The organism is Pseudoalteromonas sp. TAP-3C, from assembly GCF_059888565.1.
The window spans coordinates 2,650,326-2,765,668 of sequence record NZ_CM187618.1 but is presented as its reverse complement, the minus strand read 5'-3'; the positions used below and the strand labels follow the sequence as shown (position 1 = coordinate 2,765,668).

Below are 115,343 nucleotides of genomic sequence, written 5' to 3'. Positions count from 1 at the left end.
ACTTGGCAGTACCTCAAGCTACCGTGATTTAACTGCTTTGGGGTTTAAATTATATAAAACAGATATGTTAGCGACTATGCGCTTTAGTGAGATGGCTGCTTTAACGCATGCGTTTAATAGTAATAATGCTGATTTAATGCAGCAACATTTTACCGAAGCGGCACTTGCGCCAAAGTGGTGCAAAACACTAGAGTCATTGTTTTAAGTATTAACGAGTTGTGTTTTTTAAGTAAGGTAGGCCAAGGTTACTAATGCAAACCCTAAAAAGTAAAACAACAACAGGTTTAAAGTGGAGTGCAATAGAGCGATTAGCCACGCAAGCTATACAGCTAATTGTAATGCTACTATTAGCTAAGTTTTTGGGCCCTGAAGCCTTTGGCTTAATTGGTATGTTGGCTGTGTTTATTGCAATAAGCCAAGTATTTGTTGACAGCGGTATGAGCTCTGCACTTATTAGAAAACAAACGCCTACGGAGTGTGATTTTACGACGGCGTTTATGTTTAATGTGGCTATTGCGTGTACATGTTACTGTGCTTTGTTTTTTAGTGCCCCTTTAATTGCTGATTTTTATGAGCAAAGCGAGTTAACTAATTTACTTAGGGTGCTGGGCTTTGCGGTGATTATTAACTCATTTACGCTTGTACAGCGCGCAAAGTTGTCAATTGAGATGGACTTCAAAACGTTGGCTATTGCTTCTTTAGTTGCCGTTTTTTTTAGTACTTGCCTGGCCTTGTATTTAGCCTATTTAAATATGGGAGTATGGGCGTTGGTGGGGCAAACATTAAGTTTTTCACTGCTAAGCGGTGTTTTACTGAGTATTTTAAAACCATGGAAGCCTAAACGGGGCTTTTCGTTTAGCTCTTTTAGAGAACTATTTGGCTTTGGCTCAAAATTATTACTCGCGGGGCTAATTGACACTGTATATAGAAATATTTATCAGTTAATTATTGGTAAGCAATTTACGGCATCTGACGTGGGTCATTTTACGCAAGCTGATCAGTTAACTAAAATGCCAGTGACCACTTTAACTATGGTAATACAGCGTGTTACTTACCCTATGCTAAGTAGTATTCAAAATGATATTAAGCGCTTAGACGATACATATATATTAACCTTGCGGTTTGCTGCTTTAGTTATTTTTCCTTTAATGTTTGGGCTTGCCGTAATTGCTGATGTGCTTATACCCGCTTTATTAGGCAGTGCCTGGGGCCCCTCTGCGGTTTATGTGTCGATTTTAGCGTTGGGGTTGGTGTTGTACCCTGTGCATGCAATTAATTTAAATTATTTACAGGTTAAAGGGCGAACTGACTTATTTTTAAAGCTTGAGATAATAAAAAAAATGATTACCACGGTCATACTTTTTATTAGCGTACCTTATGGTATTAAAGGGATTTGTATAGGTATTGTTGTTCAATCGTATATTGCTTTGTTTATTAATACTTACTATAACGGGCAGCTAAGTGAGTTGTCGTTATTAAGGCAGCTTAAAGCGTTAGTTCCGTTATTTTTGCTAAGTTTAATAAGCTGTGTAAGCGCTGCGTTTTTTGCTTATATTGTTAATCTATCGGCTTGGTTTAATATAGTATTTACCATTGTGGTTGCAATGCTTTTATATATTACAGGTGTTAGGTTATTTCAAAACGATTTATATCAATATGTTTTGGGTATTGTTAAAGCAAGAGTACCCTAACTATTTAATGTAAGTATTAGTAAGCGCAGGCTAGAAAGTACGCTTGAATTTTGCGATAATCTTGCGCTAATTTGCCCTTAAGTGGCTATAAACAGGTTAAAGGCTTTTTAATGAAAACTATTGTTGTTACCGGTGGGGCGGGCTTTATTGGCAGTGCTGTTATACGTTTTTTAATAAACGAGACGCCCCATAGTGTTATTAACTTAGATAAACTCACTTATGCGGGTAACTTAGCGTCGTTGACAACCATAGATAAAAACCAGCGCTATACCTTTGAACAAGTTGATATTTGTGACCGCGCTGAGCTTAAACGGGTATTTAATACCTACACCCCCGACATTGTAATGCACCTAGCGGCGGAGTCCCATGTTGACCGTTCGATTACCGGGCCCAGTGATTTTATACACACCAATATTGTAGGCACGTATACGCTATTAGAAGCCGCCCGTGAGTATTGGAGTGAGTTAGACCAAGCCACTAAACAGGCCTTTAGATTTCATCATATCTCTACTGATGAAGTGTATGGTGACTTGCCACACCCTTCTGATAATGATGAATGTTTAATTTTGAATGATGAATTGAATGATGAATTGAGTGGTGATGAATTAAACATTAAAAATTCAACATTAAACATTAAAAATTTACCCCTCTTTACTGAACAAACAGCTTATGCGCCAAGTAGCCCTTATTCTGCCAGTAAAGCGGCGAGCGATCATTTAGTACGTGCTTGGCATCGTACTTATGGTTTACCTGTGGTTATTACTAATTGCTCTAATAATTATGGGCCTTACCATTTTCCTGAAAAGTTAATACCGCTGGTTATTTTAAATGCGCTTGCAGGTAAGCCGTTACCTATTTATGGCAAAGGGGATCAAATTCGCGATTGGCTTTATGTAGAAGACCACGCCCGTGCACTTTATAAAGTGGCTACTGAGGGTAAAGTGGGCGAAACCTACAATATAGGCGGCCATAACGAAAAAACCAACCTTGAAGTGGTACACACTATTTGTGAAATACTTGATGAGTTAGTACCGAGTGAAGCGAGAGGTGTAAAGTGTAAAGATGGAGCGCCCCTAACAACCTACTCTTCTCTCATTACGTATGTAGCTGATCGTCCTGGACACGATAGACGCTATGCTATCGATGCATCAAAGATGGCAAATGAACTTAATTGGCAGCCACAAGAAACGTTTGAATCAGGTATTAATAAAACCATTAACTGGTATTTAGATAATTTAGATTGGTGTGAGAAGGTGAAGGGTTAATTGTGAATGTTGAATGTTGAATGTTTAATTCAAAATTCAAAATTAAAAATTAAAAATTAAAAAAAGTGGGTGTTTTTATGGCTAAGCAAAATGTGGTGTTAGATAAAAGTTTTTTATTTTCCGTGCGTATTGTTAAGCTGTACAAATATTTAGTGAAAGAGCACAAGGAGTATGTGTTATCTAAGCAGTTACTTCGCAGTGGTACGTCTATTGGTGCTAATGTAAACGAGGCGCAGGCTGCGCAAAGTAAAGCAGATTTTATTGCTAAAATGAGTATTGCTAGTAAAGAGGCGCGTGAAACCCAGTACTGGATTAATTTGTTAATTGAAACAGATTATTTAAACAGTGAAGAGGTATATGTGCAAAGCTTGTTAGAGCAGAGCAATGAATTAGCTAAACTGGTAACAAGCATAGTAAAAACGACACAAGGCTTTTGAAATTATGAATTATGAATTATGAATTATGAATTCAAAATTAAACATTTAGCATTAAAAATTAACTAGTCGCATTTAAAATTCAACATTTAAAATTAAAAATTAAAAAACAAAACCTATGGCTCATTCAAAATTAAGCACTAAAAATTCATCATTACGCAGTACCAAGGGTATTATCCTCGCCGGTGGCAGTGGTTCTAGGTTGCACCCAATTACTGTTGGTGTGTCTAAGCAAATACTACCAATTTATGATAAACCTATGATTTATTACCCGCTATCTGTGCTTATGCTTGCGGGTATTAAAGATATTTTAATAATTACCACACCGCATGATCAGTCGCAATTTCAAACCTTACTAGGTGATGGGAGTAATTTTGGGGTTAATTTAAGTTATGCAATTCAAGAAAAACCAGAAGGGTTAGCGCAGGCTTTTATTATTGGTGAAGACTTTATTGGCCAAGATTCGGTGTGTTTAATTTTAGGCGATAACATTTTTTACGGTGCTAATTTTTCACCTAAATTAAAGGCAATGGCAAAAATAGAGCATGGTGCGTGTGTGTTTGCTTATCAAGTTAACGATCCTGAGCGTTTTGGTGTGGTGGAAGTTGATGAGCATTTTAACGGTATTTCAATAGAAGAAAAACCGGTGAAACCTAAGTCTAATTATGCGGTAACAGGGCTGTATTTTTATGATAACTCAGTCATTGAAAAAGCCAAAAAAGTTAAACCTTCAGCGCGTGGCGAATTAGAAATAACTGCGATTAACCAAGCTTATCTAGATGAGGCAACGTTAAAAGTTGAGGTGCTAGGGCGTGGGTTTGCGTGGCTCGATACAGGAACGCATGACAGCTTAATGGAAGCTGCATTATTTGTACAAACCGTAGAAAAGCGCCAAGGCTTTAAAATTGCGTGTTTACAAGAAATTGCTTATTCGCAAGGATGGCTTACAAAAGAATCATTGATAGAGCAAGGTGAAGCACTTAAAAAAACAGGTTATGGTCAATATCTTTTGAAGCTTGCTATGGGCTCGTAAACATTATTAACTGTTTATTTTAGTTATAAACTATCTAGCTGATTATACGTCTCCAACAGCTTTTAAATTCTATTACACTTAGGTTTTTCATGAATAAATTAGTTACCGTTATTATACCGACTTATAAGCGCGCACATGCTTTACCTAAGGCGATAGAAAGTGTAAAAAATCAGTCATACGAAGAATGGGAGATTATTATTGTCGATGATAATCCTCCGCTCAGTGATGACCGAGAATTTACAGCTAACGTTATGTCAAAATATAATGATAATGCCCAAATTAAGTATATTTGTCATAGTGAAAACAAAGGTGCGTGCCAAGCTAGAAATACAGGCTTAGAAGCGGCTAAAGGGGATTATATAGCCTTTTTAGATGATGATGACCTGTGGATTGAAACAAAGCTTGATAAGCAGGTGTCTGCCTTAAACTCTAGTGGCGCAGATATTTGTTATTCTGATATGTATCAAGAATATAAAGGGTTAAGACGTTATTTTACCTGTGTAGATGACAAGAATTTATATACATCGTTGCTTAAACAAGGTTTTGGTATTTGTACGTCTGCGTTACTTATTTCAACCCAGGCAATACGTGCTATTAATGGCTTTGATGTCAGCTTACCTAGTATGCAAGATTACGATTTACTTTTACGATTATCTAAAAAATATAGTGCTATTCGTATTGCTGAGCCCCTAATTACTTATCAATTAGCTGATGATGGTATTTCGTGTAACCCTGTTAATAAAGCAAACGGGCATCGTGCGATTATTAATAAGCACCAAGAAGAGTATAAACGTTTAGCGCTGTATAGAGGTTTGGCGCGTCAATTCGAAAGTTTAGCCGATTTTGAGCTAAGAAGTGGAAACCGACTCAATGCAATAAAACATTACTTTAAAGCGCTGAGGTTTTGTTTTACCTCACCACGTGTATTTGCAAAACTTGTTGCAGGCACGATACTGGGCAAAACGCCCCTTGAATATTATTTAATTAAACGCTTAGAGCATCAATCAACACGTATTGAGCGTGATGTGTAATAACATTGCTTGCTTATAAAAATAACTTAACGTGGATTGGTAATGCAAAAATTAATGAAAGTGTTGTTTTTATCCAATATGGGGCCCAGTAGCAATAAACCTAATTCTGGGCGCTTTATTTTTAATCAGTATTTAAGTTTAAAACAACAGGCTGAATGCGATATTGATTTTTATTACTTAGATCAAGAAGACAAAAAAGGCCTTGCCAAGGTGTTGCGTTACCCTTTGTTTTTTGTTCGCTTTATTTTTATGTATGTTTTTGCGCGTGATAAGTGCGACATTGTTCATGTTCACTTTTACTTCCCAAATATATTACTAGCCATTGCCTATAAGCTTTTACGTAATTGGCAAGTTAAAATTGTGGTTACTTTTCATGGTAGTGATATTTATTTATATACGCCACCAAGCTTTTTATATAAAGCCTGTACAGGTTTTGTAGATAAATATATTTTTGTTAGCGAAAAACTTAAACAACGGTTTTTTAAACCTGTTAAGAGTGTGGTTTTAAGTGCTGGGGTAAGTGATGTTTTTTATCAGCAACAAGCTAAGAGTAAACATAATAAGTTTGATTTAATATTCGTTGGCCATTTAGATAAAAATAAAGGGATAAAAAGGCTAGAAGACGTTTTAATTAACTTTCCCTCTAAATTGCGTATTGCTATTGTTGGTAAGGGCGAACAGGGGTTTATAGCGCGAGCACAAGCTAATAAGAATGTAAGCGTTACCCACTTTCCAAGCTTAACACCTGAGCAGTTGGTAACAATTTATAACGAAAGTAAACTGCTAATTAACTTATCATATAATGAATCGTTTGGCTTGGTAATGAGCGAGGCAATGGCGTGTGGCACGCCTGTGCTTGCAACAGAAACCGACGGTGCAAGCGTTCAAATAAAAAGTGGTATTAATGGTTTTTTAATTGCTAATGATGACACGAGCGTTAGTACTGACGTTATAAAAACCATACAGCATGTGATGAGCATGCCCCAAAATGATTATGACTATTTGAGTGAGTATGCGGTTAAATCGGCGCAGCAGTATCGTTTATCGTTAATTACTCAAGAAATTTCTAAAATTTATAAAACGCTACGGCTGGGCGCAATTAATGACTAATAAAGTAAATATAGGCGGTGTTAATATAGTTGCGTGCCCATCAATTAACGAATTAATTGGCACCTCTATTTTAAATTCAGGTGGTGTTATTGCTGGTATGGCTATTGCCGTTAACCCCGAAAAAATAATAGCGGCAAAGAATGACCCTAATCTGATGGCTATTTTGCAAAATGCAACACTGTGTTACCCCGATGGATTTGGGGTCTCTTATGTTATGTCTAAACGTTTAGGTAGCAAAGTGGCCAGAATACCAGGGTGTGAACTTTGGGAGCACTTAATGGCGCGCTCTGTAGAGAAAAAAATACCAGTATATTTATTAGGTGCTACACAAGATACTGTAGTGCAAACACATGAGAAGCTAAGTGCGTTAGGCGTTAATGTAGTTGGCTTTAAAAATGGTTACTTTACTAAAGAGCAACAACAATTAGTGATTGATGAGATTGTTGGCTCGGGTGCAAAAATAGTGAGCGTAGCTTTAGGCTCTCCTCGTCAGGAGTTGTTTATTTTTGAATGTATGAAACAAGCCCCTCACACCTTCTTTATGGGAGTGGGGGGAACCTATGATGTTTTTACGGGAAATGTTAAACGCGCGCCAAAAGCATTTAGAGCAGTAAATTTAGAGTGGTTGTATCGATTGTTATCTCAGCCATCTCGTTTATTTCGCCAAAGTAACTTATTAAAATATATATATTTTTACTTAACGAAAAAATTATAGGTTTTCGTTTTTACTCAGTATGTTCGCAATATAAACATAAACTTACTATAATGCCATGCGCTAAATACTACTGAAATTTTATTTAATGTTTTTGTGGGCTCTTTAATTATTGATTGGCTGAGCAAACTATATACGGATGTAATATTAATGACTAATGAATCTTCTTCCTACACTGCTGATGAGATCAAACTTTCTCATTTGTTTGAGATACTGTGGAACTATAAAATTTTTATTGTTTTATTTGTTTTTGTCTTTTCGGCTGTTACCGTGTTTTATACATTAAATATGCCTGATGAATATACCGCAGAGGGCATGTATATGCCTAAAAGCGACGATGCCTCGGGAGGGTTATCAAAATTGGCTGGGCAATTTGGTGGTTTGGCAAGCTTAGCAGGTGTAGACGTACCAGGCTCTGAAAGTAAAACGGAAGTTGCACTTGAACTATTGCATTCTCGTGCATTTTTACAAGACTTTATTGCTCGTCATGATTTGGTTGCACCGTTGTTTGCTGCTTCAGGTTGGAATGAAGACAAAAATGAGCTTGTTTATAATACTGATATTTACGACCCTGCAAGCGGGAATTGGACACGGGATGTACCTGCTAATAAAAGTATTGAACCTACTCCTTGGGAAGTTTATGAGCGCCTTAAAGAACGCATTCATATTGTGCACGATCCTAAGAAAAATATGGTAAAGATATCATTGACCTATTATTCACCCCACATGGCAACTGAGTGGTTAACACTTTTAGTAAAAGACACTAATAATTTTTGGAAACAAAAAAAATTAGCTGAAAGTAAGCGCTATATTGAGTTGTTATCAGATAAAGTGGGTGAGATATATTTATCTGAAATAAAGGATGTTTTTTATGGCATTATTGCAGAGCAAACAAAAACAAATTTATTGACACAAGCAACCGAAGAATCAATGTTTGAAACAGTTGCAGAAGTAGTTTTACCTGAAAGTAAATCGGCACCGAGTAGGGCTTTATTATGCATAGTTGGTTTTGTTTTTAGTACTTTTTTTGCGTGTGTTATTTCATTGTTTTTAGGAATAAATAAAAAGCGAGAGCAGCTTTACGGTCATTTATAACAATGAAATACAGCTTTGTATTAGGTAGCTATCGTTACTTTTGGTCTCAGTTAGCCATATTAATGATGGCTTTGTATTTATTAACGGATATGTTATCTGGCTTTTCGATTATTTATTTAGGATTAGATATAAAGGCATCTTTCATTTATAAAATACCTTTATTTGTTTTAATTCTATTTTTAATTGCTAGCTTTAATGCCGTTTTATTTTGTCGGTTGCTACTGTTAGTAATAATAATATTTATTGGTCCATTTTTTAAGTTTTATGAGCATGGGAAATTAGAATATTTTATTTTCGATTTTTCTTCAGCTATTAAAATACTAACCCCTATTTGTATATTTTTTCTTTATAGAGAGTGGTCAAAACATACTCCGGAATTAGCCCTTACTAGTGCGCATACTATTTTAAAGTATGGTTTTTTTATCCTAAGTATTAATTTTATTTTTGGTGCATTAGGTTTTGGTAAAAGTACTTATGTAACAGGTGATGATGCAGGTATAGGCTCAACCGGTTTTATTATGGCTGGTAATGAAGTCGGTGGGGTTTTTGTGGTTGCATATGCCTACATGCTGCATATTTTTTGGAATAAAAGAACAAAAAAAGAATATATTTTACTTTCGTTGTTTACACTCTTTTGTGCCGTAACTATTACAACTAAAACAGCTATTCTTGCTGCTGTATTGGTGATTTTTTTGATTCCAATTGTCAATGAAAGAGGGCGCCTTTACAAAGTAACCTTGTTAAAACTTCAAATGTTTACTCCTTTGCTAATTATTTTTGTAGCGGGTGTTATTTTAGTGGCTGAGATTTTGCACACGCTTGGCTTGTATGAACGCATGATGCACGCATATAACCAAACGGATGTTCTCACTACGCTTTTGTCTGGCAGAAATATTTATGTAAAAGATTCACTTAGTTTAGTGTTTGCTAATAGTGGGCTTATTGAACAAGTGTTTGGCCATGGTATAGCGCTTTCTTATCACACTGACAAAGCAGGCATAACAGAGGTGGATAGTGTTGATATATTTATTTCTTTTGGTTTATTTAGTTTGTTAATAGTATTTAGCTTTTATATTTATGTGCTTATTAAGGCGCATAAGCAAACTATACAAAACCGTAATTTTTTTGCTCCATTTGTTTTTTTATCAAGTTTTATATTGTTATTGCTATCGCAGCTTAGTGGTCATATTTGGTCATCAGGCACCATAGGCATTTTAATGGGGGTTATGTTTGGCAGCCTTCATGTGCGAAATTTCCGTTAACTTATTATATTTACAAGGTAAGTTACAAACATAATTTTTAAATTGAGGTTTTAATGTTTAAAAAAGTATCAGTAATTGGTTTAGGTTATATTGGTTTACCTACAGCCGCTGTGATTGCGTCTCGTGGCATGAGTGTAATAGGCGTTGATGTAAATCAGCATGCTGTTGATACCATTAATGCTGGTAATGTACACATAGTTGAGCCCGACCTTGATATGGTTGTACGCAGTGCGGTACAAGCAGGTAATTTGCGAGCAACCACAAAAGCTGAAAAAGCCGATGCGTTTATGGTGGCGGTGCCAACGCCTTTTAAAGAAAATTATGAAGCAGATTTGAGCTATATTGAATCGGCTGCCAAAGCAATTGCCCCTGTACTTGAAAAGGGTAACTTGGTTATTTTAGAATCAACCTCTCCTGTGGGGGCTACCGAAGAGCTTGCAAATTGGTTAGCAGAAGCACGGCCCGATTTAACCTTTCCACAAACCCATGGTATTGATGCCGATATAAATATAGCGCACTGTCCTGAGCGTGTATTACCGGGCCATGTGCTGCGAGAGCTGGTTGAAAACGACCGTGTTATTGGTGGTATGTCGCAGGCGTGTTCTAAAAAAGCAGTGGCTTTATATAAAACCTTTGTTAAAGGTGAATGCTTACTTACCAATGCGCGTACGGCTGAAATGGCTAAATTAACTGAAAACTCATTTAGAGATGTAAATATTGCGTTTGCTAATGAGCTTTCGATGATCTGCGATAAGCTCAATATTAATGTGTGGGAGTTAATTAAATTAGCGAACCGCCACCCTAGGGTAAATATTTTAAACCCGGGCCCAGGCGTTGGTGGCCATTGTATTGCGGTAGACCCTTGGTTTATTGTGAGTTCTGCGCCTGATACAGCTAAATTAATTCGCCAAGCACGGGAGGTGAACGACAGTAAACCACATTATGTATTACAACAAATACTCGACGCTGCAGAGCAATTTAAAAAGCCAGTAATTGCCTGTATGGGAATTGCATTTAAAGCTGATATAGACGATTTAAGGGAAAGCCCTGCACTTGATATAACTAAAATGTTAGCACAAAAAAGTGAGGCTGAAGTATTGGTTGTAGAGCCTAATATTAACACTTTGCCAAAAGCATTAAGCGACTTAGGCGTAGAGTTGGTAACTATACAAGAGGCTTTAGCGCGTTGTAATACGCTTGCTGTATTAGTTGACCATAAAGAATTTAAAAGTATTGCTCCTGAGCAGATTGCTAAAAAAGTAATTGTTGATAGCCGTGGTATTTTTTAAAATTATATAAAAGAAAAAGCCCACCAATTTTATTTGTTGGGCTTTTATTAGTTAGGAATGATATGAAAGTTTTAACCGTATTTGGTACTCGCCCAGAAGCGATTAAAATGGCGCCATTAGTGTTAGCATTAGCGCAAGAACCGGCCATTGAATCACGGGTTTGCGTAACGGCGCAACACAGAGAAATGTTAGATCAAGTACTCGAACTTTTTAAAATTGTGCCTGAATATGACTTAAATATAATGAAGCCAGGGCAAGATTTATACGATATTACCAGTAAAATATTACTAGGTTTACGTGATGTGTTAGATGAGTTTAAGCCAGACTGGGTATTGGTACATGGCGACACCACAACTACGTTTGCCGCATCAATGGCCGCATTTTATAAGCAAATAAAAGTAGGGCATGTTGAAGCCGGTTTAAGAACAGGGGATTTATATAGCCCTTGGCCAGAAGAAGCAAACCGTACTTTAACTAGCGTGATTACTGCTAAACATTTTTCACCTACTCAAGCCTCTGCCAATAATTTATTACGCGAACATGTAACAAGCTCAAACATTGTTATTACAGGTAATACCGTTATAGATGCCCTGCTGCAGGTTAAAAACACTGTACTTCCAATGCAAAGCACACAAAAAATAATGACAGAAAAATTTGCTGGTATTATTGATAAGCCATACGTTCTAATAACTGGGCATCGACGCGAGAGCTTTGGCGGTGGGTTTGAGCGAATTTGTGAGTCTATTTCGCAATTGGCAGTTAAATATCCAGATTTTAATTTTGTTTACCCAGTGCATTTAAACCCAAATGTACAGGAGCCAGTAAACAGGTTACTTGCCGATAAACCAAATGTAATGCTTATTGAGCCTCAAGATTATTTACCGTTTGTGTTTTTAATGGATTGTTCATACCTAATTTTAACCGATTCGGGGGGAGTGCAAGAAGAGGCGCCGAGTTTAGGCAAACCCGTTTTAGTGATGCGTGATACGACCGAAAGGCCAGAGGCTGTTGAGGCAGGAACGGTCAAATTAGTTGGCACAGATGTAGCCAAAATAGTTGAGTCAGTGAGTGAACTAATTGAAAATGAATCGCTTTATAAAAAAATGAGCCGAGCACACAACCCCTACGGTGACGGCTTGTCAAGCCAACGAATAATTGCCAGCCTTTTAGATACACTAAAGGATTCAAAATGAAAATTGCGATAGTCGGCACAGGCTATGTGGGTCTCTCTAATGCAATGCTGCTTGCGCAACATAATGAGGTTGTGGCGCTTGATATTGACGAGCATAAAATAGCGCTTTTGAATAATAAGCAGTCACCTATTGTGGATGTTGAAATTAGTGATTTTTTACAAAATAAAGCGTTAAATTTTACAGCCACTACTGATAAAAAACGGGCTTTGTTGGGGGCTGATTTTGTAATTATTGCCACCCCTACCGATTACGACCCTGACACTAATTATTTTAATACTAATAGTGTTGAGTCGGTTATTGGTGATGTAATGAGTATAAACCCCAATGCTACAATGGTGATTAAATCAACGGTACCGGTTGGGTTTACTCAGTCGATTAAGCAAACGTTTAATACTGAAAATTTACTATTTTCACCTGAGTTTTTACGTGAAGGTAAAGCACTTTACGATAACTTATACCCTTCGCGTATTGTGGTGGGAGAACAAAGCGAGCGTGCTGCTGTATTTGCAAATTTACTTAAGCAAGGTGCCGTTAAGCAAGATGTTGAAGTGTTATTTACCGATTCAACTGAAGCAGAGGCGATAAAGCTTTTCTCAAATACTTACCTTGCAATGCGAGTAGCCTATTTTAATGAGCTTGATAGTTACGCTGAGGCGCATGGGTTAAGTAGTAAGCAAATTATTCAAGGTGTTGGTTTAGACCCACGGATAGGCAGCCATTATAACAACCCGTCGTTTGGTTATGGCGGTTACTGCTTACCTAAAGATACCAAACAGCTATTAGCTAATTACAAAGATGTGCCTAATAACATTATAGGTGCCATTGTTGATGCGAACCGCACTCGTAAAGACTTTATTGCAGAATCAATCATTAAACGAAACCCTAACGTTGTAGGTGTTTACCGTTTAGTTATGAAAACCGGCTCTGACAATTTTAGAGCATCGAGCATTCAAGGTATAATGAAGCGCATTAAAGCAAAGGGCATTGAAGTGGTTGTGTATGAGCCCGTGCTTGAAGAAAGTGAGTTTTACCATTCACGGGTGATTAAAGATTTAAATGAATTTAAGCAGCTTTCGGATGTTGTTTTGTCTAACCGTATGGTTGACGAGCTAAGTGATATTGCTGATAAAGTTTATACGCGTGATTTATTTGGTAGTGATTAAATACAAAGGTTAAAGGTTAAAGAGCGACGGGCATTGAGCAGCGAGTTACGAGCCTAGAGCTTAGCACCTCGAACCTAAATTCTAATATCGACGCGGGGTAAACCCGCTGCTACACGTATAAAAAAACACTGTACTTGCATTAAACGCGGTGTTTTTATGTTTTTCTGATGCCTTGAACCTTGAACCTTGAACCTTGAACCTTGAACCTAGAAGAGTGATGGTGGAATCAACAGATTTTGCTGTATCACAAACTCAAGCTGGGCATATAGCCGCTGCTATAAAAACGTTATTGTATAAGCGTTCTAAGCGTGACCAAGTTAGTTGTCGCTTAATATATAAATCAAAATTTCTCTCCATATGATTCATAAAGCATAGACTTTTAAATCACAATTCGATATAAAGTGATTTATAACGAACAAAGGTTTAAATCACATGTATCATTGGCAACAAAAAAATTGGCCTCAATTTGAATATGATGTGACACGCTTTGAGGCAAGTGTCAGCGAGTATTCGAAAAAAGCTTACAGCATTGAAGGGGCATTATCGCAAATACCGTTAAATGACCATAATGATGCATTTGTTCACTTACTAGTGGAAGAAGCATTAAGCACCAGTGCCATTGAAGGTGAAAAACTTAACCGTGAAGAGGTGCGCTCATCGGTTGCTCGTTTTCTAGGGTTAAAAGAACCAGAGCGTGGCGGTTACTTCCCTAAAGAAAAAGGCATTGCGGCGATGCTTGTTGATGTGCGCAAAAGCATTAAAAGTGCTATGTCTAAAACCTTACTTTGTCATTGGCACACGCTGCTATTACACGGTAGTGAAGATTATTATGTAAACCCTATTACAAAAGGCGATTATCGAGACTCGCCCATTGATGTAATAAGAGAAGACTTATACGGCGACAGTGAAATCATCTACAAAGCACCCGGTAATAATCGCACTGAGGTTGAACATGAAATGGGTGCTTTCATACAATGGTATAACAGCGCCAATTGTTCAGGCCCTATAAAAGCAGCCGTTGCTCATTTATGGTTTGTCGCTATTCATCCATTTCAAGATGGTAATGGCCGTGTTGGTAGAGCCATAGCCGAGCATGCATTATTTCAAGACTTTTCGAGACCGCCGCTTTTTAGTATGTCGAGCATGATTAATACTAATCGAATGGATTATTATCAGCATCTTAGAAATACCAATACCAGCTTACAAATTAATGAGTGGATAGCATGGTTTGTTGAGCTAGTCAGAACTTCGCAAGATAAGTCACTTGAGTCCGTTGAATTTGTATTGCAAAAATCAAAGTTTTGGGCTGAATATGGGGAGGTCAAACTCAACCAACGACAAGAGAAGGTGATGAAAAAAATCTTCACTGTAGGCGCTGACGGCTTTGTACGTGATGGTTTAACTAATGAAAAATATCGAGCTATTACTGGTGCGCCACCGGCAACCGCTACAAGAGATTTAAAATCATTGATTGATAATGGCTTACTATATCCGTCAGGCGAAGGTAAACGTGGATTACGCTACTTTGTGAACTTCCCGCAAGAGAAAAACCTATTTGCTGACAAAGGAGATGTTTCATTGGTGGATGATATTAGCTTAAGCAAAATCTTAAAGAAAATAGAGCGTAATATTGAATATTTTCGTGGTGAAAAAAACTCAGGCTTAACAAAGCTTATTGATGAATATAAGTCTCTATCATTAGATGATAAAGTAGCGGAGCGAAAGTTAGAAAAGCTTTTAGGACGAAACAGGTAAATTAGTTACACCCTCGCATTGGTGATGGTGGTATCGATGTTGCAATTTCCGCTTCACTGAATGGGCAACCTAAAACCTAAAACCGACGCGGGGTGAACCCGCTGCTACAGGTATAAAAAAACCTTGCGATGTTAACCGACCGTAAGATTTTTAAATTCCTCGAACCTCGAACCTCGAACCTCGAACCTCGAACCTTGAACCTAGCAGCCTTTTAAGCCCTCCCACGCAGGGCGGAAATGCAACTTGCCAGTATGACAAACCCTAATGACATTTTAAACGCCAATGAAATGGTGTTCATTAATGCGTGGCTATTTTGCGCCGAGAAGGTGCTGTCGCCAAGGTAATAATGCACAATTAAGTTGATTAAGCTCATGCCAAATAAATTACCAATAGTGCGTGATAAGTTTAATGAAGAAGACGCGACGCCTAGCTCGCTTTTATCTACCGCGCCCATAATGGCATTGTTGTTAGGGGTTGAAAATAAGCCAAACCCAATCCCTACCAATAGCAGTGAGCCGCTAATGTAAGCGGTGCTTGAACTAACCGACAGCTGCGATAACAGAAAAAAGCCAACCAGAACAATTATACAGCCTAGTGTGGCAAGTAAGCGCGGTTGTATTTTATCAGCAAATTTACCTGCTAAGGGCGCCATAATGGCCATTGAAACCGCTTGCAGTAATACTATTTGCCCTGCATGTGCGGGGCTTAATCCTTTTATATATTGCAGGTATAAACTTAACAAAAAAGCCAGTGAAAAGTTACTCGCATACATTAAAAATGATGTAGACAAAGACAGGCTAAATACTCGACTTTCTAAAAACATTTGCACTCTAATTAAAGGGCGCCTGCTGCGACTTTGGTGAACAATAAATAGTATTAAACAAATGATTGAAAGTGCAGTTAACAGCCAGCCTGCTATATTGGGTAAATTACTTAGCCCTAATACTAAGCACAGTGCAAAAAGCGAGAAAATACCCGTGCCCCACCAGTCAAATGGCAGTTTTTTATCGTTTTTCCACTCCCCATGTAAAAACAGTTTAATGGCAATGAGGAGCATAAGCACCAAGGGGATTTGTGAGTAAAACACCGCACGCCATCCCCATAGTTCAGTGAGCCAGCCACCCACCGCAGGCGCTGCACTGAGCCCTATGTACACACACGCCGCAGAAGTGCCCAGTGCCATTGCGCGCTTATTATCAGGTGTAACAGAGGTAATAATGGCCACGCCTATGCCAAAAATCATGGCGCCTGCCGCCCCTTGAATAAAGCGCCAAAAAAGCACCCATTCAATAGAGGTAGCTAACGCACACATTAGCGAGGCCAATGCATTTAAACCTAAACCAAACACATACACGCGTTTACGGCCATAGTTGTCAGCTATTTTACCGCACGGCAGCATAAAAATAACGCTGCTGAGTAAATACAAGGTAGGCATCCACGCGATCATTTTTGCGCTTGCGTGTAAATCTTCTGCAAGGTTTGGAATGGCAATGTTAACGCCTGCCATGCCAAGCGGCCCAATAATACAGCCGCTACAAACAATGATAAGTGCAATAGTAGTGGGAGGAAGATTAAACAAGAGGTATCCTTTTATTTACTGGCTTTAAAATGATACGTGAATATACCTACTTGTACAGGATTTAAAGGGCTGCGGGTTGCGGGCTGCGAGCGACGAGCGGTGGGCAACGGGCATCGGGGGGCGAGCTACGAGCGGTGGGCTTCGGGTTACGAGCCTAGGGCTAAACACTTAACCTCGTACCTAGAACCTAAAATCTTCATGAAGCCGTTGCCAATGAGTTTTAAGTTGTTGTTTATGCGCTTCACTCATTGGCAAATTCTTAATCGCATCTGGCCATTGTTTACGCGCTTTATTAATTACATCATCTAAATGAGGTTTTATAGCTCGCCAAGGAATGTCAGCTTTTTTAGACCAGTATTCAAAATGTTTATAAGAAATATCGTACCATGCTTTTGTTTTTGCGAGGTTGAGTGCAAAATGTTGCTCATTCGTAATGTAAACGCTGGTTGTAACTATATCATAGGCAGGTGAGAGCCTTGGCGTTGTTTGGTCTGAATATAATAAACTCCAATTTTTTAGGTGAGCGTCTCCATTAGCTAGCAGAATATTAGCAAGTAAACGTCGCGCGAGCTGTTGCACATCAGCGAGTCCATCGCCTGAAAACTGATATAAGATTCTTGCTATTTGCTCATAGTTTCCAGAATTGTATTTATCGTGTGGGTACTTAACGAGTACTTGTGCAAAATCTTCCATGTGAATTCGTTGATTGCTTTGCCTATCGAATCGCTTTATCGCAAGCGCTAGTTTTTCATCAGGTAAATTAATTTGAGGTAAATTATCTAATTGTTCAATATTAACTAGTTTTATATCCGGAATATCCACACCTATCATTGACGCTAAAGTCATTGATGTAAACTCATTAGTTGGCACGTTTTTATGTTTAGTTGAGGGGGTTTTTATAATCCAATCACCTAACACATTATCACGTGATAAATTATATCGGCCGTCTTTTTCTTTCATAGAAAATTTCATTTGGACACCAGCCAAAGAAAATTTATTTTCTTGATTTAATTTTTCAAAATTCACCGCAGTTACTTGGCCATGACTATTGAATAGGCTAATTGGAACGTCTTCAGGCTTCATTGGTTCAGCAACTAAAGCACCCGGTAAGTCCATCCCGAGGTACGAAAGGATGTGAAACTCATTATCTACATGCGTTTTAAGCCCTTGAGCTATAAGCTCGCGTAATGAACCTTCCGGTAGTAGGTTTGACAGTATAGGGTGAACGCGTTGGTTTGTTACCCAAGGTTCTGACATCATTTTTTCAGCTCGAGGGAAGTTTGGATGTGTAGTTAAGCTAAATGTTGGCCTCGTTTTATTTAAACGAAAGCCTTCATCGAAGTGGAATATGTTTAAGCCATTTTTACCCCCAGCAAGAAAGCCTACTACATGGCCATGCAGTGTTAACTTTAAAACATTAATTTCCATGTTCATCTTCATCCTCTAGTAATCCTTTCCATGGATCTTCAGATACAGTTATTTTTTGTAGGCTTTGATTAGGCTTTTGGTGTTCTGTTGGTTTGTTGCCATCACTGTTTTTGAGGGCTGCTAATACCACACTCATTTTTTCTTTTGGTATTAACATTATTTCACTATTAAGCCCTTGAGCTACTAATGTTAGCGTATTTAACCTAGGATTGCCTTTTGCTTCAAGTCGCTGATATTGTTGCCTAGAAATGCCAATGCGCATGGGCATTTCATTTTGTTTTATTTTTAGAGCAAGACGACGGTTTTTTATTTGCTGTAGAAGGTTCATTTAAGGAGACTAATAAGTTGCTTTTAAAGTTTATAGAAACATATTAGTTGCTATTATTATTTTTAGCAACTTAAGTGTTGCTATTTTATACTGTACTTTATGCTGCGCATTTTATTTTTGGGCGACGGCGACGGTTAATGGGCACCGAGCGGCGGGTTACGGGCCTAGAGCCTAAAACCTAATACCTAAAACCGACGCGGGGTAAACCCGCTGCTACAGATATAAAAAAATCTTGCAATGTTAACCGCAAGATTTTTAAATTCCCCGAACCCCGAACCCCGAACCCCGAACCCCGAACCCCGAACCCCGAACCCCGAACCCCGAACCCCGAACCCCGAACCCCGAACCCCGAACCCCGAACCCCGAACCTATCCCTTTCCAATTTCTACCGTCACCTCATCCCCCAATATTGCCCTGTATTTTGCTGCGAGTGCATTTTTAGCATCATCATCGCCGTGAACTATTTTTATATGGCTGGGCTTTTTGCGCATGCCGGTTACAAATTTAATTAAACCTGCTTGATCGGCGTGGGCGCTGTAGCCGCTTATGGTGTGTATTTGGGCGTTTATATTTATACGTGTATTGTTTATAAATACATAGCCGTTGCGCGGGCCATATTTTTGTATGTCACGGCCTAGGGTGCCGCGACCTTGGTAGCCTACAAAGAGGATGTCGGTGGTTTTGTCATTTAAAAAGCGCTCTAAGTAATTAACGATACGCCCGCCGGTGCACATGCCGCTTGCGGCTAAAATAATGGCGGGAGTTTGCCGTGTGGCTAAGTAATTTATAAGCGCTAAGTGCTCACTGTGAGTGTTTACCGTGGTAAGGTTTTCAAAGTTGAGCGGGTGGCGTCCTTTGGCTACTTTTTGTTTTGCTTCTTTATCCCATAAATATTTAAACTTTTTATACTGCTCAGTAAAGTTAGCGGCCATGGGGGAGTCGAGTATGACTTGTATTGTGCGCCAAGGCGAATTTTTAGCAGAGGCATGAATAAGCTGCTCAAGTTCGTATAACAGCTCTTGGGTGCGGCCAATACTAAATGCAGGCACAAGTACGATGCCGTTGTCGGCTACCGCGCGTTCTATCACACTTTTTAGTGTTTGCGTGCGTTGTTTGCGACCTTGATGGTTTTTATCACCATAGGTTGACTCAATTACTAAGGTATCGGCTTTGTAAGGCGCTTTAGGGGCGGGTAGTAAAGGTGTGTAGGGCGCGCCTAAATCACCAGAAAATACCACTCTATGACTATTTTTAATGCTACGGGACGGTGTGTTTATGTCTATTTCAACATAGGCTGAACCTAAAATATGCCCCGCACGCTGTAACCGTGCTTTAGCGGTATGCTCGCCTTTGCAGGGCAGCTCAAGCCAGGCTTTAAAATCAACAGCAACAACTTGCTGTTTGAGTAGCCTTAAGCAGGTAGCTATTATTTTTTGATCGCGCGTTACGCCTACTTTTAACGCATCTTCAATTACTAGTGGCAGTAAGCTGGCGGATGCAATAGAGGTAAATATGGGCCCTTTAAAGCCAGCCATTAATAAGTAGGGGATTCGGCCAACATGATCAATATGGCAATGGGTGACGATCAACGCGCGAACAGTGTTTATATTAAATTCAATAGTAAGATCATCAACAGAATCTTCTCCCTGAAACAGCCCGCAATCAATAAGGTATGAGGTGTGGTTGTTTACTACCAGCTGGTGGCATGAACCTGTTACGCCATTGACTGCTCCGTGGTGAAGTATTTGCATGTTATGTCCTTATGTTTTGGCTGCGGGTTACGGGCCACAGGTTACGGCTAGAAGCTCGAAGCCCGAGCCTAGTACTTAGAGCCTAACGCCTTTATTTTATAGGTAAATATAGCAGGTAATTAATAGTTTGGAATTTTAGCGGGTTACCATAGCGAAATTGCGCGAGGTAAACTCCCGCCTTGTAGGTTAACATGGGGGGGGTTGGTAGGCGGGGATTTATGCCGCGCATTTTATGTTTTGGCGACGGGCTGTGAGAAACGGGTTAGGCTTGAAAAACTCCGGAATTGTGTAGCAGCGGGTTTACCCCGCGTCTGGGTAAAGGTTAAAGGTTAAAGGTTAAAGAGCAGGAATTAGGTTTTAGGCAGGGATTAAGTCAATCATAGTGTTTAGGTTGAACGTAGGCGAGGCTTTATGCCGCGTAAGTTTGGTTTAAAGTTCACGGCGGCGGGCAACGGGTCGCGGGCTTAAACCCAAACACCTAACAATACAACTTTGCACCTCGGGCTTAGCACTTAAAACTCCGTTAGTTTAAGAAACAACTCTAGTTATCACTTTTAATGTTAAAACAAACCCACACGGCTCTAGCACTTTTTTTAAAATCGATAAGCGAGGGTCTGTGTTGTTTTTTTCAATATCACGTAATGTTCTATCTGATACTTTTACATAATTAGCAAATCGTGTTTGCGACATTTTATAAAGCTTAGTACGAACCAATCGCACTGCATCACCTATTTCTATCTCATTATTTAAAATGTCGTGCTCTATTTGTGCTAAAAACGCCAACCTTTCTAACCCATCGTATTTACTCATCCATCACTCCCATTTGTACAAACTTACTCTCTAAAAACTCAAACCCGATAGCAGGAAAATAAACAATGCGTTCCGGGCAACCTGCATCTAAAAGTAATGTTGGTAGATTTTTGAGCCTTTTGGCTATTTTTTGTAGATAGGTGATTAATTCATTTGGGTCACACATAGATGAGAGTTGATCGGCTACTTGCAAAAAGTTTACCTTGCCTCCACTTTCAAAACCGTCACCCCACTTAAACAATCGTGTTACCATTTCAGGATCTGCTTTCAATGGTGCATTGACAGAACATGCTCTGTTATCAATACAGTTATTATCTGCTACAGAAAATAGATAGTCCGTAAAATAAGTGAGCCTTGCTTTAGCGCTCATTTCATCACCTGTAAATGTTAATTGCGCAGCATCATGCCACTGACCACTGTGAAACAATTGGAATATTACACTCATAGCTACCTCGGGAAGTATGTTTCCGAAAATTACAGTTTTTATGATTAAAAGGGAAGTGTAGTTCTGTTTTTATGTTTGTTCAACAAAATAAAAAGAAGTAAGCTTCTGTTTTTTGTTTTAATCTATATTATTACAAATGAGATATACGTGATGTAAGAAACATATTGGCTATATCACTATGCTAGATATCGTGATATTTGGGATCTTATGCGGTTGTAATACCAAGGGCTAGAATTAGTGAACGGCTGGTCTGAGATTAGATACAACGATTTTAAAATTGTGGCTGGATTTTAGAAACCACTACGGATTAAAGGTTAAAGAGCAGGTTTTAGGTATTAGGTAGGGATTCAGCCAAGCACAGTGTTTAGGTTAAACGTAGGCGAGCTTTATGCCGCGCAGATTTGGTTGAATTTCGCGCCGACGGGCGACGGGCGACGGGCAATGGGCAACGAGCGGCGGGCAATGGGCAACGAGCGACGGGCAACGAGCGGCGGGCAATGGGCCTAGAGCCTAAACCCTAATACTGACGCGGGGTAAACCCGCTGCTACCGGTATAAAAAAACCTTGCAATGTAACCGCAAGGTTTTTAAATTCCTCGAACCTCGAACCTCGAACCTCGAACCTAGATCTTAAAAGCGTCTTGCAGTGGCGGTACTACTTGCTTTTTACGGCTTAATACGCCGTCTAGCCATACTTTACCGTTTTCTGGTTTTACACCGTATGCTTGTTCAACGAGGCTGGCATCGTCTGAGGCAATGAGCATTTGCGAGCCTTCTTGCATAATGTCGGTCAGGAGTAAAAATACTGAGTGGCGATTACCTTCTTGCTTAAGTTTAGCAATGTCGGCTTCAAGGTCGGCTTTTATATCGTCAAATACAGCAAGGTCAATCACTTCTAATTGGCCAATACCGACGAGGTTGCCGTTCATGTTAAAGTCTTTAAAGTCACGCATGACTAAGTCACGCACGGGGGTGTCTTCAACGGCTGATTTAACGCGGAACATGTCCATGCCAAGTTCTTTAAAGTCTTCAATGTCGGCAATTTCTGCAAGGGCTTCAACACATTTAATGTCGGCTGTGGTGCAAGTTGGCGATTTAAAAATAACCGTGTCACTTAAAATAGCGCATAGCATAATGCCGGCAATATCTTTAGGGATTTCTACGTTGTAGAAGTCATACATCATTTTAATAATGGTGTTAGAACACCCAACAGGGCGGATCCAACACTCAAGCGGTGTCGATGAGGTTAAATCCCCTAGTTTATGATGATCAACCACGCCCACTACGCGCGCTTGGTCTATATCATCGGGGGCTTGCGTTTTTTCAGTGTGATCGACAATATAAACGTCTTCACCTGCGTAGCTTAGTTTTAGCTCAGGTGCTTGGAAACCAAACTTATCTAAAATAAACTGTGTTTCTGGTGACACTTCACCAAGGCGGGTGGGAATGGCTGGCTCACCAATTTCATTTTTTAAATAAGCCAGTGCAATTGCACCACATATTGAATCTGAATCTGGGATTTTATGGCCCACTACATACATTGACATTGACTAAACTCCTTAAAATTTGCTGATATTCTAACAAAGTCTCTGGGTTTTAACATATAGACAGTGCAATTAAGTTTTAGCTAAACTTGAAAACCTTATACACAGTAGGAACTGCATATGCGATTAAGCCGTAAAGGTTGGAACAACGTGATTATTTTTTCTATGTTGATCATGATCTTCTTTTTAAATGGGCTGCATAAAAAAATAGGTAACGACGAAACGCAGGCACAATTACAGCCGTTACTGCCGGTGCAAAGTTTTGTGTTAACGCTAACATTTAGCGATCAAAAAATTGAGCGTATTGGCACCAGTTGGCGTACGGTTGCTTTGCAAACAGAGCAGCCGCTTTATTGGCAGGGCACTGAGCAACAACTTAGCGAATTGGTTTATTTATGGCAAAATACCGCGTTAATGACCACACCCGACGCTATTGATTTAAATAAGCCGTTGTCGGCCGCTGCGTTTGAACTCGCCGGTGAGCCTCTGCCGTGGGTATACTTATTATACAAAGCAAATGGCCAATATTATTTACTTGATAAAACCAGCCAACGCTTACTGATGCTTGATTTAGTGACCGCTAAGCAGTTATTTCCTAGTTTTAATTTTTATAAGTGAGCGTTTTAAAATGCCTGAATTACCAGAGGTAGAAGTTAGCCGCATGGGTATTACCCCTCATGTGTTAAATCAAGTGGTTACTAAGGTAAATATTCATAATGGCAGTATGCGCTGGCCGGTGCCCGATGAGGTTTATCAACTTGAGGGGCTGGTGGTCAAGAGTATCCAGCGCCGTGCAAAATATTTACTGTTAGAGTGCGAACTAGGGTCGGCTATATTGCATTTAGGAATGTCGGGGAATTTGCGGGTGGTAAATAAAGCCGAGCCACTTAAAAAGCACGACCATGTTGAGTTTATTTTGGCCAATAATAAAGCGCTGCGTTTAAATGATCCACGTCGTTTTGGTTGTTGTTTATGGCAAGCGCCGGGGGATGAACATAAGTTACTTGCTAAATTAGGCCCAGAACCACTCACTGATGATTTTTTTGCCAAACGCGTTTATGAGCAGTCGCGTAATAAAAAAGTACCCGTTAAGCAGTTTATTATGAATAACGCGGTGGTGGTAGGAGTAGGTAATATTTACGCTAACGAGTCGTTATTTAAAGCAGGCATTGACCCTCGTAAAGAAGCCGGAAAGGTAAGCCTTAAACGCTACCAAGCGCTAATCCCCATTATTAAAGACACGCTAGCGGCAGCGATTACTCAAGGTGGCACAACCTTAAAAGACTTTGCTCAAAGTGACGGTAAACCCGGTTACTTTGCGCAGCAGCTATTAGTGTATGGTCGAAAAGGCCAACCGTGTGTAAATTGTGATGCACCACTGACAGAAATACGCCTAGGGCAACGTAGCACCGTATTTTGTGGGGTGTGTCAGAAGTAATAAAGGTGCTAGGTAAAGGGTAAAGTTCACGGGCGACGGGTAACGGGTAATGGGCGACGGGTAACGGGTAACGGGCGACGGGCCTCGAAGCTCGAAGCCTCGACCCCAAACTTTTCTTGTGGAAAAAACAACCGTCCGGTAGCAATGTGATTTAAGTGCTGGTATACTCCCGCGTCTGCCACGTTGCGTTCTATGTCCTCATATAGTTTAGCCACTTGTGAGCGGCGCAAAAGTCTAAAACTCGAAGGGGTTGTAGCAAACTTAGAGCGGTAGTTAAACATAACTACCTGTGGTTTTAATTGAAAAACATTGGATTTTTATAAATGAAAACGTTTGTTGCTAAACCAGAAACAGTAAAACGTGACTGGTACGTAGTTGACGCTGAAGGTAAAACTTTAGGTCGCATCGCTACTGAAATCGCTCATCGCCTACGCGGTAAGCACAAAGCTGAGTACACACCGCATGTAGATACTGGTGATTACATCATCGTGATCAACGCTGAGAAAGTTACTGTTACTGGTAATAAATTCAAAGACAAAGTGTACTATGCTCACTCTGGTTTCCCAGGTGGCCTTAAGTCTACTACTTTTGATAAACTTCAAGCTGCAAAGCCTGAAATGATCATCGAGAAAGCTGTTAAAGGCATGTTGCCACGTGGTCCTTTAGGCCGCGCCATGTACCGTAAACTTAAAGTTTATGCGGGTACAGAGCACAACCATGCTGCACAACAGCCTCAGGTTCTAGACATTTAAGGAGCACTACCATGGCAAATCAATACTACGGTACAGGTCGTCGTAAAAGTTCAAGTGCTCGCGTATTCTTACGCCCAGGCACTGGTAACATCGTAATCAACAAGCGCTCTTTGGAAGAGTACTTTAGTCGCGAAACAGCACGTATGGTTGTTAACCAAGCTCTTGAGCTTGTAGATATGACTGAAAAATTTGACTTACACATCACCGTTTCTGGTGGTGGTACTACTGGTCAAGCTGGTGCTATTCGTCACGGTATCACTCGTGCACTTATGGAGTTTGACGAGTCATTACGTCCACAACTTCGTAAAGCAGGTTTTGTTACCCGTGATGCACGTAAAGTTGAACGTAAGAAAGTGGGTCTTAAGAAAGCACGTAAGCGTCCACAGTTCTCAAAACGTTAATTTTTACGTTATCAAGAATTCAAAAACCCAGCTTATGCTGGGTTTTTTGTTTTTTAGCTGCGGACGACGGGAACTGAGCTACGGGCAACGAGCTGCGAAAGAGATTAAGTTCTGTGCGTTAAATTATATATCTACTATAGTTTATAGTGTTCAGCGTATTAAGACTAAGGAATAGTTGTGAGGTATGAAAGTTTAGATGTATGGAAAAAATCTTTTTCATTAAGTTTGTTTGTGTATCAGACATTTGCTGCTTTAAGGGATTTTGCTTTAAAAGATCAAATGTGTCGAAGCGCCGTTTCTGTGCCTAGCAATATTGCAGAGGGGTATGAACGTTGCTCTGATAAAGAAAGAGCTTATTTTCTTTCTGTAGCTAAAGGGTCTATTGGTGAATTAAAAACTCAACTAATGATTGCATTTGAGTTAGGTTATATTAATTATGAACAAACAGAATATGCTTTAAATGAATGTGAAAGTATTGGGAAAATGCTTGGCAAATTAATATCTATAATGAAAAATACATGATAACCCCGAACCCCGAACCCCGAACCCCGAACCCCGAACCCCGAACCCCGAACTCTGAACCCTGAACCCCGAACTCTGAACCCCGAACTCTGAACCCCGAACCCCGTTACCACTAATATCGACATTAGCTTGATCAAAATAGCTTTGTGGCGCGTATTTATTAGGCAAATTTTAAAAAACAGCCTATTAACTTAAAAAAAGTTAAACAATTATCGCAATTAGTTTAAATCCATCAGTTAATTGGTGAATTTTTTTGCTACAATTGGCGGGCAAATAAAGTGAATGAGTTTAATGTTGCCAAATTCAGTTGTTACTGAATTTAGTTGGCGAGTTTATACTTGTTCAAAATTGTTTTTATGGAAGCGATATTATAGTCATATGGTTTCATATTCGAGCTAACTTAATCAACTCGTTGAGTAAGTCAGGATTATTCGAGTAATAGGCTGTTAATAACCTTGTTTTAGGCAAGGGTTTTAATTATGATCGTTTCTCTTTTAAAATTCAAAAATTAACCTGCTGTAACTGATGTTCTCAATATAGCAAGTGTTGAGAATCATAGTGGAGATAAGTGGATGAGCAATGCGCCTGTAGACAATGGCCGACGTCGCTTTTTAACCATAGCTACCTCTGTTGTAGGTGGTGTTGGTGCGGCTGGGGCTGCTGTTCCTTTTATTGCGTCTTGGAATCCAAGTGAGCGAGCTAAATCTGCGGGTGCGCCTGTGGAAGTAGATATAAGCAAACTTGAGCCAGGACAATTAATACGTGTCGAGTGGCGTGGTAAACCTGTATGGGTTGTATCACGGACCCCAAAAATGCTTGAGCAGATGAAAGAACATGAAGGTCAACTTCGTGATCCGCACTCGCTAGAGCCACAACAATTAGAATCATCAACAAATGATTATCGTTCATTACGCCCTGAGATATTTCTCGCTGTAGGTATTTGTACGCATTTAGGGTGTTCACCTAGCTTTTTACAAGGTGGCTTTGGTGAAAAAGTGGAAGGGACTGATGACGGCTTTTATTGTCCGTGTCATGGTTCTAAATTTGATATGGCTGGCCGCGTTTTTAAATCGGTACCTGCACCATTAAATTTAGAAATTCCACCGTATACTTTTCTTGATGAGACCACTATTTTAGTGGGCGAAGAACAAGGGGTGGCCTAATGTTTGGTAAAATTGTTAGTTGGATAGACGACCGTATCCCAATGACACGTGTTTGGAACATGCACATTGCACAGTATCCAGCACCAAAAAACTTTAACTTTTGGTACTTCTTCGGCTCTCTAGCTATGTTAGTGCTAGTAAACCAAATCCTTACGGGTATTTGGTTAACAATGAACTATGTACCTTCTGCTGAGGGGGCGTTTGCATCAGTAGAATACATTATGCGTGATGTAGAATATGGTTGGTTATTACGTTATTTACATTCTACGGGTGCCTCTGCATTTTTCATCGTTGTTTACATGCATATGTTCCGTGGCATGATCTACGGTTCTTATCAAAAACCACGTGAATTACTGTGGTTATTCGGTATGTTTATTTTCCTAGCCTTAATGGCTGAAGCATTCATGGGTTACTTATTACCATGGGGCCAAATGTCGTTTTGGGGTGCACAGGTAATCATTTCATTATTCGGCGCTATTCCGGTTATTGGTGATGATTTAACTCTGTGGATCCGTGGTGACTACGTTATTTCGGGTGCAACGCTTAACCGCTTCTTTGCACTGCATGTAATTGCACTACCACTGGTTATTGTTATTTTAGTATTTTTACACATTGTTGCATTGCACGAAGTGGGTTCTAACAACCCAGAAGGTATTGATAACAAACGTAAAAAAGGAACCGTGGCTGAAGAAGACAAGCCTAAGTTTAAGTTCCATGAATACTACACAGATAAAAAAGACATTCTTGATGCGATACCGTTCCACCCTTATTACACAGTAAAAGATATTGTGGGTGTGGTTGGCTTCTTAATCTTGTTCTGTTGGGTGGTCTTCTTTATGCCTGCAATGGGGGGGTTCTTCCTAGAAGCGCCAAACTTTGAACCGGCAAATCCACTTAAAACACCAGCACATATTTTCCCTGTTTGGTACTTTACGCCGTTTTATGCAATTTTGCGTGCGATTCCAGATAAGCTAATGGGTGTTGCAGCAATGGGTGCATCTATTGTAGTACTTGCATTATTGCCTTGGATTGACCGTGGTTCGGTTCGTTCAGTTCGTTACCGTTGTGGCTTCCACAAGTGGAACATTGCAGGCTTTGTAGTTACTTTCGTTCTTTTAGGTTGGGTGGGTGCTACACCTCAAACTGACTTTAAAACGCTGGTTTCGCAAATCTGTACTGTGACTTACTTTATGTTCTTCGTACTGTTATTTGTTTACAGTAAGAATGAAAAAACTAAGCCATTGCCAGAGAGGTTACTGAAATGATGAAAAAGCTATTAATCGGTTTATTTGCTTTATCAGTAAACGTGTTACCGGCAATGGCGGCGGGTCCGTCGGTTCCTTTAATGGAAGCGGGTAACGATATATCTGATCAGCCATCTTTACAACGCGGTGCAAAGTTGTTTATGAACTACTGCCTTGGTTGTCACCAAATGCAGTATCAGCGTTATGAACGTACTTTTCGTGATATTGGTATTCCAACAGCGATTGGCCAAGAGCAACTTATTTTTGATGGTTCAAAAGTAGGCGGTCATATCCTCAATGCGATGGACAAAGACGATGCTGCAAAGTGGTTTGGCGCAGCTGTGCCAGACTTAACTAATGTTGCACGCGTGCGTGGCAGTGATTGGATTTACACTTACTTAAAGTCATTTTATAAAGATGAATCTCGTCCGTTTGGCGTAAATAATAGATTATTTCCAATGGTGGGGATGCCTCATGTGCTGCAAGAGTTACAAGGTGTGCCAACTGCAATAACTGAAGAAGTAACAGTAGATGGTAAAACAACCACCCATATTACTGGTACGCAAACAGATGGGTCGGGCGAATTAAGTGTTGATGAATATGACCAAGCAGTTCGTGATTTAACGAATTTCCTCGAGTATGTAGGCGAGCCTACACGTCTTGAATCGGAAGCGCTGGGTCTTAAGGTAATCGGATTTTTAATTATCCTGTTTATCTTGGCATTTTTGCTTAAGAAAGAATACTGGAGAGATGTTCATTAAGTTTGAACATATTTAAAGGTAATTTTGCAATAGGGGCTTAAGCCCCTATTGCTGTTTTTGTTATTTTATGGAGGTATAGGCATGGCCGTAGCTGCCAATAAGCGCCCTGTAATGACCCTTTTTTCTGGTGCTAACTGTATGTATAGCCACCAAGTACGTATGGTACTTGCAGAAAAGGGTGTAAGTGTAGATATTCATATGGCTGAAAAGGATAATCTGCCAGAAGCACTTCACGAAATTAACCCTTACGGTACAGTGCCAACACTGATTGACCGTGAGCTTGGTTTATATCAGGCAAACATCATCATAGAATACCTTGATGAACGTTTTCCTCACCCTCCACTAATGCCTGTATATCCGGTCATGCGTGGTCGTAGTCGTTTAATGATGCATCGTATTGATACTGATTGGTACAGTCTAGCTGCAAAAATTATTAACAACACCTCTGAAGCAGCGCAAGCGCGCAAAGAGCTTACAGAAGCATTGCTGGCTGTTGCACCTATATTTAGTGAAGCCCCTTACTTTATGAGTGAGGAGTTTAGCTTAGTTGATTGTTACTTAGCTCCACTATTATGGCGTTTACCTGAATTTGGTATTGAGTTAAATGGCGCAGGGTCTAAAGAGCTTAAAGAATATATGTTGCGTTTATTTGAGCGTGAATCATTCCAAGCCTCTTTAACTGAAGCAGAGCGTGAGATCCGTTTATAATGACTTCAAATCGTCCTTATTTACTTCGCGCTTTTTTTGATTGGATTGTTGATAACGACTGTACACCACACTTAGTGGTTAATGCTGACTTTCCTGCAGTGCAAATACCAACACAGTTTGTCCAAGACGGCCAAATTGTGCTGAACATTAGCCCTTCAGCGGTGACTCAGTTTTCGTTAGATAATACTCAGCTTAGTTTTAACGCGCGCTTTGGTGGTCAGCCAATGCAAGTATACGTGCCTTTAGGCGCCGTACTTGCAATATATGCACGCGAAAATGGCGAAGGCACAGTCTTTACTGCAGATGAGTTTTTAGAGGATGAAGACGCGTTTGATTCAGAGTTTGACAGTGCTGATACATCGTTTGAAATAGCCGATGAAACACCAGCTCCTAAGCCTGAAAAGAAAAAAGGCTCACATTTACGTGTTATAAAATAACTCGTTAGTGTTGATATAAAACCGCTTAATAAGCGGTTTTTTTATGCTTGTCATGTAGGTTAAAGTCCGCGGGCGACGGGCGACGGGCGACGGGTTGCGGGCAACGGGCGACGGGTAACGGGCAATGGGTGACGGGTTGCGGGTTAAGGTTGATTGGTGTAGCAGCGGGTTTACCCCGCGTCTGGTTAAAGGTTAAAGGTTAAAGGTTAAAGAGTAGGGGTTAGGTTTTAGGCAGAAAACAAGCCAAACGTAGTGTTTAGGTTGAGTGTAGGCGGGGCTTTACGCCGCGCAGGTTTGGTTTAAAATCCGTGGGCTACGGGCTACGGGCTACGGGCTACGGGTTGCGAGAAGCGGGTTAAGGTTGATTAGTGTAGCAGCGGGTTTACCCCGCGTCTGGTTATGGGTTAAAGATTAAAGAGTAGGGATTAGGTTTTAGGCAGAGACTAAACCAAGTACAGTGTTTGGGTTAAAGTTCACGGGCAACGAGTCGCGGGCTGCGGGCCTAAAACCTAATACCGACGCGGGGTAAACCCGCTGCTACAGGTATAAAAAACCTTGCAATGTTAAACGCAAGGTTTTTAAATTCCTCGAACCTCGAACCTCGAACCTCGAACCTGATATCTTTACAAATACTCAAATACTTTTATAACACGCTCTACGCCAGAGATATTACGGGCAATATTAACAGCTTGATTGGCTTCGGCGTCAGAGACTAGCCCCATTAAGTAAACTTCAGCGTTTTCTGTCACTACTTTTATATTATTACTGCTGATGTTTTCGGCCGCTAAAAGTTGTGCTTTTACTTTTGAAGTTAACCACGAGTCATGTGTTTGCGTGGTGATACCAATATTAGTGCCAATGCGTAATTGGTTATGAATTTTACGAATGCCTGAAATGCTTTCTATGGTTTTCAGTGCTTGGTTTTTCATTTCTTGGTTTGGGACTTGGCCAACCATTAATACCACGCCATTAACGCTGATAATGCTGATGTGAGCAAATTTATTTAAACGCTCAACGTCGCTAATTGCAATACTGGCTTTAATTTCAATATTATTATCATCTATTTGTGAGCCAATAGTGCGTCGATCGTTTGCGGCAGTAACTGCACCGGCTGTACCGGCGACTACAGCTGCTGCACAGCCTTGCAGTAATAAAACGGTACCTAAAACAAGTAGAGGGCGCTTAAACATAATTTTCATCCTGCGGGAAAAGGGTTAAATCCACCAACTCACTTAAACAGTGAAGGTTAACTAAATGCGATTCAATAATGCGGCTAGGGCGTTTAGATGGTGTGCGTATTTCTACATCGTTAGGGCCAAGTAAACCTACTAACTCACCGCCATCGTCACCCACCATTACTATGACCTTCATATCTTTGGTTAGTGCCGCTTCTACTGCAGAAATTATATGTTTTTCATTGCCATTAATTGCTAATGCAAGCAATAAGTCACCTTGCTGAGCAAAGGCACGTACTTGACGCGCAAAGGTATCATAGTCATCAACTTGATGACCTTGTCCTAAGTTAACGTTTTCTTGCGAGAGGGCAATTGCGGGCAAGCAAGGACGCTCTGTTTCGTAAAAGTTTACTAACACGCCTGCTATGTGTTGGGCTAACATATGGCAATTTGCTGCACCACAGCAGATCAATTTATTACCATTAATGAGGCTTTGCGCTATGGTAAATGCCGCTGATTCTAACGCACTGGGTAATACTTCGCCGGCCGCTATTTGAACTTGAATGCTTTCTTTAAAAATTTCTTTAATTGTATCTTGCATGAGTTACCAACAATTTATACCTAATTCTGTGTATATTTAGTATTAAAATACGTTTTTTAGCCAATTTATATGTAATGATGGCTCGCCTGTTATGGCAACATAATCAATACGCAGAGGCTGATTTTTTAAGTTTTTAGCCGCGAGATAATGATAAATAGTGCGTTTTAACTTTGCTTGCTTTTGCGGGCTTAGCGCATAATTAGCGCCGCCTTTACTCTTATTTTTACGAAATTTAACTTCTACAAACACTAAGGTATTGCCGTCTTTCATAATCACATCAAGCTCACCATAAGGGCAATAGTAATTACGCTCAATCGCTTTTAAGCCGTGCGCTTCTAAGTGTTTTTGCGCTTGACGCTCATAATATTGGCCTTTTTCACGACTATTTTGCCACAGCTGTTTAAACCACGACATACTCGCCCCTTAGTCAAACGTTGCAATATTCTCGTTTGCAGATTGCATAAACAGTGGCACTGGTTGTTGCGTTTTTAGCTGCACCGCTTTTATACGGCGATCGCTATATTGTGCCCATTGCAGTGTGCGCTCAATATTACCGGCACTGTTTATTGATAAGTTGCCACTTAACCCTGAAAAATATTTATCGGGTGTGATGGTTAATTGCCTAATATCGTCAAGCATGGCTACAGCATCATAACCCATTGCAAATAAACGCTGGCTTATGTCTGCTTGTTCAGGCCACAACGTATTGTATTGCTGGCGAAGATTATGTTGCGTAATTTGTGAGTTTAACATCCAAGGGAGTTCAGTAAAGTACAACCCCTCTAAATCGCCTTTGTCGGTTGTATCGATTTGCTTACTATGACTTTTTGAGCTGGCGTAAATAGGAATTCTTTCGGCGAATGTACTTACGTTAACATCAAGGTAAGGCTTAATTAAGCGGGTTTCAATGGCATCGCCAAGTATATAAATTGCATCGATATCGCTACGCGAGCGTGTTTCACTTTCGACTTCTTTATTAAAAAGTGCTTTAACCGCTTTGATGCGTTCTTTAGATTTATCAACTTCTAGCAAACTAGTAATTGTATTTGGCATGTCTTTATTGTCATTATAAAAGCCCACTTGTGTGTTGGTTTCACTGTATCGCTGCCATTGTAAATTAAAATAGTCAATTAAGCGTTGGCCACTGGTATTATTTGGCGCTAACAGCATAGGCTTTTGATAGCCTTGTGCTAAAAAATGTTCAAGTGTTTGCTGTACTTCATGCTCAGGGTTAAGCGCAAAAAAGTAGTGTTGCAACGATGTTCTTTCACCATCAAAGGTGTTCAAATGTAACGTGGGTATATCGAACAAGGTGTTGGCATTGGCAAGCTTATCGATATTAGCTTTTAACAGTGGGCCAATGACAAAATCAGGCTGAAGCTCATTAATTTTGGCGCTCAATGTCTGTATTTCGGTGTTTTCATCAATAAACAGCGTTTCGTTAATCTGTTTTTTATCAAGCGCTGCCAATATACCGGCTTTTAATGCATCTCCTAAACGCTGATTAGCACCTGATTGAGGTAGTAATACAACCAAGCGTTCAATATTAAGCGGTGCTAAATCATCAATATAACTTTCTTTTTTAGGAAGTACATTATTCCCTGGGTGACCTAAATAACGGCGGCGCCAATTATTTATTGCTTGATCTAAATCAACCGAGTTATTGGCATAAACTTGATGGTATAACGCTAAATTTATCCAGCCCTGTTGAATAACTGAGCCACGATTTAACCGTTCTAATGCATAGGAAGAAAGCTGCTTTAAATTATTCCATAATGCTTTATCAAGTTGAGGAATTGAAATATCGTTTTTAGCTGAAGATTCAGACGCTGCAAAAAAGTACGGCGCTGCACGTTTTGGTAAGTTTTGAGAGGCGAAAATGCTCGCAGTTAAAAATTGGTGCCAAGCAAAGTGCTCAGGTTGCTTAAGCTCGCCATCAAGCGAGTTTAATACCTCAAGTGCTTGCTGGTTTTTGTTTTGCTCTTTTTGTGCAAAAGCAATATATAAGCGATTTTGAATTTGATCAACACTGGCCGTGAGTGTAAGTTCAGTCCCTATTTTTTCAAGTAATGGCCAATTCTCTTCAGTTATTGCGCTATCACGCGCACTGTAAAGTAACTGAATTTTATCTGCACCAAAGCGGCTTTGCGCTAATTGGTAAATAGATTGCGCATTGAGTGCTTCATTTTTCAGCGTATTGGCACTGTTACTAAAGTTATCGCTGGTTTTAGTTGGTTTTTCGGTTGTGCTACACGCCGATAACCCTGACAATATAATTAATAGACTAACTAGTTTAAGTCGCACAATGATTTCCCATACGTTAACGCGATTTGCTTATATTACTGACTGACGCAGGAGACCTCAATGTTAAATGAGGAGAATTCACATAAAATTGGCACTCTTTACGTTGTTGCCACCCCAATCGGCAATTACGACGATTTAAGTCAGCGTGCAATCGCGACATTATCGCAGGTTGACTTAATTGCAGCTGAAGACACCCGCCATACAGGTAAGTTGCTCAGCCACTTTGGCATTAAGGCTAAAACCTTTGCGCTACATGATCATAACGAAAAGCAAAAAGCACAACAGATTATCGATCAACTTAATCAAGGATTAAATATTGCGTTGGTGTCTGATGCCGGCACACCACTCATAAGTGATCCCGGGTATGCGGTTGTTAATTTATGCCGTGAACAGGGCGCAAGTGTAACACCTGTCCCCGGTGCATGCGCTGCAATTACTGCGGTATGTTGTTCAGGGCTGCCAACTGATCGCTTTCAATTTATAGGTTTTACGCCCGCAAAAAGTAAAGCACGCCAAGACTTTTTTATTGATGCGGTTAATTCTGGTATCACCAGTATTATGTATGAAAGTACTCACCGTATTATGGCAAGCCTTGACGATTTAGAAGCGGCCTTAGGTAGCGAGCAACAGGTGGTATTTGCCAAAGAGCTCACCAAAACCTTTGAAACATTTTTTAACGGCACAGTGAGTGAGTTAAAGCAGTTTTTAACGAACGATCCAACCAAGCAACGCGGTGAAATAGTGCTCATGCTGCCGGGTAAACCTAAGGTGGTTGATGATATTCCGCCAGAGGCACGCAAAATGTTGGCACTGCTTGAAAGTGAAATGCCAATGAAAAAAGCCTGTGGTGTAGTGGCTGAGTATTTTGGCATGAAAAAAAACGCCCTTTATAAAACAATTATTGACGAAAAAGGCTAAATCTTTACTGCATATACTATCTCGCTCATGTATACTGCGCGCCGAGTTAGCCAAGATAATCGCTGCCTGCAACGAAAATGCGTAGGGGGAGGAAAGTCCGGGCTCCATAGGGCAGAGTGCCAGTTAACGGCTGGGGGGCGCGAGCCCACGACAAGTGCAGCAGAGAGGAGACCGCCAATCTTCGGATTGGTAAGGGTGAAAGGGTGCGGTAAGAGCGCACCGGGCCACTGGTAACAGTTGGTTGCAAGGTAAACTCCACTCGGAGCAAGACCAAATAGGGTTCTATCATTTTAAATAATGAACGCGTGGCCCACGTGAGAACCGGGTAGGTTGCTTGAGCCATAGAGCGATTTATGGCCTAGACGAATGATTATCACTTTCTTCGGAAAGCACAGAACCCGGCTTACCGGCTGACTCAAACTCAAGCGTAAGCATCTGATTTATTAGATGCTTACGCTTGAACCACTAATCTCATGGCACAAAATTTCTGAAGTGTGCCAAATAGTGTGCCAAATAAACTCAATACGTTACTTACACATAGGTAACTTAATGAGACATATCAAACTCCCTGAACACCTCATACTACGAAAAGAACGTTACTATTTTCGTTATGTTTTCCCTCGTAAATTTATCGGCTCCGATATACGCATTTCACTTAAAACCAAACACCTTCATCATGCTTTAAACTTTCTTGAATTAATCAAACCCGAATTAGATAAACTAAAAATACTTGCGAGTGATCGGCACAATATAGATACTGAAACTTTAATCACTCAAGCAAAACGTATTTTAATTCATATGAAGCAAAAACTTACCCATGAGCTAAGCAAAAAAATAATAGCAAAAGAAGAACAACGTTATGCTTCAACTGCACATTCTATAAATGGCATTAAAGCTAAGCCGTTAAACAATCACTCACCTACACATTTGAGAACCGCAGCAAACATTATGCTTTCTATTGCAGATGGTGAAACGGGTGAGTTATTACTTGAAGCTATAAAAAACAATGATTATGACGTTCTTAATATTTATGTTTTGGTCAGCAAGTACATGGCACTTAAAAATAGTGGTTTAAGTAATGCCGATATTGTAGCTAATAAAAAAATCGAAAAAAGTGTTCGTCAACTTGCACGCCAATTAGATACGTTTTTACTCGCTGGTATGTTTAATAGTTCTGAAGTTGAAACAGATGAAGACTTATTTGATGACTCAGATGAAAACGACAACTTTTATGCCGATAACATCGATGCAATAGAAACCCTAAACAAACACGATGTAGAGTTCGAACATGGGTCATTAGAGTATTCAGCATTTAAAAGTATGCTAGAAACCTCAAGAAATTTACAGGCTAAATACTTGGCTTCTTGCTTAACTAAAGATTCAGAGCAAAAACATTTATTAGATTCAATGTTTAATAAAAGCTCACACACCATAATTGAAAGTCAGCCAAGTGAAGAAAAGCCAAAAGCTCAAGGCCCATTGTTTTCAGAAGTGTATGCTGAGTTTTTAGATTTCAAAGTAAATTCAGGTCTAAACGATAGGATTTTAAAAGAATATGCTCGGCACTACGAAGCATGGTGTTTACTGAGTGAAGATAAAGCAATTGAAAGTTACAAAGCGAGTGATATAGGTCGCTTTATTGACCGTTGTTATCAACTACCTAAAAAGAATCGCGCACCATACAGCAAAATGAGCCTGCAAGAGTGCCTAGACTTCGATGTGCCAGAAGTTGACTTAGTTACACCTAAAACAGTTCAAGGCTATTACAAGTGGTTACAGGGGATATTCTCCTATGCTAAAAGAGATACTGTTGAATATATTCAGCATTCACCATGTACTATAAAACGAGACTTTAAGCAGCGTATACGTGGTGTTTTTAATAGCGAAGAACTTAATAAGTTTGAAGTATTCGCAATGCAAACAAAACATGCGTGGCAAAAGTGGTCACTATTATTAGCCATGTATACAGGCGCAAGGCGTACAGAGATATACCAGTTAAGAAAGCCCGATATCCGTGTTGAAGATGGTATTAACTACATATTAGTAACTGATGAACACGAATCACAACGCCTTAAAACTAATAATGCAAAACGTAAAATCCCTATCCATAAACGCCTAATCGAGCTTGGCTTTTTAGAGTATGTAGAGCAAGCGCAAGAACGTATTCTATACGAAATAACTTCAGCTGAGAGTATCACTAGTTGGTTTGGTCGTTTAGTTGTGGAGCTTGAAATACCTAGCCTTAATGAGCTAGATGAACTTCGCAGTTATCATAGCTTTAGGCATACGTTTATAAGTAACATACGTAATAATCATTCGTTTGATCTTTCATTGATACAACAAGTTGTTGGTCATGAACTTTCTAAAGGTGGGATAACTGATAAGTACACACATGGTGGTGCTAGTTTGAAAAGGTTAGCAAAAGTAGTGGATTCATTTAACTTTTCTGACTAATAATGTTCTTATTTATACTGAGTATATACATTACTGCTGAAAAGTTATTGTTATTCCTAACCAGTTAGATTATGGGGCAAAAAAAATCAGCAAGTTACTTATTGCTAGTTATCCCGCTTCTTTCTATCTAATGCAGACATTGGTATCATAATCGAATTTTTAACTGATAAATCTACTTAGAGTCAGTTTGTAGGATGCTCGGTAAAGTGGGGCAAAAGAGTGTTTAGTATATTGGATATGTACCACACTAAAAAGGCTATGCTTTAGAAGTATCGCTTTAATAAAATAAAATGAAAAAGAACTTAAGCGGTGGAATATCAATATTATGGAAAAAACGATAGATAGGGAAGCTGGAGACTCAGGGAAAGGCTTTAGGTTGCAACTTATAAGGGCCATAAAGCTAATGCTTAAAACTATCCAGCGGAGTACAAACACAGTATTTTTTACTGCGGTTGAAAATCTTGAAGATGTTTCTCATCAAATAATTGTCGATGGTGAAGTTTTTAACTACTTTGAGGAAGATAAAAACTATGATCTTAAAGGCAACTTCACAATTTTTAGTCCCCCAGTTACTAATACTCTAGTTAGTTTTTTTGATATTTATACAGAGCAATTTCGTACCAGTAGTAGTGTTCATTTAGGCTTTTATACGACAAGAAGCATAGGTAAAGAGAGGAAGTCTGGGCTTAATGATGGCGTAAAAATAACCTTGCCAAAAAAACCGATACTAGAGGTTCTTCAATCGTTAGATGATGCGGAAGACAGCACTATTAGTTTGGTTAAAGATATTCTTGTCGAAGAGTACACTTCGCAATATAAAAACAAGCCAAACTCAGGGAATTTAGAGACGCTTAAAAGTTTGACTATTAAAGATTTCAAAGTCTTTTTAAGTAAAATATTATGGAATTTTGGCCAAGAAGATGAAGATGCGCTGAAACAAACTGTCCTAAAAGAGATAGAGCTATCCCCCCTCCATAATAATGCACACATAGGTAAAGAGAATATAATTTTCTGTTTACTCATGGATAAGTTAAGTGAAAAACAAAGTAGCAAGAATTTAGTTGATAAACTAGTTCATAGCTCTGATGTGAAATTGATTTTTAAAGAGGCTGAGTCTCAAATTCCAGATGAAAGCATAGACCCTACATGGAGGTATATTTCTGAATTGGAAAATGATGTGACTGACAAACGAAACCTTGAAGAAAAAGTGGTTTCAGTAGTTAAAGATGTTACAGAACGCCGAATCAAACAACTAGCAAGAAAAGCTAGTGGGTCTAAATATGAAGAGCGTGATTCGGATAAATCTTTTTTGTCTTTGAAATATCGTATTTTTGAGGCTTGTGAAGAATATTTTTTAAAAGATGACTATATACCGCCCAAGAAAGATAATGAGCTGGACGCTATTCTTCAAGCACTTGTGAGTAAAGCTGTAGGTGATATATCAATGTTAAAAGCCGATTACAGGTATACGATTTCTAATGATAAAACAATCGAAGGTATTATTTTGAATTTATTTGATGGTTGTTTTTTAGCTTTTGATGAGTACAGCAATGAGTAATATAAGTACAAAAAAGAGGTTAATGTACCTGAGTGGAGAAGATATTTACCTTTATTGCTATTCTGTTTTTGTTATTTTAGAGTCACTAGGTTGTCGTGATGGAAAATATTTCAGGGATTATAGAAAGTTAGCATTTTTAACTGACATTATTAGTAATGATAAAAAGGTATATGTGGTTACTCACTCATTAGGGGAAAAGCCTAATCCTAAAGACTATGAATGTTTGCTTGATAGCTATTCAAGTGGGTTGACACGTAAAAGTGAAATTCTAAAGTTACTTTTTACTCTTGAGAAGAGGGGCTATGTAAGCCTAAATAGAGGTAACGCTCAAGAAATTGATGTAACTTTAATTAAGGGGAATCTGCCAGATGATTTCTTCAAAAGTAATATCTTTGATTCAGAACTTAAAAATATAAAAGATATATCAAAAAAGATAAAGCGTTTGGCATCATTAACGCAAAGTACCATGTTAAATAAGATTTATACTGAAAATGGAGTTCCAACATGGGCAGAATGAGAGTAAATAAGCTCAAGTACGAGGGAAATAAGTACCAGTTTGAGTCTACAGAATTTGATAAAAATATTATTTTAATTGAAGGTGATAATGGGACAGGGAAAAGTACCTTTTGTAATTTAATTTATTTTGCATTAGGTGGAGAGGTTCCTATATTTCGAAAAAATAATAATACACGTCATTACGAGATAACATCAGATAGTGACAATTATGTTGATCTCTACATATCGATCAATGATAACACTTATTTGCTTAGACGATATTTTAACGATAACGAAATTACAGTAATTCCCTATGAGCGGGTTGTTAAAAAAATATACTTAGATGACGATGAAACTTTAGTTGAAGAAAGAGTAAACTTCTTATTGTTAGAAGATAAAACCGAGATATACCCTATTAACAGAGGTAGTGAAACTTACGTTTTTTCTGACTGGCTACTATCAAAGCTGGAAATATCTGTAGTTGAACTTTTTCATGGATATAATACATTCAAAATCAACATATCAGATTTAATGCGATTAATTTATCATGATCAGCAACCAAACCCTGAAGGTATTTATAAAAAACCCGATACGAACTCAACTTATGTGTCTGATTCTGAGTTAGTCAGAAAAGCTATATTTGAGTTGTTAGTTGGAAAGGCTTATTCCGATTACTATGACTCTATAGTGGAGGAAAAGACATTATCGAGGAAAAAAGGATTAGCTAAGGCTGTTGTAACTGAGTACAAACAATTAGCTGATAAAATGAGACCGGATGGTGAGATAAAAAACTCTAGCTTTTTAAATAAAGAGATTACCGAGAAAGAAGAGCAAATTGATAAACTTCATAATGCGAGAGAAGCATTTAAACGTAATCGCTCTGGCTCAAACAGCATCAATCAAAATATTGAATTTTGTAAGTCAGAATTAATTGAAGGCGAATTAAAGTTAAGTCAATTAAAAGAGACCTTAGTTTCGGCTCTGAATGAGCGATATAAGTTGAGCACAATTAGGAGTGAGTCGGCTTCAGAAATTAGACGTATTGAAAAAGTCATTTTTTCTCATGATCAGCTAAACCTCTTTACATCAGATACTTGCCCTTATTGTTTAAGCCACGTTGAGCGCACAGAAGGCCATTGCGTTTGTGGTTCGTCAATTGAAGAGGAACAATATGAAAGGTTTTTTTATACCTCGAAAGAATATAAAGATATTTTAAAAGCAAAGCTTAAAACGTTATCTACAATTAAAACTGCATACATTGATTGTGATTCTGAGGTTAAAGAGGCAAAGGAAGAAATTGAGTCTGTAGAGAACAACTTAGTGGTTTTACGTGAAAAATTACAACAAGTGCTTGGTAGGGTCGATGAAATAGTCGACATTGAAAGCTTAAATGATATTGATGATAAAATATTACAGCTTAGAGAAGAGGTTGCAAACTTAACTCGTCTATTAGAGATTGAGTCAAAATTAGAGGGTTTTCTTAGTGACCTTGACTCTATTAGCCACACGGCAAAAGATGCTGAACTAAAAAGAAAAGCATTTGAGATAAAAGCTCAGCAGGACGTAACCTCAAAAGTAAATGCATTCAGTAAGAAGTATGATGAATTAATGAAAAAAACTTTGCCTGACTGCAGTACAGCCAAAATCAAACTTGAAAACTATTTACCTTCAATTAATGAAGGCCTATATAGGGAGACAAGCTCGTTGGTTTCTATTCGATTAATGTATTTCATTACTCTAATGGAGTTAGCCCTTTCCGATGAGTCAGTTACATTCCCTCGCTTTTTACTTATTGATACTCCTGAGACCGCAGGGATTGAGTTGGATCATCTGATTAATTGTATTGATCAATTAGAAGGGTTAAAAAAGCATAATGTTGACTTTCAGGTTATTATTTCAACTGGCTTGAATAAGTATCCTAAATCTTTAAAAAGCAACCGAGCGTTATTTATGCCGGATAAGCAGGAAGAGAATATGCTATTGAAGAAGAAAGTTATCTAATTCTATTATGTTTTATTCATAGTGAATAATTAGTTTTGTGGCAACCTCATAATTGTGTATTAGGGCTTTAACATTTGTACCCAGTCAACTAACGTTAATACATATTAACGTTAGTTGATTGAAAGGGGTAGAGGCATGCAGTTTAGATGTCGCTGTTATTGTAAACCGAAAATGACTTATATGATGTTAATCACTGTTTAAAATAGAGCGTTATAGCTTTTCTATTTCGTTGTGAACTGAATAGTTATTGTTAAACCACCATTTGTATTATTTTTGAATTTACACTCACCATTCAACACTGCCACTCGCTCATAGATACCTACAATGCCAAACCCGCTATTAAAGTTTGAGTTTGACTGCTCAAATAAGCCTATTCCATTGTCTTTAATGATAATCTCTAGTTGATCTCTGTTATAAGCTATATCGATTGAAAACTCTGTTGCTAGTGAGTGTTTCATTGTATTGGTAGATGCTTCTTGGCAGATTCTAAAAATGGCTATTTTATAATTTTCAGTCAATGTATCTACAGGGCCATTAATTTTACAACTGTATGAAACGCCTGCATCTTTTAAGTTTTCTGAAAATAACTCACTTTTTAATGCAGCTTCTAATCCAAGCTCATCTAACAAGCGTGGTCTTAACCAGTGCATAAGTCTATAAACGGAGTCGTACATATGGTTAGATACATTTTTGAGTCGTAAAATCGTATTGTCTAACTCATTATAGCTAGCTGATTTCTTCTCTAAAATTGCAATATTAGTTTTTAAAGCAGTAAGGTTTTGACCTATATCATCATGTAACTCTTGTGATAACTGGCTACGCTCTGACTCTTGTACATTGACAACTTTAGTTGCTAGGTTTTGAGTAAGTGAACTGAGTTCTATTAACTCTTTGTTTTGGTTTAATAGCGCGGTTTTAGATTTATTTAATTCAGTTACAAATGCACTAAGTAAGATTGCAAGTACGCTATACGTAATAATATAAAGCTGTGTATTTAGCATCAATTCAGTGTGGCTTGAACCATACACATTAACTAGTAGTGTTATAACCGTTATTGAACCGTAACTTAAAGCACCTAACGCACCAAATGAATAGCTAAACCAAATTAATGGAAATATCGCTAACATTCTCAAAAGGTATAAAGATTTAGGCTCTAATTGGTAAGCTGTAATAAATAAGCACAAACAAATAATAAGTTGTCCTATCAATTTTGCTGAATTTTCACTTATTAGGATGTGCCATTTTTTGTATAAAACCATTCCCGAAAAAAACAGTAGCAACATGATTAGTATAGGAATTATTCCACCTAGTTGATGTGCCAGTATCATTTCGAAGCGTTCTTCATCTGCGATCAGTCTATACTTATTGTTTCTGTCATTGAACGCGATGATTATAATTGAGCGAATTAAGCGATATGAAATAGCAGCAAAAATCACAATTACTGCATTTTTTACGGTGTTAATATTGAGTGGTATTTTTAATAGTTTTATTGCAATTACAGGTAATAAAATTAAATACTCTCGTAACATGCTTTTTGCTAAGCGATAGGGTATATCTAATAGTGCTTCATCATAGAAATGCCAAGTATAGAGTATTTGACCAAGCGTAAAGCCAATCGTTAAGGCAGGCCAATATCGAAGTGGGAAGAATAAATAGCATACAACTCTAACTCCAGCAGGGAAGTACCAACTTACAAAGTTTTCATAGACGACAAAGTTGAATGAAAAAAGATAAAAGCCGATTTCAATAGCTGGCGCTAGAAATATTATTAGCGTACAAGCGATCAGGTAACGTTTTACTTGTGTTGGTGTTATGGCTTTTATTTGAGGTAAAAGGTGTTGAAGCTTAATACCAGCAATTACTCTTTCCATGAAGCTGAATTCCATTATTTATAATAGATAAACCTGTGTTGTATCAAACTGCTGTTTTGGGTTTGAATTACAAAGAGTATATCGTTGAGTGACTTGTATTTCAGCTTTATTCCCAATAAGTTGTAGTAAAAAGCCTTGTGCGACATCAGACATATTGCGTTTATGTTTTACTATAACCTCTCTGCCTAAAGCACCCTGTAGTCGCGGTTTAGGGAATGCTGCTTTTTTGATTGATTTGATATGTTCACAATGGGTAAAAAAATCCAAACATTGCTGCTTTGCTTTAAGTATTAGCAGGTCGTTACACTTTATAACATCGACATTTTTTATAAAGTGAACAAAGGCGGCATTGCGCGAAGTGAAGTTAGTCACTACGTCAGTTAGACTTTTATTTTTGGGCCACTTTCGAATAACAACATATTTATTCTTACCTGTTTTAACTAGATTAGTCGATCCCTTCGTCATTTTACTAGTCCATTCCAGCCGGTAGTTTGACTCGCCAATATGATGCAGTAGCACCGAAACATTTTGAAAGTGTACCGTTTCGCTCGCTATTTTATTCATCGTTAACTCCTTGTAATTTATAATGAGAATACAATGGAGTTGGCAATTAATTAATTAGCAACATTCTTAATGAAATAAGAAAAATTCTTACATAGGAAAGCAGAATTAAGGTTACAATCAACTTATGTAACAGACATTGATCAGACCCCTATACCACTTTTTCTATTTTATATAAATGCATAGCGTGACCGCCAATGAATCTTATTATTTTTTCTCGTAGCTCATTAAACCCATCTAAGTAGGTTTTATCTCCATGCTGAACTAAATTGATACCTTCAAAACATTGAAATATCCACCTTAATGTGGGTCTTTCTATTGGCTGATTAATTTGGTTTGGAATGGTTGCTTTTACTTTCTCCATGTTCGCCCTTAATCGTCTTTGAGCTATTGAATATACTAATAAAGAGAGTGTCATTATCATCAACAGTGCATCTATTCGGCTTGGCTTTTTTATAAATAATGATGAGACAAAAAATAACGGATCTTTTAAAAATCTAAAGCCTTTTTCTACTTCAGACTGTGCTTTGTAATGTGTGAGTAAATCTTCTGGACTTAGGTCTTTTTCATCTGCATTTGTTGCTAATACAAAGCATGACTTTTGCTCTATTGCCTTTTTAATTGCAGTGCCATTCTCTTCAATCTCTGCGCTTATTTGCCATTCTATACATTTCACTGGCGCACCTTTTTTAGGTCGGCCTTTCCCTTCGTATACTTTATGTTCATTGAACTGCATCGTTGCCACTTTATGATATTTAAATTTTTTCGTTAACTTATTAAGTTCACGTTGTGCATCGGTTTGACATGCAAACCGCTGTGCTTGTAGGTGATAAAGGGCTTTTTTAATCTGGGTATGCGCACGCTCGACTTGTCGAGCGATGCTTTTTACTGCACGGTTATTTGCTGCATTTGAGTAAACAACCATCCATCGCTGATTTATTCCCATGTGCTCAACATTATTAACAACATAGTGATAGTTATCATCAATTTTTATCCAACTGTTATTTTTAATAGCGGTTGAGATGGAGGATTTCTCGAGCGAAATTGTCGAAGGAATGAGTGTTATAAATTGAATCTTAGATAAAAACTCGGCGTTATTTTGATGATATAATTTACAATCAGCGACAAGAAATTTCGGGGTCTTGCTTTTCTTGAACTCATTAACAAGGGCTTTGCTGCGTGCTTCAAAAATAGCGGTATCAGCACTATTGCCATCCCAGTTTTTACACGCAAGTGGCACACCACCATCTTGGCTAACGATAATTTCTTGTACTACTTGTTTCAAATCAGGACGATGAGCTTTGCTATAGCCGTGCGTGATTCTTATTATATTTTCATCGGTATTTTCTTCGTCAACGGCATATTCACCAGTAAGAGAATGACTCGTTGTATCTAATGATTCAAATGTACGATCAACCTGTTCAAGTTGACATGCTTGCTCTGAGACGAGTGAAAATAAGCTTTCACAACCAAAATCAAAGCATTGGTCGAGGGTTCTTCCCAATTTATGACGATTAAAATGCGATGCTTGAACACCTTTACGGAACAAATGTTCAAGAGGCAAATTAGTAAAAAACTGAGGACTGAGAGATAAAGGACGATTGGCAAACCCAAGGCCGTTCATAATCATGCCTTTAACCGCTTCACCTGGGGTAATTTCTTGCTTTTCATCTTGAGGTAAATATTGGTCTAAAAGGGACACTATTTTTAAGTCTGCAATGACACCTGAAACAATACCATGATGATCTAACCGTTTGATTTTTAAGTTCATAAACACCTCGAAGTTGAGGTGTTATTGTATCAAATTACAGCAAACTTAGGATTTTTTTAACCTAACATTAAATAAAAGTTTATGAATTTGGTCTAATCAATGTCTGATGTAACAAGGAGCTTAAATGAAGTTTGCACTAATTGATGATCACCAAATGGTTCGAGAAGGCTTTAAAGCTTTAATTGAAGATGAGAGCCCACACTGGAGTGTCGTCTTTGAAGCAAATAGCTTTAAAGAGTGCGAGTCATTGTTAAAAACCTCATTACCTGATTGTGCTGTTATTGATATATCTTTACCAGATAAAAGTGGTTTTGAAGTCGCTGAGTATATTGGCAAAAAATTCCCTCATATTAAACGTATTATGCTTAGTATGTATGAGGGAAAGTCATATATTGATAAAGCTTTGGGCCTCGGAGTTGATGCTTACCTTTCAAAAAGAGATGCGGCTAATGAGCTTCTCATTGCTATCAACGCGGTCAATAGAGGCCAACGTTTCTTTAGCCCGTCTATAAATACTAGCTACTTTTCAAATAACACAATTGGCAGTAGCCTAAGTAAGCTCACACCGAGAGAGTCAGAAATATTTAAGCTGCTTGCCCAAGGACTTAATGCCAAACAAGTTTCACAAAAAATTACCATAACGCCAAAGACAGCTCATGTTCACCGTGCAAATATAATGACTAAATTGAATTTAACATCACAAATACAGCTTACAAAGCTAGCTTTAGCTGAGCATGTGATTTGTGTTGAAGATTTGAGTTAGTGAATTAAATAGCCTTAAACAGTCAAAAACAGCTCTGGTTTTAAGTAGTTAGTCATGTATACCGACTATACGTTTATGTATAAGAGGTATCTATTATGTCTAATTACACACCTACAGAATGCTACTTAAACAACTTAGCGCCAACAGGGCGAAAGGCTGTTATTTCACTGATAAAAAGTGTTAAAAACACTTTATTATTGAACGATAAGCTAGCTGCATTACCACTTCACAAGCTAAGCTTTGAGCAGCTCTCTACGCTTAAACAAAGCTTAACACTTAATAATAAGTCAGCTAGAACCATTCAACTTACTTTTCAAGTTATTAAAGCCATAGCTAAAACTGCTTTTTTTATGAATTTAATTGAGCAGCACGAACTAGAAAAGTTTAATATTCTTAAGCTTCCCCATATAGAACCAAGCCTAAAAGGTAAGTCACTTACAGCCACACAGCTAAAAAGCATATTAAAGCAGCCCTATACACCATCTTCAATTATTAGCACACGTGATATTGCATTATTGGCTTTAATGGCTGGTGCGGGATTAAGAAGATCTGAAGTTTCGGCTTTAAAGCTTAGTGACTTTTCAATGGCTGATCAGCTAGTTGTTATCCATAAGGGAAAAGGAAACCGTACTAGAACGCAGTACTTACCAGTTTGGGTATTAGAGTATTTAAGCTCATGGCTAACGGTACGTGGTAAAAACGAGGGGCCATTATTTTGCGTGGTTTTGAATGGTAAAGCTATTCAAGCTCGTGCTATTTCACCTGAAACTATATATAGCGTTGTAACGGCCAGAACTAATCACGTTTTGGGGGAGAAGTTTACACCCCATGATATGAGGCGAACTTATATTTCATCACTCTTGGCTAATGGTGTGGATATTTCTACTGTGAGTAAGTTGGCAGGGCATAAAAGCATTATTACCACACAGCTATACGATAAACGTGGCGTGGACAGTTTAAAGCGCGCCGTTAATACTTTATCTGTGAATGGATGTGGTGATTATGAATAAGTTACTAATAAGCCAATTTACAAGCCATTATGGTATCAAGTTAATAGAATCAGGCTTATTTGATGATGATACGTTTGAACAATATAGCCCTAGGGAAGTACAGCAACTATCAGGATCAAAAAGATCAAATTTACCTGTTGATCTGGATGAACTATACGACTCATTTATTGAGATAACTACAGACTTTGACCAAAAATTACTTTCAAAAAATAGCCGTTACTTTAGCAAAAGTATTGGATTGCCAAGCAATGCTAGCTCACTTATTGAGTTTATTATTGTTGGTACTCTCAAACCAACCATTTTTAGGTCTATAGAGCAATTTATTACTAAATCTGCGTATTCATATTCAGATGCATTCACTGTGTTATTGGGGCTTGGAGAGATTGAGTTGGAGGAGTGTTTAGAAGCACTTGAATCGATTGGATTATATAAAAACCGTATTTTTGACTATGAGCTACCATTACTCCCTAAATCTCTTGCCCATTATTTATTCACTAGCCACCAATACAGGACTAAAGATGCATTAGGGCTATTTTTAAAAAATGAAGAACCAGCTAGTTACAATTTGAGCTCTTTTGGCCATAGGGATACGTTCCACCTAAAAAGCTTATTAAATGGTTGGAAGAGATCAAGTAATAATGGCTTAAATATATTGATATATGGGGCTGTTGGTACGGGTAAGTCTGAATTAGCTAAGTCTTTATGTAGTAATGCTGGCCTAGTTTTAATGAAGGTTAAATCTAGCTCTGAAGTTGATGCACAAGTTGAAAGGCAATTAGGCACAAAGTCTTCAACTAGTTACCGTATACATAACCTATCTATGGCACGTAAGTTAATGGGGGAACGCCGTGATGGAGTGTTACTTATAGATGAGTGTGAAGATATATTCGATGTAAACATGTTTGGTTCTAGTGAACCAAAAGAGCTTCTGCATAGCTTAATTGAAGAACCTAATGGTGCAGCCATATGGATAACGAACCATATTGAAGATATCCCTGAGAGTTGTGTGCGGCGTTTTGATTTTGTACTTGAAATGCCCCAGCTAACGAAGGAAAAGCGTTTAGAACATGCCCTAGGGTACTTTAATGAGCTAAAAGTAAGCCAAAGCTTTATTGAAAAGGTGGTTTCGAACAAACACCTAAGCTTGGCGAATATAAGTAAAGCCAGCCATGGGGCTAGTTTATGTGGTTATAAGAGTGAGGCAGCTCAAGAGTTTATAGATTCGTATGTTGAAGGAGTAATGGTTGCATCGGGTATTGATTTAAACCAAATGCATTACAAACCAGAGCTGAAGTTTGACCATACCAATATTAACTTAAAGGGTTCGTTTTCTAATCTTAATGATATAACCAACGCTCTTAATAACCATCATGGTGCGAGAACGTTACTATTTGGCCCTGCGGGTACTGGTAAAACAGCATTCGTGAATCATGTATGCCAAGAAGCAGGTTTTGAGCTAATTAGCGTTCAGGCTTCAGACATTTTAAGTAAATGGGTGGGGGAGAGTGAACAAAATATAAAGAACTTATTTATACAGGCAATAGAAGAAGGTGCAGCTATATTTATTGATGAAGCCGACAGTTTATTTTCAAGCCGTGAGGGCGCCACAAACAGCTGGGAGGTTCAATCCGTAAACCAATTATTATGTAACCTTGAAATGTTTGAACTTCCTTTCTTTGCAGCTACCAACTTTAAAAAGCGTTTAGATAAAGCTTTACTTCGCCGTTGTGATTTTAAGCTTGAACTAGATTACTTAACACCTGAACAAGTATCACGAATGATATTAAACTTAACAGGCAAAAAAACCTTAGGTAAAAGTGAGAGCGCTAAATTGGTTGGATTAGATCGCATAACTCCTGGTGATTTTAGCGTGATAGCAAGAAAAATGCGTTTTTTGAATAAAGTGCCGACATCGATTGAAGTATTAGAGTTCTTGTTTGAAGAGCAGAAATTGAAAGGCGATTGTAAACGGCGTATAGGTTTTTAATCTATTTTAAAGCAAGAAGAGTTGAGAGTTTCAACTCTTCATTCTCGCTATTATGAGGGGTAACCAGTAAATATATGCTTATGACAAATACATAGTGCTTAACTTACTCTTATAATGACGTTGCTTACTTTTAGGTAACTTATTAAATGGATCCATTACTTCAAGCTTATCAACTTGTTTTAACCATAATAGGTTGATATTTTTCAGGTCAATAACAGGTACTTGATATGGTTTAATCGCTCCTCTAATTTTACTTCTTTCTTTCTTCACATGCTTTCTCAAAAATGGAGTGAGCCCCATAGCATGAATAGCCATAAGTTCGTATTTACCTAGAGCTGAAGAGTCTTTAATTCGCCCAAAATCATAGGATTTAATGTTTTTGAATTTAAATAAATAATCATGGTTGTTAATAAAGTCATTAAGCAACATTTTCATTTTTCCAAGCTTTAATTCAACCCTAGTACTCTCTTGTACCTCAGTATTTAGTCTTCGATTTTTTGCTTTGGCTAACCTACTGTAAACAGTAATTTCTTGGGTTTTATTTTTAGGTTGAAAGTACACTGTCTCGATATCACCATTGCAACTAAAATAGATCCCAGCTTTACGAGCCAAAAGTTTATCAAACAGTAATTGAGATATTGGCAGGTCACTCCCAATAGCAATATCTACGTTTGATACGGTTAATTTATCCCAGTACTCATTGTAAAGTTCTGTACTTAGGATTTGTTCCATAAATAGCCTAACACAATGCCATTCACCCTTACTGTATTTATGCCCTTTTAGCTCAAAGGCAATAAACCTTCGATCAAGAGCATTATGAGAGCATTTTACTAGCATATGGGGCGTTTCTTCATTACTAGTAGCATAATTAAATTCGGAAAATAGTGGTAACCTAAGGAAGTATTGATAGCCTGCCCTTTTCAGTAAAACTTGAGAAAGCGGAGTAGATGTATTTTTTGCTACTTGTTTCGAAAGCTCTAAGATGTTTTCTTTTACTTGCTTTTGGTGTGCTTGATCATCGATTTTCAATGTTAAGCGCATATAGTCTATGTTGCATGATTTTATATATTGGTCCATGTTATAAAGTCTCAATAGTTAGTATTTTGCTGACTAAAAAAGGCCAGCAGGAAAATAAAGGGTTAGCCGTCTATAAGATTCTGTAGCTGATTTTTAATTTTTTGAGTGCCTTCTTCTGGTAGTATTTCTCTACAAATACGTAAAATATTTTTCTTTTTTACTGTTTCTTTAACTGCAATGGCGATACGTTTTGAAAACTTATCTGATTTAGCATTCTGTAATGCTTTGTTAAACCTAAAGTAAGCTTCACTTTGACTAAATGAATGCGAGTTTTTGTTTACTTGAGTATTTTTTTCATGTGTTTCACTCTTCTTAAAACCAAGCTCAATCATATATTCACCCACCGTATTCTTAGTTAAATCGCTACTTGTTAACTCTTCCTTGTTTGATGTTTTTTTTGCTAACTCATATAACTCTTTTCTTGACTCAGGAGTCAGATTTTTTAACTGTAAGAGGGAATATGGAGTGAACTTTCCAATATTGTTGACCCCGCACATATCAACTGTTATGCATGCCGTATGGTAGTCATTGTTAATTGAGTCGTAGCTACGGCCTAATTTATCTTGATTTTTTATAGCCCATTCTTTTAAGCTCTCGTAACCTAGTTCTATAAAATATTCACCGTTACAAAAGTCATAAATAGTTCGCTGGTTTGCTTTTGTTCCTTTAATAATTTTTGCTGATAGCACTGCTGCTGTAGTTTGCTCTGTTTTCTTCAGCTTGCTTTTCTTTGATTTAACCTGTTCATGTTTATTTCTATTACTTGACATCGTGTAGCTCCTATTGCTTCAAAGTAATTACTGAAAGGACATTATTACTGGGATATTTTGGAGTAACATTCCCCCATAGCTAAAAAAGCATGCATCGCTGAACGCTAGATTTTGTAAGTGCTAGAGCGGTAAAGGTAACAGAATAAAATTTATGTAAACCGTGAATAAAAAAATGAAAATGCTAGACTTTTAACTAACTGTTTTTACTAAGTTATAATCAAGTAGTGACAAAACCTTATGGGGGAATAAAAATCCATGGCCAAGAAAAGGCAATTATTAGTAGGGCCTGTAAAATTTAAGCTTGGGACAGAAAGCATCCCCCTAAAGCTAACGCCACATGGCGGGGGTAGTCATACTAAATATCTGGATGACCACGTGGACTTTTCATCACAGAGAAAAAATTTGATTGATGAGTATGTAAATCTTCCACATGAAGGTGGCACATACTTGGACTTCTATAAAATCAAAAAAGAAGTACCTGACTCATTTGTCAAAAATGTAATTACCAACCCTCATTTAGATTCATTGGAAATTAAGTTCGCAATATATCTGCATAGGTATTTTCAAACACACCCACAAGGAAATGTATTTTTCCTTCCAGAACAGCTGAATGTTGACGATTTGTGTAAAGATATTAGTGAAGATGGTCTTCTTTATTATGGGTTTCCCAATGAGACTCAACCTTTCTTTATTTTGGATTTCGCTGTATATATAAGTAATATTTTTTATGAGCTTAATTTAGAATATGATGAGTACTTAGCCAGACAGGCTATTTTGAAATTGCATAACTTTTCGTATATCACAGTAACAGAGGTTTGTTGGAGAAATACCCAGAAAAGAGCCACAAGAAACTTTGAAAAGTTACCGATAGATAAAAAGGTTAATGCTCTTATAATCCAACTCTATCCTATGATGGATGAGAGAGATATCAGCCAGTATTGGAAACCAAAAGTTGTAGATTGAGGTGTTTTAAACTCGCAATTAAAACTGTGCCAAATACTGTGCCAAAGCCTGTATATTTAAACGTGCATAAAATTTTAACGTATTGATTTATATGTTTATATTTGAGTCTCCCAGTTAACTTACCGGCTAACTCACTCATTTAATAAAAAGCCCGTAGTTAACGCTGCGGGCTTTTTTGTGTTTAGCCACGGGTTACGGGTTACGGGCTGCGAGCAACGAGCAACGAGCGACGAGCGACGAGCCTAACACCTAATGCCTAAAACCTAATACCGACGCGGGGTAAACCCGCTGCTACAGGTATAAAAAAACCTTGCAATGTTAGCTGCAAGGTTTTTAAATTTCCCGAACCCCGAACCCCGAACCCCGAACCCCGAACCCCGAACCCCGAACCCCGAACCCTGAACCCTGAACCCTGAACGTCTTTATATAATATTTTTGCCTTGCTCAGGGTCGCGAGATTGATCGGCTTGTTCGCGAATTTCATCGTTATCACTGCTCACATCATCAAGCTTTTTAGTTTTTGTGTGTGTTTCATTAGTTAACTCAACGTGCTTTAGTGGTGTACTTTCTTTTGTGTTTATTTTAGCTTGGTCTGTGGTGTTTATTAAAATCCGTTCGCGGGCATCATCGGGCATACTGATATTGTGGGCTGTAAATTGGTTAACCAGTTCGCGCATCAGTTGAGAACCCACTTTTAACGTACTGTGTTGCTCGCTATTAACCCAAAAATAAAGAGTAAGGTTTATTGTGGCTGGGCCTAGGTTTTTTATCAGTACTTGTGCTGGAGGATCGGTTAATACTCCATTTTGTTGATTCGCTAAGTTTAATGCGAGGGTTTGTGTTGCGCGTATATCGTTATCGTAGCCAAACCCAATGTCGACTTTGCCGCGCATTTTAGGGTTCGCGGTTAAATTTTTGATGGTATTTTTATACACAGTGGCATTGGGTATTTGCAGATGATTGCCATCGTAGTCAATTAGAGTCGTTGCCCGTGCAGTGACTTTTTTTACAATACCTATTCTGCCATCCACTTCAATTACATCATCTATTTTAAAAGGGCGTTGTACACTTAAAAGTAAACTGGCAATAAAGTTTTCAGCTATGTCTCTAAAAGCAAATCCTAAAATAAGCCCTATCAATCCAGTGCCACTCATAATCGCGACAGCAAACTCGGTTAAGCCTGCCAAACGTAAAAACAAGTAAATACCCAGTAGCATAATTAATATACTAATACTTCGTCTTACAACTAAATGTACCAAGGTGCTATTGGTCATGTAAGTAACTGGTTTTATCAACAAGCGCGATAATGGCGTGGCGATTACATAACTAATCACTAAAATAATAATTCCTAAAAACAAGGTAGGCAGTAATTGCATAAATGTGTGAAGTAATTGCACGCTTTGATCTTTTAAAAAGTCCCATGAAACCACGTTTGGCTTAGGGGTATCGATTGTAGCCAGTAATGAATTATCAGCGAGTGTTGCAATTAAAGCACTGAGCATAGAGGTCATCCGTGTTAGGTCAAAGTAATTACGCTAGGTGCTGACGAATCCCCACAAAATAAAAATTAATGGTAGACTCTCATGATTATTTGTGATCAAATTTTTTCACTATAAAAAAACTCACTCATAATCATGAAAGCCACCGAAATATTACACAAAGATATTGCCATTGCCTACCCTGAAATTCATAAAACACGTTTAAATACAGTCTTTACGTTTGTTAACTCAGGCTTGCGTGACCAGCGCGTTACTGTCACTTACCTAGGCCGCGGATTAAAATCATTTTCTAATACCGATAAAAAACATGATATTAAACGCGCAGACCGTTTGATTGGTAATGCTAACCTGCATCAAGAACGTCTTTGTTTCTATGAACATATGACCGAATGCTTAGTAGGCCAGCAACAACACCCACTTATTATCGTTGACTGGTCACCTATTAATGGCGGCGAAATATTTCAAGTGCTCAGGGCAAGCATACCAATGGGGGGAAGAGCGTTAACGCTCTATGAAAAAGTGTATCCTGAAAGCGAATTAAATACCGAAGCGGCTCATCAACACTTACTCGATAGCTTGGCACAGTGTTTACCTGCAGATTGTCAGCCTATTATTTTATCTGATGCTATTTTTAGAACGCCATGGTTTAAAGCCATAGAAGATAAAGGCTGGTATTGGCTTGGGCGCGTCAGAGGCAATGTGACCTTATCTAGCGACCTTGAGACATGGCGAAATTGTAAATCATGGTTTGAGCAAGCAACAGATAAACCACACCTTCTGACACAGATTTACTACGGAAAAACAGTTCGTTTCGCGTGCCAAGGTGTTTTGTTTAGAGGGAAAAACAAGGGACGTAAAAAAATCAAAAAACGGGGTGGGCAATCTCAATGTACAACGGTTAAATACCAACAACAAAAGGCCAAAGAGCCTTGGCTACTTGTGTTTAATTTACCTACACAATTTACAGATAAGCCTCAACGGATTGTGACTTTATATAAACAACGTATGCAAATAGAAGAAAGTTTCAGAGACACTAAGAATGCAAAACTTGGCATTAGTTTAGCCTTTGCAAATTCAAGAAGCGCAGAAAGGTTTGATAATTTATTGCTCATAGCGGCGTTAATGTTGTTTGTCTTATGGTGCATAGGGTACACCGTGTCGGCACAACAAGGGGATGCGGCATTACAAGCGAATACAGAGAAAAAACGACGAGTATTGTCCTATATTTATCTTGGCAAAGAAGTGGTTGATGATCCTAGGTATGAGCCTGATGGGCAGTTCATTATTTATGTGTATAGCCAGTTGTCACTTCTGACTATACAAATTGATAATTTAGGCTAAATTCGTGGGGATCTCTCAGCGCTAGGTGTAAACAATAACAGCAAGTTTAATACCAAGCAGTATTTGTTTAGCATTTATGTATGAATTATTTTTTATTTATGTTTGTTTAGTTAATAAAAAAAACAGTATAATACGAATAATTATCATTAATAAAAATAAATAGTAATGAGTAAAAAAAATACTTTTACGGTAACTAAGCGACGTCATATTATGGCTTGTTTACTTGCATTAATAACCGCCGTGGTGATGATCCCGGGCATGACTACGTACCTACCTTTGGCAATGGAAGAGCAAATATTAATACCGATAATGCTTTTTCCACTTATCTGGACTGCGCTGTTTATTTACGCTTATATGGCTAAAAAAGCATGGCAGCCTTTTGTCGTTATGCTAGTTATTTTGTTAGGTCATGCTGGGCTTAGTTTTATGGCGTTACAAGGAGCACAAGGATGAGATCCATTACGTTAAAAAAACTATTTTTACTGCACAGTTGGGTGGGCATTATTACTGGTGTTTTACTTTTTATTGTTTGCTTTACCGGTGCGTTAGCTGTACTTAGCCGTCCAGAGTTAAAAATTTGGGCCAACCCAGAATTACACCAATTAAATACAGTACCAAGTGAAAAGGTTGCTGCATTAATTAATTATTATCATCAACAGGTACCCAAAGAGTTTGGTAAAAATATTCATGTATATTTACCAACGGGGCATAACACGCATTTATTGACTATTTTATTTGAATCTCACGATGGCGATGAAAATTATGACGAAGAGGCGGCTTATGCTTATCAGTTTGATCCTCGTAATTTTGATTTAGTAAATCAATATTATGGTGCTGCAGACTATTTTTATGAGCATCTTAAAACTGATGCGCCGTCGTTCATTGGACGCTTTCATGCCGACTTACATTTAGGAAGACCAATAGGGCTTATTCTCACAGGTTTTTTAGGTTTAACCTTATTAGTGTCTGTGGTGACTGGTTTATTTATCCATCGGCAAATAATAAGAGAGTTATTTACATTTAGAGCTAAAAAAGATCTTGATGTAAAAGTAAACGATGCACATAAAATTATGGGTATTTGGGGAAGTATTTTTCATGCTGTAATTGGTTTTACAGGTGCATTTTTAGGGCTTGCAACCATTATATTACTTCCTGCCGCAGCTTTCGTGAGCTTTGGGGGAGACCAAGATAAGTTAGTGGAAAAATTCACAGCCATGCCTGAGACCGTCGTATCTGGTAACTACCAAGCGACAGATATAAATACAATTTTACTTGATGCCCAAACGCGTTATCCAAAAGCGAAAGTTATTGATTTGACTGTCATGGCACATAATGATGCGAATGCTAAAGTATACTTACGCCTTATTGGAGGTGATGCTGTTGCATCGCAGTTGCTACAATATTCTGCAGATGGCAAATTTAGTAAATCTATGAGTAGTTTTGGTGATATTCCAGGGCCTGCAATTAAGGTATTGGAATTATTGTTCCCGCTACACTTTGGCAATTTTGCTGGTACTTTTGTCAAATTAATTTGGGCACTCCTTGGTTTAACAACTTCATTAATGCCACTTTCGGGAATTATGATGTGGTTAACTAAGCGTACACGCGGTAGCAATCCGACCCTATCAGAAGCGGCTTATCAACGATGGAATAGGGCGATTATCGGCAGCTGTGGAGGCCTAGTATTGGCTACTGCCCTGTTATTTCCATTACAAATATTGCTTAACAACTATATCCCAGTGCAATTACATAATAACTATTTCGGGCCTGTATTCTTTTACTCATGGCTAGCTTGGTGCTTATTTGCATTGTTACCGATTAATTATCACCGTTATTTACACGTTACTTTGTTAATTACAGGAATGGTATGCATGGCTGTGTTGCCGTTAAACTTAGCATTGTCATCGAGCCATGCTTTTATCACAGATAACATTTTAGTTACTGTTGTTGATATTAGCTTTTTGTTTATTGGTGGTTTAATAATTTATACCAGTCAGCGGATGATGACTAAACGGCAGATACTAAAAAAACCAACAACACAGGAATTGATAGTATGACATTTATTTACATAACACTGGGGTGTGGGTTGTTAGTTATGAGTAGCTTATTACTTCGACTTATGCGCCCTGCAAGTGCTTACTTTAGTCTAGTTATGTTTATTGGTGCACTTATATGTTTTATAGCTGAGTATGGAAGTATCGCAGGTTCATTTGTCAGTGTTGCTACGGCTTTATTGATTAATTTAAGCGTTGCTTTTTTGTTCGGTAAACCTAGTTTAACGCGTTAAATTACAAAGCGAATATATTGAAATAAGAGGCTGTTTATTACCAGCACATAGCTCAGCCTCTTACCATTTTAAGTTATATACTTATAACTTTGCAGATTTACCATCATATTTCTTTACTGCCTAAAAACCATACACAGTTACAAATTTAGCTGCCTAGCTTAGATTAATTACTTGGCTAGTTGTTATCAGCTGCATAAATGCAGCTTTATTTAGTGGTTTTGAGAACAAATACCCTTGACCGTAATCACAACCGGCCTCAAGCAATAAGTCCATTTGGCGTTTTGTTTCTATACCTTCGGCAATGACTTTTAAACCAAGCTGATGAGCCATCATAATGATGGCTTCACATAAGGCGAGTTCTTGGCTGTCTTTTTGAATATTATCGACAAAGCGTTTGTCTATTTTAAGGTAGTCGGTATCCATTTCTTGTAAATAAGCCAGTGATGAGTAACCGGTACCAAAGTCATCAAGTGCTAACTGCATTCCTGATTTTACCAAGGCTTTTAAGCGACTTTGAGTAAGCGCTTCTGGGTTTACCATTAAGCCTTCGGTAATTTCTGCCACAATTGCTGAGGCTGGTACGTTTGCTGCTGCGAGCATAGCGTACCAATCATCTATACCGCTATCGACGGTTGCCAGTTGCACTGGCGAAACGTTAATGCTTATTTGAAATGCATCTTTAATGTGCTTTTTAATGTCGTTAAGTGTTTGAATCGCTTCGGTAAACACAAACTGACCAATGGGATTTATTTGCCGAGTTTCTTCAGCTAAAGGAATAAAGTTAGCAGGACTGATCAGGCCTTTTTCTGGGTGTTGCCAGCGTATAAGTGCTTCTGCTTTATGAATGTGGAGGGTGTTTAAGGCAACAATGGGCTGATAATGTAATTCAAATTGTTCAAGTTCTATGGCTAAACGCAGTTCTTTTAATAGCTGCATTCTGGCGTTTGCATATTCACGCATATTATATGAGAAAAACTCATAGCCATTACGGCCACTATTTTTTGCTTCAAACATGGCTTGGTCTGCGGCTTTTAGCAGCTGCTCGGGGCTTTTACCATCATCGGGTGCGCAGGCAATACCAATACTGGCACTAATATAGAGCTTTTCATCGTCAATAAAAATAGTTGAGGCAAGGCTATTTAATAATGACTGCGCCATTTGTTTGATGCGATCACTACCGCGTAATCCGTTAAAAACGACAACAAACTCATCCCCACCAATTCTTGCTACAAAATCTGCGTTTTTGGCTGTAGCGACGATACGCTCAGAGACTAACTTTAATAATCTGTCTCCATAATGATGGCCTAGCGTATCGTTTATATCTTTAAAGTGATCAATATCAAGTAGCATAATAACGAGCTGCTGCTCTTTATTACTGACTGCTTTAAAGCGTTGATTTAGTCTCTCTTTTAATTCTAAACGATTGGGTAAATCGGTTAAGTGATCAAAATGAGCCTGTCGCCAAATTAACTCATCGGCTTGTTTTTTCTCGGTTAAATCCGTAAAAATAGCAATACGGCTAGTAGGGACATTATTTTTGTCGTAAATGGTGTCTATAGTCAGCCACTCATCATAAAGTTCACCATTTTTACGACGATTAGTTATTTCACCTTGCCAACGACCCGTTGTATTGAGTGATCCCCACATGTGATCATAAAACGGTTTATCGTGTTTACCTGATGATAAAATACTTACCGTTTGATTAAGTACTTCATCTTTTGAATATAAGGTTGTTTCACAAAAAGCAGGATTTACATCATAAATAACCCCGTTTTCATTGGTAATAGCCATACCTTCACTGCTGTTGTTATAAACCAGTGACGCTAAATGCAAAGACTGTTGATTTAATTTTCGTTGCGTTATGTTAATAATGACAATGATAAATTCATCGGTTTTTTTCATTGGGCTAATTTTAACTTCAAAAAACTGATCGTGCTGCTTAGCTTCAAGTTCGATGGTGACAGGCGCTGTTAATGGCTTTAAATATAGCGCTACTTGTTTTAGGTTATCGGTAGATAATAAGCAAGATAACGTTTTTGGTGGCGTTGAATGGCTATAGTTTAATTGTTTAATTTGACCACCTGTGTCAAGAATAGTGCCATTGGCATTTACACGTAAAAAGGCATCAGGAAGTGCATTAAGCAAGCTGTTGAGCTCATCATGTTTATGTTGCAGGCTTGCCTCAGCGTTTAAACGCGTTTCGGCCATATGTTTAAAACGATGATAGAGTTTATTTAATTCAGGACTATTAGGTTGTTCATCATCATGCGGCATATTACCGGCGGCTAGGCGGTTAACGGCCTGTGTTAATTTTTCTATGGGAAATAAAATGCTGTTGTTTACTAACCTTTTTGCCAGCGTGGCTAATGCGATAATAGTAAGCAAAAATATGAGTGACATTTTTATAAATTGAATATCAATGTGCTCAAGAGTTTGATTAACCGGTTGGGTAATATGAATAGACACATTGTTGTTATTGTCATCGCTGTATAAGGTGGCTTGGTAAACAATACCTTCGATCCCCTCTTTTTCTCGGTAAACTTCGCCAATTTGCTTGTTGTGCGCTAGATCGTGGTCTTTTAGTACATGCCCTAATCTTTGGGGGAAAAGGGGTAATTTGCCAAAATACGTTGATCAGAATCAGTGATCGCTGCACGCATTTCAGTAGCAAGATTTAAATTGTTTAGTGCTGAGCTCCACCAGTTTAGAGCAATGACAGTGACAATTACGCCTTCTACATTATTTTTTTCATCTAAAATAGGGTAAGCAAAGTTGATGCTTTGCGCTTCAAGGCTTCTATCATGTTGAAAGTGGCCAATAGTAAATTTTTTATTGGCTAATGCATTTTTAAAATAGGGGCGATCGCTGATATTGATATGGGTATCGCCATTTTTTGTGGTACACACTATATTGCCATTTTTATCTACAACACCGATATTGGCGATGTTGCCGTTAAGTTTTTTAACATCTAAAAAATAAGAAGGGCAGGTAGAAGATAAATTTTTAATGTTTGTCTGTTTTTTTGCTAAAAATACAGTTAGGCGTTGCACATCATCAATCATGCTCTGTTGCTTGAAAATTAAACGCTCAGTGATATGGCGTACTTCTTTTTCATTTTCTTTAATCGCTGCGCTACGGCTTAGCCACAAGGCGACTAAAATGACAACCACCACGGGTATGCAAATAAGCATAAGCAGCCGATAGAGTTGATGTTTTAATGATGAAGTAAAAATAATCGTATCCAAATTATGATAAATTAAAGCGCCACTTAATAATTTTACTATAAATAACCCTAAAGGTACTAAAGTAATATCTAAATATTAAATTTACTTTTATTGCATGTCATTGAAATATTTTAATTTACGTAGCAAAGTAGTTTCGTTTATATTGACATTATTGACATCAGGCAAAAAATAAAAGTAACAAAAGTATTAATTGCATACGCAACTTAAGGTGGTGACGGCGTTAATATTTGCCGTAATACTGGATTTGATTTTTAACAGGTGGTTTTGAGCAAAAAGACAAAATGATAATAAAAAGGTGATCAGAGCGGGAGATATATAATAGATGGCGGCATGCGGTGTGATGCACAGTGTAATACCGCTTGCAAATGCAGTACAAGACCTACATAGTTTGCAAAGTGTTTTTTGGCTTTAAGCTAATAGTTTTAATATCCAGCCATATTTTTTAACCATGCTTATGTCGCTTTTAGCCGACTCAACCACAACTCCTGCCGTAAATGCACTAATAATTCCCACTCTTGTGGCTGCAAAACGTTTGGCTCTGTATTTTATGGCAGCAAGGTGCTGACGTTTCAGCTCTGAGCGCAGTACAACGTCTTTGTTTAGACGTTGTACCCGAGAATTCGATGAGTTGATTAAATAGTTAATTAGCATAGTTGTGAATTTCTCATTGTTTAAACAGTTGCTTTAGGCTATTGAGCGTTTTACTAAAACCAATTTTTTTACTTAGGTAAACAGCATTTCGCCATAACCAAACTAGGCACAGGATCTGTAAACCAATCACTACTGCAATACTTAACCAAATTGAACTAAAAAGATCAAAAGTAGCATAGCCTACAATACTTAATAATCCTACCCACAACAACACCAATCCACTGGCAAAACATCCGAGTAAAATAGTAATGATTGCCAGTGATCTTAGCGACAGTTTCCATTCGGCTGTAGCCAGCTGCTGCGTTAACTTTCCTTGTTGATGATAATCATCCTTAAGCTGGGCAGCATAATCGGTGAGCTTAGCAATATGATCTTGCCAGTCATCAGCTTGTTTGACCTCTGACTGTTTTGGATTTGTCGATTCTGAATCGCTCGATGTTGTGTGTTTAGATGCCATTAGTACTTACTTACGACGAAATAGTGCCGTTACTAACATACCTGCAGCAAATGCAATTCCCGCAGTCGCTAGTGGATTTTCTGAGGCAAATTGACGTGTTTTAGATGAATATTCTTCTAACTTTTCACGAGCAATTAATTGTTTCTCGTTTAGCGTTTCTGCAGAATTTGAAGCTCCTTTGCGAACGCCACTTTCTGCTGCTGCCGCTTTACTAGAAAGTGCATCTACAGCATCGTGAGCCGCTGATGTTGCTTTGTTTGTTAAAGGTGCTTCGTTATCTTGTTTTGGATCTAGTGGTGTTTTGTCTTTAGTAGCTGTAGCCATAATTAGTCCTTAATATTTTTAAAAGTAACCATTATCCAAGCAATGATTGAGCCATCTTTTAAATTTATTTAACTAACTGTTTTTATTGTTTTTTTATTGTTTGGCTATTTCATGTTTGTGTATGACTGTAATTATTGCGACAACACCTTGTAATTTTTACAAACAAAAAATGTAATTATTCACTGTTTGTTCATCAGTGAAATAATGCCTAATAAAAAACCATAAAAAACTTTTATTGGCTGATCTGGTTTTTTACTAAACAATTCAATCGCTTTAATCTAAGCCTTATTTTTTCTGGCTTCGCGGGGTGCTAAAGCTCGGTCACTTACTTGACAAAAAGGCTTGTCAAGCCCTAAACTGGAGCACTGTGGTAAAAAGTGGTGTTTAGTGGATCAAACTGGATCGGGTTAATCAAAAAGTTGATTAAAATAATTTAACAGTAGGCTTTTTATGTTTCGTGGCGCAAGTTCGCTGAGTTTGGATGATAAAGGACGTTTTGCGGTACCGACTAAGTACCGAGATACCTTATTGTCTGAAGATCAGGGAACAGTTATTTGCACCGTTGCACTTAATGAGCCTTGTCTGTGGTTATACCCGCTTGCTGAATGGTTAGAAATAGAAAGCCGTTTAGCAAAAATATCTAATATGAACCCTAGAGCACGGCGAATGCAGCGCATGTTGTTAGGTAATGCGACAGAGTATCAGCTTGATAAAAATGGTCGAATTTTGTTGGCGCCTTCATTGCGTGCACATGCAGAGCTTGGCAAAAAAATTATGCTGGTGGGTTTAATGAATAAATTTGAAATTTGGGATGAAGCACGTTGGCATCAACAAATGCGCCAAGACACTGAGCTTGAAAGGCAAGGTGACTTTGAACCAAATGACGATTTAGATAATTTTACCCTCTAGCTGCAAAAATAAAAGGCAAACAATAGTTAATGACAGCGCAATTTGAACACGTATCCGTATTGATGGATGAAACCATAGATGCACTTGCAATTAAGCCAGACGGTATATACATGGATGGCACCTTTGGGCGTGGCGGACATTCAGGGCAAATACTAGCGCGCTTGGGTGAAAGTGGTCGCTTGCAAGCTATTGATCAAGACCCACAAGCAATAAAGTCTGCCGAAAAATTTGCCGAGGATCCGCGTTTCGCAATTGCTCATTCTCGTTTTTCAAAGTTATACGAGGTCGCTGAGCAAAACGATCTCATTGGTAAAGTTGATGGCATTTTACTCGATATTGGTGTGTCGTCGCCGCAGCTGGATGATGCTGCACGTGGCTTTAGTTTTATGAAAGACGGCCCGCTCGATATGCGAATGGACCCAAGTTCAGGGCGCAGTGCTGCGCAGTGGTTAGCGGAGGCTGAGCTGGATGACATCACTCATGTAATTAAAAAATTAGGCGAAGAAAAATTTGGCAAGCGCATTGCGCACAAAATATTAGAAGTGCGTGAACATACGCCCATAACAACCACTAAGCAGCTAGCTGATTTAGTCGATGAAGCCGTACCGGTAAAAGACAAGTTTAAACATCCTGCAACGCGAACGTTTCAAGCTATTCGCATTTATATTAATAGCGAGCTTGAAGAAATTCAAACTGCATTACAAGCGGCGATTAAGGTGCTTAAGCCCGGTGGTCGCTTAGTGGTTATTTCTTTTCATTCTTTAGAAGATCGCATTGTAAAACAATTTATTAGAAAACAGAGTAAGGGAGAAGCATTACCCAGAGGTCTGCCTTTGACTGATGCACAAATAAATAAAAATCTGACGTTAAAGGCAGTGGGTAAAGCTATTAAACCAAGTACTGAAGAAGTGGCGCGTAACCCGCGTTCTCGCAGTTCGGTATTAAGGATCGCACAGAGGTTGGAATGAGTAAAAAAGCGAGTTATCGCCAACCCAATTTATTTTTTGAAATAATTAAAGGCCTAGGTGCAAACAAGATTACCTTGGCCTTGTTGGTTGTGATATTCGTGTCAAGTTTAAGTGTGGTGCAAGTAACCCATTTATCACGCGCGCAATTAATTGCACAAGACGTATTGCTCCAAGAGCGGGATGAACTGGATTTAGAGTGGCGTTATTTTTTAGTAGAAGAAGAGTTTTATTCGCAACATGTGCGGATTGAAGAGGTCGCCACGTCGCACCTTGAGATGAAGCGGCCAACCAGCCAAGATGAGCAGGTAATTATATTACAATGAGAACGCGAGGCAAAAAACAAGTAAATAATTTAATCGCATGGCGTTTTATTTTAGTGTGCGCGGTTATTTTTTTAGTGTTTGTGACTTTGGTATCGCGTGCTGCGTACTTACAAGTTATTGAGCCAGATAAGGCACGCTCAGAGAGCGATAAACGAACAGTACGTGTTGAAAAGCTGCATGTACAGCGCGGTATGATCTTTGATCGCAACGGTAAAGAATTAGCCGTCAGTGTACCGGTGGTAAGCGTATATGCTGATCCTAAAGCTTTACATAAGTCACTGGTTAATAAAGTGCTTAGACAAGCACGTAAAGATGGCGAAGATCAGCAAACACTGCGTGAAAATGTGGCTGAGCTAAATAAACGTACCGCTCTGTATTATAAGAATGATTTACGCTGGCGAGAACTTGCTGATGTACTGCGCATTGAATCCAGTACAATAAACACTCGATTATTTGACGATCCGAGTCGTCGATTTGTTTACTTAAAACGTCAAGTGACCCCTGCGGTGGCCAACTATATTGGTGATTTACGCCTACCTGGCATTCATTTATTGGATGAGTCAAAACGTTATTATCCCGCCGGTGAAGTGAGCGCACACGTTATTGGCTTTACCAATATTGACGGCAAAGGTATTGAAGGCATAGAAAAGCTTTACGAAAACGCACTTACGGGTGAAGAAGGCCGTCGCACTATTCGAAAAGATGCCCAAGGGCGCGAAGTGGAAGTACTTGACGAGCGCGAACGTGTTGAGCCTGAAAGCATTCAGTTGAGTATTGATCAGCGTATTCAAGCCATTGCTTATAAAGCGGTTAAATCTGCAGTACTCAGTTACAAAGCGACTTCAGGTTCTGCCATGGTGGTTGATGTTAAAACCGGTGAAGTATTGGCTATGGTAAACAGCCCTTCATTTAATCCTAATAATTTAAGCAGCGCGGCGCCGCATAAACGTCGTAACCGTGCCATTACCGATTTGTTTGAACCGGGCTCAACTGTTAAGCCCCTAGCCATTTTGGCTGGATTAGACTACGGCACATTCCAACCGGATGACAAAGTTGATACTTACCCAGGCTGGATGCGCTTAGGAGGCAGCTTAGTGCAAGATACGCGTAATCATGGCGAAATGACGCTGCGCGAAATTTTAAAATACTCCAGTAATATGGGAGTAACAAAAATTAGCCAAACAGTACCCAAAGATTACTTTGTCGGCCTTTATCAAAAGGTTGGCTTTGGTAGCGACAGTGGGACCGGCATGGTAGGTGAAAGTAGCGGTTTATTTTACCCAAATCGGCGTTGGTCCGATCACGAAATTGCAGCGCTGTCGTTTGGTTACAATATAGCGGTGAGCACGGCTCAAATGGCGCGTTTTTACGCCATGTTAGGCGCCGGTGGGATTAATCGCCCGCTAACAGTATTAAAGCAAGACTCAATACCTGAAGGTGAACGTATTTTTCAACAAAAAGACGTTGAAGCGGTTGTTCACATGATGGAAAGCGTATTTGAAGAAGAGGGTACTGCACGACGCGTAAAAGTAGATGGCTATCGTGCTGCTGGTAAAACGGGTACTTCTAAAAAAGCGGCAGCAGGCGGTTATGGCGATGAATATGTAGGTTATTTTGCAGGTATTGCACCAGCAAGTAACCCACGTTTAGCCGTTGTGGTACTGATCAACGAACCCGGTGGAGATGTGTATTATGGCGGCGCGACAGCAGGTCCAGCGTTTGCAGAAATAATCTCTAATTCATTAAGAATTTTAAACGTTGCCCCAGATAAAGACACGGTGGCACTCGTTGAGGGTAAAGATGATGGTGCGTGATTTACACACAATTTTAAAACATTTGGAAATAGATGCAGCACATTTAATAGTAAATGAACTGCGTTTAGATAGTCGCGATGTAAAACCAGGTGATGTGTTTGTGGCGATAAAAGGGCACCAACTCGATGGCGGGCACTTTATTGACAAAGCAATTGAAAATGGTGCCAGTGCAATTATTGCTGACAGACTGTGTGAATTTGAAAGTGATTTTGAGCCGCTTTTTTTAGTTTCTGAGCTAAATAAAAAGTTGCCGGTATTAGCGAGTCAATTTTACCAACAACCAAGCCGGCAATTAGATTTAATTGGTGTAACGGGCACTAATGGTAAATCGACCACCACCGCAATGATTGCCTACTTAGCAAAATTTTGTCATACCCAAGCTGCGATTATTGGCACGTTAGGGTACGGCTGTGCAGATAACTTAACATCACTTATAAACACCACACCTTCAGCAGTTGATTTACAGCATATTTTAAGTGACTTAAAAGATCAGCAATATCGCTTAGTGGCGATGGAAGTGTCATCGCATGGTTTGGTGCAGCATCGTGTTGATCAGTGTCATTTTAAAGCTGCGGTGTTTACCAACTTATCTCGCGATCACTTAGATTACCATGGTGACATGGCAAGCTATGGTGATGCTAAACTCATACTGTTTCGCGATTTTGATGCTGAAAATGTAGTTATTAATCAAGATGATGCTCAAGCAGAGCAGTGGATTGAAAAATACAGCTTTAACAATTTAGTTTGCTATGGCCGAAAAAACTTAGCGCCTAAAAACGCACAGTATGTGTATTTTAGTGATGTTAGGTATTCTGCAACCGGTATTTCGGCGCAATTAACCACTAGTTGGGGGGATATTGCCATACAGTCGCCGTTGTTTGGTGAATTTAACCTTTATAATTTAACCGCCGCTTTAGCAACACTATTAGCGCTGGGCTACCCATTAGCAAAATTAGCAGCCGGGTGTGAATATTTGCAGCCTGTAGCAGGCAGAATGCAGGCATTTACAGCCCCCAATGCGCCTACCTGTGTAGTTGATTATGCACATACACCTGATGCACTCGCTCTAGCATTACAAGCGCTTCAACATCATGTGCCAGGTGGGGTGAGTTGTGTGTTTGGTTGTGGCGGTGACAGAGATAAAGGAAAGCGTGAATTAATGGCACAAGCTGCTGAGCAATTTGCAGATAAGGTGATTATTACTAGTGATAACCCGCGCTCTGAAGACCCTAATGTAATTATTAATGATATAGCCGCGGGTTTAAAGCACCCAGAAAAGGCCCATTTAGAGGCCGACCGTGGTACTGCAATACAATTTGCTATTGATAACGCAAAAGCCGGTGAGGTTATTTTAATTGCAGGTAAAGGGCATGAAAACTATCAAATTATAGGTGATAAACGCATCGATTTTTGCGACCGTCAATTTGTACAACAACAAATAAAAAAAGCAGTAGGAGGGTCTCAAGTATGATCCCCATGGATTTTGACTGGCTAGCCAATGTACTAGCAACCGATTATCAAGGTGATAATCGTCAAGTAATAAATATAAATACAGATACCCGTACCTTGTGCGATGGCGACGTATTTTTAGCGCTAAAAGGCCCTAATTTTGATGGTCATAAGTTTATTGAGCAAGCAAAACAAAAAGGCGCTATAGGAGTGATTGTCGAACGCGCTGTTAATACTGATATTACTCAATTTGTGGTTGCCGATACCCGCATTGCATTGGGTGAACTCGGTGCTGCGGTTATGGCAAGTGTGGCGCCTAAAACCATTGCTATTACCGGCAGTGTAGGCAAAACCACAGTAAAAGAAATGTGTGCAGCTATTTTATCCAGTAAAGGGGATGTACTTGCCACAAAAGGCAATTTTAATAACGATATTGGTGTGCCGCTAACGTTATTGAGATTAGAGCCACAACATCGCTATGCGGTTATTGAGCTAGGTGCTAATCACATTGGTGAAATTGCTTATACTACGGCTATGACCAAACCAGATGTTGCTGTGGTATGTAATGTTGCTGCTGCGCATTTAGAGGGCTTTGGTAGTCTGCAAGGGGTGGCGCAAGCCAAAGGCGAAATTTACGACGGTTTAAAATACAATGGCATGGCTATAGTCAATTGCGATAGCGATTTCAGCCAGTATTGGCTTGATAAGTTAGCAACACGCAATATCAAGCGTATTTCTAGTACAGAAAAACTCGATATTTGGGCAGAGGATATTAGCTTAGATGACAGTGCTCGGGCCAGCTTCACACTATGTACTCCTAAGCAATGCGTGCCGGTTACTTTAGCCCTGCCAGGCAAACATAACATTAATAATGCGCTAATTGCTGCAGCCTTAACCCTTGAACTTGATGTGTCGCTTGAAACAATAGCGCATGCGTTAGCTACTATGGCGGAGGTTAAAGGTCGGGTTAATCTTATTAAAGCCAGCGACTCACTGACCATTATTGATGATACTTACAACGCTAATGTTAAGTCGGTAAAAGCCGCGATTGATTTACTCAGTGATATTCAAGGACATCGTATTTTGGCGCTCGGTGATATGGGTGAATTAGGTGAAAATGCCCGCAAATATCATCAAGAGGTTGGCGAGTACGCATTAGCGCAAGGCATTGATGAATTATTTACACTGGGTGTATTAAGTAAATCTGCCAGTGATGTGTTTGCATTGCCTAATCGTCATTTTTCTAATCGTGAGCAAATGCTGCAGCAAATTCAAAACAGTATTAGCAAAGCAGATAAAAAAATTACCTTAGTAGTGAAAGGATCACGCAGTTCGCGCATGGAGCTTTTAGTAACCGATTTAGTTAATGGCCAGCAACAAGCCATCAATGGAGTATCATCATGTTAGTGTGGCTGGCTGAGTATTTAACGCAATATTATAGTGGTTTTAATGTATTTTCGTATTTAACCCTGCGTGCCATTTTAGGTATTTTAACCGCATTGATGATGTCATTGTATTTTGGTCCTAAGTTAATTCGTGCGCTGCAACGCATGCAAATTGGGCAAACAGTGCGTGATGATGGCCCACAGTCGCATTTATCTAAATCGGGTACGCCTACCATGGGTGGCTTACTTATTTTGGGGGCTATTTTTACTAGCACCTTGTTGTGGGCAGATCTTTCAAACAAATACGTGTGGGCCACTTTGTTTGTGATTGGCTCGCTAGGTGTTGTGGGCTTTATTGATGATTACCGTAAGGTTATTCGTAAAGACCCTAAAGGACTTATTGCTAAGTGGAAGTACTTTTGGCAATCGGTCATTGCGCTGGTTGTAACAACCGCTCTTTATATCACAAGTACACACGCGACAGAGACATCTTTGGTGGTGCCATTTTTTAAAGATGTACTACCGCAACTAGGGCTATTTTATATAGTCATTGCTTACTTTGCCTTAGTTGGTACGTCAAATGCGGTGAACTTGACTGATGGCTTAGATGGTTTGGCCATTGTTCCTGTTATTTTAGTCGCTGCGGCGCTGGCTATTATTGCTTATGTAACCGGTAATATTAATTTTTCCGCTTATTTACACATTCCGTATTTGCCAATGGCAAGTGAGCTGGTGGTCGTGTGTACCGCTATTGTCGGCGCAGGTTTGGGCTTTTTATGGTTTAACACCTACCCGGCACAAGTATTTATGGGTGATGTAGGTTCATTAGCACTGGGTGGGGCATTGGGTATTATTGCGGTGCTGGTGCGCCAAGAGCTGTTACTTATTATTATGGGCGGGGTATTTGTAATGGAAGCGCTGTCGGTTATTTTACAAGTAGGCTCTTACAAATTACGCGGACAACGCATTTTTAGAATGGCCCCTATTCATCACCATTATGAACTCAAAGGCTGGCCAGAGCCGCGTGTTATTGTGCGCTTTTGGATTATCTCCATTGTGCTGGTACTCGCTGGCCTTGCGACATTAAAGATCCGATAAATGCAGTATTTAAACGAGATACAAAAAAAACAAATAACAGTGCTTGGGCTCGGTGTAACTGGCTTGGGCATTGTGCGCTTTTTATTATCTCAATCAATACAGCCTTACGTGGTTGATAGCCGAGAGAACCCGCCAGGTGTTGATTGGCTTAATCAGTATGCTGGCGACTTAAAAACCCACTTTGGGGATTTAGATAATGCGGCGCTCAGTGCTGGCGATATGATCATTATCAGCCCTGGGCTTAGTTTAAACACGCCAGCGGTAGTTGAGGCTATTAATGCAGGCGTTGAAGTGATTGGTGATGTTGAGCTATTTGCGCGCATTAATAACAAATCCGTTGTAGCTGTAACCGGTTCAAACGGTAAATCAACCGTAGTCACACTTGCTTATGAAGTATTAAAAACAGCGGGATATAAAGTGGCACTTGGCGGTAATATAGGCACTGCCGTCCTTGATTTGCTCGAAGGCGATTATGATGTATTTGTACTAGAACTATCGAGCTTTCAACTTGACACCACACACAGCCTAAAAGCTAAAAGTGCAACTGTGCTTAATATTTCAGAAGATCACCTCGATCGTTATGATAGTTACCAAGCTTACATCGATTCAAAGCTTAGTATTTATAATGGTGCTCAGCTTTTAGTTACTAATGCAGATGATATACAAACGCACCCAATAAATCGCACGCTTTCACCGCAGTTAAGTTTTGGTCAGCAACAAGGTGATTATCACCTAGCACACCATAATAACCAAATGTACTTTATGGTAAGGGGTGAGACATTTTTACCGGTCAGTTGTTTAGCCGTTGTTGGTAAACATAATTATTTAAACGCGCTGGCAGTAATGGCGTTACTAAGCCCGTTTGAAATAACAAAAGCACAGTATAAAACGGCATTAGCTCAATTTAATGGTTTAGCGCATCGTTGTCAGTATGTTAGTACACGAGATGGGGTTAAATACTTTAATGATTCTAAAGCAACCAATGTTGGTGCCACCATTGCAGCAATAGAGAGTCTTGCTGGTGACGATGAGAATTTAATCGTTATTGCCGGGGGCGATGCCAAAGGCGCAGATTTAGAGGTATTAAAACCTTATATTCAAGATCATGTAAAAGCGCTGATTTGTTTTGGTAAAGATGCAAAAAAATTAGTGGCGCTAAGTGCTAAAGGTCATTTAACTATTAATATGCGCGAAGCTGTAGAGCTTGCCAAACAATTAAGTGCGCCCGGCGATACGGTTTTATTAGCCCCCGCCTGTGCCAGTATTGATATGTACAACAATTACATGCAACGCGGTGATGACTTTGTGCAATGTGTATTGCAGGCGCAACCATGATTGATTTTGCTGATATTAAACAGGCACTCACCCCTAAACCGTCGGCGCAGCTTTACGATGTACCACTACTTTATTGCATGATAATGCTAATAGGCGTGGGGTTTGTCATGGTAACTAGCGCCTCTATGCCTACGGCTGAAAGACTGTTTGATAACTCGTACCATATTACTATTCGTCACAGCATGTTTTTAGCCATGGCTTTTATTTTGTTTTGGATTGCCGCCAGTGTGCCCATGGGTTGGTGGAAGCGCTCAAATCCTTATTTATTACTGCTAGGCATGGTATTACTTATTGCTGTTTTAATAATTGGTAGAGAAGTAAACGGTGCTAAGCGTTGGATCCCTATTGGTCCTATTGGCTTTCAGGTCGCTGAAGCCGCTAAGTTATTCTTTTTTAGTTATATTGCTGGCTACTTAGTAAGAAAACGCGCAGAGGTACAAGAAAACATTAAAGGGTTCGCTAAACCCATTGCTGTATTTGCCGTGTATGCATTACTTATTTTACTCCAGCCTGACTTAGGTACTGTTGTTGTGATATTTGTAACCACGGTGGGTTTGTTGTTTTTAGCAGGTGCGAAATTGTGGCAGTTTTTTGTGCTCATATTAACGGGAATTGGCCTAGTAGTTTTATTAATTATAGTCGAGCCATATCGAATGGCGCGCGTAGTAGGCTTTTTAGATCCTTGGGATGATCCCTTCGGTAAAGGTTATCAGTTGGTACAGTCACTTATGGCTTATAGCCAAGGTGGTTGGTTTGGTCAGGGGTTAGGTAATAGCGTGCAAAAGCTCCAATATCTACCTGAAGCACATAATGATTTTATTTTTGCCGTTATTGGTGAAGAACTTGGTCTTGTTGGCGTAGTCAGTATTTTATCTGCGCTTGCGGTGCTTGTATTTAGGGCGCTTTTAATAGGTCAGCAAGCTTTAAAATGTGGCAAAGAATACGAAGGCTATTTTGCCTTTGCAATCGGCATATGGTTTGCGTTTCAGACCATGGTGAATGTAGGTGCAAGTGCGGGGATTTTACCGACTAAAGGGCTTACGTTGCCGTTTATTTCATACGGAGGCTCTAGTTTGATGATTATGACTATTGCAACGGGAATATTATTACGGGTTGATTTTGAAACCAAGATGGCGACCAAGCAAGCCACATCGGGTGGAGCTAAGCGATGAGTAAAAAAATAGTCGTTGTAGCCGGGGGCACAGGTGGACATATCTTTCCAGGGATTGCTGTGGCTGATTATTTAAAGCAGCAAGGTTGGCAAGTTAGCTGGATAGGCACCTCAGACAGAATGGAAGCCCGTGTCGTGCCTAAGCATAACATAGACATTGATTTTATTAATGTAAAAGGGGTGCGAGGTAATGGCTTAAAACGCCTTATTAAAGCGCCATTCATGATTATTAATGCAATATTGCAAGCGCGTAAAGTATTAAAAAAACAATGTCCAGACGTTGTTCTAGCTATGGGCGGTTATGTAACAGGGCCCACGGGTATTGCGGCAAAAAGCCTCGGTATCCCTTTGGTTATTCATGAGCAAAACGCCGTAGCAGGTATGAGCAATAAGTGGCTGGCTAAATTTGCAAACCGTGTATTAGCCGCATTTCCTAGTGCGTTTGCTAATGGCAAAGCAGAACTCGTTGGCAATCCTGTGCGCCAAAGTGTAATTGATATTACTAAGCGAGAAGTATATAGCCCGATTAATATACTGGTGGTGGGTGGTTCATTAGGGGCACAAGTACTTAACCAAACACTACCCGAAGCATTTAAACGTTTAAATGCTGCTTGTGCCATTAACGTTTGGCACCAAACAGGTAGAGGACACTTTGCCAGTGTAAGTGAAAGCTACCAGCAGCAAATGAGCGATGAGCAAGTAACCGTTGCTGAGTTTATTGATGATATGGATACCGCTTATAGTTGGGCTGATATTGTTATTTGCCGCGCCGGTGCGCTCACTGTTAGTGAAATAGCCGCAGCCGGAAAAATGGCCGTATTTGTGCCGTTTCCTCATGCGGTTGATGACCATCAAACAGCGAATGCACAGTATTTAGTAATGGCAGGAGGGGCGCTATTAATACCGCAAGCGCAATTTAATCAGCGCAGTATTGTTGAACTTTTAAGTCCCTATTTAGCCGAACCTTTATTAATAACTAAAATGGCTGCTAAAGCAAAGCAGCAGGCTATTTTAGATGCCACAGCCAGCGTAGCGATGCACTGTGAGCAAGTAACACATAAGAGAATATAAGTGAAACAAACATTAGTACAAGAAAAATATACACGCCCTGCGATGCGCCGTATCGACACTATTCATTTTGTTGGAATAGGCGGTGCAGGCATGGGAGGAATTGCAGAAGTACTTGCTTTTGAAGGCTATCGGATTACTGGCTCAGACATTGCGCACAGCGCGATGACGGAACGTTTAATTAAAGCCGGTGCTGAGGTATTTATTGGCCATCATGAAAATAATATTAAAGACGCCAATGTGGTGGTGGTTTCGAGTGCGATAGATAAAACCAATCCTGAAATTCAAGCCGCACAAGCAGCCCGTATCCCAGTGGTGCGCCGCGCAGAAATGTTAGCCGAACTGATGCGTTTTCGCCACGGTATTGCTATTGCGGGCACCCATGGTAAAACCACAACAACCAGCTTAATTGCCAGTATTTATGCACAAGCAGGGCTCGATCCAACTTTTATTATTGGTGGTTTACTTAACAGCGCTGGCAGTAATGCAAAGGTAGGTAAAAGCGACTTTTTAATCGCTGAGGCTGATGAAAGTGATGCTTCGTTTTTGCATTTACAGCCTATGGTATCGGTGATCACTAATATTGAAGAAGATCATATGGAAACTTACGGCGGCAGTTTAGAAAAGATGAAAGATACTTATGTTGAGTTCATTCATAATTTGCCGTTTTATGGATTAGCCGTGGTGTGTATAGATTCAGCGGTTGCTGGTGAATTGATCCCACGTTTTTCTCGTCCGGTGATCACCTATGGTGAGTCGAATGATGCTGATTATCGAATGAGTGATTTTAGCCAAACAGCAAATACTTGCCAATTTACAGTCACTAATAAACAAGGCGAGAACTTAAACGTTAAGTTAAATATGCCAGGTAAACATAATGCGCTTAATGCAACCGCAGCGATTGCTGTGGCTAAAGATCAAAATATTGCGAATCATGCAATCTTAGCGGCACTGGATACCTTTGAGGGGATTGGCCGTCGTTTTCAGCATTATGGTGAATTTGAAAATGAACGCGGTAAGGTGATGCTAGTCGATGACTATGGTCATCATCCGTCAGAAGTAGCCGCGACCATCACCGCAGCACGAGAAGGTTGGCCAGATAAGCGGTTAGTGATGGTGTATCAGCCACATCGTTATACGCGTACTCGTGATTTATACGAAGACTTTGTAAAAGTGTTAGCTGAGGTTGATCAGTTATTATTACTCGATGTTTACAGTGCTGGCGAAGAGCAGATAGTGGGTGCTGATAGTAAGAGTTTATGCCGCAGTTTACGCCAGCGTGGCAAAGAGCCATTGCATGTAGCTTCAAGCTCTGAGTTGGCAGGTGTTTTGGCTAATTGTTTGCAAAATAACGACTTAGTACTTACGCAAGGCGCGGGTAACATAGGTCAGTTGGTTAAAAGTTTAGCCGCAACAAAGATGTCGATAGAAAAATTACAGCAAGGTGAAGTATGACGCAGTTAGGTTCCCAGTTTGGTAAAGTTGCGGTGCTGCTAGGTGGAAACTCGGCAGAGCGCGAAGTGTCATTAAAATCTGGTCAAGCCGTACTCAATGCCCTGTTAACAAGTAGTATTGATGCGATTGCATTTGATCCGCAAAATCGCTCGTTGTGGGAATTAAAATCACTAAACGTCAGTCGTGTTTTTATTGCTTTACACGGTCGTGGTGGTGAAGACGGCACGGTACAAGGTGCTTTAGAATTTATGGACCTGCCTTACACTGGCAGTAATGTATTGGGTTCGGCACTGGCAATGGATAAAATTCGTTGTAAGCATTTGTTTAAATCGGCGGGATTAAGTACCGCACCTTATGCTGTGGTTGATGCTAAAAAAGGCTTTGATAGCAATGCCATTATGCAGCAATTTAAACAAGTAATGGTAAAGCCATCGCATGAGGGTTCAAGCATAGGTATGGCAAAGGCAAGCTCTGCACAAGAACTTGACGAGGCATTAACTAATGCATTTAAATTCGACAGCCAAGTACTGGTAGAGCAATGGATCAGCGGGCGCGAATTTACTATTACGGTTCTTGGCGATGAAGTGCAGCCAGTGATTGAAATGAGCACGCCAAACGGGTTTTATGATTACCAAGCTAAGTATCAGTCAAGCACTACGCAATATCACTGTCCTGCTGATTTATCGCAAACGGATACATTAAAGTTGCAAGCAATGGCGCTTGATGCGTTTGATTTAGTGGGTGCCAGTGGTTGGGGACGCGTTGATGCGATGCAAGATGAACAAGGCCAATTTTACTTGTTAGAGGTTAATACTGTACCCGGTATGACAGAAAAATCATTGGTGCCAATGGCAGCAAAGGCTAACGGGGCAAGTTTTGAGCAATTAGTTGTTCGCATTTTGGAGCAAACCCTATAATATGCACCCCTTTTTAGAAAGAGCAAAGCAACTAAAACAGCAACTTAATTGGTCGCTGATTTTTGGAGTGAGTTTTTTTTTAGCGGTAGTGATAGGGTTAATTGAAATAACCAATGGCGTTTCGCATTGGTTAGTTAAAAACAAAGATGCACAAATTAAGCATTTAACGGTATTGGGTAACCCCAAATACACAGATGAAAAAGCAATAACAAACGCGATAAAAACAGCGGATTTAAGCAGTTTTTTTGAGCTAAACGTGAAGCAAGTTCAGCATGTAGTACAAGCGCTGCCTTGGGTAGCTACGGTATCGGTAAGGAAGCAATGGCCCGATACTATTCAAGTTTACGTGGTTGAACACCAAGCCGTTGCTCATTGGAACAGTGATTTGTTGATTAACCAAAACGGTGACGCGTTTGAAGCTAAAAGTGATAAATTAGCCGCCACTTTACCCAAACTTTATGGGCCAGAGGGGAGCGAAAAAGAAGCATGGACAGCGTTTAAACAGCTTGATGAAATGCTCAAAGTAAATGCATTTACGCTCAGTAGCTTAGCGTTATCAGAGCGGTTTTCATGGCAGCTTTGGTTAGATAATGGCGTGCGACTAAATTTAGGGCGCAAAGACAAAGCTAAGCGTGTACAACGTTTTATAGATGTTTATTCACGCATAAAGAAACGTGCTGATGCACAAATAGATGTAATCGATTTACGCTATGATACCGGCCTTGCAGTGAGCTATAAGCCATTGCAAGCACAGCAATTATAATAAAAGAGTAAGGCATGACTAAGTCAGCAGAAAGAAACCTAGTGATTGGATTAGACGTAGGCACTTCAAAAGTAGTGGCTACGGTCGGTGAAATCACCACAGATAACAAGCTCAGCATTGTTGGCGTGGGAAGCCAAGTATCGCATGGCATGGATAAAGGCGGCGTCAACGATTTAAACTTAGTGTCTGAGTCAATTCGTCGCGCGATTGATGAAGCTGAACTTATGGCTGATTGTCGTATCAGCTCGGTTTATTTGGGAATTTCTGGCAAACATATTCAATGTCAGAACGAAAGCGGCGTTGTGGCTATTAACAACACTGAAGTAACCGATGAAGACATAGAAAATGTGATTCATATTGCGCGTTCAATCCCAATTTCAGCTGAACGAAAAATGTTGCATGCCTTGCCGCAAGAATACAGCATTGATATGCAAGAGGGGATTAAAAATCCATTGGGTATGAGCGGTGTGCGTATGGAGGCACGTGCACACATTATTACTTGTTCGAGCGACATGGCAAAAAATATAGAAAAATGTGTTGAACGTTGTGGCCTTGAAGTCGACCAGCTGATATTTACGGCGCTTGCCTCGTGTTACTCTGTGCTGACGGATGATGAAAAAGAGCTCGGTGTAGCCGTGATCGATATTGGTGGTGGTACTATGGATATCACTATTTATATTAATGGTGCGCTGCGTCATTCTGCGGTTATTCCGGTAGCAGGTAATCAAGTAACGGGCGATATTGCAAAAATATTCCGTACACCTATATCACATGCCGAATCACTCAAAGTACAATACGCTTGTGCAAGTAGTCAAATGGCCAGCAGCGAAGACACGATTGAAGTGCCAAGCGTAGGCGGGCGACCGGCAAGGCTGATGTCAAAACATACGTTATCTGAAGTGGTTGAACCACGTTTTAGAGAATTATTTGAACTGGCGATGGAAGAAATTCGTCGTTCAGGGTTTGAAGACCAAATTGCAGCAGGGCTCGTTATAACAGGCGGCACTGCTAAAATGACTGGCGCAATGGAAGTGGCTGAAGATATTTTTCAAATGCCAGTAAGAGTAGGTAAACCAATTGGGGTGGTTGGTTTAACTGATTATGTTGATGATCCATCGTACGCAACCGCGGTAGGTTTGTTACAATATGGGCGTACTATGCAGTCGATGAATGCACAAAAGTCGAAAGCGGATAGTGGTAATAATTGGTGGAACCGCATCACAAAATGGTTTCAAGGCGAGTTTTAGTACTCAAGTCGGAGAGTAAATATGTTTGATATAATGGAACAACACAGCGAAGAAGCTGTCATAAAAGTAATTGGTGTTGGTGGCGGCGGCGGTAACGCAGTTGAGCACATGGTAAAGCAGCAAATTGAAGGTGTGCGATTTATTGCAGCCAATACGGACGCACAAGCACTACGTAATTCAGGCGCTGATGTAACCGTACAGTTAGGTACGCAAATAACTTCTGGGTTGGGTGCGGGCGCAAACCCTGAAGTAGGTCGTAAATCGGCTGAAGAAGACGCAGACACCATTCGTGCCAGCCTAGAAGGTGCCGATATGGTATTTATTGCCGCAGGTATGGGTGGTGGTACCGGTACTGGTGCAGCGCCAGTGGTTGCTAAAATAGCCAAAGAACTGGGTATTTTAACTGTAGCCGTGGTAACTCGTCCGTTTGATTTTGAAGGTAAAAAGCGTGCCGCTGCAGCAGAGCAGGGTATTAACGAATTATCTGAAATTGTAGACTCATTAATCACCATTCCAAATAATAAATTACTAAAAGTATTGGGTAAAGGAACAACTTTACTGGATGCGTTTGCTAAAGCAAATGACGTATTATACGGGGCGGTACAAGGTATTGCCGAGTTAATCACTCGCTCAGGTTTAATTAACGTGGATTTCGCCGACGTACGCACAGTTATGTCTGCAATGGGCCCCGCGATGATGGGAACTGCATCTGCATCGGGTCCTGATCGTGCACAAGAAGCAGCGGAAGCTGCTATTTCAAGCCCATTACTAGAAGACGTTGATTTAACCGGTGCTAAAGGTATCTTGGTTAATATTACTGCTGGCATGGATATCGCGATTGAAGAATTTGAAATTGTTGGTAATCACGTTAAAGCATTAGCATCTGAAAACGCCACCGTGGTTGTGGGGGCGGTAATCGACCCTGAAATGACGGACGAGCTACGTGTAACCGTTGTTGCAACTGGCTTAGGTGGCGATCGTCGTCCACAGTTTGGTATTGTAGATAATGGCTTTAAAAAAGCATCAGGTTCTGATGTAGCAAGTTCAAGCACGCAAACGAGCAGCGGCATGTATGTACCTAGCTTTGCAAGTCAAGGCACAAGTAAAGAAGAGCCAACAACGACGACGCAAACTGAATCAAAAGAGCAAAGTACATCGAGCAGTTCTTCAAGTTCTACAGCGAATAAGTCGTCAAGCAGTGCTAAGAAAACAGATAAGTCTGAGGGTGGTGATTATTTCGATATTCCCGCTTTTTTACGTAAACAAGCGGATTAATTAAAAGCAGTGCTTCTGTTTGAATTTTAAACGAATATTGTAGTTATACCGTATTTATGTTACACTTTGCCGTCTAACTGTAATATTTACTTAAAGTGAGCGAACCTATGATAAAACAGCGTACGATTGCACAAGTAGTAAAAGCCATAGGAATTGGACTTCATAAAGGTGAGAAGGTCACAATAACTCTCCGACCTGCGAGCGCAAATACTGGGATTGTATTTCGTCGTGTCGACCTTGATCCGGTTGTTGATTTTGAAACAACACCTGAAGCCGTTGGTGATACGCAACTATGTACCTGTTTAATTAACAAAGATGGCGTTCGTTTATCTACAACTGAGCACTTAATTGCAGCGGTTGCTGCAATGGGTATCGACAATTTAATTGTTGAACTTGATAGCTCAGAAGTACCCATAATGGATGGTAGTGCATTGCCATTCATTTATTTATTACAAAAAGGCGGCATTGAAGAGCAAAATGTCGCAAAACGCTTTATTCGCATCAAAGAAAAAGTACGTATTGAAGAAGGTGATAAATGGGCCGAAGTGGAACCTTACGACGGATTCCATATCGATTTTGAAATTGCTTTTGATCATCCAGCAATCAATGAAAGCCGTCAACGTATTGGCTTAGATATTACCGCGCAAAGTTTCACTGAAGAGATTAGTCGTGCACGTACTTTTGGCTTTATGAAAGACATTGAATATATGCATGCTAACAACCTTGCACTAGGCGGCAGCATGGATAGCGCAGTGGTACTAGATGAATTTAAAGTTTTAAATCCAAACGGTTTACGTTACGCCGATGAGTTCGTCAAGCATAAGATTCTAGACTGTGTAGGTGACATGTTTATGACAGGTCATAATCTTTTAGGCAAAGTTACTGCCTTTAAATCAGGTCATGATTTAAATAATAAGTTACTGCGTAAAATTATGGCGACAGAGTCAGCATGGGAGTGGGCAACATTTGAAACGCCTGTGACGATGCCTGCGCCCGGTCTTGAGCTAGCTCATACCTAATCAGTATTATGCTTACATACAGTTATAAAAAATGACGCTAATTAGCGTCATTTTTTTTGGTTTTTATTATAAACCCAAAATAGTGTGTAACTGTTTAAGCTGAGTTACTTGATAGGTTGGTTTAACTCCCTCAGGCAAGTTCATCCCAGGGTGTTGCAACCAGCAAGTATCAATCCCCGCATTTTGCCCGCCAAGGATATCGCTTTTAGCGGTATCACCGACCATTAAAATTTGCTCCTTTGGTGGATCTCCCATTAATTTAAAGGTGTGATCAAATATTTCTTTGGCAGGTTTAGCAATACCTACTTCTTCAGAAATTACTAACCAATCAAACATATTTTGCAGCCCAGTATGCGCTAGGCGACGGGCTTGTAACTGAGAAAAACCATTGGTAATAATCCCTAATTTGGCATGCGGTTTAAGGGCATTTAATAAATCAATTGCGCCGGGTAAAGGTACACAAATTTCGGCCATCGCCGATAAAAAATTATCATTGAGCTGCTGAGCTGGTACATTCAGTTTATTTGCCAGTTCGCTAAAACGGGTTACTTGTAGGTGGCTTGAGGTGATCTCATTGTTTTGATACGCAATCCATAATGACTTATTGGTATTTTGGTAATGGGCATAATCTGCCTCGGTAAAATCTAAGTCATAAGTTGTTAGCATTTTTTTAAGGCCAGCAAAGGCATTGAAGCTAAATAAGGTTTCGTCGGCATCAAATAATACGTAGTTATACTTCATTAAAGCATCCGTTATTGATTATAGAGAGTGGGATTAAGAAAAGGCGCCATGGCGAGTGTCAGCGCTTGGGTATAGGTACTTTCTCGTGTTGCATGGTGATCAGTTAATAGGCCAATAGCGCCCCCTTGCTGTTTAATATTGGTAATATTAAATGCGTTATCCATTACATCCCCAAGCTCTTCACCTTGAAGCAATGCTTTATAAAATACCATGGGTAGGGGTAAGTTACTGCTTCGTCCTGTTACTTGCTGTGCGCCATTATCAATAACCACATAGGCAAATGTTGCTGCACCATAACTAAATTGCGCTGCACCACCTTCCATTGCCACATAGTAGTCTGCTTGATACTGGGTTTTACAGTAATTAACCCTATTTTGCGCCCCTAAGCAGGTTTGCTCTTCACCTAAGGGTTGCTCGGGTACATCTGAAGGTGCATGAACGCCACTGCATTCAATTACCTGCTTGGGAAAATACATCGCAAAAATATGTTTGGCGGCATTGATTTTTACTGGGTTTTTAGACCCAACAATAATTTTAATTAGTTGCGACATACTAGGCTCATCATACTTAAAAAACGCCAGTTTACGTGAGAAAGACTTAATAAAAAAGAGTCTAAATAGGGATTTCAGGTGGTGCTAACGTCGCTAAAGCCCGCTTTTTCATAATTATGTCTTTAATGAGTGGCGTGAGCACAAGTTCCATTGCAAGTCCCATTTTTCCACCAGGCACTACAAGGGTATTTATTCGCGACATAAAACTGCCTTCAATCATGCGTAGATAGTAGGGGAAATCAACATCATCTATTCCTCTAAAGCGAATAACGACAAAGCTTTCATCAAGCGAGGGAATATCTTTGGCGCTAAACGGGTTGGAGGTATCAACAGTGGGCACCCGTTGAAAGTTAATATGGGTACGAGAAAACTGCGGTGTAATATGATTAATATAGTCATCCATGCTACGCACAATAGAATCCATTACTTTTTCACGAGAATGTCCTCGCTCAGAGGTATCGCGAATCAGCTTTTGGATCCATTCAAGATTAATAATGGGCACCATGCCTATGAGTAAATCGACATGTTTAGCTACATCATGATTTTCATCGACCACGCCACCATGCAGCCCTTCGTAAAACATTAAGTCGGTATCTTGCTCTAGTTCTTGCCAGGGGGTAAATGTTCCTGGTAGCTGATTGTAAGGTACAGCCTCATCAAAGGTATGTAAGTATCGGCGCAATTTACCTTGGCCCGTTTCACTGTATTTAATGAATAAGTCTTCTAATGCACCGAAATCGTTGGCTTCTCGACCAAAATAGCTAATATGTTTATTTTGTTGCTGCGCTTCGCGAATTTTTTTATCCATTTCAGGGCGAGTGTAACGATGAAAGCTATCACCCTCGATAAATGCTGCGTTGATATCAAGGCTGCGGAAAATATGTTTCACGGCACTAGTTGTAGTTGTTGTGCCTGCTCCTGAAGAGCCAGTGATTGCAATAATAGGGTATTTAGCCGACATTGTTGTTCTCTTTTTTATGACCCGTTAGTTAAAAGCGAGGTCAAGTGACGTCATCAATAAATAACGTTATCATGAGGTGCTTAAAATTAAAACGAGAGAAAGCATGAAATTGATTAAACCCTTGCTAGGGCTTGTTGTTATAAATGCCATAACACTAGGTACTGCTCAAGCAAATATGCCTAAAAGCCAAATATTACTTGCCGATTTAAATACCCCGCATGGCATACGGGTAAACGTTGTTAGTGATAAAACAGGTTATAACAATCAACCTTACTTAACCGACAATGGCCTTTATTATACACATGAGATAATCAATAATAACCAGAGCCAAACTGATATTGCGTTTTACAATTTATCATCAAAACAGACCTCAATAATCACTAATACGCCGGTCAGTGAATATTCGCCCACAATAACCCCAGACGGGCTGTACTTATCGGCGATTGTCGTTGAAGAGAATGGCAAGCAAAAACTATGGCAATACCCGTTAACAGCACAGCAGCTACCCAGTCGTATTTTTGATTGGATTGAACCTGTGGGTTATCACGCTTGGGGAGGTGAAAATGATTTAGTGATGTTTATTTTAGGTGAGCCACACACATTACAATATACCTCGGTAGCTGCGGCAAAAGGTGAGGTTGTTGCCAGTAACATTAACCGTACACTTATTTATAATAAAACGCAGGCAGGATTTTTATTTAGTCATAACAAATATGGCCAGCATCACTTAGCGCGTTTTGACCCGAAAACCAAGCAAGTCACTAATATACTTAGACTGCCAAACCAAGTACAAGATTTTATCCTAAAAGATGAAAATACCATTGTTTACGCGATTAAAAACCGCGTTTATCAACGCAAGCTAACATCTGGTTCAAACATATCGCAGTGGCTTGATTTAAGCCAATACTGCGAAACAGAAATAAGCCGTATGAGTTATAACAATCAGCAATTAGCGTTTGTGTGTAGTGAATAAATAAATTTCGGACTTTAACTTATGCATGAGTTAGTCTAACCCCCCATTAAATAAAAAGGAATATCACGTGGCATTTAGTGCAGACGAGTTAACAGAGCAGCTTATAAAACTTCAATGTAGAAGTAATTTTAAAATAAAAAACATTGCTGAGTATATGCTAGCAAATTCTAAAGAAGCGTTTTACACCCATGCCGAAACGGGCAAAGGTAAAATTGTGATCCGTCCTGCCTTTGAAGTGTTTAGTGATGACTTTACTGATATTGATGGGGTTGTTCGAACCCAAGGTTACTTTCATAGTAGTGAAATGACCCGTTTTCCTACTCGGATTTATAAAAGTGCCCATCCTATTCATTATGGTGTGGCCTTTAAAATTAACTCTGAGCAAGCAGCGAAAGAGTTTATAGCCAAGCTAACGATGATTATTGGCGGTTAATAGATAGGTTTAGGGCTAAAGGCTAAAGATGAAACTTTTAGCCCTTAACCCTTGTCTTTAATCACTAGCTCTAAAAGCGCAGCGCCTCTTAATCTCTTTGTGAATAAATTTTTTAAGATTTTATTACACAAAGAGAAGACAATGAGAAGTAAATGAGAAAACATCAGCCATTAGCCCGAGTTTGAGGTTTTCGGCCCGTTACCCGTTACCCGTTACCCGTCGCCCGCAGCCCGCCATCCTTTAAATTTCAACTCATTTACTGTTTAAGAAGTTATTTACCGATTCTAGTTCACGGTTTTTAAGTGCAATACAGTCACTGGTGCTTTCAGCCAGTTTGCTTAATGTACGCGCATAACCAGGTACATCATCAAGTTTAGCGTCAAAGAATTTTTGCGTTGTAGCTAAACTTTGCGCATTACAACTGGCGGTAGTAAAGTAAGGTAAGTTAGGCACAAAAAACGGTGGCAAGCTTGCTGTTACTTTATCGTAGTGACTATAAATCCAATCAATAAATAACGCCTCGCGTTCATCGGTATAACTTTGCCCAGATAAAATAGTACGCATATCGGAAGCCGTTACTTCGTCTGTTAAGCTATACGCCAGTACCGCTTTTTGCAGTTCAGGTTTGCCAAAGTAACCCATCGCTGCCAGCATATTGGTACGAACTTGTGGATCTTTAGTGGTTTTAAAGGTTGCCATAAACTGCTCGAGTAAGGCTTTATCGCCATGAAATGCCGCTAAGTGTAAATAAGTACTCGCTAGATAAGGGTCAACTTTTTGCGGGTCGTTTAAGTAAGCTTGCGTTTGCTGCTTTGCTTTACTAATCACATTTTTATCTTTGCCATCAAAGCCTAAGCGCGATACGACCGCTGCACGCAGTTGAGCTACAGAAGCGTCTTCGCCTATTTTAGCTTCTAGGCCATACTTTTTAGCGGCAGGCATCACTGCATTTTGAATAAACGTAGGCCATAAATCTTTATTGCTGTCGTCTTTAAAGATACGTTGTTGTGAAGCTAAGTAACCTAAGGCGGTATTAGCAACACGGGGGTGGCTGTCGCTTGAGAAAACGTCAAGTGTTTGCATAAATTTAGCTGCAGAAATAACACCCGCATCAAGTAAGGCATCGGTCGCTGATAATAGCGCTAAGCGCTCACGGTCGTTTAGTACCATAGCTGCATTATCTATTAGTGCGTTAAATTGCGCGTCATCCATTACCCAGCGGTAGTAACCTAAAGCGCCTTGATCTGGGTAGATCCATTCTGGTTCAAAATCTAACTCGAGCGTTTGGCTTTGTTTATTTAATAATACATTGGCTGTTTTTACTTTATCGCCAGCCCCGTATTTAATAGCTACCGGTACATTCCACAGTTGAGCAGGGGCTTTAACACCGGCATTAACAAAGCGACTTTGCGAAATAATAATCTTTTTACCTTGCTGCTTAACGTTAATTAGCGGAAATGACGATTGTTCAATAAACGATTTTAATACGCTCGCTACATCTTTGTTAGATGCTTTACCAAGTGCTTGCCATAAATCGGCGGCTTCGGCATTTTTATAGGAGAATTCTTTTAAGTAGTTCTGAATACCGGTTTGAAATGCGTCTTCACCAATCCAATTTTCAACCATAGCCAGTACCGAGCTACCTTTGCTGTAAGCAAGGCCTAAACCATCCATAATATCGGCTTCGGTTTTAATTGGCTTACGTATTGGTTTAGTGCTCAAACGTGCATCAAGTGCCATAACATTGTTTTGTGGTAAATCCAGATGTGATTCAAACTCAGGATTAAGCTGCTTAGTCATTTTAGCGGCCATCCAGCTTGCAAACGCTTCGTTTAGCCATAAGTCGTTCCACCACTTCATGGTCACTAAATTACCGTACCATTGGTGCGCTAATTCATGGGCGATAATAGACACATTCCGTTGTTTTTTACTGCGGGTCGCGCTGTCTAAATCAACCAGTAAAATATCTTCACGGTAAGTCACTAAGCCTGAGTTTTCCATGGCGCCAAACGGAAATTCTGGCACAGCTACAGAATCTAGCTTTTTATATACATAAGGAATAGCAAAGTACTCTTCAAGAGCGGCTAATACTTTGGGCATATTCTCCTGTGCGTACTGCGCTAAATGAATTTTACCTTGGGGGGTGATCACACGTCCAGGAATTGGCATGCCTTTAATTTCAAGTTCTTCAAACGGACCTACAGCCATAGCCACTAAGTATGACGGGATTGGCGGCGTTTTATCAAAGTAATGGGTGGTCATATCACCATTGACTGTGGTTTTTAACACTGGTGTATTTGAATACACGTTTTGCGAAGTAGGCGCAGTAATGGTTAACTGAAACGGAATTTTATAGCTTGGTTCGTCAAATACAGGAAAGGCGCGGCGAGCATCGCTCATTTCAAATTGGGTGAATAAGTATGGAATACCTTGATCTAAGGTTTTATATAACCCCACACTTTGACGATTATACGGCGCCGAAAAATCAATTTTTAAGGTGTATTTACCTGGCTGGATTTGCTCTTTACAGCTAAATTTAATTTTGCCTGTTTTAAGCATTTCACTGTTTAGATCGCAGTTTTGCTCGCCTAGTAGTTGCACCATTTTGGTTGCGTAATCAACACCATTGAGTTCAATGTATTTAGTTGGTTTAAGCACTTCCAAGCTAATCTCAGTCATTCCTGTAAAGGTGTCCTGACTTGGGTCGAGTGTTAAAGCGACTTTTTGTGAACTTGGCCTGGCGAGTTTTTCAATAACGAATTCGTTAGCGCTTGCAGCATTCATCGCAAGCGCAACGCTTACGGTTAAGAGGCTTTTTAAAAACATAGTTATCCCTAGATTATTGTTGTTAGAAACAGTTATATAACTTCATGCTAACAGCTTTTATTACTAGAGTAAGTGCAGATCACCAAGGAAAAGAGTAACAAAGTTTGTCAGTGGTTATCTCGCGCTAAAAAGCGCTGCCAATAAATATGTGAATTGATAACACGGATCTGTTGTAAAACAGTATTAAGCTGTGTGATATCACTAAAGCTGTCGTGGGGGTAATCATTAAATCCCATTAAGTAATTAAAGCAGTCTTTGTTGCCTGCTTGCAGAGCATAAATACGAATTTGCTGCTCAAAGTTAAGCCGTAAACTACTGATGGCCGTTTTCATACCAAGCTGGTCGACTGAAGGAATTGTGCATTTTTGCAAATAGCCCGCGCGCGCTCCTTCGCCAGAAAACCAAATGCGTACCTTTTCACTAAAGCGCCCCGATTTAGCGGGTAGATCAAACATTAAACGTGCATGATTTTGTGCTTTTAGATAAGTTAAATAATCATTAAATCCGGCCCTGATCAGAGCGTGGTGTACAGGCACAAAACGCGGCTTAATTTTACCATGGGTGTGAAAATTAAAGCACAGAATATTATTTTTAAGTATCAGATCATCAAGGGTTAAGCAGCCAATTTCATCACTGTAAGCGCCACTGTAATAAGCGATTAAAGGCAGCCAAAAGTGCCAGTGTTTAGCTTGTTCGCGGGCAAGTCGTGTATCACTATAAATATACCCGTTATAGAGAGTGTGCAGCTCCATCGCTGAAAATGGACGACGACCAAGATGGGTTTTCAACGTATTACCTTGACAGTTTTTATTATTTTTAAACCCCAGCTAACCGGTTAGCTGGGGTAGTGTCAGCGAACTAACGCCTAGTGATTATTCGCTTAACGCACGAGCTAAACCAACCGGTTCTATTTCTATACACACCTGATCGTCATTCCAATTTAAACCGACAAGTGCATCATCAGATTTTAGGTCTTCAACCCAATCATCTAAAAATTCATCAAGGTTTATTTCTACAGGGCTGTAGTCTTGCCACTCTTCTTTACATTGTGCTTGCGCTGTTTCTTGGGATTCCCAAAGCAGTAACACATCGGTGTCATCAAACTGATTTGACTCACAAACAACAAAACCACCATCGTCAGCACCCAGTGCCCAGATCTGCTCACTAACACGTACTTTTTCTACAAAGCTAACTAGTTGTGATTCAATTTCGATATCGTTCATGTATCCACCTTTTAAAATTTAAGTCGAGGGTTGGCATTTTTAGCCGCTTGACGCTGACTAAAGGTTTCATGAAAGTTAACTAATTGCGGCTGCGCGCTAAATCGGCTCGTTCACGAAAGCATATCCAATCTAGTGAGCAGTATAAACTGATGTTGAGGCATTCACAGCTTTTAAATTCATCATCGTCTAAATGATCATTTAAATAGTGTAATGTTTGTGCAACTCGCTTATTGTGCAGATTAAAAAAACCTAAAAAAGCCGCTAATGCGGCTTTATCGAAAGGTTAGTTTAGTTATTCTGTACGGCTGGTTACTTCTAGTAAATGGTAACCAAATTGTGTTTGTACAGGGCCTTGTACTAGATTAAGTGGCGCTGAAAAAACCACTTTATCAAACTCTGGTACCATCATGCCTGGTCCAAATTCACCTAAAGCCCCTCCATCTTGACCTGACGGGCAATTAGAATGTAATTTAGCTAATTCGGCAAAGTCTTCACCTTGCTCAATTTTTTCTTTAAGGTCTAAACATTGTGCTTCACTGTCTACGAGTATGTGCCTTGCACTTGCCACTGCCATAAAATCTCCTATTTATAAGTTTAGTTTCGCTAAGCAACATATTAGTAAGGTTAAACTAAAATTACCAGTCCTGTGCTAAAAGGCACTTTCAATTGCACTTTCTAATTTTGCTGAATCGGGTGTTTCACGACTGTTAAAACGGGTAATGGTTTTGCGATCGGCGGACACCACGTATTTATAAAAATTCCAGTTAGGTGAGCTGGTTTGTGCGTTTAAATGCTTAAAAATAGGGTTAGCGTTACTGCCGCGCACGGAGCTGGTGGCAAGCATTGGAAAGGTAACACCGTAATTTACATAACATACTTTAGCGGTATCTTTTTCATCGTTTTCTTCTTGAAAAAAATCATCCGATGGAAAACCCAATACCACTAACCCTTGCTCTTTATATTTTTTGTAAAGTGCTTCTAACCCTTCAAACTGTCCAGTAAAGCCGCAATTACTGGCGGTGTTAACAATTAAAAGAGGTTGGTTTTTAAATTCGCATAAATTAAGGGTGTCGGTTGAGCGAAGCTTTCTAAGTGACACATTAGTAAAATCATCGCAGGTATCTGCTTTTTTTGCAGCAGTGTTAACCTCTGCGGCATTAATATTTTGCGATACACAGCTTAATGCTAACGTTAAGCCCAGTATTATTTTTTTTATCATGCTGTCACCTTGAATGCGATTAATGGGTATTTATGTTATTTACCTTACGCTACTATAGACAAAATTGATCAACTTACTTACTTTTTATGACTATACGTTTAGCAAAACCCGATGATTTAGCTGTCATTGTTGCCATTTATAACGAAACTATTCCCAGTCGCATGGTTACCGCTGATACCGAAGAGGTCACCGTTGCTGATAAACAGCAATGGTTTGATAGTCACACAGCTCAACGCCCTATTTTTGTTTATTGTGAGAATAATAAAGTATTAGCATGGTTAAGTTATAAATCGTTTTATGGCCGTCCAGCCTACGATGGTACCGTTGAATTAAGTATTTACATTACTGCAGCAGCTCAAGGCAAAGGGCTGGGTAAAAAAATGATGCAATTTGCGCAACAACAAGCTAAGCAGTTAGGTATTGAAGTATTACTCGGATTTATTTTTAGCCATAATGTACCCAGTATTAAATTATTTAAGCATTTTGATTTTGCAGTATGGGGAGAATTACCTAACGTAGCGAGGATGGACAACCAACTTTATAGCCTAACTATATTTGGCAAACATATGCAAACCCAAGAGTAAGCGTTTTAATTTTATGAGTATGCCAAACCAAAAAATGTAGACTATGCTTAAGAGACGTTTTATTTAAATCTTTTTAAGTTTGTTTGCATGGCAAGGGAAATACTTATTATTGACAGCAGTAGCATTATAGCTATGCGCTTAAAAGTATTGCTAGAACTAATTGGCTGCCAAGTTGAATTAGTTCATCACTCTATGTTTGATGAAAACACAGATATAAGCAGCTACGATTTAATTGCCTTTTCTCAAGGCATACCCACTAGCCTAGTCGCTTCGTTAGTAAAAAATGCAACTCGTCAATCATTTTTACTATTAGCCCCTAAAGCTGAGACCGGTGAATTACTAAATGCGTTTGGCAAATTAAATACTCTCGTGCCTGATGCAACTATTATTTACCCATTTTTTTCAAATAAAGAAATTACTTCATTAGTTGAAGCCATATTAGAAATAGGCGCTGATGATATTTTTAAACTGCCCACTATTTTGTTGGTAGATCATGTTAATGATCGTTTAGACAAGCTTAAAAGTAGCTTAGTGGGTGCGCACATAGAAGTATACACAGCAACAAGTTGTGATGAGGCGTTGAGTATAGCCAACCTCAAAACGATTGATATTTTGATTAGTGACTTTAGTTTAAAAGAAGGCTTAGGATTAGATATTTTTACTAGCCTGAAGCAAACACAACCTGATAGCCGATGCCTATTAATGACCTCATGCCCTGCTCAAGTGTCGATGATTGAAGCGATACGTCAAGGTGTTGAAGATGTATTAATTAAACCACTTGATGATAATGTATTACTACAAGCAGTGCATAAGCTATGGCAAACCGAATTGTTAAAACGCCACAATGCTGAACTAGTAGAAAGATTACAAGAAACAGTTGATGTGTTGATTGAAAAAGATAGCCTACTGCAAGTTATTTTTAAAAACACGCCAGATCCTATTCTTTTATTCGAACGTAAAGGAAAAATAGTTGAGGCTAATGACGCTTGCTTAAAACTCTTTAATTTACGATTTGAAAAGCTGATTGCTCATTCAATATTTTACTTTTTAGATGAAGATTCTGTAAGCGTAATTAAAGAAAAAATTTCTACACTAAACAGTAATCGGCAATTTAGTTGTGACTTACACATTGTCAGTAAAGAAGGGAGTACAATACCCTTGGTCGGCTCATTTAATGAGATTGACCATCATGGGGAAATTGCGTTAGCCGTTATTTTTAAAAATGTTGCTCACTTAAAACAAAAAGAAGACTTGTTACTTGAGGCAAAAGATTTATTAGAAGAGCAAGTAAGAGCACGTACCTCTCAGCTTGAGCATGCGAAAAATATTGCTGAGGCAGCTAACCTAAGTAAATCAGAATTTTTAGCAAATATGTCACATGAGCTAAGAACGCCAATGCACTCAATATTAAGCTTTTCACGCTTTGGTATCAGCAAGTTAGAGGAGAGTGAATTTAGCAAAGTTAAACTTTTAAAGTACTTAACTCGAATCGAATCAAGTGGACAGAGATTATTGTCGTTACTTAACAACCTACTCGATTTATCGAAATTAGATGTAGGTAAGTTTCCTTTTAATCCTCGTCCGTGTGATTTAAAAACCATTATAAGAACTAGCATTGATGATGTTGCCGGTATAGCTATCGAAAAAAATATTAATATTATATTTAATACAGCGAGCGCGCAGGTTATTGCACAATGTGATGAAGAGCAAATTAATCAGGTGCTTAGAAACGTACTGAGTAATGCATTAAAATTCAGTGAAGCACACAGTGTAATTGAAGTAGTGCTAAAAACAGACAATGACTATGTAAATATTGAAGTAATAGATAGTGGAATAGGTATTCCTGACGATGAACTTGAAACGGTTTTTCATAAATTTGTACAAAGTAGTAAAACAAACAGTGGTGCAGGTGGTACGGGGCTAGGACTTACCTTGTGTCGCGAGTTTGTTTCACTACATCAAGGCAGTATCAAGGCTTGTAACAACAGCCTTGGTGGGGCAACAATTTGTATTAAATTCCCTTTAGAAATAAATTTAGACGAATATTTAGCCGATGAACAATTAGCTAACAACCACAGTTAACAATTGAATTTTTAATAAACATGCTTTATATGGATGAAAAATTATGCCTTTAACTAAAATTCTTGCAGTCGACGATGAGCCATTTAATCTTGAAATAATTGAAGAGATTTTAGAGGACCTAGATTTTGAACTCAGGCTAGCCTCTAGCGGCCCTGAGTGTTTAAATATGGTTGAAGCGTATATGCCTCAGGTTATTTTACTTGATGTCAGCATGCCAAAAATGAATGGTTATGAAGTGTGTAAAGCGCTAAAAGCAAACCCTAATACACGTGATATTATTGTAATGTTTGTTTCTGCAAGAGGCACGGTCGAGGAGCGAATGGAAGGGTATTCAGTAGGCGCTGAAGATTATATTGTCAAACCGTTTGGGCATGACGAACTTAAACAGAAGCTGCAAAAATTAAATCAAATTTTATTACAAAAACAGCAGCTTGAAAAGCAAGTACATGAAGCAACCTCTACCGCCTTTAACGCTATGGCCAACAGTAGCGAAATGGGTCAGATAGTTAATTATGTTGAAAGTATTGGTGCCATAGATAATGTACAAGAGCTCGGACAGGCATTAGTAAATTGTCTACAGGCATTTGGTTTACAAAGTAATATTGAACTTAGGTGTAATGACTCCAGGCTTCACTTTGCCTTAAATGGCGTATGCTCTCCCATTGTTATTGAATTATTTGAAATGCTCAAAAATAAAGGGCGATTACACGAATTTTCTCATCGTATTTTAGTAAATTATGAACTTATCAGTTTACTTGTTTTAAATATGCCTGAGCATGATGAGCAAAAGCATGGCCGCATGCGTGACCACATTTGTTTTATTGTTAGTGTAACTGAACAGCAACTTCGCGCTATTTTAACCAAACAAATGCTGATTTTGCAGCAAGATAAACTAAATAAAGTGGCGGGTACGGTACACAGTAAATTTCACCGTTTAATTGAACTGCTAAACGATAATCGAATTAATAATGAAAAAGTATTTAAACAGCTGCAAGAAGAGTTAGAAGAGCGCATTCCTACTATGGGGCTCGATGAAGACCAAGAGGTATTTATTTACAAAAAGGTCGACGCGACAATACAAAAATCGGTGGCACGAGAAGAGTCCGTTACTCAAGTAAAAACAGCGTTTGCAGAAATAGAACAGGATTTGGCTTTATTGCTCAAAAGCTAAAAGTGCGGGTTACGGGCTGCGAGATACGAGGTAATCCTGTAGCAGTGACTTTATGTCGCGCCTTTTAAAGGCTTACGCGTCTCTGGGGAGGCCTTTTTCGACTATACGGATTAACCGCGCCGTTTTACGTAATTTTTGTCTTTGCTTGTCGTGTTGCTGGGTGAGCGCCCAATTGATATGTTCACCCACCATGTCACTCACCGTTTGGTGTTTATCTTCCAGTGCAGCAATAATCGTTGGGCTAAAGTCTGCGTTGCCTAAGCCAACAGCAATGTTTCTTAGCCAACGCTCATGACCAATACGACGAATTGGGCTGCCCTCAGTATTTTTTAAGAAGGTGGCTTCGTCCCACTCAAATAACGCCAGTAAATCTTTATTCTTTAGTTGTGTTCGAGGGTGAAAGTCTACTTCATCAGTTATTTTTCCATAGCGGTTCCAAGGACATACTAATTGGCAATCATCACAGCCATAAATACGATTGCCCATTAGAGGGCGGTATTGCTCAGGAATAGCCCCTTGATGCTCTATGGTTAAATATGAAATACATTTACGGGCATCAACCACATAAGGTTCTACAATGGCGCCTGTTGGACACAAAGTAATGCATGCTACACACTTACCACAGCCTTCAAATTCATTGGGTTTGTCAATTGGTAACGGAATATCTACAAAAAGCTCACCTAAGAAGAACCAAGAACCGGCTTGTTTATTTATCAACAAAGAATGTTTACCGCGCCAACCAAGGCCCGCTTTTTCAGCGAGTTGACGCTCAAGTATCGGGGCTGAATCAACAAAAGGTCTAAAGCCATAATCACCCACATGTAGTTCAATTTTTTTGCCTAGCTGCTTGAGCCGATTACGCATTAATTTATGATAATCTCGGCCAAGTGCATAACGGCTTATGTAGGCTTTTTCGGTGTTTTTAAGGTTTTTGGCAAACCCTGAATCAGGTGGCAGATAATTCATTTTAACTGAAATAACTCGCTGTGTTCCGGGTACGAGCTCACTTGGGCGGGCGCGTTTCATGCCATGTGCTGCCATGTAATCCATTGAACCATGAAAGCCCGCATCTAGCCAACGCTGAAGCTGTGCTTCATGCTGACTTAAATCAACATCAGTAATACCCACTTCACTAAAGCCAAGTTGTTGGCCCCATAATTTTATTTGTTGGGCTAGCTGTTTATAATTTGGATTTGCGTCGCTCACATGCTTCACATAGTTAAATAACAAGCCGCGTAATTTAGCATAATTGCGGCTTGGGTGAAACTAATCTACAAAGCGCTTTAACTGTTGTTGGGTTTGTTGGCTCAGTTTCTGTGATTGCTCAGAATCGTGCAGCGCAATATCTATTTGTTGTTTGGCTTGTTCGCCTAAAGTCGCAATTTTTTCTACCGATTCATGTGTTTGATTTTGAGTATCTTCGAGTAAATGTACTGCATTGGCTATTTGTTGTAATTGTTGTTGATTATGTTCAAACTCGTTAAGCATTTTTCCAAAGCCATTTGAGGTGTTTTTGATAGCTGTTTGAGCATTATTTGAGTGGCTGATCAATTGCTTTGATTCTTTGTTAGTTTCATTGACCAGCTCATTCATTTGAGTGATAAAATCACTGATCTGCCGTGTTGCGTCACTTACTTTTACTGATAGGGTACGTACCTCATCGGCAACGACCGCAAAACCTCGCCCAGCTTCTCCTGCTCGAGCGGCTTCGATAGCTGCATTTAGTGCTAATAAATTAGTTTGATCAGAAAATTCTTCAACCATTTTTAAGATGCCGCGAATATTTTCACTGTTCTCTCTTAAGCCCACAATAGTTTTAGAAAAGTTATTAAGCATTTGATCAATGTGGCTGATCTGCTCAACGAGTTTAGATAGCTCTGTTGCTGAGAGTTTTACAAAATTTAGGTGTTCATTATTAATATTACGCACACTGTCGGTATTGCTTACTATGTTTTGCAAGCTTTGCGTAATTTGATTGCTTGCATCAATAATTGTGTGGCTTAAGTTTATTTGTTGTTCACTTAATTGCTCGGTGTGATGCATTGATTGAGTAACTTGGCTATTACTTTGTACGCTTTCTTGTGAGCTTGAGTAAGTAGTACTGAGCAGCACGTTTAAATGTGTTGTAAATTGATTATATTGCTCACTTAAATCTCTAAATTCATCAAAGGTGAAATGAGGTAGTTTGGCAGCTAAATTAGCATCTTGCTGGTTAATTTTGATCAGTGTATCGCGCATTGCTTTTACAGGACGCACAATTAAAAAGCGCATATAAAACAGAGTAAATATAAAGCCCGCAATAATAATTAAGGCGAGTGTCCAAAATAACCCTGTATTTTGCTGGTTTTCAGATAAGCTGCTATACAACCAAAATAATGTTATAGCTTGAAATAAAAAAACAAAGCTTAAATTACCCACTATTTTTCGGGTTAAAGTATAAAACAGAGTTTGTTCTAAAAAATTATAAATACGCATATAGCTACTCATTAAATTGTGACCTACTAAATTATTGTTTTTATAGCATAAATAACAATCAAATAATCAGTTACAGTTCATTTAATTGTGCTAAATAATGCTTGCTGCGTTCCGGGTCGTTAGTAAAAATACCATCTACGCCACATACCAGCATAAGCTTTATGTCTTCAACTTCATCGACCGTGTAAGCAAATACTTTCAAACCACGTTGTTTGGCATCGTCAACAAACTGTTTATTCATAAAGTTTTTATCTATATGAATACTATACGCATTTAACTCTTGTGCAAACTTAGCATACTGCAATGGAATAGAGGCAGTCAGTGCGCCAATTTTAAGCCAAGACATGCGCGCTTTAAGCCAGTGTAGTTGATGATGGTTAAATGATGAAACTAAAATATTGTCAGCGGATATTTTGTTCGCCGCGATATTTATTTCTAACTGGGTCGCAAACTTTTCTAGTTCAAAGGTATGTTTTAGCTCTAAGTTAAGCAATGTTTGATTATTATTCCAATCAATTAATTGCTGTAAGGTAGGCACTTGCTGAGCGTTACCAGCATCGAATTGTTTAATTTGTTTTACGCTCAGGTCGCATACCTTGCCTTTACCATTAGTGGTTCTGTCTAAATAAGTATCATGAATAATGACGTAATCGTCGAGTGCACTTTGTACATCAACCTCAATACCATCTACGTTTGCTTTTAATGCTGCCATAATGGCACTTTGGGTGTTTTCAGGAAAGTGTGTGCTTGCGCCTCTATGAGCAAAAATTTTCATGGCTGCTTTTTCCGTGAGATTGACCAAGTTTCAAAGCACGCAGCACTAACAATAAGTGCGCCGCCAATCAGGGTCATTGCTGATGGACGTTCGTGCAGAATAATTATAGCCAATATTGTGCCATAAAGCGGTTGCAGGCAAGCGATCAATCCAGCGGTCGCGGCGGATAAATGTTTTAAACTTGCTGCAAATAATGAATGCGGCATAGCGGTAAATATAACGCCCGCTATAAGCAGTAGCATTAAATCAGCATCACTAATTTGCGTTACAGGCACTTTAATAAAAGCGCACAGTATTAAGCTTGCCACCAAGGTTTGATAAAACATGGTTTGCGGCCCGCCATATTGGCTAAAATAGCGTTTGTGGGTAATGTTACGAATTGCAAAAAACAACGCCGATACCACGCCCGTTACAACGCCTAAGGTAATGTCATCACCTAAATTTGCGTTAGGGATCAATAAATAAATACCGACAATAACCACCATAGCACTTATTATATCTTTTACTTTTGGGGTACTTTTATTAAATAGCGGTTCTAAAAATACCGTGATCACTGGGTAAGTAAAAAAGGCTAACATACCTATCGTTATGCCTGCTAATTGCATGCCTGCGAAGTAAGTTACCCAATTAATACCCACAGCAACACCCAATAAAATTGCAATGAGATAATCCTTAGCTTTATGAAGTTTTATTGGCTTTTTTTGTAAATTAAGTAACACATAAATTGCCACTGCTGCGATAGCCGCACGATAAGCAGTAATATCCAATGCATTTAAGCCAATTAGCTTTGCAAATAAGGCGGTGCCGCCAAAAAGTAATACCGCAATGTGTAAATAAAGTAGGCTTTGCTGTTGGGAGTGCATTAAATTTCCTGGTTACTTATTTTTGGCCATATTAACATTGCTTTTGTACTCAGAAGATGAAATTTTCTACTTCATGACAAATGTCAGCAAAGTTAATGACACTTCTCACTCTTATTATTTTTACGCATTGGCATAGTTACTCTACTTAATATTGGAGAACGTTATGAACAGTTTAATTTTAATGAGCCTGGATATTAGCGAATTTTTTGATTCGCTCAATTTTACTATTACTTTTGTTGATTGCTTTATGCTGCTGAGCGTTTTTATGTTATCTATATTTATTAATAAAAATAGTGCTATAAATAAAAATAATACACATGAGGTATTAGCATGAGTGCGCAAAGTCGCTTTTCTCAACAAACAGATAAAACTTTTTGGAAGTACGGCCACTTAATTTTTACAGGCTTTTATTTATTGCCATTAATTATTAATTTTGACCAATTTACAACAAGCCAAATGACGATGTGTTTAGCTTTTTATATTGCTTTTATTATTTTGTATGTAAAAGCAATTAACTGCGATAACACAAAAATAACCCCCTTATTTTTAGCGCTGCTCGCAATTTGTTTTAGCGCCACATTTTTCACCTCTGGTACACCTACTTTATATGGTTTTGTCGCCTATATAGCAGGGTATTGTTATAACCAAAAGCAGCGGTTTTACGCCGCCTTAGCCATCATCGTTGCGCTTTTTGTAAGTTCTTATTTAAGCGGTATGGGAAAGCTTGAGTACTTTTTAGCGGTGGCTTTAATTTTATGTGCGGCCCTATTTAGTTATGGTATAGCGGCAAAAAGAGAGCATCTACATAAAACTCGCGAGCAAGAAAGTGCAAACCAGTTAGAGCAATTAGCGGCTATTGCCGAGCGTGAGCGCATAGCCCGAGATTTACACGATATTTTAGGCCATTCATTGTCTTCTATCGCTTTAAAAGCCGAGCTTGCAAATAAGCTAAACCAAGGAAAGAGGTATGAGCAGGCGAACAGTGAAATATCACACGTTGCTGATCTTGCAAGGCAGTTACTCAGTGACGTAAGAAATGCGGTGAGCGACTTAAAACAACTCGATCTTGCTAGTCAAATAGCACAGTTAAAACAACGATTAGTAGAGCAAGATTTTAATGTAGAGTTTAAGGTGAATTTAGCGACTTTACCAGCTAAGGTAGAGGGCATTGCTGGCCTTATTATTAAAGAGTCGGTCACTAACTTATTACGCCATAGCAGCACAAAAAATGGCGCTATTAATATAGAACTGTCATTCCGCACCCCTATTTTGAATTAAACCTGCTCATTAATTGAGCGGTTAGACTGTTGTTGTTAAAAAATACTTGACGGCGATCCCTATATTTGATCTATTACTCTCTTTTGAGAGCGCGTATTTATGTCTATCCCTTATGCCCAAAAACTCGAACACCACGGCTTAGTTGCTGGATTTTGTCACGATCTAGGTTTTGTCGATATTATTGATAACGCACTCGGTGGCGTGGCGCCTGAGCGCAACATCAGTTGTGGTCAATTAGTGTTGGCTATGGTGCTAAACGGCCTAGGTTTCACTGGCCGCACACTGCATATGTACAGCGAGTATTTTCAAGGCAAGCCGCTTGATAGATTAATTGGTGAAGGCGTAAAGTCCGAGCACATCAACGACGATGCGCTTGGTCGCTGTTTAGACACCTTATATGAATACGGCGTATCGAAGCTGTATCAGCAATTGGGTGAGGCGGTGGTAGAGAAATTAGGGTTACAAACCGAAGCTTTACACCTTGATTCAACAAGCTTTCATTACGATGGCAAAGCGACAAGCGAGCCTGATGATGACGAACCAAAACCTATCCGTATCGCCAAAGGTTATTCGCGCGACCATCGCCCTGAGCTCAACCAAGTGATACTCAATCTTATCTGTGAGAACCAATCCGGCATACCGGTTTATATGAAGCCTGCCAGTGGCAACAGTAATGACATGGAAGGCTTTAAACAGATTGTAAAGGCGCATATTGGCAGTTTAAAAGCCGCGCAAGCCAGCCGCTATTTGGTGGCCGATGCCGCCTTGTATGTGCAAGAAACGATTGTAGATTTACATACTCAAGGCCAACTGTTCATTACGCGGGTACCGCAAACCCTCAAAGAAGCTAAAACCCTTGTTAAGCAAGCGCCTAACTTGAATTTCACCCCTATCTCACCAGGCTATGAAGGCGTGAGTTATGACAGTGAATACGGGGGGGTGAAACAAAAATGGCTACTCATTCGCAGTGAGCAGGCGTATAAGCGAGAGCAGCATAACCTGAACAAGCGTATGCTAAAAGCCGGAGAAGTTGCCCGCAAAAGCTTTAAAAAACTGTGCCAACAACGCTTCGCTTGCCAAAATGACGCACAAAGCGCCCTTATAAAATGGCGAGGTAAACAAGCGGTATGTGATGTGGATGCAAATGTTGTTGAAGTAGCCATTTTTAAGGGAGCAGGACGCCCTAAAGCAGGGCAGTTACCTGAGCGTATCGAATACCAGATTACGGGTGCATTATGCACACCACTGGCATCCAGAAAAGCCGCTTTACAACAACTGGGGTTATTTATTATTGCCACCAATGATGTTAGCGACCATCTTGATATGGCCAGCTTGTTGAGCAGTTACAAAGCGCAGCAAAACGTGGAAAAAGGCTTTCGCTTTTTAAAAAGTCCCGACTTCTTAACCAGCGCCATTTACCTTAAAAAGCCTGAACGCATTGAAGCCTTACTCATGGTGATGACCTGCTGCTTAATGGTGTATGCAGGGCTGGAGCACCAAATCCGTAAAACCTTGGTGGAGAAAGACTGCTACTTCCCCACGATGAAATACAAGCCGGGCCAACGCCCCACGGCACGCTGGGTGTTCCAGTGCTTCGAGCATATCATCATCATGTACATACCAGATAAACCACCCATAGTGGCGAATATGCAACCGCGCAATCAAACCATTGTTGATTGCTTGGGTGAAAAATATCAGCGGATTTATTCTTAAAATGGGTGCGGAAGATCGGATAGAACAAACAGAACGACAATTACTCATTAGCGTTATTGATAACGCGCCATGCACCACATTAAAAGCAGGTAATGGTTTAAACGGCATTAAAGAACGAGCAGAGCGATTAAACGGCAGTGCAACATTTACCTGTGGCGATACATTTACTTTAAATGTTGTGCTGCCACTGAGTGCTGAGGATTTAAAATGATCAAAGTATATTTAGTTGAAGACCAAGCGCTGGTTCGTGACGCAGTTGCTGCTTTATTAAGCCTTGACTTTAATATTGAGGTAATTGGTCAAGCAAGCAATGGCCAAGATGCGTTAAATGAAATCAACGCGCTTAGTAAAGACTTACATCCAGATATTGTTTTAACAGACATAGAGATGCCAAGCATGAATGGTATTGAGCTGAGCGAACAAATAGCCGCTAAGCATCCTGCAATAAAAATGGTGGTTATAAATAGCTTCTTTAATGGTTACAAAAAATAGACGCTTTATAAATTTCATACAACGTATTACTATTTGACTAATAATTATAAAAGTAACAAAAAGTGCTAAAGTCGCAGCTAAAAGCACCAAAAGAGGCCCTAATGACAACATTAATAGAAATTACCATGCAGCAAAGTGTGGCAACTCTTACCATGAATACCGCTGAAAACCGCCACAATCCAACCTTTATAAACGAGTTTAATCAGCATTTAGATACCATAGAGGCTAACGAGGAGATTAAAGCGGTCGTATTAACTTCAAGCAGTGATAAAAGCTGGTCGCTGGGGATAGATTTACAGTGGATGGCAAACCCAGATAACACGCCTGCGGTTATTGCCGATTTTATGAACTCGATAGGTGCCTTGTTTAAACGAATTGTGACGTTTCCTATGCCCATTATTGCTGCGCTAAACGGTCACACTTATGGTAATGGTTCGGTGCTTGCTTGTGCGTGTGACTTTCGATTTATGAAATCAGACAAAGGCTTTTTTTGCTTTCCTGAAGTGGATGTACTGGTGCCGTTTGTTCCCTCTATGTTTGCTATTATTAACAAAGCCATAGCTCAGCAATTTTTTAACCGTTTAGCAATGACGGGTGAGCATGTTAATGCACAAAAATTATTAGAACATAACGTGGTAGAAGCCACTTTTGCTGATGAGCAAACCTTGCAGGCGGGTGTATTAGAGTTTGCACAAGGTTTTGATAAAAACCGCTGGATATACGCTCAAAATAAAACCCAAATGAATAAGTCAATACTCGATGCAATGGCTGTACAAGACTCTAAATTCATTGAAAGCATAAGTTCGTTGCTGTGGAAAAAATTACAACAGAATTAAGTTTACCCACACTTAAAAGAGCATTAATTAAGTGCAAGTTAAGTGACATTTAGTTATATTTTTACAAAATTCGAAAACTCATAACGTTTTTTTAAAAGTTTAATGGCTTTTACCTGTCTCATTACGAGTATATGAGTTAAAATATTTACATAACCAACTAACAAGATAGTGAATGTCAAACCAAGATCCAAATCTCAGTCGAGAACAAGAAAAGTACGAAAACCCAGTCCCTAGCCGTGAGTTTATACTTACTCACCTTCAAGAGCGTTCAAAACCGGCTAATTACGCACAACTATGCGAAGAATTAACGGTGGATGATGAAGAACGGCAAATAGCATTTAAGCGCCGACTGCGTGCCATGGAGCGTGACGGTCAGTTGTATTTTAATAAATTTAAATGTTACGCCCTAATTGACGAAGCCGGTTTAATCAAAGGTAAAGTAATAGGCCACAGAGACGGTTTTGGCTTTTTAGAAGTTGAAGGCGAGAGTAAAGATTGGTTTATTGCCAAGCACCAAATGAACATGGTGTTACATGGCGACATAGTGCTTGCTAAAGGCACTAAACGTGGCTCGGGCTCAAAATGCGATGCGCGTATAATAAAAGTGCTTACTAATGAGCGCGCGCCCATTGTAGGGCGTTATTTTGTTGAACATGGTATTGCGGTTGTTGTGGCTGAAGACCCACGTATTACCCAAGATATTATTATTTTACCGGGTAACGAAAAAGGGGCACGCCATAACCAAATGGTGCAAGTGCAAATAACCCAAAACCCAAGCCGTAATATGAACGCGGTAGGTAAAGTAATTGACGTACTGGGTGAGCATTTAGCCCCAGGTATGGAAATTGAAGTGGCGCTGCGCAACCATGATATTCCGCATGTGTGGCCAGAAGAAGTTGAACAACAAGTCGCTCATTTTGACGAGTTTGTTGAAGAGGCCGATAAACAAGGACGGATAGACTTACGTGATTTACCGCTTGTCACTATAGATGGTGAAGATGCCCGCGATTTTGATGATGCCGTTTATTGTGAGCCTAAGCCCTCAGGTGGGTGGCGTTTATGGGTTGCTATTGCCGATGTATCGCATTATGTCGGTATGAACACACCGCTCAATAAAGAAGCCATAGAGCGTGGTAATTCAGTGTACTTCCCTGAGCAAGTCATTCCTATGTTGCCTAAAGTATTATCAAACGGTTTATGTTCGCTTAATCCAAAGGTCGACCGTTTATGTATGGTTGCCGAGATGACCATATCGCAACAAGGTAAGCTCTCAGGTTATAAGTTTTACGAAGCGATAATGAACTCGCATGCCCGTTTAACTTATACAAAAGTTAACGCCATATTAAAAAATGACGAAAAACTACGAAAAGAATACGCAGCGGTCGTGCCTCATTTAACTAACTTACAGCAAATGTATATGGCACTTAAAGCAGCTCGTCAAGAGCGTGGCGCTATTGAGTTTGAAACACTTGAGACCCGTTTTGTGTTTAATGCGCAGCGCAAAATAGAGTCTATTGTACCGGTTGTTCGAAACGACGCACACAAGCTAATTGAAGAATGTATGATTTTAGCCAACGTCTCAGCGGCGAAGTTACTCGAAAAACACGAAGCGAGCGTGCTTTACAGGGTGCATGATGAACCTGATAGTGAAAAACTGGGTAACTTTACTCAGTTTTTAACTGAACTTGGGATTGAAAGCACTTTAAGCGATGAACCAACCCCTAAAGAAATTACTCAAGTACTAGCACGTTTAGGCGAGCGCCCTGAGGCTGAATTGATTCAAACCATGCTACTTCGTTCAATGAAGCAAGCGGTTTATCAGCCTGATAACATTGGTCACTTTGGTTTAGCCTTGTCGGCTTATGCGCACTTTACATCGCCAATTCGACGCTACCCTGATTTAGTGGTTCACCGTGCAATCAAAGCCATATTAAAAGCACAAGGGCAACAAACATCAGGCGCATATGCCTACAGTGATGATGAAGTGGGTAAACTAGGTGAGCAATGCTCTACTACTGAGCGCCGCGCAGATGATGCCACTCGTGAAGTTGCTGACTGGTTAAAATGTGAGTACATGCAAGATCATGTTGGCATGGAGTTTAATGGGGTTGTTTCATCGGTTACTAATTTTGGTTTGTTTATTCGCTTAGATGACTTACAAATTGATGGACTGATCCATGTTACTAATTTAGGTGATGAATACTTCCAATATGATGGTGCTAAACACTGTTTAATTGGCGAGCACACGCACAGCGTTTATCGCTTAGGTGATAAGTTAACCGTGCAAGTTGCCTCAGTGAGCTTAGATGATCGCCGTATTAACCTAACGCTCAAAGGTGATGTCGCTCAAGATCGTTATGCACGTCGTCGTACGCCTAAAAAAAGTGCCCCAGCAAGTGTTCGCTCACAACTTAAAGCCGGTAAAATACCTGCTAAAAAGTCAACAAGTGAAAATAAAAAACCTGCGGGTAAATCAAAAGTGGCTGCAGATAACACGATTGTGAAGAAAAAAACCAAAAAAAAAGCGGTCAATAAACCTAAAAGAGGTGGTAAAAATGCTCGTAAAAGTAATAATTCGGGAGCAGATAATTCGTGAGTAATGAACTAATTTTTGGCTTTCATTCTGTTGAAGCAATTTTAGCAAGCGAACCCGAGCGTTTTATAGAAATTTACGCGCTTAAAGGGCGTGATGATAAGCGATTAACCCCGGTTATTGAGCAAGCACGTCAATTTGGTATTTCAGTTCAGTTTATGCAGCGAAAAGCGCTTGATAACAAAGCAAAAGACGAGCAACATCAAGGGATCATTGCCAATGTAAAAGCGGCTCGCGTATTTAACGAAAAAGACCTTGATGAAATAATTGAACGTGAAGACACGCCATTTTTACTGGTGCTTGATGGCATTACCGATCCGCATAATTTAGGGGCATGTTTGCGTAGCGCCGATGCAGCAGGGGTGCATGCAGTGATTGTTCCTAAAGATAAATCAGCAAAGCTCAATGGCACAGCACGAAAAGTAGCGTGTGGTGCAGCTGAAACGGTACCGCTTATTCAGGTGACAAATCTTGCACGCACATTACGTGAGATAAAAGACGCCGGTGTATGGGTTGTTGGTACTGCCGGTGAAACTGACACCCACGTATTTGATGCCAGCTTAACAGGCCCAATGGCTATTGTTGTGGGCGCAGAGGGCGAAGGTATGCGCCGTTTAACCCGTGAGCACTGTGATGTGTTAGTAAAAATTCCGATGGCAGGCACTGTATCAAGCTTAAACGTATCGGTGGCAACTGGTATTTGCTTATTTGAAGTGTTACGTCAGCGTGCTGAAACTAATTAATTTTAATTTAAGTTAAGCATTAAAAAAGCCGAGATTGATAGTCAATCTCGGCTTTTTTGTCGCTATAAAGGCTATTTAGCCTTTAGAATGAGTAGCTATAACCCATTTTAATAGTGCGTGGTTTACCTGGTTGAATACCCCCGTTAGAGCGATTACCAATGTAGGTTTTATCAAACAGGTTATCTACGCTTAGGTATACTTTTTGATTTGCATCAATAAGGTACTTAGCTGCTAAGTCCCATACAACGCGGCTATCAATAGCATTTAAGCCAGAATCACTTAGATCAGCATGCGCATCTGAAACGTAACGCATTTGCGTATCAAACATGAAGCTTTCAAGCTCGGCGCCAAATGATAGGGCCAGTTGATTTTCTGGCACATATGGCATCGCATCGCCTTTTTTCACAGATCCCCAAAGTTTGTTTTCGAAATCGTTTTCAAATTCAGAGTCTGTGTAAGTGTAAGTCAAACGTACTGGGAATGAAGCGGTATTGCTAGTAAATACCTTGCCTGCACTTGCTTCAAAGCCTGATACGGATACTTCGCCGTAGTTATATTGGTCGCCAATATTGTCATCATTACAACCAATTGATGCAGTACAGTTACCGTGCATGTTGTCGTAGTCAGAGTTAAAGTAAATAACCTCACCGTTAAAGCCTGCATAATCGTAACGAGCACCTAGTTCAATGTTTACACTTTCTTCTTCTTGTTGTTCAGCATTACCCGGTGCTGCAGGTGCATAGCCTTGTTGAATGCCGGCAAGAAGCGTTAGCTTGTCATTAACTGTGTATGTAGCACCTAAAGAAGGCACTAAAATTTCAGTGTCATTACTGATGTTTTTTGTTAAGCCTTGGCTGCGCGTTGGATCTGTTTTGGCCCATTCTTCACGTTTAATGGTAATGTCTTCATAGCGAAGCCCTGCGTTGATCATTAATGCATCTAGTGACCACTGATCTTGAATAAATAACGTGGTTGCTTGCGCACTGTCAAAGCGGTTACTGTCTGAACCTGGAATACCTTTTTCAGTGAGTGTCATTGAAAGATCTTGGTTTAGGCTGTACTTGTCTTGCCATTGGAAACGATCCATTTCATCTTCGTGATAACGCACACCAACAGTTATGTAGTGGTTGCCCGCAGGGATATGCAGTTCAGATTGAATGCCTTTAGCTTGGTAATTACGGTTGTTTGCTTTAATAGCAATACCATCAAGTCCTTCGGCTGTTGGATTAGCTTCAAAGTCACTGTACTGTTGTAAATTGCCTAACCCTACTTTACTGGCTTTATACCAGTTACGATAAAAATCATTTAAATATGCAGTGGCAAATAATTCATAGCCTTCGTCAAAGCGATAAGAATAGTTAAGTTGATAACCGTTGTGGCGAGTGTTCATCTCATCGTTTTGCGACGCTGCATAACGGCGGTATGGACTTGCTTGATAGTCTGCATCGGTTAAGCCCATGTAGGTTTCATCAGAACGTTCATCTGAGTATTTCACCTTCATCTCTAAGTTATGCGCTTCGTTTTTACCAAATTTATAGCCAAATTTAAGCAATACATCGTTCTTTTCAAAGCCAGTGTTATCGCTGCCAACGGGAAGTTCTTTAAAGCCATCCGCGCCATAACTAAATACTTCAATTAAACCTGCTGCATTGTTTTTTTCTTTCCCAAAGTAAGCATGGCCTTTATAAAATCCATCACTGCCAAGCTCTGCATTTAATAGCCCCTTAGACCCTTCAGTTGGAAGACTACGCGACACTAAATTTAATACGCCACCTGTTGTACGAGGGCCATATTTAGCCGATGTAGCACCTTTGAGTACTTCGATTGATTCTAAACGGCCTGTCGTTGGGAAATAATAAGCTGCGGGTGCAGCATAAGGGGCTGGCGCGATAAGTACACCATCTTCCATTACCGAAATTTTATCGTTACGGCCCGTACCGGTTCCACGCATACCAATGTTAGGGCGCAAGCCGTAACCGTCTTCCTCTTGAACATATACACCAGGTACAGAGGCTAAAACGCGAGAGATATCGGTAAATTCGAATTTTTGCAATTCTGCATCGGAGATAAACGTAGCCGATCCCGGAATGTCGTTAATGGCTGCTTGCGAGCCAATAACGGTAATTTGTTCAAAATTGCGCTCAACGCTGCCGGCATCTTTTGCTATCGCTGTGCTACTTAAAGATAGTGTAATAGCAGCGGTTAACGAAGAAACTAAAAATTTATGTGACATATGTTACCCTGAAGTTGTTTAAATATTGAAATTAACGCAATTTAAACATGTTAACGAATGATAATCAATGTTATTAAGGTTTGATTGTGTTTACACTTGCTGTTAAAGTGTGCGCTTTTTATAACTTTTTTAACTAAGTATTTATTAAAATGGATTATGTGTTTGCTGGTGTAGGTTAACCTCTTTTAAGGGGGGTCGATTAGCCTAATCTTAGTTTAATAAATTCGGCGAGTTTAAATACGGCGTTTTCAGGCTCGTTGGCAGTTTTTACTAAACTAATACCAATGCTACCAAGTGCAGGTAAATGTTTAGTATGTAATTGATAGGCTAAATCATTCGGTACGGTACTTTTTGCTAGCACTGTAATGCCCAAGCCTTCTTTTAATGCGGCAATTAAGCCGGTTAAATCGGCATTACTATATACAATACGATACTTTATACCGGCTTTTTCTAACGCCTCAGTGGCACGGCGGCGGTAAATACAGCCCTCAGGGGCGGTTACTAAAGTAACGGTTGCATTTTGTGCCAATGAAAGGTCGCCAACCCATACTAATTGGTCTTGAATAAAAATAGGGAATTTCTCTGAGTCAAGCTGCTCGTTAAGCGCCAGTACTAAATCAAATTGATTTTGGCGCTCATCTGAAAGTAAATGCTTACTCAAGCGTGACTTCACCTCTAACGATACATCAGGGTATAGCGCCACAAAATCGCCAATAATGGAAGGTAAAATACGCGCGGCAAATTCGCTGGGGATCCCCAGCCGCACTTTACCAGTCACGCTCTCTGAGGTGAACAACTGCAAAATAGCATCGTTGTGTTGCACCATTTGCTTTGCCATAGGCATTAACAACTCGCCATATTGATTAAGTACTTGGCGCTGCCCCTGTTTTTTAAATAATTTATAGCCGAGTAAGTCTTCTAAACGTTTTACTTGTAAGCTCACCGCCGGTTGCGAAAGGCCAAGTAAATCGCCTGCTTTGGCAAATCCACCGACCTCAACCACCATAACAAAAGTACGTAAACTGTCGGTTGAAATGTTTTTCATATTTAAAATTACTATTTATATGGCTATATAGATAAGTATTATTTATCAATTGATAAGTAATTACAATTTGTTGTTGTAAGCCTTGCGCAATATACTTTTGCCATTAAAGATAGATAGGTATTTGTTATGACTTTTAACCCGATTATGTTTGCCCGCCATAGCAACGCTAACAGCGCGGTTATTAATGCCTTACAAGCTAATAACAGCCACGTTGTTATTGATTTTAGCGGCAGTGAAGCATCGGTATTTTTAAGTGCTGTTTTAGGTCATGACCTCACCAAGCTTACCGCCAGTGGTTTTGGTTTTAAAGGCACGCTGGATGGCTATTTAAATTCTGATTTTAGCTACAGTATTTACTACTTTAGCGAAACCGCCTTTCGATTTGTACTGCCAGTTAATGCCAGCCTGCAATTACAAGCGCTCATTAACGAGCAGCAGCTCAGATACGATATCGACTTTGTGATACGCACCGATTTAGCGACCTTTACTTTAATTGGTAGCAACGCGTTTGATACCTTAGTAGATGCGTTTAAATTAACCCCTGGGTTACGCCTTGCTGATGCGCAGCTTTGCTATGGCGCGCAAAGTGGTGATGTGTTTGTTACTGCGGTTAATAACAACAATGAGCAGCGGTTTATTGTTATTGCTAAAACACCCACCCTTGATAAGTGGCAACAATATATGCAGCAACAAGGCTTTAGTGTTACCAACACCCAAGCAGCCTAACGGGTAAAAGTTAAAAATTACAATTTGGTAGGCGTATTAATGGCTACCATGTTATTCCCCCTCATTTAATTGAGGCCACGCCCACACACATGGGTTAATTTAAAAGTGAAGGAATATTATGACTTCTAAAACAGTATTACATGCAAAGCACCTTGAAGCCGGCGCAAAAATGGTTGATTTTCATGGCTGGGAAATGCCAATTAACTACGGTTCACAAATAGAAGAACACAACGCCGTACGAAACGATGCAGGTATGTTCGACGTATCGCATATGACGATTGTTGACATACAAGGTGAGCAAGCACAAGCATTTTTACGCAAGCTAGTGGCTAATGATGTTGCTAAATTAACGCTACCCGGTAAAGCACTTTACACCGGCATGCTTAACGAGCAAGGTGGCGTAATCGACGACTTAATTATTTACTACTTTAGCGAAACATTTTATCGCTTAGTGGTTAACTCTGCGACCCGTGAAAAAGATCTAGCACATTTAGCTAAGGTATCGAGCGATTTTGCAGTAACCGTTACTGAACGCCCTGAATACGCGATGATCGCCGTTCAAGGCCCTAATGCTCGCGCTAAAACGGCCAAGGTTTTAAACGCAGACCAGCAAGCTGCGGTTGAAGGCATGAAGCCATTTTTTGGTGTTCAAGCGGGTGATTTATTTATTGCTACAACAGGTTATACTGGCGAAGACGGTTACGAAATTGTAGTACCAAACGAGCAAGCCGCCGATTTATGGCAGCAACTGCTTGATGCCGGTGTAGCGCCTGCGGGCTTAGGCGCACGCGATACACTGCGTTTAGAAGCAGGTATGAACCTTTACGGCCTAGATATGGACGAAAGCGTATCACCACTGGCAGCTAACATGGCATGGACGATTGCATGGGAACCAGAAGAGCGTGACTTTATTGGTCGTGATGTTTTGGTAAAACAACGTGCAGAAAAAAGTACTCACAAGCAAGTAGGTCTTATTCTTGAAGAAAAAGGCGTATTACGCAGTGGTTCTAAAGTAATTGTTGATGGTGGCGAAGGTGTTATTACATCAGGCACTTTTTCACCAACATTGGGCTATAGTGTTGCATTGGCACGTGTACCACGTTCAACTGGCGACACAGCCCAAGTAGAAATGCGTAAAAAATTAGTTAACGTAAAAGTAGTTAAATCGGGCTTTGTACGTAACGGTAAATCAATAATTTAAATAATTTGGTTATACCAACAAACAAGCGAATAGCGCTAAGTTGGTATGCTCCCAATCTAAACCAAAGGATGAAACACAATGAGCAATATCCCTAGTGAGTTAAAATACGCACCTTCACACGAGTGGGTTCGTAACGACGGCGACGGCGTTTACACTGTTGGTATTTCTGAGCATGCGCAAGAGCTGCTTGGCGATATGGTATTTGTTGAATTACCAGAAGTTGGCGACGTAGTTGATGCAGGCGAAGACTGTGCGGTAGCAGAGTCAGTAAAAGCGGCGTCAGACATTTACGCACCAATTAGCGGTGAAATTGTTGCTATTAACGAAGAGCTAGAAGATGCGCCAGAAACAGTAAACAACGACGCTTACGGCGATGGTTGGTTATTCCGCATTAAAGCATCTGACGAATCTGAAGTTGATAACTTGCTCGACGCAGAAGGCTACGCACACACTATTGACGAAGAGTAATCGTTAATTAGTTAAAAGCCTCTCTATTTAAAACATTGGGGCTTTTATGATTAAAGCGCTTATTTTTCCATACAAGGTAAGTTGTTAAATCATAATTATTTTTTATTATTACTAGTTACCCATTGGTAATATTTTGGATCATAGGAATCTGGACACATGTCAAACGCCAAATCTCTTGAACAATTAGAGCAAAAGCAAGCTTTTATTCGCCGTCATATTGGGCCAAGCCCTGCGCAAGTAAACGACATGCTTAGCGCTCTTGAAGTATCGAGCGTTGAAGAGCTGATCGGTCAAACTGTACCTGCTGGTATTCGTCTTGAGCAAGGTCTTAATATCGGCGAAAGCCGCACCGAAGTTGAAACACTAAGCTACTTAAAATCGGTAGCCAGCAAAAACAAAGTTTTCAAATCGTATATTGGCCAAGGCTACCACCCAACGCATGTACCGCACGTAATTTTACGTAACGTACTTGAAAACCCAGGTTGGTACACAGCGTACACACCGTATCAGCCAGAGATCGCACAAGGGCGTTTAGAGTCACTATTAAATTTCCAGACTATGACCCTAGATATTACCGGCCTAGATTTAGCAAGTGCCTCGTTACTTGACGAATCAACCGCTGCAGCTGAGGCAATGGGCCTTGCAAAACGTGTCTCTAAAGCGAAAAAAGCCAATGCGTTCTTTATTGCCGACGACGTACACACGCAAACCATTGACGTAGTGAGCACCCGTGCAGAGCAATTTGGTTTTGAAATTATTGTAGGTAAAGCGGCCGATGCTGTGAACCACGACATTTTTGGTGCGTTATTTCAATACCCGTCAACATCAGGCGAAATTGTTGATATAACCGACCTAATTGCTGGCGTACAAAGCAAAAAAGCGATTGCCTGTGTGGCAGCCGATATCATGAGCCTACTACTATTAAAAGCACCAGGTAAATTAGGCGCAGATGTCGTACTTGGCTCTGCTCAACGTTTTGGTGTGCCAATGGGTTACGGTGGTCCTCATGCAGCATTTTTCGCAACACGAGATGCATACAAACGTTCATTACCAGGGCGTATTATTGGTGTATCAAAAGACCGTTTAGGTAACGATGCACTGCGTATGGCAATGCAAACCCGTGAGCAACACATTCGTCGCGATAAAGCCAATTCAAACATTTGTACTGCGCAAGTATTACTAGCCAACATGGCTGCGTTTTACGCGGTATACCATGGCCCGCAAGGCTTAAAAACCATTGCACAACGCATTCACCGTTTTGCTGATATTTTAGCAACCGGCTTAAAAGCAAAAGGCGTTGCACTTAAGCACACGACCTGGTTTGATACATTAACTATTGTTGATGAAAACAAAGCCGACGTGATTGCCCGTGCTGTGGCTAAAGGTGTTAACTTTGCTGCTAACCATGCAGGCGAGTATTCAATTTCAGTATCAGAAACCACAACCCGTGCAGACGTTGCCGAGTTATTTGATATTATTTTAGGCGAAGGCCACGGTCTAAGCGTAGATGCGATTGCTGGCGATATTGAAGCCAATGGCAGTGACTCTATTCCTGCAAGTTTAGTGCGTGATGATGAAATACTAACCCATCCAAACTTTAACAGCTACCACAGCGAAACAGACATGCTTCGCTACATCAAGCGCCTTGAAAACAAAGATTTAGCGCTTAATCATTCAATGATCTCGTTAGGTTCATGCACCATGAAACTCAACGCGACTGCTGAAATGATCCCCATTACATGGCCTGAATTTGCTAATCTTCATCCATTCTGCCCGCTGGATCAAGCAGAAGGTTACCAAATAATGATTAACGAGCTACACGATTGGCTAGTTAACATTACCGGTTACGACGCGGTTTCACTGCAACCAAACTCAGGTGCACAAGGTGAATACGCAGGCCTAATCGCTATTCGTAAATACCACGAGTCACGAGGGGACGCACACCGTAACGTGTGTTTAATTCCAAGCTCTGCGCACGGTACTAATCCAGCGTCGGCACAAATGGCCAGCATGAAAATTGTGGTTGTTAACTGTGATAAACACGGCAACATCGACATGGAAGACTTAAAAGCAAAAGCTGCTGAGATGTCTGAAAACCTATCATGTGCCATGGTAACCTATCCATCTACTCACGGTGTGTACGAAGAAACGATTCGTGAACTGTGTGACATTGTTCACCAGTATGGTGGCCAAGTTTACATGGATGGCGCCAACATGAATGCCCAAGTAGGTGTTACTAGCCCAGGCTTTATTGGCTCAGATGTGTCGCACTTAAACTTACACAAAACGTTTTGTATTCCACACGGTGGCGGTGGCCCAGGTGTTGGCCCAATTGGTGTTAAATCGCACCTTGCGCCATTTATGCCAAACCACAGTGTAATTAACGTACCGGGTACTAATGCTGGTAACGGCGCAGTATCGGCAGCCCCTTACGGCTCTGCCGCTATTTTACCTATTTCATGGGCTTACATTGCCATGATGGGCTCTGAAGGCTTAAAACAAGCAACAGAAATGGCGATTGTAAATGCTAACTACCTAAGCAATGAGCTAAGCAAGCACTTCCCAATTTTATACCGTGGCCGTAACAATCGCGTTGCTCACGAATGTATTATTGACCTACGCCCATTAAAAGAAGCCTCAGGCATTACTGAAATGGACGTCGCTAAGCGCTTACAAGATTACGGTTTCCACTCACCAACCATGTCGTTCCCAGTAGCGGGCACATTAATGATTGAGCCAACTGAATCTGAGTCTAAGGGCGAAATTGATCGCTTTATCGAAGCCATGGTGTCGATTAAAGGTGAAATCGATAAAGTGATCTCTGGCGAATGGTCTATCGAAAATAACCCACTGGTATTTGCACCACATACACAAGCTGATGTGTTAGGCAATGAATGGGATCGCGCGTATGACCGTTTTTACGCCGCCTTCCCAGTGCCCGCGGTTGCTAAAAACAAATTCTGGCCAACGGTTACGCGTATCGATGACGTATACGGCGACCGTAATTTAGTATGTGCATGTCCTCCGGTTGAGACATACCGCGATTAATTTTTGAACTTTAATGGGTAGTAAGTTCCACTGTAGAGTGGGGTTTATCGAAATTATAAAAGCCGTTGTAGCAATGCAGCGGCTTTTTTTGTATGTGGTGATTAACGTTAATTGTATAAATGTAGGTTGGGTTGAGTGAAACGAAACCCAACGAGCATGCCTTAAATTGTAGGTCGTCCTTTAGGGCGAAAAAGTGAATTTTACCACAGAGAGTTCAGAGGCGCTTCGCGCTGCACCGAGGTTTAATATCTGTTGTAGGAGACGATTTCAGCTACGAATGATTTAACACCAAGGATACAGTTAACCATCGTAGGCGCTGAGCTTGCTGGCGCGTGTGATTGTAGGTTGGGCTTTAGCCCAAAAAAGAATTTCACCACAGATAACTCAGAGGCGCTTCGCGCTGCACCGAGGTTTAAAGTAGATTGTTGGTTTTAACATTACCGTCTGTAATTTAAATAATATTGCGCAAATGTAGCCTTTGGGCTACACTTGTTTTATGAAATATCGTGTTAAGAAAACCGACGAGTTCGACAAGTGGCTTAAAAAGCTAAAAGATCGGCAAGCATTTATGGCGATTGCTAAACGTATAACGCGCGCTATTAATGGTAACTTTGGCGATAGCGAGCCCGTTGGCGGTGGTATATCTGAAATGCGTATTTTTGTAGGGAAAGGCTATCGTGTTTATTACATAATCCAAGGCAATGAGATTATTTTACTACTCAATGGCGGATATAAAGGCACGCAGAGTAAAGATATTAGCAAAGCGAAAGCCCTTTTAAGTGAATTGGAGTAACTATTATGACTGTACAAACATCAGATTTTAACCCGTTTGATTATATGGAAACCCAACAAGAAATTAATACATTTTTAGAAGAGTGTTTAGCTGATGACGATCCAAATACCTTTATTGAAGCACTCGGCTTATTAGTTAAAAAACATGGCGTGAGTGATATTGCTAAGGCGACAGGGTTAAACCGTGAAAGCTTGTATAAGGCGGTAAATGGTAAAACTAAACCTCGTTGGGAAACTGTTTTTAAAGTGATGAAAGCACTTAATTTTCGCCTTACAACACAAGTGGCGTAGGTTGGATTGAGTGAAACGAAACCTAACGGCTTTGTTTAAATTGTAGGTCGTCCTTTAGGGCGAAAAAGTGAATTTCACCACGGAGTGTAGTGGTCAACTAATTTTGACCACTACACTATTGCAGATATGATTAATTTAAATTATGAGAAAGAATAAATGGGTAAAAAAATTTCATTAGATGCTTGTCCAAGATGCGATCGAGATAATGAGTCAAAATCTCAACTATGCTGGTGTGGTTATAACTATCATGAGCCAGATAAGTCAAAACCCACTGCTAATGAGGAATATATTTTTCATAATACAAAAACAAGCCATAAGCGTTATGAATCTATGGTTGTATACGCTCTACACTATGCGCTTAAATTTGTTGAGATTAAATCACAGT

General features: G+C 39.7%; 105 protein-coding genes, 1 other RNA gene and 2 pseudogenes (2 of these 108 cut by a window edge). 73 read left to right on the top strand and 35 right to left on the bottom strand.

The window, feature by feature from the left end:
* The 14 genes from AC6H44_RS12995 to AC6H44_RS12930 all read left to right on the top strand — a co-directional run.
* On the top strand, positions 1 to 205 hold the 3' end of the coding sequence (locus tag AC6H44_RS12995; protein ID WP_500735990.1) for a TDP-N-acetylfucosamine:lipid II N-acetylfucosaminyltransferase family protein. The gene continues 839 nt to the left of window position 1, outside the view; only the last 205 of its 1,044 coding nucleotides appear in the window; its start codon lies beyond the left edge, outside the window; the stop codon is at positions 203 to 205.
* A 46-nt stretch (positions 206 to 251) separates the two neighbouring features.
* Positions 252 to 1,691 carry a lipopolysaccharide biosynthesis protein gene (locus tag AC6H44_RS12990; protein WP_500735988.1) on the top strand — a complete coding sequence of 480 codons (1,440 nt, stop codon included), beginning with the start codon at positions 252 to 254 and terminating at the stop codon, positions 1,689 to 1,691.
* Positions 1,692 to 1,801: 110 nt separating this feature from the next.
* Positions 1,802 to 2,956, top strand: coding sequence for a dTDP-glucose 4,6-dehydratase (locus tag AC6H44_RS12985; protein ID WP_500735986.1), 1,155 nt, complete (start codon positions 1,802 to 1,804; stop codon positions 2,954 to 2,956).
* A 77-nt stretch (positions 2,957 to 3,033) separates the two neighbouring features.
* Positions 3,034 to 3,393 carry a four helix bundle protein gene (locus AC6H44_RS12980; RefSeq protein WP_500735985.1) on the top strand — a complete coding sequence of 120 codons (360 nt, stop codon included), beginning with the start codon at positions 3,034 to 3,036 and terminating at the stop codon, positions 3,391 to 3,393.
* A gap of 115 nt (positions 3,394 to 3,508) precedes the next feature.
* Complete coding sequence (rfbA, locus tag AC6H44_RS12975) at positions 3,509 to 4,423, top strand: glucose-1-phosphate thymidylyltransferase RfbA (protein WP_500735984.1); 915 nt, start codon at positions 3,509 to 3,511, stop codon at positions 4,421 to 4,423.
* A gap of 89 nt (positions 4,424 to 4,512) precedes the next feature.
* A complete protein-coding gene (locus tag AC6H44_RS12970) occupies positions 4,513 to 5,454 on the top strand; it encodes a glycosyltransferase family 2 protein (protein ID WP_500735982.1) in 942 nt (313 codons plus the stop codon).
* 42 nt (positions 5,455 to 5,496) lie between these two features.
* Entirely contained in the window at positions 5,497 to 6,564 is a 1,068-nt protein-coding gene (locus tag AC6H44_RS12965; RefSeq protein WP_500735981.1) for a glycosyltransferase family 4 protein, read from the top strand.
* The gene (locus tag AC6H44_RS12960) at positions 6,557 to 7,279 is read left to right on the top strand and encodes a WecB/TagA/CpsF family glycosyltransferase (RefSeq protein WP_500735980.1); all 723 of its coding nucleotides are present in this window, start codon (positions 6,557 to 6,559) and stop codon (positions 7,277 to 7,279) included. Before AC6H44_RS12965 ends, AC6H44_RS12960 begins: the two co-directional genes overlap by 8 nt.
* A 147-nt stretch (positions 7,280 to 7,426) precedes the next feature.
* A complete protein-coding gene (locus AC6H44_RS12955; protein WP_500735979.1) occupies positions 7,427 to 8,371 on the top strand; it encodes a Wzz/FepE/Etk N-terminal domain-containing protein in 945 nt (314 codons plus the stop codon).
* A 2-nt stretch (positions 8,372 to 8,373) separates the two neighbouring features.
* Complete coding sequence (locus AC6H44_RS12950; RefSeq protein ID WP_500735977.1) at positions 8,374 to 9,633, top strand: hypothetical protein; 1,260 nt, start codon at positions 8,374 to 8,376, stop codon at positions 9,631 to 9,633.
* Positions 9,634 to 9,686: 53 nt separating this feature from the next.
* Positions 9,687 to 10,922: a UDP-N-acetyl-D-mannosamine dehydrogenase gene (wecC, locus tag AC6H44_RS12945; protein ID WP_500735976.1), complete on the top strand. Its 1,236-nt coding sequence runs from the start codon at positions 9,687 to 9,689 to the stop codon at positions 10,920 to 10,922.
* 62 nt (positions 10,923 to 10,984) lie between these two features.
* The gene (gene wecB / locus AC6H44_RS12940) at positions 10,985 to 12,115 is read left to right on the top strand and encodes a non-hydrolyzing UDP-N-acetylglucosamine 2-epimerase (RefSeq protein ID WP_500735975.1); all 1,131 of its coding nucleotides are present in this window, start codon (positions 10,985 to 10,987) and stop codon (positions 12,113 to 12,115) included.
* Positions 12,112 to 13,278, top strand: a complete 1,167-nt coding sequence (locus tag AC6H44_RS12935; protein WP_500735974.1) for a nucleotide sugar dehydrogenase — start codon at positions 12,112 to 12,114, stop codon at positions 13,276 to 13,278. The genes wecB and AC6H44_RS12935 overlap by 4 nt, the downstream gene beginning before the upstream one ends.
* A gap of 432 nt (positions 13,279 to 13,710) precedes the next feature.
* Positions 13,711 to 15,033 carry a Fic family protein gene (locus tag AC6H44_RS12930; protein WP_500735973.1) on the top strand — a complete coding sequence of 441 codons (1,323 nt, stop codon included), beginning with the start codon at positions 13,711 to 13,713 and terminating at the stop codon, positions 15,031 to 15,033.
* A gap of 211 nt (positions 15,034 to 15,244) precedes the next feature.
* On the opposite strand, the gene AC6H44_RS12925 is transcribed toward AC6H44_RS12930, so the two are convergent.
* From AC6H44_RS12925 to AC6H44_RS12895, 7 genes are all read right to left on the bottom strand, one after another.
* Positions 15,245 to 16,612, bottom strand: a complete 1,368-nt coding sequence (locus tag AC6H44_RS12925; protein ID WP_500735971.1) for an MFS transporter — start codon at positions 16,610 to 16,612, stop codon at positions 15,245 to 15,247.
* A 180-nt stretch (positions 16,613 to 16,792) separates the two neighbouring features.
* Positions 16,793 to 18,040 (bottom strand): type II toxin-antitoxin system HipA family toxin, encoded by a 1,248-nt coding sequence (locus tag AC6H44_RS12920; RefSeq protein WP_500735969.1) that lies wholly within the window; start codon positions 18,038 to 18,040, stop codon positions 16,793 to 16,795.
* Entirely contained in the window at positions 18,030 to 18,368 is a 339-nt protein-coding gene (locus tag AC6H44_RS12915) for a helix-turn-helix transcriptional regulator (protein WP_500735968.1), read from the bottom strand. The genes AC6H44_RS12920 and AC6H44_RS12915 overlap by 11 nt, the downstream gene beginning before the upstream one ends.
* A 368-nt stretch (positions 18,369 to 18,736) precedes the next feature.
* On the bottom strand, positions 18,737 to 20,119 hold the full coding sequence (locus AC6H44_RS12910; RefSeq protein ID WP_500735967.1) for an MBL fold metallo-hydrolase RNA specificity domain-containing protein: 1,383 nt from the start codon (positions 20,117 to 20,119) through the stop codon (positions 18,737 to 18,739).
* A gap of 528 nt (positions 20,120 to 20,647) precedes the next feature.
* Complete coding sequence (locus AC6H44_RS12905; RefSeq protein ID WP_500735966.1) at positions 20,648 to 20,929, bottom strand: helix-turn-helix domain-containing protein; 282 nt, start codon at positions 20,927 to 20,929, stop codon at positions 20,648 to 20,650.
* Positions 20,922 to 21,374 carry a hypothetical protein gene (locus AC6H44_RS12900; protein WP_500735965.1) on the bottom strand — a complete coding sequence of 151 codons (453 nt, stop codon included), beginning with the start codon at positions 21,372 to 21,374 and terminating at the stop codon, positions 20,922 to 20,924. The genes AC6H44_RS12905 and AC6H44_RS12900 overlap by 8 nt, the downstream gene beginning before the upstream one ends.
* Positions 21,375 to 21,996: 622 nt before the next feature.
* The gene (locus AC6H44_RS12895; protein ID WP_500735964.1) at positions 21,997 to 22,920 is read right to left on the bottom strand and encodes a manganese-dependent inorganic pyrophosphatase; all 924 of its coding nucleotides are present in this window, start codon (positions 22,918 to 22,920) and stop codon (positions 21,997 to 21,999) included.
* A 117-nt stretch (positions 22,921 to 23,037) separates the two neighbouring features.
* Between AC6H44_RS12895 and AC6H44_RS12890 the strand changes: the two genes are divergently transcribed.
* The 10 genes from AC6H44_RS12890 (at position 23,038) to AC6H44_RS12845 (ending at position 30,343) form a co-directional block, all read left to right on the top strand.
* Positions 23,038 to 23,535: a hypothetical protein gene (locus AC6H44_RS12890; protein WP_500735963.1), complete on the top strand. Its 498-nt coding sequence runs from the start codon at positions 23,038 to 23,040 to the stop codon at positions 23,533 to 23,535.
* 10 nt (positions 23,536 to 23,545) lie between these two features.
* The gene (mutM, locus tag AC6H44_RS12885) at positions 23,546 to 24,355 is read left to right on the top strand and encodes a bifunctional DNA-formamidopyrimidine glycosylase/DNA-(apurinic or apyrimidinic site) lyase (RefSeq protein WP_500735962.1); all 810 of its coding nucleotides are present in this window, start codon (positions 23,546 to 23,548) and stop codon (positions 24,353 to 24,355) included.
* Positions 24,356 to 24,678: 323 nt separating this feature from the next.
* On the top strand, positions 24,679 to 25,107 hold the full coding sequence (rplM, locus tag AC6H44_RS12880; protein ID WP_002957960.1) for a 50S ribosomal protein L13: 429 nt from the start codon (positions 24,679 to 24,681) through the stop codon (positions 25,105 to 25,107).
* Between the two features lie 11 nt (positions 25,108 to 25,118).
* Positions 25,119 to 25,508, top strand: coding sequence for a 30S ribosomal protein S9 (rpsI, locus tag AC6H44_RS12875; RefSeq protein WP_500735960.1), 390 nt, complete (start codon positions 25,119 to 25,121; stop codon positions 25,506 to 25,508).
* Between the two features lie 177 nt (positions 25,509 to 25,685).
* Complete coding sequence (locus AC6H44_RS12870) at positions 25,686 to 26,030, top strand: four helix bundle protein (RefSeq protein ID WP_500735959.1); 345 nt, start codon at positions 25,686 to 25,688, stop codon at positions 26,028 to 26,030.
* A 572-nt stretch (positions 26,031 to 26,602) separates the two neighbouring features.
* Entirely contained in the window at positions 26,603 to 27,193 is a 591-nt protein-coding gene (petA, locus tag AC6H44_RS12865) for a ubiquinol-cytochrome c reductase iron-sulfur subunit (protein ID WP_500735957.1), read from the top strand.
* Positions 27,193 to 28,458, top strand: coding sequence for a cytochrome b (locus tag AC6H44_RS12860; protein ID WP_500735956.1), 1,266 nt, complete (start codon positions 27,193 to 27,195; stop codon positions 28,456 to 28,458). Before petA ends, AC6H44_RS12860 begins: the two co-directional genes overlap by 1 nt.
* Positions 28,455 to 29,198: a cytochrome c1 gene (locus tag AC6H44_RS12855; protein WP_500735954.1), complete on the top strand. Its 744-nt coding sequence runs from the start codon at positions 28,455 to 28,457 to the stop codon at positions 29,196 to 29,198. Before AC6H44_RS12860 ends, AC6H44_RS12855 begins: the two co-directional genes overlap by 4 nt.
* 81 nt (positions 29,199 to 29,279) lie before the next feature.
* Complete coding sequence (sspA, locus tag AC6H44_RS12850; RefSeq protein WP_500735953.1) at positions 29,280 to 29,906, top strand: stringent starvation protein SspA; 627 nt, start codon at positions 29,280 to 29,282, stop codon at positions 29,904 to 29,906.
* Positions 29,906 to 30,343 (top strand): ClpXP protease specificity-enhancing factor, encoded by a 438-nt coding sequence (locus AC6H44_RS12845; RefSeq protein ID WP_500735952.1) that lies wholly within the window; start codon positions 29,906 to 29,908, stop codon positions 30,341 to 30,343. The genes sspA and AC6H44_RS12845 overlap by 1 nt, the downstream gene beginning before the upstream one ends.
* 623 nt (positions 30,344 to 30,966) lie before the next feature.
* Here AC6H44_RS12845 and dolP read toward each other — a convergent pair.
* Genes dolP through AC6H44_RS12825 form a run of 4 tightly spaced genes read right to left on the bottom strand, consistent with a single transcriptional unit; the run spans position 30,967 to position 34,423 of the window.
* Positions 30,967 to 31,533, bottom strand: coding sequence for a division/outer membrane stress-associated lipid-binding lipoprotein (gene dolP / locus AC6H44_RS12840; protein ID WP_500735951.1), 567 nt, complete (start codon positions 31,531 to 31,533; stop codon positions 30,967 to 30,969).
* A complete protein-coding gene (locus AC6H44_RS12835) occupies positions 31,526 to 32,119 on the bottom strand; it encodes an SIS domain-containing protein (RefSeq protein WP_500735950.1) in 594 nt (197 codons plus the stop codon). The genes dolP and AC6H44_RS12835 overlap by 8 nt, the downstream gene beginning before the upstream one ends.
* 42 nt (positions 32,120 to 32,161) lie before the next feature.
* Entirely contained in the window at positions 32,162 to 32,533 is a 372-nt protein-coding gene (locus AC6H44_RS12830; RefSeq protein WP_500735948.1) for a YraN family protein, read from the bottom strand.
* A 9-nt stretch (positions 32,534 to 32,542) separates the two neighbouring features.
* On the bottom strand, positions 32,543 to 34,423 hold the full coding sequence (locus AC6H44_RS12825; RefSeq protein WP_500735947.1) for a penicillin-binding protein activator: 1,881 nt from the start codon (positions 34,421 to 34,423) through the stop codon (positions 32,543 to 32,545).
* Positions 34,424 to 34,483: 60 nt separating this feature from the next.
* On the opposite strand from AC6H44_RS12825, the gene rsmI reads away from it, so the two are divergent.
* The 6 genes from rsmI to AC6H44_RS12795 all read left to right on the top strand — a co-directional run bounded on the left by rsmI (position 34,484) and on the right by AC6H44_RS12795 (position 41,849).
* Positions 34,484 to 35,341 (top strand): 16S rRNA (cytidine(1402)-2'-O)-methyltransferase, encoded by an 858-nt coding sequence (gene rsmI / locus AC6H44_RS12820; protein WP_500735945.1) that lies wholly within the window; start codon positions 34,484 to 34,486, stop codon positions 35,339 to 35,341.
* 42 nt (positions 35,342 to 35,383) lie between these two features.
* Positions 35,384 to 35,763, top strand: an RNA gene (rnpB, locus tag AC6H44_RS12815) — RNase P RNA component class A.
* 127 nt (positions 35,764 to 35,890) lie between these two features.
* Positions 35,891 to 37,795 (top strand): DUF3258 domain-containing protein, encoded by a 1,905-nt coding sequence (locus AC6H44_RS12810; protein WP_500735944.1) that lies wholly within the window; start codon positions 35,891 to 35,893, stop codon positions 37,793 to 37,795.
* 325 nt (positions 37,796 to 38,120) lie between these two features.
* Positions 38,121 to 39,353 carry a hypothetical protein gene (locus tag AC6H44_RS12805; RefSeq protein ID WP_500735943.1) on the top strand — a complete coding sequence of 411 codons (1,233 nt, stop codon included), beginning with the start codon at positions 38,121 to 38,123 and terminating at the stop codon, positions 39,351 to 39,353.
* Positions 39,346 to 39,870, top strand: coding sequence for a hypothetical protein (locus tag AC6H44_RS12800; protein ID WP_500735942.1), 525 nt, complete (start codon positions 39,346 to 39,348; stop codon positions 39,868 to 39,870). The genes AC6H44_RS12805 and AC6H44_RS12800 overlap by 8 nt, the downstream gene beginning before the upstream one ends.
* Positions 39,858 to 41,849, top strand: a complete 1,992-nt coding sequence (locus AC6H44_RS12795) for a hypothetical protein (RefSeq protein ID WP_500735940.1) — start codon at positions 39,858 to 39,860, stop codon at positions 41,847 to 41,849. The genes AC6H44_RS12800 and AC6H44_RS12795 overlap by 13 nt, the downstream gene beginning before the upstream one ends.
* A 221-nt stretch (positions 41,850 to 42,070) precedes the next feature.
* Here the strand turns inward: AC6H44_RS12795 and AC6H44_RS12790 are convergent, their stop codons facing one another.
* From AC6H44_RS12790 to AC6H44_RS12780, 3 genes are all read right to left on the bottom strand, one after another.
* On the bottom strand, positions 42,071 to 43,720 hold the full coding sequence (locus tag AC6H44_RS12790) for a histidine kinase (protein ID WP_500735938.1): 1,650 nt from the start codon (positions 43,718 to 43,720) through the stop codon (positions 42,071 to 42,073).
* Between the two features lie 18 nt (positions 43,721 to 43,738).
* Positions 43,739 to 44,284, bottom strand: coding sequence for a hypothetical protein (locus AC6H44_RS12785; protein WP_290218361.1), 546 nt, complete (start codon positions 44,282 to 44,284; stop codon positions 43,739 to 43,741).
* A gap of 148 nt (positions 44,285 to 44,432) precedes the next feature.
* Positions 44,433 to 46,052, bottom strand: a complete 1,620-nt coding sequence (locus tag AC6H44_RS12780) for an IS1634 family transposase (protein WP_500735278.1) — start codon at positions 46,050 to 46,052, stop codon at positions 44,433 to 44,435.
* Between the two features lie 124 nt (positions 46,053 to 46,176).
* Here AC6H44_RS12780 and AC6H44_RS12775 point away from each other — a divergent pair, with 124 nt between their 5' ends.
* From AC6H44_RS12775 to AC6H44_RS12765, 3 genes are all read left to right on the top strand, one after another.
* Positions 46,177 to 46,815 (top strand): response regulator transcription factor, encoded by a 639-nt coding sequence (locus AC6H44_RS12775; RefSeq protein WP_290218358.1) that lies wholly within the window; start codon positions 46,177 to 46,179, stop codon positions 46,813 to 46,815.
* Between the two features lie 95 nt (positions 46,816 to 46,910).
* The gene (locus tag AC6H44_RS12770; RefSeq protein ID WP_500735937.1) at positions 46,911 to 47,825 is read left to right on the top strand and encodes a tyrosine-type recombinase/integrase; all 915 of its coding nucleotides are present in this window, start codon (positions 46,911 to 46,913) and stop codon (positions 47,823 to 47,825) included.
* Complete coding sequence (locus AC6H44_RS12765) at positions 47,818 to 49,812, top strand: AAA family ATPase (protein ID WP_500735935.1); 1,995 nt, start codon at positions 47,818 to 47,820, stop codon at positions 49,810 to 49,812. The genes AC6H44_RS12770 and AC6H44_RS12765 overlap by 8 nt, the downstream gene beginning before the upstream one ends.
* A gap of 78 nt (positions 49,813 to 49,890) precedes the next feature.
* Here AC6H44_RS12765 and AC6H44_RS12760 read toward each other — a convergent pair whose 3' ends face one another.
* Entirely contained in the window at positions 49,891 to 50,841 is a 951-nt protein-coding gene (locus AC6H44_RS12760) for a hypothetical protein (RefSeq protein ID WP_500735933.1), read from the bottom strand.
* A 110-nt stretch (positions 50,842 to 50,951) separates the two neighbouring features.
* Complete coding sequence (locus tag AC6H44_RS12755; protein WP_500735932.1) at positions 50,952 to 51,659, bottom strand: hypothetical protein; 708 nt, start codon at positions 51,657 to 51,659, stop codon at positions 50,952 to 50,954.
* A 255-nt stretch (positions 51,660 to 51,914) separates the two neighbouring features.
* Here AC6H44_RS12755 and AC6H44_RS12750 point away from each other — a divergent pair, with 255 nt between their 5' ends.
* Positions 51,915 to 52,622, top strand: a complete 708-nt coding sequence (locus tag AC6H44_RS12750) for a hypothetical protein (RefSeq protein WP_500735931.1) — start codon at positions 51,915 to 51,917, stop codon at positions 52,620 to 52,622.
* A 422-nt stretch (positions 52,623 to 53,044) separates the two neighbouring features.
* On the opposite strand, the gene AC6H44_RS12745 is transcribed toward AC6H44_RS12750, so the two are convergent.
* Positions 53,045 to 54,124 carry a mechanosensitive ion channel family protein gene (locus AC6H44_RS12745; RefSeq protein WP_500735929.1) on the bottom strand — a complete coding sequence of 360 codons (1,080 nt, stop codon included), beginning with the start codon at positions 54,122 to 54,124 and terminating at the stop codon, positions 53,045 to 53,047.
* Between the two features lie 132 nt (positions 54,125 to 54,256).
* Between AC6H44_RS12745 and AC6H44_RS12740 the strand changes: the two genes are divergently transcribed.
* The 4 genes from AC6H44_RS12740 to AC6H44_RS12725 all read left to right on the top strand — a co-directional run bounded on the left by AC6H44_RS12740 (position 54,257) and on the right by AC6H44_RS12725 (position 57,749).
* Positions 54,257 to 55,462 (top strand): IS4 family transposase, encoded by a 1,206-nt coding sequence (locus AC6H44_RS12740; protein WP_500735106.1) that lies wholly within the window; start codon positions 54,257 to 54,259, stop codon positions 55,460 to 55,462.
* Positions 55,463 to 55,627: 165 nt separating this feature from the next.
* Complete coding sequence (locus AC6H44_RS12735) at positions 55,628 to 55,915, top strand: hypothetical protein (RefSeq protein WP_500735927.1); 288 nt, start codon at positions 55,628 to 55,630, stop codon at positions 55,913 to 55,915.
* Positions 55,912 to 57,519: a PepSY-associated TM helix domain-containing protein gene (locus AC6H44_RS12730; protein ID WP_500735926.1), complete on the top strand. Its 1,608-nt coding sequence runs from the start codon at positions 55,912 to 55,914 to the stop codon at positions 57,517 to 57,519. The genes AC6H44_RS12735 and AC6H44_RS12730 overlap by 4 nt, the downstream gene beginning before the upstream one ends.
* 38 nt (positions 57,520 to 57,557) lie before the next feature.
* Positions 57,558 to 57,749, top strand: a complete 192-nt coding sequence (locus tag AC6H44_RS12725; RefSeq protein ID WP_500735925.1) for a hypothetical protein — start codon at positions 57,558 to 57,560, stop codon at positions 57,747 to 57,749.
* 153 nt (positions 57,750 to 57,902) lie between these two features.
* Here the strand turns inward: AC6H44_RS12725 and AC6H44_RS12720 are convergent.
* The 4 genes and pseudogenes from AC6H44_RS12720 to AC6H44_RS12705 form a co-directional block, all read right to left on the bottom strand.
* Positions 57,903 to 60,940 (bottom strand): annotated as a pseudogene (locus AC6H44_RS12720) (bifunctional diguanylate cyclase/phosphodiesterase).
* Positions 60,941 to 61,402: 462 nt separating this feature from the next.
* The gene (locus AC6H44_RS12715) at positions 61,403 to 61,645 is read right to left on the bottom strand and encodes a hypothetical protein (RefSeq protein WP_500735923.1); all 243 of its coding nucleotides are present in this window, start codon (positions 61,643 to 61,645) and stop codon (positions 61,403 to 61,405) included.
* A gap of 13 nt (positions 61,646 to 61,658) precedes the next feature.
* Entirely contained in the window at positions 61,659 to 62,102 is a 444-nt protein-coding gene (locus tag AC6H44_RS12710) for a hypothetical protein (protein WP_500735921.1), read from the bottom strand.
* 6 nt (positions 62,103 to 62,108) lie between these two features.
* Positions 62,109 to 62,426 (bottom strand): DUF883 domain-containing protein, encoded by a 318-nt coding sequence (locus tag AC6H44_RS12705; RefSeq protein WP_500735919.1) that lies wholly within the window; start codon positions 62,424 to 62,426, stop codon positions 62,109 to 62,111.
* Between the two features lie 450 nt (positions 62,427 to 62,876).
* Between AC6H44_RS12705 and mraZ the strand changes: the two genes are divergently transcribed.
* The 16 genes from mraZ (at position 62,877) to lpxC (ending at position 80,622) form a co-directional block, all read left to right on the top strand.
* The gene (mraZ, locus tag AC6H44_RS12700; protein ID WP_500735918.1) at positions 62,877 to 63,335 is read left to right on the top strand and encodes a division/cell wall cluster transcriptional repressor MraZ; all 459 of its coding nucleotides are present in this window, start codon (positions 62,877 to 62,879) and stop codon (positions 63,333 to 63,335) included.
* Positions 63,336 to 63,364: 29 nt separating this feature from the next.
* On the top strand, positions 63,365 to 64,303 hold the full coding sequence (gene rsmH / locus AC6H44_RS12695; protein ID WP_500735916.1) for a 16S rRNA (cytosine(1402)-N(4))-methyltransferase RsmH: 939 nt from the start codon (positions 63,365 to 63,367) through the stop codon (positions 64,301 to 64,303).
* Entirely contained in the window at positions 64,300 to 64,626 is a 327-nt protein-coding gene (gene ftsL / locus AC6H44_RS12690; protein WP_500735915.1) for a cell division protein FtsL, read from the top strand. Before rsmH ends, ftsL begins: the two co-directional genes overlap by 4 nt.
* A complete protein-coding gene (locus AC6H44_RS12685; protein WP_500735914.1) occupies positions 64,623 to 66,440 on the top strand; it encodes a penicillin-binding transpeptidase domain-containing protein in 1,818 nt (605 codons plus the stop codon). The genes ftsL and AC6H44_RS12685 overlap by 4 nt, the downstream gene beginning before the upstream one ends.
* Positions 66,433 to 67,911, top strand: a complete 1,479-nt coding sequence (gene murE / locus AC6H44_RS12680; protein ID WP_500738432.1) for a UDP-N-acetylmuramoyl-L-alanyl-D-glutamate--2,6-diaminopimelate ligase — start codon at positions 66,433 to 66,435, stop codon at positions 67,909 to 67,911. Before AC6H44_RS12685 ends, murE begins: the two co-directional genes overlap by 8 nt.
* A complete protein-coding gene (locus AC6H44_RS12675) occupies positions 67,908 to 69,296 on the top strand; it encodes a UDP-N-acetylmuramoyl-tripeptide--D-alanyl-D-alanine ligase (protein WP_500735912.1) in 1,389 nt (462 codons plus the stop codon). Before murE ends, AC6H44_RS12675 begins: the two co-directional genes overlap by 4 nt.
* Positions 69,290 to 70,372: a phospho-N-acetylmuramoyl-pentapeptide-transferase gene (gene mraY, locus AC6H44_RS12670; RefSeq protein ID WP_500735911.1), complete on the top strand. Its 1,083-nt coding sequence runs from the start codon at positions 69,290 to 69,292 to the stop codon at positions 70,370 to 70,372. Before AC6H44_RS12675 ends, mraY begins: the two co-directional genes overlap by 7 nt.
* Positions 70,373 to 71,707 carry a UDP-N-acetylmuramoyl-L-alanine--D-glutamate ligase gene (gene murD / locus AC6H44_RS12665; protein WP_500735910.1) on the top strand — a complete coding sequence of 445 codons (1,335 nt, stop codon included), beginning with the start codon at positions 70,373 to 70,375 and terminating at the stop codon, positions 71,705 to 71,707.
* The gene (gene ftsW, locus AC6H44_RS12660; RefSeq protein ID WP_500735909.1) at positions 71,704 to 72,879 is read left to right on the top strand and encodes a cell division protein FtsW; all 1,176 of its coding nucleotides are present in this window, start codon (positions 71,704 to 71,706) and stop codon (positions 72,877 to 72,879) included. The genes murD and ftsW overlap by 4 nt, the downstream gene beginning before the upstream one ends.
* Positions 72,876 to 73,949 carry an undecaprenyldiphospho-muramoylpentapeptide beta-N-acetylglucosaminyltransferase gene (gene murG, locus AC6H44_RS12655; RefSeq protein WP_500735907.1) on the top strand — a complete coding sequence of 358 codons (1,074 nt, stop codon included), beginning with the start codon at positions 72,876 to 72,878 and terminating at the stop codon, positions 73,947 to 73,949. The genes ftsW and murG overlap by 4 nt, the downstream gene beginning before the upstream one ends.
* Positions 73,950 to 75,401: a UDP-N-acetylmuramate--L-alanine ligase gene (gene murC / locus AC6H44_RS12650; RefSeq protein WP_500735905.1), complete on the top strand. Its 1,452-nt coding sequence runs from the start codon at positions 73,950 to 73,952 to the stop codon at positions 75,399 to 75,401.
* Positions 75,398 to 76,318, top strand: coding sequence for a D-alanine--D-alanine ligase (locus tag AC6H44_RS12645; protein WP_500735904.1), 921 nt, complete (start codon positions 75,398 to 75,400; stop codon positions 76,316 to 76,318). Before murC ends, AC6H44_RS12645 begins: the two co-directional genes overlap by 4 nt.
* A gap of 1 nt (position 76,319) precedes the next feature.
* Positions 76,320 to 77,081 carry a cell division protein FtsQ/DivIB gene (locus tag AC6H44_RS12640; protein ID WP_500735903.1) on the top strand — a complete coding sequence of 254 codons (762 nt, stop codon included), beginning with the start codon at positions 76,320 to 76,322 and terminating at the stop codon, positions 77,079 to 77,081.
* Between the two features lie 14 nt (positions 77,082 to 77,095).
* A complete protein-coding gene (gene ftsA / locus AC6H44_RS12635; RefSeq protein ID WP_500735902.1) occupies positions 77,096 to 78,328 on the top strand; it encodes a cell division protein FtsA in 1,233 nt (410 codons plus the stop codon).
* A 21-nt stretch (positions 78,329 to 78,349) separates the two neighbouring features.
* Positions 78,350 to 79,603 carry a cell division protein FtsZ gene (ftsZ, locus tag AC6H44_RS12630; protein ID WP_500735901.1) on the top strand — a complete coding sequence of 418 codons (1,254 nt, stop codon included), beginning with the start codon at positions 78,350 to 78,352 and terminating at the stop codon, positions 79,601 to 79,603.
* Between the two features lie 107 nt (positions 79,604 to 79,710).
* Positions 79,711 to 80,622 carry a UDP-3-O-acyl-N-acetylglucosamine deacetylase gene (gene lpxC / locus AC6H44_RS12625; protein WP_500735899.1) on the top strand — a complete coding sequence of 304 codons (912 nt, stop codon included), beginning with the start codon at positions 79,711 to 79,713 and terminating at the stop codon, positions 80,620 to 80,622.
* A gap of 66 nt (positions 80,623 to 80,688) precedes the next feature.
* Here the strand turns inward: lpxC and yjjG are convergent, their stop codons facing one another.
* The 3 genes from yjjG to AC6H44_RS12610 all read right to left on the bottom strand — a co-directional run bounded on the left by yjjG (position 80,689) and on the right by AC6H44_RS12610 (position 82,875).
* Positions 80,689 to 81,363 carry a pyrimidine 5'-nucleotidase gene (gene yjjG, locus AC6H44_RS12620; protein ID WP_500735898.1) on the bottom strand — a complete coding sequence of 225 codons (675 nt, stop codon included), beginning with the start codon at positions 81,361 to 81,363 and terminating at the stop codon, positions 80,689 to 80,691.
* Between the two features lie 11 nt (positions 81,364 to 81,374).
* Positions 81,375 to 81,914, bottom strand: a complete 540-nt coding sequence (yjjX, locus tag AC6H44_RS12615; protein WP_500735897.1) for an inosine/xanthosine triphosphatase — start codon at positions 81,912 to 81,914, stop codon at positions 81,375 to 81,377.
* A gap of 61 nt (positions 81,915 to 81,975) precedes the next feature.
* Positions 81,976 to 82,875: a phosphoribulokinase gene (locus AC6H44_RS12610; RefSeq protein WP_500735896.1), complete on the bottom strand. Its 900-nt coding sequence runs from the start codon at positions 82,873 to 82,875 to the stop codon at positions 81,976 to 81,978.
* 103 nt (positions 82,876 to 82,978) lie between these two features.
* Between AC6H44_RS12610 and AC6H44_RS12605 the strand changes: the two genes are divergently transcribed.
* A complete protein-coding gene (locus AC6H44_RS12605) occupies positions 82,979 to 83,848 on the top strand; it encodes a TolB-like translocation protein (RefSeq protein WP_500735895.1) in 870 nt (289 codons plus the stop codon).
* 67 nt (positions 83,849 to 83,915) lie between these two features.
* Positions 83,916 to 84,281: a hypothetical protein gene (locus AC6H44_RS12600; RefSeq protein ID WP_500735893.1), complete on the top strand. Its 366-nt coding sequence runs from the start codon at positions 83,916 to 83,918 to the stop codon at positions 84,279 to 84,281.
* A gap of 252 nt (positions 84,282 to 84,533) precedes the next feature.
* Here the strand turns inward: AC6H44_RS12600 and AC6H44_RS12595 are convergent, their stop codons facing one another.
* The 5 genes from AC6H44_RS12595 to AC6H44_RS12575 all read right to left on the bottom strand — a co-directional run bounded on the left by AC6H44_RS12595 (position 84,534) and on the right by AC6H44_RS12575 (position 89,549).
* Positions 84,534 to 87,107, bottom strand: coding sequence for a M1 family metallopeptidase (locus AC6H44_RS12595; protein WP_500735891.1), 2,574 nt, complete (start codon positions 87,105 to 87,107; stop codon positions 84,534 to 84,536).
* 107 nt (positions 87,108 to 87,214) lie between these two features.
* Positions 87,215 to 87,895, bottom strand: coding sequence for a site-specific integrase (locus AC6H44_RS12590; protein ID WP_500735889.1), 681 nt, complete (start codon positions 87,893 to 87,895; stop codon positions 87,215 to 87,217).
* An 84-nt stretch (positions 87,896 to 87,979) separates the two neighbouring features.
* Positions 87,980 to 88,330 carry a DUF2750 domain-containing protein gene (locus AC6H44_RS12585; protein WP_500735887.1) on the bottom strand — a complete coding sequence of 117 codons (351 nt, stop codon included), beginning with the start codon at positions 88,328 to 88,330 and terminating at the stop codon, positions 87,980 to 87,982.
* 292 nt (positions 88,331 to 88,622) lie between these two features.
* Complete coding sequence (locus AC6H44_RS12580; protein ID WP_500735885.1) at positions 88,623 to 88,904, bottom strand: peptidylprolyl isomerase; 282 nt, start codon at positions 88,902 to 88,904, stop codon at positions 88,623 to 88,625.
* Between the two features lie 75 nt (positions 88,905 to 88,979).
* The gene (locus AC6H44_RS12575) at positions 88,980 to 89,549 is read right to left on the bottom strand and encodes a glutathione peroxidase (protein WP_500735883.1); all 570 of its coding nucleotides are present in this window, start codon (positions 89,547 to 89,549) and stop codon (positions 88,980 to 88,982) included.
* An 86-nt stretch (positions 89,550 to 89,635) separates the two neighbouring features.
* Here AC6H44_RS12575 and AC6H44_RS12570 point away from each other — a divergent pair, with 86 nt between their 5' ends.
* The 3 genes from AC6H44_RS12570 (at position 89,636) to AC6H44_RS12560 (ending at position 93,386) form a co-directional block, all read left to right on the top strand.
* Positions 89,636 to 90,133 (top strand): GNAT family N-acetyltransferase, encoded by a 498-nt coding sequence (locus AC6H44_RS12570; RefSeq protein WP_500735882.1) that lies wholly within the window; start codon positions 89,636 to 89,638, stop codon positions 90,131 to 90,133.
* Positions 90,134 to 90,220: 87 nt separating this feature from the next.
* Positions 90,221 to 92,215, top strand: coding sequence for a sensor histidine kinase (locus AC6H44_RS12565; protein ID WP_500735881.1), 1,995 nt, complete (start codon positions 90,221 to 90,223; stop codon positions 92,213 to 92,215).
* A gap of 43 nt (positions 92,216 to 92,258) precedes the next feature.
* Positions 92,259 to 93,386 (top strand): response regulator, encoded by a 1,128-nt coding sequence (locus AC6H44_RS12560; RefSeq protein ID WP_500735880.1) that lies wholly within the window; start codon positions 92,259 to 92,261, stop codon positions 93,384 to 93,386.
* A 72-nt stretch (positions 93,387 to 93,458) separates the two neighbouring features.
* Here the strand turns inward: AC6H44_RS12560 and queG are convergent, their stop codons facing one another.
* The 4 genes from queG to AC6H44_RS12540 are packed head-to-tail and all read right to left on the bottom strand — an operon-like array spanning position 93,459 to position 97,499.
* Positions 93,459 to 94,592, bottom strand: a complete 1,134-nt coding sequence (gene queG / locus AC6H44_RS12555; RefSeq protein WP_500735879.1) for a tRNA epoxyqueuosine(34) reductase QueG — start codon at positions 94,590 to 94,592, stop codon at positions 93,459 to 93,461.
* Between the two features lie 60 nt (positions 94,593 to 94,652).
* Positions 94,653 to 95,873: a methyl-accepting chemotaxis protein gene (locus AC6H44_RS12550; protein WP_500735878.1), complete on the bottom strand. Its 1,221-nt coding sequence runs from the start codon at positions 95,871 to 95,873 to the stop codon at positions 94,653 to 94,655.
* A gap of 58 nt (positions 95,874 to 95,931) precedes the next feature.
* The gene (locus AC6H44_RS12545; protein WP_500735877.1) at positions 95,932 to 96,636 is read right to left on the bottom strand and encodes a glycerophosphodiester phosphodiesterase; all 705 of its coding nucleotides are present in this window, start codon (positions 96,634 to 96,636) and stop codon (positions 95,932 to 95,934) included.
* Entirely contained in the window at positions 96,633 to 97,499 is an 867-nt protein-coding gene (locus tag AC6H44_RS12540) for a DMT family transporter (RefSeq protein ID WP_500735876.1), read from the bottom strand. Before AC6H44_RS12540 ends, AC6H44_RS12545 begins: the two co-directional genes overlap by 4 nt.
* 330 nt (positions 97,500 to 97,829) lie before the next feature.
* On the opposite strand from AC6H44_RS12540, the gene AC6H44_RS12535 reads away from it, so the two are divergent.
* The 7 genes and pseudogenes from AC6H44_RS12535 (at position 97,830) to rlmB (ending at position 105,154) form a co-directional block, all read left to right on the top strand.
* The gene (locus AC6H44_RS12535) at positions 97,830 to 98,777 is read left to right on the top strand and encodes a sensor histidine kinase (RefSeq protein WP_500735874.1); all 948 of its coding nucleotides are present in this window, start codon (positions 97,830 to 97,832) and stop codon (positions 98,775 to 98,777) included.
* Between the two features lie 99 nt (positions 98,778 to 98,876).
* Positions 98,877 to 100,490 (top strand): IS1634 family transposase, encoded by a 1,614-nt coding sequence (locus AC6H44_RS12530; RefSeq protein ID WP_500735873.1) that lies wholly within the window; start codon positions 98,877 to 98,879, stop codon positions 100,488 to 100,490.
* A gap of 1 nt (position 100,491) precedes the next feature.
* On the top strand, positions 100,492 to 100,701 hold the full coding sequence (locus tag AC6H44_RS12525) for a hypothetical protein (RefSeq protein WP_500735872.1): 210 nt from the start codon (positions 100,492 to 100,494) through the stop codon (positions 100,699 to 100,701).
* Positions 100,698 to 100,961: pseudogene (locus tag AC6H44_RS12520) on the top strand (response regulator); the annotation flags it as partial. The gene AC6H44_RS12525 and the pseudogene AC6H44_RS12520, both read left to right, overlap by 4 nt.
* A gap of 122 nt (positions 100,962 to 101,083) precedes the next feature.
* On the top strand, positions 101,084 to 101,818 hold the full coding sequence (locus AC6H44_RS12515; protein ID WP_500735870.1) for an enoyl-CoA hydratase/isomerase family protein: 735 nt from the start codon (positions 101,084 to 101,086) through the stop codon (positions 101,816 to 101,818).
* A gap of 172 nt (positions 101,819 to 101,990) precedes the next feature.
* Positions 101,991 to 104,414 (top strand): ribonuclease R, encoded by a 2,424-nt coding sequence (gene rnr / locus AC6H44_RS12510; RefSeq protein ID WP_500735869.1) that lies wholly within the window; start codon positions 101,991 to 101,993, stop codon positions 104,412 to 104,414.
* Positions 104,411 to 105,154, top strand: a complete 744-nt coding sequence (gene rlmB, locus AC6H44_RS12505; protein ID WP_500735868.1) for a 23S rRNA (guanosine(2251)-2'-O)-methyltransferase RlmB — start codon at positions 104,411 to 104,413, stop codon at positions 105,152 to 105,154. The genes rnr and rlmB overlap by 4 nt, the downstream gene beginning before the upstream one ends.
* Before the next feature lie 82 nt (positions 105,155 to 105,236).
* Here rlmB and AC6H44_RS12500 read toward each other — a convergent pair whose 3' ends face one another.
* Complete coding sequence (locus tag AC6H44_RS12500) at positions 105,237 to 107,387, bottom strand: TonB-dependent receptor family protein (protein WP_500735867.1); 2,151 nt, start codon at positions 107,385 to 107,387, stop codon at positions 105,237 to 105,239.
* Positions 107,388 to 107,586: 199 nt separating this feature from the next.
* Entirely contained in the window at positions 107,587 to 108,432 is an 846-nt protein-coding gene (locus AC6H44_RS12495; RefSeq protein WP_500735866.1) for a LysR family transcriptional regulator, read from the bottom strand.
* A 126-nt stretch (positions 108,433 to 108,558) separates the two neighbouring features.
* On the opposite strand from AC6H44_RS12495, the gene AC6H44_RS12490 reads away from it, so the two are divergent.
* The 7 genes from AC6H44_RS12490 to AC6H44_RS12460 all read left to right on the top strand — a co-directional run.
* On the top strand, positions 108,559 to 109,158 hold the full coding sequence (locus AC6H44_RS12490; protein WP_500735864.1) for a hypothetical protein: 600 nt from the start codon (positions 108,559 to 108,561) through the stop codon (positions 109,156 to 109,158).
* A 118-nt stretch (positions 109,159 to 109,276) separates the two neighbouring features.
* The gene (gene gcvT, locus AC6H44_RS12485) at positions 109,277 to 110,359 is read left to right on the top strand and encodes a glycine cleavage system aminomethyltransferase GcvT (protein ID WP_500735862.1); all 1,083 of its coding nucleotides are present in this window, start codon (positions 109,277 to 109,279) and stop codon (positions 110,357 to 110,359) included.
* A gap of 78 nt (positions 110,360 to 110,437) precedes the next feature.
* Complete coding sequence (gene gcvH, locus AC6H44_RS12480; RefSeq protein ID WP_500735861.1) at positions 110,438 to 110,827, top strand: glycine cleavage system protein GcvH; 390 nt, start codon at positions 110,438 to 110,440, stop codon at positions 110,825 to 110,827.
* A 156-nt stretch (positions 110,828 to 110,983) separates the two neighbouring features.
* On the top strand, positions 110,984 to 113,875 hold the full coding sequence (gcvP, locus tag AC6H44_RS12475; RefSeq protein WP_500735859.1) for an aminomethyl-transferring glycine dehydrogenase: 2,892 nt from the start codon (positions 110,984 to 110,986) through the stop codon (positions 113,873 to 113,875).
* A 496-nt stretch (positions 113,876 to 114,371) separates the two neighbouring features.
* Positions 114,372 to 114,668, top strand: coding sequence for a type II toxin-antitoxin system RelE/ParE family toxin (locus AC6H44_RS12470; protein WP_500735858.1), 297 nt, complete (start codon positions 114,372 to 114,374; stop codon positions 114,666 to 114,668).
* A 5-nt stretch (positions 114,669 to 114,673) separates the two neighbouring features.
* A complete protein-coding gene (locus tag AC6H44_RS12465; protein WP_500735857.1) occupies positions 114,674 to 114,958 on the top strand; it encodes an addiction module antidote protein in 285 nt (94 codons plus the stop codon).
* Between the two features lie 156 nt (positions 114,959 to 115,114).
* Positions 115,115 to 115,343, top strand: the 5' end (the start) of a protein-coding gene (locus AC6H44_RS12460) for an AbaSI family restriction endonuclease (protein WP_500735856.1). 680 nt of this gene lie beyond the right edge of the window; the window shows 229 of its 909 coding nt (coding positions 1-229); the start codon lies at positions 115,115 to 115,117; the stop codon falls past the right edge of the window.

What these genes read in the sequence shown, in the direction of transcription:
- AC6H44_RS12580 (WP_500735885.1), bottom strand. Translation starts at nt 88,904, where the DNA reads ATGGCAGTGGCAAGTGCAAGGCACATACTCGTAGACAGTGAAGCACAA.
- AC6H44_RS12970 (WP_500735982.1), top strand. Translation starts at nt 4,513, where the DNA reads ATGAATAAATTAGTTACCGTTATTATACCGACTTATAAGCGCGCACAT.
- petA (WP_500735957.1), top strand. Translation starts at nt 26,603, where the DNA reads ATGAGCAATGCGCCTGTAGACAATGGCCGACGTCGCTTTTTAACCATA.
- AC6H44_RS12585 (WP_500735887.1), bottom strand. Translation starts at nt 88,330, where the DNA reads ATGAACGATATCGAAATTGAATCACAACTAGTTAGCTTTGTAGAAAAA.
- AC6H44_RS12490 (WP_500735864.1), top strand. Translation starts at nt 108,559, where the DNA reads ATGACTTTTAACCCGATTATGTTTGCCCGCCATAGCAACGCTAACAGC.
- AC6H44_RS12725 (WP_500735925.1), top strand. Translation starts at nt 57,558, where the DNA reads ATGAGTAGCTTATTACTTCGACTTATGCGCCCTGCAAGTGCTTACTTT.
- AC6H44_RS12800 (WP_500735942.1), top strand. Translation starts at nt 39,346, where the DNA reads ATGAGTAATATAAGTACAAAAAAGAGGTTAATGTACCTGAGTGGAGAA.
- AC6H44_RS12525 (WP_500735872.1), top strand. Translation starts at nt 100,492, where the DNA reads ATGGGTGCGGAAGATCGGATAGAACAAACAGAACGACAATTACTCATT.
- ftsA (WP_500735902.1), top strand. Translation starts at nt 77,096, where the DNA reads ATGACTAAGTCAGCAGAAAGAAACCTAGTGATTGGATTAGACGTAGGC.
- AC6H44_RS12770 (WP_500735937.1), top strand. Translation starts at nt 46,911, where the DNA reads ATGTCTAATTACACACCTACAGAATGCTACTTAAACAACTTAGCGCCA.
- gcvP (WP_500735859.1), top strand. Translation starts at nt 110,984, where the DNA reads ATGTCAAACGCCAAATCTCTTGAACAATTAGAGCAAAAGCAAGCTTTT.
- AC6H44_RS12890 (WP_500735963.1), top strand. Translation starts at nt 23,038, where the DNA reads ATGCGATTAAGCCGTAAAGGTTGGAACAACGTGATTATTTTTTCTATG.
- AC6H44_RS12985 (WP_500735986.1), top strand. Translation starts at nt 1,802, where the DNA reads ATGAAAACTATTGTTGTTACCGGTGGGGCGGGCTTTATTGGCAGTGCT.
- AC6H44_RS12535 (WP_500735874.1), top strand. Translation starts at nt 97,830, where the DNA reads ATGAGTGCGCAAAGTCGCTTTTCTCAACAAACAGATAAAACTTTTTGG.
- AC6H44_RS12545 (WP_500735877.1), bottom strand. Translation starts at nt 96,636, where the DNA reads ATGAAAATTTTTGCTCATAGAGGCGCAAGCACACACTTTCCTGAAAAC.
- AC6H44_RS12740 (WP_500735106.1), top strand. Translation starts at nt 54,257, where the DNA reads ATGAAAGCCACCGAAATATTACACAAAGATATTGCCATTGCCTACCCT.
- AC6H44_RS12575 (WP_500735883.1), bottom strand. Translation starts at nt 89,549, where the DNA reads ATGATAAAAAAAATAATACTGGGCTTAACGTTAGCATTAAGCTGTGTA.
- AC6H44_RS12550 (WP_500735878.1), bottom strand. Translation starts at nt 95,873, where the DNA reads ATGAGTAGCTATATGCGTATTTATAATTTTTTAGAACAAACTCTGTTT.
- AC6H44_RS12705 (WP_500735919.1), bottom strand. Translation starts at nt 62,426, where the DNA reads ATGGCTACAGCTACTAAAGACAAAACACCACTAGATCCAAAACAAGAT.
- AC6H44_RS12980 (WP_500735985.1), top strand. Translation starts at nt 3,034, where the DNA reads ATGGCTAAGCAAAATGTGGTGTTAGATAAAAGTTTTTTATTTTCCGTG.
- AC6H44_RS12830 (WP_500735948.1), bottom strand. Translation starts at nt 32,533, where the DNA reads ATGTCGTGGTTTAAACAGCTGTGGCAAAATAGTCGTGAAAAAGGCCAA.
- mraY (WP_500735911.1), top strand. Translation starts at nt 69,290, where the DNA reads ATGTTAGTGTGGCTGGCTGAGTATTTAACGCAATATTATAGTGGTTTT.
- lpxC (WP_500735899.1), top strand. Translation starts at nt 79,711, where the DNA reads ATGATAAAACAGCGTACGATTGCACAAGTAGTAAAAGCCATAGGAATT.
- AC6H44_RS12805 (WP_500735943.1), top strand. Translation starts at nt 38,121, where the DNA reads ATGGAAAAAACGATAGATAGGGAAGCTGGAGACTCAGGGAAAGGCTTT.
- rplM (WP_002957960.1), top strand. Translation starts at nt 24,679, where the DNA reads ATGAAAACGTTTGTTGCTAAACCAGAAACAGTAAAACGTGACTGGTAC.
- AC6H44_RS12685 (WP_500735914.1), top strand. Translation starts at nt 64,623, where the DNA reads ATGAGAACGCGAGGCAAAAAACAAGTAAATAATTTAATCGCATGGCGT.
- yjjX (WP_500735897.1), bottom strand. Translation starts at nt 81,914, where the DNA reads ATGTCGCAACTAATTAAAATTATTGTTGGGTCTAAAAACCCAGTAAAA.
- AC6H44_RS12540 (WP_500735876.1), bottom strand. Translation starts at nt 97,499, where the DNA reads ATGCACTCCCAACAGCAAAGCCTACTTTATTTACACATTGCGGTATTA.
- AC6H44_RS12955 (WP_500735979.1), top strand. Translation starts at nt 7,427, where the DNA reads ATGACTAATGAATCTTCTTCCTACACTGCTGATGAGATCAAACTTTCT.
- AC6H44_RS12560 (WP_500735880.1), top strand. Translation starts at nt 92,259, where the DNA reads ATGCCTTTAACTAAAATTCTTGCAGTCGACGATGAGCCATTTAATCTT.
- AC6H44_RS12935 (WP_500735974.1), top strand. Translation starts at nt 12,112, where the DNA reads ATGAAAATTGCGATAGTCGGCACAGGCTATGTGGGTCTCTCTAATGCA.
- AC6H44_RS12645 (WP_500735904.1), top strand. Translation starts at nt 75,398, where the DNA reads ATGACGCAGTTAGGTTCCCAGTTTGGTAAAGTTGCGGTGCTGCTAGGT.
- AC6H44_RS12765 (WP_500735935.1), top strand. Translation starts at nt 47,818, where the DNA reads ATGAATAAGTTACTAATAAGCCAATTTACAAGCCATTATGGTATCAAG.
- ftsW (WP_500735909.1), top strand. Translation starts at nt 71,704, where the DNA reads ATGATTGATTTTGCTGATATTAAACAGGCACTCACCCCTAAACCGTCG.
- AC6H44_RS12595 (WP_500735891.1), bottom strand. Translation starts at nt 87,107, where the DNA reads ATGTTTTTAAAAAGCCTCTTAACCGTAAGCGTTGCGCTTGCGATGAAT.
- rfbA (WP_500735984.1), top strand. Translation starts at nt 3,509, where the DNA reads ATGGCTCATTCAAAATTAAGCACTAAAAATTCATCATTACGCAGTACC.
- wecB (WP_500735975.1), top strand. Translation starts at nt 10,985, where the DNA reads ATGAAAGTTTTAACCGTATTTGGTACTCGCCCAGAAGCGATTAAAATG.
- AC6H44_RS12565 (WP_500735881.1), top strand. Translation starts at nt 90,221, where the DNA reads ATGGCAAGGGAAATACTTATTATTGACAGCAGTAGCATTATAGCTATG.
- AC6H44_RS12495 (WP_500735866.1), bottom strand. Translation starts at nt 108,432, where the DNA reads ATGAAAAACATTTCAACCGACAGTTTACGTACTTTTGTTATGGTGGTT.
- AC6H44_RS12605 (WP_500735895.1), top strand. Translation starts at nt 82,979, where the DNA reads ATGAAATTGATTAAACCCTTGCTAGGGCTTGTTGTTATAAATGCCATA.
- AC6H44_RS12755 (WP_500735932.1), bottom strand. Translation starts at nt 51,659, where the DNA reads ATGTCAAGTAATAGAAATAAACATGAACAGGTTAAATCAAAGAAAAGC.
- AC6H44_RS12860 (WP_500735956.1), top strand. Translation starts at nt 27,193, where the DNA reads ATGTTTGGTAAAATTGTTAGTTGGATAGACGACCGTATCCCAATGACA.
- AC6H44_RS12745 (WP_500735929.1), bottom strand. Translation starts at nt 54,124, where the DNA reads ATGCTCAGTGCTTTAATTGCAACACTCGCTGATAATTCATTACTGGCT.
- sspA (WP_500735953.1), top strand. Translation starts at nt 29,280, where the DNA reads ATGGCCGTAGCTGCCAATAAGCGCCCTGTAATGACCCTTTTTTCTGGT.
- AC6H44_RS12780 (WP_500735278.1), bottom strand. Translation starts at nt 46,052, where the DNA reads ATGAACTTAAAAATCAAACGGTTAGATCATCATGGTATTGTTTCAGGT.
- mutM (WP_500735962.1), top strand. Translation starts at nt 23,546, where the DNA reads ATGCCTGAATTACCAGAGGTAGAAGTTAGCCGCATGGGTATTACCCCT.
- AC6H44_RS12835 (WP_500735950.1), bottom strand. Translation starts at nt 32,119, where the DNA reads ATGCAAGATACAATTAAAGAAATTTTTAAAGAAAGCATTCAAGTTCAA.
- AC6H44_RS12795 (WP_500735940.1), top strand. Translation starts at nt 39,858, where the DNA reads ATGGGCAGAATGAGAGTAAATAAGCTCAAGTACGAGGGAAATAAGTAC.
- murD (WP_500735910.1), top strand. Translation starts at nt 70,373, where the DNA reads ATGCAGTATTTAAACGAGATACAAAAAAAACAAATAACAGTGCTTGGG.
- AC6H44_RS12855 (WP_500735954.1), top strand. Translation starts at nt 28,455, where the DNA reads ATGATGAAAAAGCTATTAATCGGTTTATTTGCTTTATCAGTAAACGTG.
- AC6H44_RS12810 (WP_500735944.1), top strand. Translation starts at nt 35,891, where the DNA reads ATGAGACATATCAAACTCCCTGAACACCTCATACTACGAAAAGAACGT.
- AC6H44_RS12900 (WP_500735965.1), bottom strand. Translation starts at nt 21,374, where the DNA reads ATGAGTGTAATATTCCAATTGTTTCACAGTGGTCAGTGGCATGATGCT.
- AC6H44_RS12710 (WP_500735921.1), bottom strand. Translation starts at nt 62,102, where the DNA reads ATGGCATCTAAACACACAACATCGAGCGATTCAGAATCGACAAATCCA.
- dolP (WP_500735951.1), bottom strand. Translation starts at nt 31,533, where the DNA reads ATGTTTAAGCGCCCTCTACTTGTTTTAGGTACCGTTTTATTACTGCAA.
- AC6H44_RS12500 (WP_500735867.1), bottom strand. Translation starts at nt 107,387, where the DNA reads ATGTCACATAAATTTTTAGTTTCTTCGTTAACCGCTGCTATTACACTA.
- AC6H44_RS12910 (WP_500735967.1), bottom strand. Translation starts at nt 20,119, where the DNA reads ATGCAAATACTTCACCACGGAGCAGTCAATGGCGTAACAGGTTCATGC.
- AC6H44_RS12515 (WP_500735870.1), top strand. Translation starts at nt 101,084, where the DNA reads ATGACAACATTAATAGAAATTACCATGCAGCAAAGTGTGGCAACTCTT.
- AC6H44_RS12465 (WP_500735857.1), top strand. Translation starts at nt 114,674, where the DNA reads ATGACTGTACAAACATCAGATTTTAACCCGTTTGATTATATGGAAACC.
- AC6H44_RS12640 (WP_500735903.1), top strand. Translation starts at nt 76,320, where the DNA reads ATGCACCCCTTTTTAGAAAGAGCAAAGCAACTAAAACAGCAACTTAAT.
- AC6H44_RS12965 (WP_500735981.1), top strand. Translation starts at nt 5,497, where the DNA reads ATGCAAAAATTAATGAAAGTGTTGTTTTTATCCAATATGGGGCCCAGT.
- AC6H44_RS12735 (WP_500735927.1), top strand. Translation starts at nt 55,628, where the DNA reads ATGAGTAAAAAAAATACTTTTACGGTAACTAAGCGACGTCATATTATG.
- AC6H44_RS12960 (WP_500735980.1), top strand. Translation starts at nt 6,557, where the DNA reads ATGACTAATAAAGTAAATATAGGCGGTGTTAATATAGTTGCGTGCCCA.
- rpsI (WP_500735960.1), top strand. Translation starts at nt 25,119, where the DNA reads ATGGCAAATCAATACTACGGTACAGGTCGTCGTAAAAGTTCAAGTGCT.
- rsmH (WP_500735916.1), top strand. Translation starts at nt 63,365, where the DNA reads ATGACAGCGCAATTTGAACACGTATCCGTATTGATGGATGAAACCATA.
- AC6H44_RS12750 (WP_500735931.1), top strand. Translation starts at nt 51,915, where the DNA reads ATGGCCAAGAAAAGGCAATTATTAGTAGGGCCTGTAAAATTTAAGCTT.
- AC6H44_RS12530 (WP_500735873.1), top strand. Translation starts at nt 98,877, where the DNA reads ATGTCTATCCCTTATGCCCAAAAACTCGAACACCACGGCTTAGTTGCT.
- yjjG (WP_500735898.1), bottom strand. Translation starts at nt 81,363, where the DNA reads ATGAAGTATAACTACGTATTATTTGATGCCGACGAAACCTTATTTAGC.
- AC6H44_RS12845 (WP_500735952.1), top strand. Translation starts at nt 29,906, where the DNA reads ATGACTTCAAATCGTCCTTATTTACTTCGCGCTTTTTTTGATTGGATT.
- AC6H44_RS12570 (WP_500735882.1), top strand. Translation starts at nt 89,636, where the DNA reads ATGACTATACGTTTAGCAAAACCCGATGATTTAGCTGTCATTGTTGCC.
- rsmI (WP_500735945.1), top strand. Translation starts at nt 34,484, where the DNA reads ATGTTAAATGAGGAGAATTCACATAAAATTGGCACTCTTTACGTTGTT.
- AC6H44_RS12915 (WP_500735968.1), bottom strand. Translation starts at nt 18,368, where the DNA reads ATGAACCTTCTACAGCAAATAAAAAACCGTCGTCTTGCTCTAAAAATA.
- ftsL (WP_500735915.1), top strand. Translation starts at nt 64,300, where the DNA reads ATGAGTAAAAAAGCGAGTTATCGCCAACCCAATTTATTTTTTGAAATA.
- mraZ (WP_500735918.1), top strand. Translation starts at nt 62,877, where the DNA reads ATGTTTCGTGGCGCAAGTTCGCTGAGTTTGGATGATAAAGGACGTTTT.
- AC6H44_RS12920 (WP_500735969.1), bottom strand. Translation starts at nt 18,040, where the DNA reads ATGGAAATTAATGTTTTAAAGTTAACACTGCATGGCCATGTAGTAGGC.
- AC6H44_RS12950 (WP_500735977.1), top strand. Translation starts at nt 8,374, where the DNA reads ATGAAATACAGCTTTGTATTAGGTAGCTATCGTTACTTTTGGTCTCAG.
- AC6H44_RS12790 (WP_500735938.1), bottom strand. Translation starts at nt 43,720, where the DNA reads ATGGAAAGAGTAATTGCTGGTATTAAGCTTCAACACCTTTTACCTCAA.
- AC6H44_RS12730 (WP_500735926.1), top strand. Translation starts at nt 55,912, where the DNA reads ATGAGATCCATTACGTTAAAAAAACTATTTTTACTGCACAGTTGGGTG.
- AC6H44_RS12990 (WP_500735988.1), top strand. Translation starts at nt 252, where the DNA reads ATGCAAACCCTAAAAAGTAAAACAACAACAGGTTTAAAGTGGAGTGCA.
- AC6H44_RS12715 (WP_500735923.1), bottom strand. Translation starts at nt 61,645, where the DNA reads ATGCTAATTAACTATTTAATCAACTCATCGAATTCTCGGGTACAACGT.
- AC6H44_RS12905 (WP_500735966.1), bottom strand. Translation starts at nt 20,929, where the DNA reads ATGAGTAAATACGATGGGTTAGAAAGGTTGGCGTTTTTAGCACAAATA.
- wecC (WP_500735976.1), top strand. Translation starts at nt 9,687, where the DNA reads ATGTTTAAAAAAGTATCAGTAATTGGTTTAGGTTATATTGGTTTACCT.
- ftsZ (WP_500735901.1), top strand. Translation starts at nt 78,350, where the DNA reads ATGTTTGATATAATGGAACAACACAGCGAAGAAGCTGTCATAAAAGTA.
- AC6H44_RS12610 (WP_500735896.1), bottom strand. Translation starts at nt 82,875, where the DNA reads ATGTCGGCTAAATACCCTATTATTGCAATCACTGGCTCTTCAGGAGCA.
- AC6H44_RS12895 (WP_500735964.1), bottom strand. Translation starts at nt 22,920, where the DNA reads ATGTCAATGTATGTAGTGGGCCATAAAATCCCAGATTCAGATTCAATA.
- AC6H44_RS12470 (WP_500735858.1), top strand. Translation starts at nt 114,372, where the DNA reads ATGAAATATCGTGTTAAGAAAACCGACGAGTTCGACAAGTGGCTTAAA.
- gcvT (WP_500735862.1), top strand. Translation starts at nt 109,277, where the DNA reads ATGACTTCTAAAACAGTATTACATGCAAAGCACCTTGAAGCCGGCGCA.
- AC6H44_RS12675 (WP_500735912.1), top strand. Translation starts at nt 67,908, where the DNA reads ATGATCCCCATGGATTTTGACTGGCTAGCCAATGTACTAGCAACCGAT.
- AC6H44_RS12775 (WP_290218358.1), top strand. Translation starts at nt 46,177, where the DNA reads ATGAAGTTTGCACTAATTGATGATCACCAAATGGTTCGAGAAGGCTTT.
- gcvH (WP_500735861.1), top strand. Translation starts at nt 110,438, where the DNA reads ATGAGCAATATCCCTAGTGAGTTAAAATACGCACCTTCACACGAGTGG.
- AC6H44_RS12930 (WP_500735973.1), top strand. Translation starts at nt 13,711, where the DNA reads ATGTATCATTGGCAACAAAAAAATTGGCCTCAATTTGAATATGATGTG.
- murG (WP_500735907.1), top strand. Translation starts at nt 72,876, where the DNA reads ATGAGTAAAAAAATAGTCGTTGTAGCCGGGGGCACAGGTGGACATATC.
- AC6H44_RS12785 (WP_290218361.1), bottom strand. Translation starts at nt 44,284, where the DNA reads ATGAATAAAATAGCGAGCGAAACGGTACACTTTCAAAATGTTTCGGTG.
- rnr (WP_500735869.1), top strand. Translation starts at nt 101,991, where the DNA reads ATGTCAAACCAAGATCCAAATCTCAGTCGAGAACAAGAAAAGTACGAA.